At 36.5% G+C, this 115343-nt stretch carries 101 protein-coding genes, 6 pseudogenes and 1 riboswitch (2 of these 108 only partly in view); of the genes and pseudogenes, 73 read left to right on the top strand and 34 right to left on the bottom strand.

Features of this window, described 5'->3' with window-relative positions; translation table 11 throughout:
* The 5 genes from NYE63_RS09325 to spoVK all read left to right on the top strand — a co-directional run.
* On the top strand, positions 1 to 1887 hold the 3' portion of the coding sequence (locus NYE63_RS09325) for an ABC transporter permease (RefSeq protein ID WP_342604897.1). Its footprint begins 54 nt before the window's first position; 1887 of the gene's 1941 nt are visible here — the last part of the coding sequence; the start codon falls outside the window, past its left edge; it ends in the stop codon at positions 1885 to 1887.
* A 560-nt stretch (positions 1888 to 2447) separates the two neighbouring features.
* Complete coding sequence (locus NYE63_RS09330) at positions 2448 to 3770, top strand: ATP-binding protein (protein WP_342604898.1); 1323 nt, start codon at positions 2448 to 2450, stop codon at positions 3768 to 3770.
* A gap of 329 nt (positions 3771 to 4099) precedes the next feature.
* Complete coding sequence (gene miaA / locus NYE63_RS09335; protein ID WP_342605717.1) at positions 4100 to 5086, top strand: tRNA (adenosine(37)-N6)-dimethylallyltransferase MiaA; 987 nt, start codon at positions 4100 to 4102, stop codon at positions 5084 to 5086.
* A 3-nt stretch (positions 5087 to 5089) separates the two neighbouring features.
* Positions 5090 to 5323 carry an RNA chaperone Hfq gene (gene hfq, locus NYE63_RS09340; protein WP_034313436.1) on the top strand — a complete coding sequence of 78 codons (234 nt, stop codon included), beginning with the start codon at positions 5090 to 5092 and terminating at the stop codon, positions 5321 to 5323.
* 370 nt (positions 5324 to 5693) lie between these two features.
* Complete coding sequence (gene spoVK / locus NYE63_RS09345; RefSeq protein WP_342605718.1) at positions 5694 to 6650, top strand: stage V sporulation protein K; 957 nt, start codon at positions 5694 to 5696, stop codon at positions 6648 to 6650.
* Positions 6651 to 6687: 37 nt separating this feature from the next.
* Here the strand turns inward: spoVK and NYE63_RS09350 are convergent, their stop codons facing one another.
* Positions 6688 to 7296 carry a trimeric intracellular cation channel family protein gene (locus tag NYE63_RS09350; RefSeq protein WP_342604899.1) on the bottom strand — a complete coding sequence of 203 codons (609 nt, stop codon included), beginning with the start codon at positions 7294 to 7296 and terminating at the stop codon, positions 6688 to 6690.
* 168 nt (positions 7297 to 7464) lie between these two features.
* Between NYE63_RS09350 and hflX the strand changes: the two genes are divergently transcribed.
* The 4 genes from hflX (at position 7465) to glnA (ending at position 11975) form a co-directional block, all read left to right on the top strand.
* Positions 7465 to 8718 (top strand): GTPase HflX, encoded by a 1254-nt coding sequence (gene hflX / locus NYE63_RS09355; RefSeq protein WP_342604900.1) that lies wholly within the window; start codon positions 7465 to 7467, stop codon positions 8716 to 8718.
* Positions 8719 to 8730: 12 nt separating this feature from the next.
* Positions 8731 to 9999, top strand: coding sequence for a methionine gamma-lyase family protein (locus NYE63_RS09360; RefSeq protein ID WP_342604901.1), 1269 nt, complete (start codon positions 8731 to 8733; stop codon positions 9997 to 9999).
* Positions 10000 to 10196: 197 nt separating this feature from the next.
* A complete protein-coding gene (locus tag NYE63_RS09365) occupies positions 10197 to 10601 on the top strand; it encodes a MerR family transcriptional regulator (RefSeq protein ID WP_053345434.1) in 405 nt (134 codons plus the stop codon).
* Between the two features lie 39 nt (positions 10602 to 10640).
* A complete protein-coding gene (gene glnA, locus NYE63_RS09370; protein WP_148356896.1) occupies positions 10641 to 11975 on the top strand; it encodes a type I glutamate--ammonia ligase in 1335 nt (444 codons plus the stop codon).
* Positions 11976 to 12081: 106 nt separating this feature from the next.
* On the opposite strand, the pseudogene NYE63_RS09375 reads toward glnA, so the two are convergent.
* A pseudogene (locus tag NYE63_RS09375) lies at positions 12082 to 12731 on the bottom strand (site-specific integrase); the annotation flags it as partial.
* 290 nt (positions 12732 to 13021) lie between these two features.
* On the opposite strand from NYE63_RS09375, the gene NYE63_RS09380 reads away from it, so the two are divergent.
* Positions 13022 to 13270 (top strand): hypothetical protein, encoded by a 249-nt coding sequence (locus tag NYE63_RS09380; protein ID WP_342604902.1) that lies wholly within the window; start codon positions 13022 to 13024, stop codon positions 13268 to 13270.
* Positions 13271 to 14076: 806 nt separating this feature from the next.
* Here the strand turns inward: NYE63_RS09380 and NYE63_RS09385 are convergent.
* Both NYE63_RS09385 and NYE63_RS09390 read right to left on the bottom strand, forming a co-directional pair.
* Positions 14077 to 14613, bottom strand: coding sequence for a hypothetical protein (locus tag NYE63_RS09385; RefSeq protein ID WP_342604903.1), 537 nt, complete (start codon positions 14611 to 14613; stop codon positions 14077 to 14079).
* 125 nt (positions 14614 to 14738) lie between these two features.
* Positions 14739 to 15251: a hypothetical protein gene (locus NYE63_RS09390; RefSeq protein ID WP_342604904.1), complete on the bottom strand. Its 513-nt coding sequence runs from the start codon at positions 15249 to 15251 to the stop codon at positions 14739 to 14741.
* Positions 15252 to 15691: 440 nt separating this feature from the next.
* Between NYE63_RS09390 and NYE63_RS09395 the strand changes: the two genes are divergently transcribed.
* The 3 genes from NYE63_RS09395 to NYE63_RS09405 all read left to right on the top strand — a co-directional run bounded on the left by NYE63_RS09395 (position 15692) and on the right by NYE63_RS09405 (position 17432).
* A complete protein-coding gene (locus NYE63_RS09395; RefSeq protein ID WP_342605719.1) occupies positions 15692 to 15952 on the top strand; it encodes an HU family DNA-binding protein in 261 nt (86 codons plus the stop codon).
* Positions 15953 to 16696: 744 nt separating this feature from the next.
* Positions 16697 to 16885 (top strand): hypothetical protein, encoded by a 189-nt coding sequence (locus tag NYE63_RS09400; protein WP_342604905.1) that lies wholly within the window; start codon positions 16697 to 16699, stop codon positions 16883 to 16885.
* Positions 16886 to 17300: 415 nt separating this feature from the next.
* Complete coding sequence (locus NYE63_RS09405; RefSeq protein ID WP_342604906.1) at positions 17301 to 17432, top strand: hypothetical protein; 132 nt, start codon at positions 17301 to 17303, stop codon at positions 17430 to 17432.
* Between the two features lie 688 nt (positions 17433 to 18120).
* Here the strand turns inward: NYE63_RS09405 and NYE63_RS09410 are convergent.
* Together NYE63_RS09410 and dapA are read right to left on the bottom strand one after the other, a co-directional pair.
* Positions 18121 to 19083, bottom strand: coding sequence for a D-2-hydroxyacid dehydrogenase (locus NYE63_RS09410; RefSeq protein WP_342604907.1), 963 nt, complete (start codon positions 19081 to 19083; stop codon positions 18121 to 18123).
* 1287 nt (positions 19084 to 20370) lie between these two features.
* The gene (dapA, locus tag NYE63_RS09415; RefSeq protein WP_342604908.1) at positions 20371 to 21267 is read right to left on the bottom strand and encodes a 4-hydroxy-tetrahydrodipicolinate synthase; all 897 of its coding nucleotides are present in this window, start codon (positions 21265 to 21267) and stop codon (positions 20371 to 20373) included.
* A gap of 135 nt (positions 21268 to 21402) precedes the next feature.
* Positions 21403 to 21581, bottom strand: a riboswitch (Lysine riboswitch).
* Positions 21582 to 21933: 352 nt separating this feature from the next.
* On the opposite strand from dapA, the gene NYE63_RS09420 reads away from it, so the two are divergent.
* From NYE63_RS09420 to NYE63_RS09430, 3 genes and pseudogenes are all read left to right on the top strand, one after another.
* Entirely contained in the window at positions 21934 to 22317 is a 384-nt protein-coding gene (locus NYE63_RS09420; protein ID WP_342604909.1) for a YkvA family protein, read from the top strand.
* Positions 22318 to 22473: 156 nt separating this feature from the next.
* Positions 22474 to 23140 (top strand): annotated as a pseudogene (locus tag NYE63_RS09425) (IS110 family transposase); the annotation flags it as partial.
* A gap of 474 nt (positions 23141 to 23614) precedes the next feature.
* Positions 23615 to 23812, top strand: coding sequence for an IDEAL domain-containing protein (locus NYE63_RS09430; RefSeq protein ID WP_342604910.1), 198 nt, complete (start codon positions 23615 to 23617; stop codon positions 23810 to 23812).
* Positions 23813 to 24234: 422 nt separating this feature from the next.
* Here the strand turns inward: NYE63_RS09430 and NYE63_RS09435 are convergent, their stop codons facing one another.
* From NYE63_RS09435 to NYE63_RS09445, 3 genes are all read right to left on the bottom strand, one after another.
* The gene (locus NYE63_RS09435; protein WP_255264142.1) at positions 24235 to 24513 is read right to left on the bottom strand and encodes a hypothetical protein; all 279 of its coding nucleotides are present in this window, start codon (positions 24511 to 24513) and stop codon (positions 24235 to 24237) included.
* A 5-nt stretch (positions 24514 to 24518) separates the two neighbouring features.
* Complete coding sequence (locus NYE63_RS09440; protein WP_342602057.1) at positions 24519 to 25466, bottom strand: IS110 family transposase; 948 nt, start codon at positions 25464 to 25466, stop codon at positions 24519 to 24521.
* A 395-nt stretch (positions 25467 to 25861) separates the two neighbouring features.
* Complete coding sequence (locus NYE63_RS09445; protein ID WP_342604911.1) at positions 25862 to 26176, bottom strand: hypothetical protein; 315 nt, start codon at positions 26174 to 26176, stop codon at positions 25862 to 25864.
* 347 nt (positions 26177 to 26523) lie between these two features.
* Here NYE63_RS09445 and NYE63_RS09450 point away from each other — a divergent pair, with 347 nt between their 5' ends.
* The gene (locus NYE63_RS09450; RefSeq protein ID WP_053347531.1) at positions 26524 to 26964 is read left to right on the top strand and encodes an SRPBCC family protein; all 441 of its coding nucleotides are present in this window, start codon (positions 26524 to 26526) and stop codon (positions 26962 to 26964) included.
* An 814-nt stretch (positions 26965 to 27778) separates the two neighbouring features.
* On the opposite strand, the gene NYE63_RS09455 is transcribed toward NYE63_RS09450, so the two are convergent.
* A complete protein-coding gene (locus NYE63_RS09455; protein WP_342604912.1) occupies positions 27779 to 28273 on the bottom strand; it encodes a DinB family protein in 495 nt (164 codons plus the stop codon).
* A 221-nt stretch (positions 28274 to 28494) separates the two neighbouring features.
* On the opposite strand from NYE63_RS09455, the pseudogene NYE63_RS09460 reads away from it, so the two are divergent.
* A pseudogene (locus NYE63_RS09460) lies at positions 28495 to 29186 on the top strand (transposase); the annotation flags it as partial.
* Between the two features lie 10 nt (positions 29187 to 29196).
* On the opposite strand, the gene NYE63_RS09465 reads toward NYE63_RS09460, so the two are convergent.
* Positions 29197 to 30099 (bottom strand): DMT family transporter, encoded by a 903-nt coding sequence (locus tag NYE63_RS09465; protein WP_342604913.1) that lies wholly within the window; start codon positions 30097 to 30099, stop codon positions 29197 to 29199.
* Between the two features lie 161 nt (positions 30100 to 30260).
* On the opposite strand from NYE63_RS09465, the gene NYE63_RS09470 reads away from it, so the two are divergent.
* The 3 genes from NYE63_RS09470 (at position 30261) to NYE63_RS09480 (ending at position 34076) form a co-directional block, all read left to right on the top strand.
* Positions 30261 to 31637 (top strand): PLP-dependent aminotransferase family protein, encoded by a 1377-nt coding sequence (locus NYE63_RS09470; protein WP_342604914.1) that lies wholly within the window; start codon positions 30261 to 30263, stop codon positions 31635 to 31637.
* Between the two features lie 698 nt (positions 31638 to 32335).
* Complete coding sequence (locus NYE63_RS09475; RefSeq protein WP_342604915.1) at positions 32336 to 33502, top strand: MFS transporter; 1167 nt, start codon at positions 32336 to 32338, stop codon at positions 33500 to 33502.
* 259 nt (positions 33503 to 33761) lie between these two features.
* Positions 33762 to 34076: an MTH1187 family thiamine-binding protein gene (locus NYE63_RS09480; protein WP_063234531.1), complete on the top strand. Its 315-nt coding sequence runs from the start codon at positions 33762 to 33764 to the stop codon at positions 34074 to 34076.
* A gap of 445 nt (positions 34077 to 34521) precedes the next feature.
* Here the strand turns inward: NYE63_RS09480 and NYE63_RS09485 are convergent, their stop codons facing one another.
* From NYE63_RS09485 to NYE63_RS09495, 3 genes are all read right to left on the bottom strand, one after another.
* Entirely contained in the window at positions 34522 to 34974 is a 453-nt protein-coding gene (locus NYE63_RS09485; protein ID WP_342604916.1) for a hypothetical protein, read from the bottom strand.
* Positions 34975 to 35403: 429 nt separating this feature from the next.
* On the bottom strand, positions 35404 to 35655 hold the full coding sequence (locus tag NYE63_RS09490; protein ID WP_342604917.1) for a hypothetical protein: 252 nt from the start codon (positions 35653 to 35655) through the stop codon (positions 35404 to 35406).
* A 172-nt stretch (positions 35656 to 35827) separates the two neighbouring features.
* The gene (locus NYE63_RS09495) at positions 35828 to 36223 is read right to left on the bottom strand and encodes a helix-turn-helix domain-containing protein (protein WP_342604918.1); all 396 of its coding nucleotides are present in this window, start codon (positions 36221 to 36223) and stop codon (positions 35828 to 35830) included.
* Between the two features lie 255 nt (positions 36224 to 36478).
* On the opposite strand from NYE63_RS09495, the gene NYE63_RS09500 reads away from it, so the two are divergent.
* From NYE63_RS09500 to NYE63_RS09515, 4 genes are all read left to right on the top strand, one after another.
* Positions 36479 to 37354 carry an SDR family oxidoreductase gene (locus tag NYE63_RS09500; RefSeq protein ID WP_342604919.1) on the top strand — a complete coding sequence of 292 codons (876 nt, stop codon included), beginning with the start codon at positions 36479 to 36481 and terminating at the stop codon, positions 37352 to 37354.
* Between the two features lie 142 nt (positions 37355 to 37496).
* Positions 37497 to 37718, top strand: a complete 222-nt coding sequence (locus NYE63_RS09505) for a hypothetical protein (protein WP_342605720.1) — start codon at positions 37497 to 37499, stop codon at positions 37716 to 37718.
* Between the two features lie 693 nt (positions 37719 to 38411).
* Positions 38412 to 39821, top strand: a complete 1410-nt coding sequence (locus tag NYE63_RS09510; RefSeq protein WP_342604920.1) for a processed acidic surface protein — start codon at positions 38412 to 38414, stop codon at positions 39819 to 39821.
* A gap of 1 nt (position 39822) precedes the next feature.
* The gene (locus NYE63_RS09515) at positions 39823 to 40461 is read left to right on the top strand and encodes a class D sortase (protein WP_342604921.1); all 639 of its coding nucleotides are present in this window, start codon (positions 39823 to 39825) and stop codon (positions 40459 to 40461) included.
* 175 nt (positions 40462 to 40636) lie between these two features.
* Here the strand turns inward: NYE63_RS09515 and NYE63_RS09520 are convergent, their stop codons facing one another.
* Together NYE63_RS09520 and NYE63_RS09525 are read right to left on the bottom strand one after the other, a co-directional pair.
* Entirely contained in the window at positions 40637 to 41047 is a 411-nt protein-coding gene (locus tag NYE63_RS09520; RefSeq protein WP_342604922.1) for a DoxX family protein, read from the bottom strand.
* A gap of 1012 nt (positions 41048 to 42059) precedes the next feature.
* Entirely contained in the window at positions 42060 to 43214 is a 1155-nt protein-coding gene (locus NYE63_RS09525; RefSeq protein WP_342605721.1) for an ROK family transcriptional regulator, read from the bottom strand.
* 242 nt (positions 43215 to 43456) lie between these two features.
* Here NYE63_RS09525 and xylA point away from each other — a divergent pair, with 242 nt between their 5' ends.
* The 4 genes from xylA (at position 43457) to xylE (ending at position 49076) form a co-directional block, all read left to right on the top strand.
* Positions 43457 to 44794, top strand: a complete 1338-nt coding sequence (gene xylA / locus NYE63_RS09530) for a xylose isomerase (RefSeq protein WP_342604923.1) — start codon at positions 43457 to 43459, stop codon at positions 44792 to 44794.
* A gap of 58 nt (positions 44795 to 44852) precedes the next feature.
* On the top strand, positions 44853 to 46355 hold the full coding sequence (xylB, locus tag NYE63_RS09535; protein WP_342604924.1) for a xylulokinase: 1503 nt from the start codon (positions 44853 to 44855) through the stop codon (positions 46353 to 46355).
* 48 nt (positions 46356 to 46403) lie between these two features.
* Complete coding sequence (locus NYE63_RS09540) at positions 46404 to 47450, top strand: aldose epimerase family protein (protein WP_342604925.1); 1047 nt, start codon at positions 46404 to 46406, stop codon at positions 47448 to 47450.
* 204 nt (positions 47451 to 47654) lie between these two features.
* Entirely contained in the window at positions 47655 to 49076 is a 1422-nt protein-coding gene (gene xylE, locus NYE63_RS09545) for a D-xylose transporter XylE (RefSeq protein ID WP_342604926.1), read from the top strand.
* 491 nt (positions 49077 to 49567) lie between these two features.
* On the opposite strand, the gene NYE63_RS09550 is transcribed toward xylE, so the two are convergent.
* Positions 49568 to 51058: a DHA2 family efflux MFS transporter permease subunit gene (locus tag NYE63_RS09550; protein ID WP_342604927.1), complete on the bottom strand. Its 1491-nt coding sequence runs from the start codon at positions 51056 to 51058 to the stop codon at positions 49568 to 49570.
* A 415-nt stretch (positions 51059 to 51473) separates the two neighbouring features.
* Here NYE63_RS09550 and NYE63_RS09555 point away from each other — a divergent pair, with 415 nt between their 5' ends.
* Both NYE63_RS09555 and NYE63_RS09560 read left to right on the top strand, forming a co-directional pair.
* On the top strand, positions 51474 to 51599 hold the full coding sequence (locus NYE63_RS09555; protein ID WP_342604928.1) for a hypothetical protein: 126 nt from the start codon (positions 51474 to 51476) through the stop codon (positions 51597 to 51599).
* A pseudogene (locus NYE63_RS09560) lies at positions 51589 to 52025 on the top strand (UTRA domain-containing protein); the annotation flags it as partial. The gene NYE63_RS09555 and the pseudogene NYE63_RS09560, both read left to right, overlap by 11 nt.
* A gap of 78 nt (positions 52026 to 52103) precedes the next feature.
* Here NYE63_RS09560 and NYE63_RS09565 read toward each other — a convergent pair.
* Together NYE63_RS09565 and NYE63_RS09570 are read right to left on the bottom strand one after the other, a co-directional pair.
* The gene (locus NYE63_RS09565) at positions 52104 to 52268 is read right to left on the bottom strand and encodes a hypothetical protein (RefSeq protein WP_342604929.1); all 165 of its coding nucleotides are present in this window, start codon (positions 52266 to 52268) and stop codon (positions 52104 to 52106) included.
* A gap of 41 nt (positions 52269 to 52309) precedes the next feature.
* A complete protein-coding gene (locus tag NYE63_RS09570) occupies positions 52310 to 52816 on the bottom strand; it encodes a DinB family protein (RefSeq protein ID WP_342604930.1) in 507 nt (168 codons plus the stop codon).
* 299 nt (positions 52817 to 53115) lie between these two features.
* Between NYE63_RS09570 and NYE63_RS09575 the strand changes: the two genes are divergently transcribed.
* The 12 genes and pseudogenes from NYE63_RS09575 to NYE63_RS09630 all read left to right on the top strand — a co-directional run bounded on the left by NYE63_RS09575 (position 53116) and on the right by NYE63_RS09630 (position 63174).
* On the top strand, positions 53116 to 53325 hold the full coding sequence (locus NYE63_RS09575; RefSeq protein WP_342604931.1) for a hypothetical protein: 210 nt from the start codon (positions 53116 to 53118) through the stop codon (positions 53323 to 53325).
* Positions 53326 to 53548: 223 nt separating this feature from the next.
* Positions 53549 to 53827 (top strand): annotated as a pseudogene (glyA, locus tag NYE63_RS09580) (serine hydroxymethyltransferase); the annotation flags it as partial.
* A gap of 355 nt (positions 53828 to 54182) precedes the next feature.
* Positions 54183 to 55295: an extracellular solute-binding protein gene (locus NYE63_RS09585; protein ID WP_342604932.1), complete on the top strand. Its 1113-nt coding sequence runs from the start codon at positions 54183 to 54185 to the stop codon at positions 55293 to 55295.
* Positions 55285 to 56118, top strand: a complete 834-nt coding sequence (locus tag NYE63_RS09590) for an alkaline phosphatase family protein (protein WP_342604933.1) — start codon at positions 55285 to 55287, stop codon at positions 56116 to 56118. Before NYE63_RS09585 ends, NYE63_RS09590 begins: the two co-directional genes overlap by 11 nt.
* A 116-nt stretch (positions 56119 to 56234) precedes the next feature.
* Entirely contained in the window at positions 56235 to 57089 is an 855-nt protein-coding gene (locus NYE63_RS09595; RefSeq protein ID WP_342604934.1) for an ABC transporter permease, read from the top strand.
* Positions 57086 to 57889, top strand: a complete 804-nt coding sequence (locus NYE63_RS09600) for an ABC transporter permease subunit (protein ID WP_342604935.1) — start codon at positions 57086 to 57088, stop codon at positions 57887 to 57889. The genes NYE63_RS09595 and NYE63_RS09600 overlap by 4 nt, the downstream gene beginning before the upstream one ends.
* Positions 57890 to 57957: 68 nt before the next feature.
* The gene (locus NYE63_RS09605) at positions 57958 to 58971 is read left to right on the top strand and encodes an ABC transporter ATP-binding protein (protein ID WP_342604936.1); all 1014 of its coding nucleotides are present in this window, start codon (positions 57958 to 57960) and stop codon (positions 58969 to 58971) included.
* Between the two features lie 26 nt (positions 58972 to 58997).
* A complete protein-coding gene (locus tag NYE63_RS09610; protein ID WP_342604937.1) occupies positions 58998 to 59780 on the top strand; it encodes a DeoR/GlpR family DNA-binding transcription regulator in 783 nt (260 codons plus the stop codon).
* A gap of 124 nt (positions 59781 to 59904) precedes the next feature.
* A complete protein-coding gene (locus tag NYE63_RS09615; RefSeq protein ID WP_342604938.1) occupies positions 59905 to 60777 on the top strand; it encodes a Cof-type HAD-IIB family hydrolase in 873 nt (290 codons plus the stop codon).
* Between the two features lie 29 nt (positions 60778 to 60806).
* Positions 60807 to 61136, top strand: coding sequence for a multidrug efflux SMR transporter (locus NYE63_RS09620; RefSeq protein ID WP_342604939.1), 330 nt, complete (start codon positions 60807 to 60809; stop codon positions 61134 to 61136).
* 38 nt (positions 61137 to 61174) lie between these two features.
* Entirely contained in the window at positions 61175 to 61495 is a 321-nt protein-coding gene (locus NYE63_RS09625; RefSeq protein ID WP_342604940.1) for a multidrug efflux SMR transporter, read from the top strand.
* 728 nt (positions 61496 to 62223) lie between these two features.
* Positions 62224 to 63174, top strand: a complete 951-nt coding sequence (locus NYE63_RS09630; RefSeq protein WP_342604941.1) for a sugar phosphate isomerase/epimerase family protein — start codon at positions 62224 to 62226, stop codon at positions 63172 to 63174.
* A 314-nt stretch (positions 63175 to 63488) separates the two neighbouring features.
* On the opposite strand, the gene mscL is transcribed toward NYE63_RS09630, so the two are convergent.
* Complete coding sequence (mscL, locus tag NYE63_RS09635) at positions 63489 to 63887, bottom strand: large conductance mechanosensitive channel protein MscL (protein ID WP_063234559.1); 399 nt, start codon at positions 63885 to 63887, stop codon at positions 63489 to 63491.
* A 238-nt stretch (positions 63888 to 64125) separates the two neighbouring features.
* On the opposite strand from mscL, the gene NYE63_RS09640 reads away from it, so the two are divergent.
* Positions 64126 to 64269, top strand: coding sequence for a hypothetical protein (locus NYE63_RS09640; RefSeq protein WP_342604942.1), 144 nt, complete (start codon positions 64126 to 64128; stop codon positions 64267 to 64269).
* Between the two features lie 131 nt (positions 64270 to 64400).
* Here the strand turns inward: NYE63_RS09640 and NYE63_RS09645 are convergent, their stop codons facing one another.
* Positions 64401 to 64868: a DUF2306 domain-containing protein gene (locus NYE63_RS09645; protein ID WP_342604943.1), complete on the bottom strand. Its 468-nt coding sequence runs from the start codon at positions 64866 to 64868 to the stop codon at positions 64401 to 64403.
* Positions 64869 to 65084: 216 nt separating this feature from the next.
* Here NYE63_RS09645 and NYE63_RS09650 point away from each other — a divergent pair, with 216 nt between their 5' ends.
* A complete protein-coding gene (locus tag NYE63_RS09650; RefSeq protein ID WP_342604944.1) occupies positions 65085 to 65435 on the top strand; it encodes a hypothetical protein in 351 nt (116 codons plus the stop codon).
* 89 nt (positions 65436 to 65524) lie between these two features.
* Here the strand turns inward: NYE63_RS09650 and NYE63_RS09655 are convergent, their stop codons facing one another.
* Positions 65525 to 66346 (bottom strand): DUF2935 domain-containing protein, encoded by an 822-nt coding sequence (locus NYE63_RS09655; protein WP_342604945.1) that lies wholly within the window; start codon positions 66344 to 66346, stop codon positions 65525 to 65527.
* A gap of 411 nt (positions 66347 to 66757) precedes the next feature.
* A complete protein-coding gene (gene abc-f, locus NYE63_RS09660) occupies positions 66758 to 68395 on the bottom strand; it encodes an ABC-F type ribosomal protection protein (RefSeq protein ID WP_342604946.1) in 1638 nt (545 codons plus the stop codon).
* Between the two features lie 454 nt (positions 68396 to 68849).
* Between abc-f and NYE63_RS09665 the strand changes: the two genes are divergently transcribed.
* Entirely contained in the window at positions 68850 to 69620 is a 771-nt protein-coding gene (locus NYE63_RS09665; protein ID WP_342604947.1) for a GH25 family lysozyme, read from the top strand.
* A 45-nt stretch (positions 69621 to 69665) separates the two neighbouring features.
* Here the strand turns inward: NYE63_RS09665 and NYE63_RS09670 are convergent, their stop codons facing one another.
* Entirely contained in the window at positions 69666 to 69845 is a 180-nt protein-coding gene (locus NYE63_RS09670; RefSeq protein WP_076368724.1) for an H-type small acid-soluble spore protein, read from the bottom strand.
* A gap of 248 nt (positions 69846 to 70093) precedes the next feature.
* Here NYE63_RS09670 and NYE63_RS09675 point away from each other — a divergent pair.
* Together NYE63_RS09675 and NYE63_RS09680 are read left to right on the top strand one after the other, a co-directional pair.
* A pseudogene (locus NYE63_RS09675) lies at positions 70094 to 70624 on the top strand (penicillin-binding transpeptidase domain-containing protein); the annotation flags it as partial.
* 216 nt (positions 70625 to 70840) lie between these two features.
* Positions 70841 to 71590, top strand: coding sequence for a TerC family protein (locus NYE63_RS09680; protein ID WP_148356841.1), 750 nt, complete (start codon positions 70841 to 70843; stop codon positions 71588 to 71590).
* A gap of 440 nt (positions 71591 to 72030) precedes the next feature.
* Here NYE63_RS09680 and NYE63_RS09685 read toward each other — a convergent pair whose 3' ends face one another.
* A complete protein-coding gene (locus NYE63_RS09685; protein ID WP_342604948.1) occupies positions 72031 to 73449 on the bottom strand; it encodes a sigma 54-interacting transcriptional regulator in 1419 nt (472 codons plus the stop codon).
* Between the two features lie 315 nt (positions 73450 to 73764).
* Here NYE63_RS09685 and NYE63_RS09690 point away from each other — a divergent pair, with 315 nt between their 5' ends.
* The 5 genes from NYE63_RS09690 (at position 73765) to NYE63_RS09710 (ending at position 80525) form a co-directional block, all read left to right on the top strand.
* Positions 73765 to 74799 carry an SRPBCC family protein gene (locus NYE63_RS09690; RefSeq protein ID WP_342604949.1) on the top strand — a complete coding sequence of 345 codons (1035 nt, stop codon included), beginning with the start codon at positions 73765 to 73767 and terminating at the stop codon, positions 74797 to 74799.
* 145 nt (positions 74800 to 74944) lie between these two features.
* The gene (locus tag NYE63_RS09695; RefSeq protein ID WP_342604950.1) at positions 74945 to 76501 is read left to right on the top strand and encodes a BCCT family transporter; all 1557 of its coding nucleotides are present in this window, start codon (positions 74945 to 74947) and stop codon (positions 76499 to 76501) included.
* Positions 76502 to 76799: 298 nt separating this feature from the next.
* Complete coding sequence (locus tag NYE63_RS09700) at positions 76800 to 77903, top strand: endospore germination permease (protein WP_342604951.1); 1104 nt, start codon at positions 76800 to 76802, stop codon at positions 77901 to 77903.
* Positions 77875 to 79386: a spore germination protein gene (locus tag NYE63_RS09705; RefSeq protein WP_342604952.1), complete on the top strand. Its 1512-nt coding sequence runs from the start codon at positions 77875 to 77877 to the stop codon at positions 79384 to 79386. The genes NYE63_RS09700 and NYE63_RS09705 overlap by 29 nt, the downstream gene beginning before the upstream one ends.
* Positions 79386 to 80525 carry a Ger(x)C family spore germination protein gene (locus NYE63_RS09710; RefSeq protein WP_342604953.1) on the top strand — a complete coding sequence of 380 codons (1140 nt, stop codon included), beginning with the start codon at positions 79386 to 79388 and terminating at the stop codon, positions 80523 to 80525. The genes NYE63_RS09705 and NYE63_RS09710 overlap by 1 nt, the downstream gene beginning before the upstream one ends.
* Before the next feature lie 156 nt (positions 80526 to 80681).
* Here NYE63_RS09710 and NYE63_RS09715 read toward each other — a convergent pair whose 3' ends face one another.
* Complete coding sequence (locus NYE63_RS09715) at positions 80682 to 81821, bottom strand: LuxR C-terminal-related transcriptional regulator (protein ID WP_342604954.1); 1140 nt, start codon at positions 81819 to 81821, stop codon at positions 80682 to 80684.
* Positions 81822 to 82088: 267 nt separating this feature from the next.
* Here NYE63_RS09715 and NYE63_RS09720 point away from each other — a divergent pair, with 267 nt between their 5' ends.
* Positions 82089 to 82841 carry a glucose 1-dehydrogenase gene (locus NYE63_RS09720; protein WP_342604955.1) on the top strand — a complete coding sequence of 251 codons (753 nt, stop codon included), beginning with the start codon at positions 82089 to 82091 and terminating at the stop codon, positions 82839 to 82841.
* A 53-nt stretch (positions 82842 to 82894) separates the two neighbouring features.
* Complete coding sequence (locus tag NYE63_RS09725; protein ID WP_342604956.1) at positions 82895 to 83638, top strand: glucose 1-dehydrogenase; 744 nt, start codon at positions 82895 to 82897, stop codon at positions 83636 to 83638.
* A gap of 310 nt (positions 83639 to 83948) precedes the next feature.
* On the opposite strand, the gene NYE63_RS09730 is transcribed toward NYE63_RS09725, so the two are convergent.
* A complete protein-coding gene (locus NYE63_RS09730) occupies positions 83949 to 84833 on the bottom strand; it encodes a LysR family transcriptional regulator (protein ID WP_342604957.1) in 885 nt (294 codons plus the stop codon).
* Between the two features lie 172 nt (positions 84834 to 85005).
* Between NYE63_RS09730 and NYE63_RS09735 the strand changes: the two genes are divergently transcribed.
* From NYE63_RS09735 to NYE63_RS09745, 3 genes are all read left to right on the top strand, one after another.
* Complete coding sequence (locus NYE63_RS09735) at positions 85006 to 86250, top strand: MFS transporter (RefSeq protein WP_342604958.1); 1245 nt, start codon at positions 85006 to 85008, stop codon at positions 86248 to 86250.
* A gap of 432 nt (positions 86251 to 86682) precedes the next feature.
* The gene (locus tag NYE63_RS09740; RefSeq protein WP_144479630.1) at positions 86683 to 87069 is read left to right on the top strand and encodes a VOC family protein; all 387 of its coding nucleotides are present in this window, start codon (positions 86683 to 86685) and stop codon (positions 87067 to 87069) included.
* A gap of 264 nt (positions 87070 to 87333) precedes the next feature.
* Positions 87334 to 88218: a DMT family transporter gene (locus NYE63_RS09745; protein ID WP_342604959.1), complete on the top strand. Its 885-nt coding sequence runs from the start codon at positions 87334 to 87336 to the stop codon at positions 88216 to 88218.
* A 97-nt stretch (positions 88219 to 88315) separates the two neighbouring features.
* On the opposite strand, the gene NYE63_RS09750 is transcribed toward NYE63_RS09745, so the two are convergent.
* Positions 88316 to 89002, bottom strand: a complete 687-nt coding sequence (locus NYE63_RS09750) for a helix-turn-helix transcriptional regulator (protein ID WP_342604960.1) — start codon at positions 89000 to 89002, stop codon at positions 88316 to 88318.
* 777 nt (positions 89003 to 89779) lie between these two features.
* Between NYE63_RS09750 and NYE63_RS09755 the strand changes: the two genes are divergently transcribed.
* Positions 89780 to 90544: a hypothetical protein gene (locus tag NYE63_RS09755; protein ID WP_342604961.1), complete on the top strand. Its 765-nt coding sequence runs from the start codon at positions 89780 to 89782 to the stop codon at positions 90542 to 90544.
* Between the two features lie 405 nt (positions 90545 to 90949).
* Here the strand turns inward: NYE63_RS09755 and NYE63_RS09760 are convergent, their stop codons facing one another.
* The 5 genes from NYE63_RS09760 to NYE63_RS09780 all read right to left on the bottom strand — a co-directional run bounded on the left by NYE63_RS09760 (position 90950) and on the right by NYE63_RS09780 (position 96747).
* Entirely contained in the window at positions 90950 to 92623 is a 1674-nt protein-coding gene (locus tag NYE63_RS09760; protein ID WP_342604962.1) for an alpha-glucosidase, read from the bottom strand.
* Between the two features lie 52 nt (positions 92624 to 92675).
* Positions 92676 to 93497, bottom strand: coding sequence for a carbohydrate ABC transporter permease (locus tag NYE63_RS09765; protein ID WP_063234577.1), 822 nt, complete (start codon positions 93495 to 93497; stop codon positions 92676 to 92678).
* Positions 93497 to 94330, bottom strand: a complete 834-nt coding sequence (locus NYE63_RS09770; RefSeq protein ID WP_230162282.1) for a sugar ABC transporter permease — start codon at positions 94328 to 94330, stop codon at positions 93497 to 93499. The genes NYE63_RS09765 and NYE63_RS09770 overlap by 1 nt, the downstream gene beginning before the upstream one ends.
* 46 nt (positions 94331 to 94376) lie before the next feature.
* Positions 94377 to 95606 carry an extracellular solute-binding protein gene (locus tag NYE63_RS09775; protein WP_342604963.1) on the bottom strand — a complete coding sequence of 410 codons (1230 nt, stop codon included), beginning with the start codon at positions 95604 to 95606 and terminating at the stop codon, positions 94377 to 94379.
* A 148-nt stretch (positions 95607 to 95754) separates the two neighbouring features.
* Positions 95755 to 96747: a LacI family DNA-binding transcriptional regulator gene (locus tag NYE63_RS09780; RefSeq protein ID WP_342604964.1), complete on the bottom strand. Its 993-nt coding sequence runs from the start codon at positions 96745 to 96747 to the stop codon at positions 95755 to 95757.
* A gap of 1640 nt (positions 96748 to 98387) precedes the next feature.
* Between NYE63_RS09780 and NYE63_RS09785 the strand changes: the two genes are divergently transcribed.
* The 13 genes from NYE63_RS09785 to NYE63_RS09845 all read left to right on the top strand — a co-directional run bounded on the left by NYE63_RS09785 (position 98388) and on the right by NYE63_RS09845 (position 112957).
* On the top strand, positions 98388 to 99113 hold the full coding sequence (locus NYE63_RS09785; protein WP_342604965.1) for a ThuA domain-containing protein: 726 nt from the start codon (positions 98388 to 98390) through the stop codon (positions 99111 to 99113).
* Between the two features lie 23 nt (positions 99114 to 99136).
* Positions 99137 to 100189, top strand: a complete 1053-nt coding sequence (locus NYE63_RS09790; RefSeq protein WP_342604966.1) for a Gfo/Idh/MocA family oxidoreductase — start codon at positions 99137 to 99139, stop codon at positions 100187 to 100189.
* Between the two features lie 62 nt (positions 100190 to 100251).
* Entirely contained in the window at positions 100252 to 101220 is a 969-nt protein-coding gene (locus NYE63_RS09795; RefSeq protein ID WP_342604967.1) for a sugar phosphate isomerase/epimerase, read from the top strand.
* Between the two features lie 134 nt (positions 101221 to 101354).
* On the top strand, positions 101355 to 102494 hold the full coding sequence (ugpC, locus tag NYE63_RS09800; RefSeq protein WP_342604968.1) for a sn-glycerol-3-phosphate ABC transporter ATP-binding protein UgpC: 1140 nt from the start codon (positions 101355 to 101357) through the stop codon (positions 102492 to 102494).
* Positions 102495 to 102978: 484 nt separating this feature from the next.
* Positions 102979 to 103977 carry an ROK family glucokinase gene (locus NYE63_RS09805; protein WP_342604969.1) on the top strand — a complete coding sequence of 333 codons (999 nt, stop codon included), beginning with the start codon at positions 102979 to 102981 and terminating at the stop codon, positions 103975 to 103977.
* Between the two features lie 141 nt (positions 103978 to 104118).
* Entirely contained in the window at positions 104119 to 104301 is a 183-nt protein-coding gene (locus NYE63_RS09810; protein ID WP_133345271.1) for a hypothetical protein, read from the top strand.
* Positions 104302 to 104682: 381 nt separating this feature from the next.
* Positions 104683 to 106095, top strand: coding sequence for a DHA2 family efflux MFS transporter permease subunit (locus NYE63_RS09815; RefSeq protein WP_342604970.1), 1413 nt, complete (start codon positions 104683 to 104685; stop codon positions 106093 to 106095).
* Positions 106096 to 106619: 524 nt separating this feature from the next.
* Positions 106620 to 107642, top strand: a complete 1023-nt coding sequence (gene ftsZ / locus NYE63_RS09820) for a cell division protein FtsZ (RefSeq protein WP_342604971.1) — start codon at positions 106620 to 106622, stop codon at positions 107640 to 107642.
* Between the two features lie 78 nt (positions 107643 to 107720).
* On the top strand, positions 107721 to 108224 hold the full coding sequence (locus NYE63_RS09825) for a hypothetical protein (protein WP_342604972.1): 504 nt from the start codon (positions 107721 to 107723) through the stop codon (positions 108222 to 108224).
* Positions 108225 to 108654: 430 nt separating this feature from the next.
* Positions 108655 to 109719 carry an ABC transporter substrate-binding protein gene (locus NYE63_RS09830; protein WP_342604973.1) on the top strand — a complete coding sequence of 355 codons (1065 nt, stop codon included), beginning with the start codon at positions 108655 to 108657 and terminating at the stop codon, positions 109717 to 109719.
* A 22-nt stretch (positions 109720 to 109741) separates the two neighbouring features.
* Positions 109742 to 110563 carry an ABC transporter ATP-binding protein gene (locus NYE63_RS09835; RefSeq protein WP_342604974.1) on the top strand — a complete coding sequence of 274 codons (822 nt, stop codon included), beginning with the start codon at positions 109742 to 109744 and terminating at the stop codon, positions 110561 to 110563.
* A gap of 20 nt (positions 110564 to 110583) precedes the next feature.
* A complete protein-coding gene (locus NYE63_RS09840) occupies positions 110584 to 111408 on the top strand; it encodes an ABC transporter permease (RefSeq protein ID WP_342604975.1) in 825 nt (274 codons plus the stop codon).
* Positions 111409 to 112060: 652 nt separating this feature from the next.
* Complete coding sequence (locus NYE63_RS09845; RefSeq protein WP_342604976.1) at positions 112061 to 112957, top strand: DMT family transporter; 897 nt, start codon at positions 112061 to 112063, stop codon at positions 112955 to 112957.
* Positions 112958 to 113131: 174 nt separating this feature from the next.
* Here the strand turns inward: NYE63_RS09845 and NYE63_RS09850 are convergent, their stop codons facing one another.
* Positions 113132 to 114916, bottom strand: a complete 1785-nt coding sequence (locus tag NYE63_RS09850) for a LamG-like jellyroll fold domain-containing protein (RefSeq protein ID WP_342604977.1) — start codon at positions 114914 to 114916, stop codon at positions 113132 to 113134.
* 418 nt (positions 114917 to 115334) lie between these two features.
* On the opposite strand from NYE63_RS09850, the gene NYE63_RS09855 reads away from it, so the two are divergent.
* On the top strand, positions 115335 to 115343 hold the start of the coding sequence (locus tag NYE63_RS09855) for a class I SAM-dependent methyltransferase (RefSeq protein WP_342604978.1). Its footprint extends 756 nt past the window's final position; only the first 9 of its 765 coding nucleotides appear in the window; its start codon is at positions 115335 to 115337; its stop codon lies beyond the right edge, outside the window.

The following is a 115343-nucleotide window of genomic DNA, read 5'->3' on the forward strand; positions in this document are numbered from 1 at the left end:
CTAGCATATTTTTCCAGCATTGTCCTTTCCGTCTCAATTTTTTTTATTTACGCATCATTTATCTTTCATCCTGATGTGGTCCATGCGAATATCCCTGGGGGACAGCTAATTAGTAGGGGACTCATTGCAGCTGAAATCGTGATCATCATATTTTCAGTTTTCTTTATTGCTTATTCGAATGCAGCATTTATTCAGCCGCGAAAAAAAGAGTTTGGATTGCTGACACTGCTTGGAATGTCCAAATCCCAACTAAGAAAACTGATTTACCTGGAGCAAACGATGGTTTCCCTCATATCTATCCTGATCGGAGTAGGCTTGGGGTTGTTGTTCTCAAAGTTATTCTTAATGGCAGTTTCTAGGTTATTGGCTGTAGAGCAACCAATATCATTTGTCTTTGTCCCTGAGGCCTTTGTTTATACCATTGTTGGTTTCATTTTGCTATTTCAGCTATTATCGCTCCTTTCATTGTTCCACATTGGAAATGCGGAGGTAGTCGATTTACTAAAAGATAAACAAAAACCAAAAAAGACGCCCTTCGTTTCAAAGTGGTTAATTGCACTATCAGCAGTTTGCTTAAGCATTTCTTATTATTTGGCAGGCACGATGTCGTTGAACAATTCTTATATTCGAGTAATGCCCATTTTATTCTTCGTACTGATCGGCACCTATTTTCTATTCAGCCAAAGTATTGTCGCTCTATGCAGCAGGCTTTACCGGAAGAAGAAAAGCTTATATGGTGGAACGAATTTAATTACTCAAACAAACCTGATATTTAATATTAAGGACTATTCCAGGTTATTCTTTTTGACCTCGATCATTACAGCCGTGATTTTGACATCAGCAGGAACACTTTTCATGTTCAGTGCAGATTTAAAAAAGCAAGGGGTGGATAACATTCCGCAATCAATTGGCTGGGTTGAAAATGATGCTTCCATTTATTCCGTTATTGAACCATCCGCAGTAGAGAAAACATTAAAGGAAGATGGATTCAAGATCCTTTACGAAGTAAATATGACAGGTGTGCCCATTACTCACATGTTACCTGATATGAGAACGGGAGAAGCCAATGAAAATAGGTCATTATTAATCTCGGAATGTGATTATAACGATGCGGCTGCATTGCGAAAAATTGATCCAGCAAAGTTATCCGGAAAAGAAGCGTTATACATTTTTCCTTATGGAGGACTGGACTTTCAATTCGTCCAAAAGGGAGAACAAAAGGATCTTCAATATGGTAAACAAATCATACAGGTAACAATGACCGGTCAGCGCAACCAATCCATAGTCGCACCCATAGAATCAGCAACGACCCTGATGGTAGTCGATGATAAGCTGTATCATGAAATCACTAGTGATGTTCCTTTAAAAGAGATGGTAAGAGTACGAGGGTATGAAGTTAAAGATTGGGAAGATTCAATGGAAACATCTAGTGAAATCGAAAAAATGTCTAATAATCCTGATCATAATCAACTGCAAACAAGAGCTCCGATATATCAAGAAATGAAACAGGGAAGCATGTTGATTCTTTTTATCGGCTTGTTTGTCAGTTTATTATTCTTTATCGTCCAAGGGAGCATGATGTATCTGCGAGTTTTTACGAATTTAGAAGATAAAAAAATCCAAATTCATGCCCTACATCGATTGGGATTGACAAAAAAAGAAATACGGCAAATTTTAAGTGCGGAAATACGTATCCTCTTTTTCGCTCCATTTCTGATAGGGATGATTCATGCCATAGTCGCCTACGTGGCATTAAGCAATTTATTGGGATCCAATTTGTTTGTCTATTCGGCTGTGGTCATCGTAACGTATTTTCTTTTTCAACTGCTATATTATCAAGTAACTAAAAAGATGTATGAGCGGGCAGTCATTAATTCGATTAAATAAAAGCTATCATATGTAAATGGAATCAGGGGATCAGGCTCTGATTCCATTTTTTTAATTAAGGAAATCTTCTCGTTAAAATGATGTTTTCCTTAATGAAAAATTAGTTAATATGCACTATTGAAAGAGGAGTAGTCCGCTATTTTTGTGCAACTTAATACAATAAATATTAATTGTGGTGTGATTTTACAGATGGAACCTCTATGTTCTTGTAATATTTTCATATAAAGGGTAAAATTATTTTTTTGAAGCGGAAATACCGAACACAACTCTTTTATTTTTTTCATTTTCTTATACAAAGTTATATTGATATAATTAACTATTTGGGAATAAAAAGTTTTATTGGTAATAATTATTAGTTGATTTGGTGTAGATTAAAATATGAAAAGTTAAAGGATCGAAAATTAGTGGGTGATCTGTTAATTACTTGATTAATTATAGTATTATATGCCTGGGATGATAGAGAATATTAGATTTATCTCTATTTCTTTGTCCCTTTATATAGTAAACTCAGAATAGGTTCGTTAACTTTTAGCTGCTAGAGATGAGGTAAGTTTAATCCTATGAAAAATAAAAAGTTAAGGGCATTTCTTTATTTGACCATTCTTTTATTGATTGTTTTCATTCTTCTAAATATGTTTTCAACATATTTAAGCATTAAAAATTCTGTACAAAAATCCGTTGCTAATCAAAACTTGGTAGCTGCTAGATCTATTGCCGACTCGATGGATATAGAAGCCTATCAGCGATTTCTTAATAACCAAGTAAAGAGCCGGGATTATAGGGATATAAAAGCTTACTTAGAGGATGCCCGTGAAAAAATAGGAGCATTATATGTTTATACCATCATGATTGATAATCCGCGAGTATCTAAAGCTATGATTACTGGATTTTCTAAAGATCATAAAGGGGATTTTCCTATCGGTGGTGTATGTACTGTTCCGTCGGAGCAGGTCAAACAGGCGTATGAAGGGAAAAGCTTTATTACCGGGATTCTAGAAGATCCGGAATATGGCGAGTATTTGACAGTGGGAGTGCCAATGAAAAATCAAGATGGCACCATTGTTGGTTTTTTGGGCATTGATATGAGCGTAGAAGATATTAATGCCATTAACGGCAAGGTATTGAAAAGCAGCATTGCCATTCTTGTTTATAATGGTGGATTTGTTATCATGCTGCTGGTTACCTTTTTTGTCATTCAAAAATGGTATCAAAAGGAACTGTCACGTGAAGTGGGGGATACGGAAAATACGTATCAATCGGAATTTCAATCGCTCATTGCTTCAGTCCGATCATTAAGGCATGATTTTTCCAATCATATTCAGGTGATACAAGGACTGCTTAAATTAGAGGAGAACGCAAAAGCACTCGAATATTTAACCGGTCTTTCAAAAGAAGTGCATTCGATTGAATCGATGAAATTGGATGTGATTCATCCGGGCTTATCGGTCCTGTTAGAGACTAAAAGGCTCTCGGCCCAGAATTATAATATCGATATTGAGATTGATGTTTCAACCGAATCCTTCAATCGGGTCAAAACAATCGATTTGATAAAATTATTATCAAATGTTATCGACAATGCTATTGAAGCAACAATTGAATTGCCTGAGCAAGAACGCCGAATGAATATTGCCTGCAAAGCTAATGATGAAAAGTATACGTTTATGGTCACGAACACCGGACCAATGATTTCAGAATTAGATCTGAAGAATATATTCGCCAGCGGTTTTTCAACCAAAAAGGCACAAAAGGGCAAAGTTCGCGGACAAGGATTGTTCATCGTTAAAGACTTAGTGAACAGATATGATGGAGAGATTCATGTACAATCCTCTGAAAAAGAAACGACCGTTTCGATGATCATACCCGTAAATGGAAAAGTGGGCTAAATTGTTTCAAAGGAAACACGATTGATAAAAAGGTATGATTCCTCAAATGCTGAAGGAATCATACCTTTTTTTACGATTTATTTATCGTGATTATATTCCCATGCTGCCAGGAGAAGGGGATTGAAATATCCATTGTTGCAATTGGAGCTGTGAGCTTCAATTGTATTTTTCAGTATTTTAGACTCTGACAATCTAAGAGATATAAAGATGACAATTATTACGGGGAAAAAGTTGAATAAAAGTACCTGAATTGGACATAATGGGTTGATGTTTAGCTGCTTTCATCGAGATTATGATAAGATAGGGAAAAAATCATTTAAGGCAGTGAGATTGTGAAACAACAAAAAGGAAAACTTCTCGTTATCATTGGGCCGACTGCTGTTGGTAAGACAAAGATGAGCATTGAGATGGCAAAGTTATTTAATGGTGAAATTATTAGCGGAGACTCCATGCAGGTTTATAAGGGGATGGATATTGGGACTGCAAAAATCAAGAGGGAAGAAACAGAAGGAATTCCTCATTATTTACTTGATATTAAAGATCCTGATGAACCATTTAGTGCGGCAGAGTTCCAGGAGCGGGCTAATGCTTGTATCGAGGATATCCAAAGCAGAGGTAAACTCCCTATAATCGTCGGTGGAACAGGATTATACATACAATCGGTCATTTATGATTATCAATTTTCGGAGGCACCATCCGACCCGGTTTATAGAGAGGGACTCGAAAAACAGGTAAGGGAGTTCGGAATTGATCCTGTTTTTGAACAATTACGCAGCGTTGACCCAGAAAGCGCGAATCGGATTCATCCTAATAATGTAAGAAGGGTGATCAGGGCACTTGAGATTTTTCATTGTACTGGTAAAACGATGAGTGAGCAGCTGAATGAACAGCCTACAGAATTGAAATATGATACGTGCATCATTGGATTGACAATGGAGCGTGAAAAGTTATACCAACGCATCGATCAACGTGTTGATGGCATGGTAGAAGAAGGTCTGATTCAAGAGGTGGATTCATTTTATGAAAAAGGTTTGCGGGATTGCCAATCGATTCAGGCTATAGGCTATAAAGAAATCTATGATTTTTTTGACGGAAGGGCTTCGTTGGATGAAGCGGTTGAGACATTAAAGCAAAACTCCCGTCGATATGCAAAAAGGCAATTGACCTGGTTTCGGAATAAAATGGATGTAATTTGGTTTGATATGACCGATCTCGAGGGTTTTCCAAAAAAAATACATGAAATATCTGGATTTATAGCAGGAAAGCTTTTCAGTGAAGGCGAATACATAAATTTAGAGAGAAAAGAGGAGGACTAATACATGAAACAATCAGTAAATATTCAAGATCAGTTTCTTAATCAATTACGTAAAGATGGTACGTATGTGACGGTATTTTTATTAAACGGGTTCCAGATTAGAGGACAAGTGAAAGGGTTCGATAATTTTACCGTTTTATTTGAATCAGAGGGCAAACAGCAATTAGTCTATAAACATGCGATCTCTACATTTGCTCCACAACGTAATGTTCAGATTGATTACGAAGTGAAGGAATAATCATATATATGAATGTAAAAAACAGGTTTAGCTTATAGCGACCTGTTTTTTTTTTGCATGCACTTCTCTGTTCTTTTTCAAAGAATCGATAATTTTACGTACCTGTTTTGAATATATATTAAGGGACGGATTATTTTCCGGGAAACCGCAGGAATTGACATTAACCCATATAAATTGGTGAACGGGAATGGAGTTTGTCGTAACAAATCCACCAAGGAAAAAATCCTGTCAGAATAAGTCGCTTTTCAAGAAGAAAAGAAATAATCGAATTTTCCGATGGTTTTGTTTTGGCTATGCAGCATATGCCTATGACCATCATAAATCGAAAATTGATGTTAGAGTTAGGGTCCAAGATGGAGAGGTGAATGCATTGGAACAACCGATCCGTATGAAAAATAACGGGCAAATCAATATTGTGTTTAATGCGGAAAACAGAAAAGCGCTACAAAAGGATCTGCCGATAAAAGAAATTTTGGTGCAGGAAATCCCCCACCAGCATGTGGCATTGAAAGAGATTGAAGATGAACTGAAATCGCTGGTCGGAATGGAAGAAATGAAACGAATGATAAAAGAGATATATGCGTGGATTTACATCAATAAACAACGTGAGGTAAAGGGGCTGAAGACTGGCAGGCAAGCGCTGCATATGATGTTTAAAGGAAATCCCGGAACAGGGAAAACAACGGTTGCACGTTTAATCGGTAAGTTGTTTCAAAAAATGAATGTACTTACTAAAGGGCATTTAATTGAAGCGGAGAGGGCAGATCTGGTCGGGGAATACATTGGTCATACTGCCCAAAAAACAAGGGATTTAATTAAAAAGGCCATCGGAGGGATCTTATTTATTGATGAAGCCTATTCCTTGGGAAGAGGCGGCGAAAAGGATTTTGGAAAAGAAGCCATAGATACCCTTGTCAAGCATATGGAGGATCGGCAGCACGAATTCATTTTGATCCTTGCTGGATATTCGAGAGAAATGGATTATTTCCTTAGCCTAAATCCTGGCCTTCATTCCAGATTCCCGCTTGTTATTGATTTTCCGGATTATACGATTGAACAGTTAATGGAAATAGCCGATCGGATGCTACAGGAAAAGGAGTATCTAATGAATCGGGATGCCGAAAGGAAATTAAAAGAACATTTAATCGTATTACGTTCATTCGGGGGACCTATTTCATTTTCTAACGGACGCTATATACGAAATGTACTTGAAAAGTCAATTAGGGCGCAGGCAATGCGGCTTTTACTGGAGGATTCGTTTGAAAAATCCGATTTACTGACGCTTACCAGCCAAGATTTGATTTTCGAGGATGATGAGAAAGAATGACATGGAAAAGCCCGCCAAGATGGCGGGCTTTTCAAATTTATGTTTTAGGCACCCATTTTTTATTAGGAAGATGCCAATTATTGGTGTAAGAAAGGACTCGCAATATCGTGATGACGGCAAAGAGCGAATAAAGCTGCCATGACTGGGATAATACACCACTGCCTAAAGCCAAGCCTGCAATGATGGCCCATACTACGTAGATTTCTTTTCTGAAGACCAATGGCTTTCTTCCGGCCAGCACATCACGGATTATCCCGCCGCCGCATCCAGTTAATGCAGCTGATACAATGACGGCGCTTATTGGATGATTAAGCTCCACGGCATACATAGCCCCTTGGATGGCAAAGGCTGAAAGGCCAATGGCATCACTGAGATTTCCCCATCTGTCCCAGTGCTTTGAAAGGTTTGTAGGAAAAACGAAAACGATGGTGATGGATACTAAAGCGATGACAAAGTAGAAACTTTGATCCCATAACGCTGAAACGGGGACACCGATCAACAGATTACGGATTGCCCCTCCGCCAAAGGCGGTTATGATCCCTAAAATATAAACTCCTAAAATATCATACTCTTCTTCCATGGCGATGATGGTCCCGCTAATAGCGAATGCAATCGTACCTATTAAGCTTAATACTTCCCATGTCATATGAATGTCCCTCTATGTCTTTTCGATTTTGATGGTAAAGCCAAATTTGATTTTAGCATGTTATCGGAATTTTTAAAACGGTTAAAAGCTTCGTTTTGAGGAAATTTTTATATATTCAATTTTTTTGTTATGATTAACTGAAATCTACCAGAAGGTGGTGCATTTGATTTGGAAGAAGCAATAAAGGAAACGGCCGTGTTGATTGGGTGTCAAACAACTGAGACCAATGAACGTTTTGAATATTCACTCGATGAGCTGGCTTCATTGGCGAAGACGGCGAATGGTGAGGTTTTAATGACAATTAGCCAGAAAAGGGAAAGCGTCGATCCGGCTACATATATAGGAAAAGGAAAAGTGGAGGAACTTCGGAATCTGGAAGAGGAGCTGGAGCCGGATTTATTTATCTTTAATGATGAACTATCTCCGAGCCAGATTCGGAACCTTTCAAAACAATTGGAGGCAAGGATCATTGACCGGACACAGCTAATATTGGATATATTCGCTCAGCGGGCGCGATCCAGAGAAGGGAAGCTGCAGGTTGAACTTGCTCAGCTCCAATATTTATTGCCGCGTTTGGTCGGACAGGGTACGGCAATGTCCAGGCTTGGAGGCGGAATCGGCACCAGGGGACCAGGGGAGACGAAGCTGGAAAGCGACCGCCGCCACATTCGTGGGAAAATAGATGAAATCAAGCAACAATTAAGTGGCATAGTGAAGCATCGTGAACGCTATCGTGAAAGAAGGAAACGTAATAAGGCATTTCAAATAGCCCTTGTGGGATACACGAATGCAGGTAAATCAACGCTGTTCAACCGTTTGACGGAGGCGGATTCATACGAAGAGAACCAGTTATTCGCTACGCTGGATCCCATGACACGAAAGGCGATTCTTCCTAGCGGCTTTACCGTGCTGCTGACAGATACGGTTGGATTCATTCAAGATTTGCCGACATCTTTAATTGCTGCATTCCGTTCAACCCTGGAAGAAGTGAAAGAAGCGGATTTATTGCTTCATGTGGTTGATTCCTCAAGTACAGATTACTTTAATCATCAGAAAACGGTGCAGGATTTACTAAATGACTTAGATGTCCCTTCCATTCCACAGCTAACGTTGTATAATAAGAAAGATAAGATTCACGCTGATTTTGTCAGGTCAGCCAGTCGTGCTTCATTAATGATCAGTGCCTATGAACAATCAGACCTGAATCTAATCATGGAAGAAATTGAAAAGTACGTGATTGAAGAAATGGTCCCGTATCATGTTTTCCTGCCATCGAGTGAGGGTAAACTATTATCACAGCTGAAAAATGAAACCATATTGCGCACTCTCTCCTTTAATGAAGAATCGGAAAGATATGAATGCAAAGGTTTTTGTCTAGCTGATCATCCAATAACCGGGCAGCTGGAGAAATATTCATTATAAAGGGGAATTTTGATGTATCAGCAGTTAACAAATGGAGAAGTGTTGAAAAACATTGCCCAGGAAGTGGAAGCAATGATTTCTCCGTTACATAAGCAAGTGGACGAACGAATTGAAGAAAATCAATTTCGTGTATTACAAAGTTACCAAGCACATAGAGTGAGTGATTCCCATTTCATCCCGACTACAGGGTATGGATACGATGATATGGGCCGCGATACGCTGGAATTGATATATGCAGATGTTTTTGGAGCGGAGGCTGGATTGGTGCGCCCCCAAATTATTTCAGGCACACACGCCATCTCAACTGCTCTGTTCGGCATATTGCGCCCGGGGGATGAATTGTTATACATAACTGGAAAGCCGTATGACACTTTGGAAGAAATTGTCGGTATCCGGGGTTCGGGTATTGGATCTTTGCGTGATTTCCAAATAAGCTATAAGGCCGTTCCATTAGCGGAAACCGGAACCGTTGATTTCGAAGCCGTCAAACAAGCCATTCAACCAAATACGAAGATGATCGGTATACAACGGTCAAAAGGCTATGCTACACGACCTTCCTTTACTATTGATGAAATAAGCGAAATGATTTCTTTTGTAAAAGACATTAACCCTGAAATCGTCGTGTTCGTGGACAACTGTTATGGAGAGTTCGTTGAGACACAAGAACCATGTCATGTCGGAGCGGATTTAATTGCAGGTTCACTCATTAAAAACCCCGGTGGCGGAATAGTGAAAACCGGTGGATACATTGTTGGTAGAAAGGACCTGGTTGAAGCATGCTCTTATCGATTAACATCACCAGGAATAGGGGCGGAAGCAGGTGCGTCGCTTTATAGTCTGCAGGAAATGTACCAAGGATTCTTCCTTGCACCGCATGTCGTGGGCCAAGCTGTTAAAGGAGCCATGTTCACAGCTGCCTTTTTAGAAAAACTCGGTATGAATACATCTCCTAAATGGGATGCGAAGCGAACTGACTTGATTCAATCCGTCCAATTTGATGACCGGGATAAAATGGTTGCCTTCTGTCAGGCCATCCAATATGCATCACCAATCAATTCACATGTGACACCATATCCTGCCTATATGCCAGGATATGAGGACGATGTAATCATGGCTGCGGGCACCTTTATACAGGGGGCCAGCATTGAGCTGACGGCAGATGGTCCGACAAGGGCTCCCTATGTTGCCTACGTTCAAGGCGGATTGACATATGCCCATGTTAAAATTGCTGTATTGACTGCTGTGAATGCGCTAATGGACAAAAAGCTGATTCAATTGTAAATGAAATTAAGTTAGGTAAGTAATGGGAATCCAGATACAATTGGATTCCTGTAAAAAAACAATAGTCATAATATTTGGGTAGTAACAAATCATTTAATTTTTCTGAAAAAAACACGTCATAAAATGTAACATCATATTGACAAGTTTAATAACATGTTATATGATTATTTTAGTTAAACAAAAGGAGGATGCTAAGAATGAGCGGCAACAACATTCGGCGTTCGATGCCTCTTTTTTCCATCGGAATCGTCATGCAGCTAACTGAGTTGTCTGCACGCCAAATTCGGTATTACGAAGAGCATCAACTTATTACTCCTATGAGAACAGATGGAAATCGTCGGGTTTTCTCTTTAAACGATATCGATCGACTGCTTGAGATTAAAGATTTAATCGAACAAGGAGTCAATCTGGCCGGCATAAAAAAGATTTTCACTGTAAAGGAACAGAATTTACCTAAAACTCAAGATTTAGAACAAGCGGAAAAAATAAGACAGGACCTTAGTGACGAGGAGCTTCGCAAGCTTCTGCGTGCCGAGCTTTTACAAGGAAGCAAGCATCGAACATCTCTTAGACAAGGGGATATGTCTCGTTTTTTCCAATAAAAAATATGATTTATGAATGATTATTAGGGGGAATAGAAATTGGCAAAGTTCACACGTGAAGACATCACTCGTTTAGCGAAAGAAGAAAATGTTAAGTACATTCGTTTACAGTTTACTGACATTTTAGGGACAATTAAAAACGTTGAAATCCCAGTCAGTCAATTAGAAAAAGCACTTGATAATAAAATGATGTTTGACGGATCTTCCATTGAAGGCTTCGTTCGTATCGAAGAGTCTGATATGTACCTATATCCTGATTTAAATACATGGGTTATCTTCCCTTGGACTTCCGAAAAAGGTAAAGTCGCACGTTTAATCTGTGATATTTACAATACGGATGGAACACCTTTTGATGGGGATCCTCGTGCTAACCTTAAACGTGTTCTTGCAGAAGCAAGAGAAATGGGCTTCACAGATTTCAATCTTGGACCTGAACCTGAATTCTTCCTATTCAAATTGGATGCAGCAGGCGAGCCGACTCTAGAATTGAACGATAAGGGCGGATACTTTGACCTTGCACCTACTGACCTAGGAGAAAACTGCCGTCGTGATATCGTTCTTGAACTTGAAGAAATGGGATTTGAAATCGAAGCATCCCACCATGAAGTAGCTCCAGGACAACATGAAATTGACTTTAAATATGCAGATGCTATCTCAGCTTGTGATAACATCCAAACATTTAAATTGGTTGTTAAAACAATTGCCCGTAAACATGGTTTACACGCAACATTCATGCCAAAACCATTGTTCGGTGTTAACGGATCTGGTATGCACTGTAACGTTTCTCTATTCAAAGGAAACGAAAACGCATTTTATGATACAGAAGGTAAATTGGAATTAAGTAAAACAGCTGAGCAATTTATCGCAGGTATCATTAAGCATGCTCCAAGCTTCACTGCGGTAACAAATCCAACTGTTAACTCATACAAACGTCTAGTTCCTGGTTACGAAGCTCCTTGTTATGTTGCATGGTCCGCTAAAAACCGTAGCCCATTAATCCGTATCCCAGCTTCACGCGGAGTAAGTACTCGCGTAGAGGTACGTAGTGTCGATCCAGCAGCAAACCCATACTTGGCACTCGCAGTTCTACTGAAAGCTGGTCTTGACGGTATCAAGAACGACTTGACTCCTCCAGCTCCAGTTGACCGCAACATCTATGTTATGAATAAAGAAGAACGTGAAGAAGTAGGTATCGTTGATCTACCAGCTACTTTATATGCTGCATTGGAAACATTAAAATCTGATGAAGTAATCAAAGAAGCATTAGGTGAACATTTACTTGAACACTTCATCGAAGCAAAAGAAATCGAGTGGGATATGTTCCGTACTCAAGTTCACCCATGGGAACGCGAACAATATATGTCAATGTATTAATATCTCAAACCCTTGGCACCTCTGGTGTCAGGGGTTTTTTTATTTCGGGCATTCTTTCATAAAATCTAAGGAAGTTATTAACTGCCCGAAAAATGCCCGAAAAAATTTAATCAATTATTCCCTTAGTGTATTCCTCAAACTTGTCCATATTTTTCTTTTCGAGTTTTTTGCTTATATGGGCCTAAACATCAGCAGTAATAGCAAGGCTGCCATGACCTAATCTTTCCTGAACATATTTCATATCGGCTCCAGCTTCAAGCTGAAGCACTGCATGTGTGTGACGGAGGGAATGGATGGGAAGGGAAGGTAAGTTAGCCCTTTTTAAGATACGACTGAATGCGTTAAATAAGGTAGACTTTGGCATGAAGCTACCATCATCCCTACAAAGAACTAGGTTTAGATCATGGTGATATAAATCATTCAAGGCTAGCTTATGTTGGTTTTGATGCCGTAAGTGATGTTGGAGTACTTGAGTGAGTGTCTGGCTAATGGAAATAATCCGCTTGGAGTTAAATGTTTTTGTATCACCGAACAGTTCTTGTTTGGATTTAGCTGTAAAATCTAGAGTTTTTGTATAGAAATGGTTTGTTCTTTTAGATCAATATCGGTCCATTGCAATGCAGCAGCTTCGCCTTTACGCATTCCTGTTTCGATAAGCAGACGGAAAAATAACCAATAATTGTAGCCATATTGATGTGCGGTTTGTAGGAAGAGGGGGATTTGGTGGCTTTCCAAATACTTAATTCGTTTTCTTTTGGTTTCCCTTTGATAGTCACGATGTCCAATGCTATAAGTAAAGCCCTTACAATTGGGAAAATACAGAAAAACCCTTGTATAGGAAAAGAAATACAGCATCCACTGATTTAGATAGGAGGAAATATAACCGTATCCACTCAGGTTCACTCAGTACCCATTGAGAACCCGAACATGTCAGCCAGTCAATTTTGGCAGACTGTTGTCCATAATCTCATATATGCCAATGTCTCTTTGCTGGTAAGGACATTGGCACCCCTGATAAGGGAAGGGTTGTAATGGATGTCCTAGGAATGATTTATCATGCGCTAATGGCGAATCTCACCATTAAGGAAAAAGCTTATGGAAGAATCAAATTTTACGAGTTTCCTGAAACGGGAGAAGTTAAGGCGCCTTTTATCATCATTGATCCATTAGATGTCCCTATTCCTAAAGATTATGCGGATAATACATGGTTGGCCTATGATTGCCTACTCCAAATAGACGTGTGGTCGAAAAAGAGAACCGCCACAAGAGAATTATCCGAAAAAATCCATTATTAGTAAGGACATTTTCATTCTCTTTTTTCATTATTTTCCCTCCAATAGATAAAGCAGTGCATCAATCAATACTAAACATTTACTCTTGATTATTAATATATATATAGATTATTAAAAAAAGCCCTTCTCATTGAGAGTGGCTTGTTTTTTTGAATCTATTTTTTTACGTTTAATGTAGTTTAATAAAAAATGGTAAACTCATTCATCTTATTAAATTGGAATGAACTAACTATCTCATTTTATGTTATCCTACACAAAATTGATAATAGTTGTTATGAGTACTTGTACTATAAGAACCGATAGGAAACCTGATATAATTTTCCCTGCTTTTGCGCCTTTATTATCATGGTGAATATTACCGATAATAAAGGAGGGGATGAAAAATATAATTGAATAGAACACTGTATAATGAATACCTGAATCACCATTTGACCAAGCGCTTAACCCAATATTATTTAAAATAATATCTCCAATGCAAAATTTATCACCAAATCGAAAATTAAACAATATTCCGATTAAACAAAGGGCGAAAGAAAGTGAACCTACTCCAATATGTTTTTTTTATTAACTGTAATTGTTGTCATGTCTTTTTCCTCTTATTGTTAGGAATTTTCCTATTTTTTAAAATAATCCTAATTACTTAATTTTATGAGTTTTAAAGATAAAACCCACTAATTTTGTGTACAGCCATAGCGGCTTACCTAAATTATGGTTTTTTTATTTTAACATATCTTATTTAAAAGGGATATATAATTGGAGTGAATGTAGGTACCTCTACCGCACTCACTGCTATAACCAACTTTTCCAGGTTAGTCTGTAACATTACTCATATTTATGCCTTTTTTTATTAATGCTGTAGGAGACGGGAATCTAGCTCCTTCAAAGCGAGTTGCTTTCCCTGGCAAAAGGACACCCGGAGTTGTACTTGAAGCAAAAACTTCTACGGTATCTCCGGCATTTAAATTCACTTTGGCACTAAGTGATATAACTGGAGTGAAATCACCAGAATGGACTCTAGTAAATTCATCATCAGTACCGACTGATGAACCATTAACTTGAATTTGAACTCGAACCTGATAAGGAACCCCGATAGGATCAGAGAAAAAATTAAGAGATGTAAAAAAAAGATATACACCTGAATTTTTTGCGGTGAAGGTAGAAGTAGAGGGGTCATATTCATTTTCTAAGTCAAGTAGTACATTTGGAAAAAATACCTTAGCTAAAGGAAGTGTTCCAGCTAGTGGTTGAAGAACGGATGAACCTTGGGTGGCTGCACTAAAAGCTGAATTAGTTTGTGGAATAGAGCCGCCATTAGATGAAGTATCATTGGATACACTTACATTCACAACTGGATTACCTACGTTTGAAATAGTATCGGTATCATTTTGAGTGGCCTGAAGTTGAGCTTGGAATTGAGCCTGAAGTTGCTCTTGTTTTTGTTGCTGTTGTTGAAGTTGGAATTGAATATTTTCTAATTTACACTTACAAACATCGTGATGGTCATAATCGCAGCGTTTCTTCTTCTTACAACAATCATCGTGATGGTCATAATCGCAGCGTTTTTCCTTCTTACAACAATCATCGTGATGGTCATAATCGCAGCGTTTCTTCTTCTTACAACAAACATCGTGATGGTCATAATCACAGCGTTTTTCCTTCTTACAACAATCATCGTGATGGTCATAATCGCAGCGTTTCTTCTTACAACAAACATCGTGATGGTCATAATCGCAGCGTTTCTTCTTCTTACAACAACCATCGTGATGGTCATAATCGCAGCGTTTTTCCTTCTTACAACAATCATCGTGATGGTCATAATCGCAGCGTTTCTTCTTCTTACAACAATCATCGTGATGGTCATAATCGCAGCGTTTTTTCTTTTTACAACAATCATCGTGATGGTCATAATCGCAGCGTTTCTTCTTCTTACAACAATCATCATGATGGTCATAATCGCAGCGTTTTTTCTTTTTACAACAATCATCGTGATAAGACATAAAAATATTACTCCTTTTTTTGCTATACTTTAAGTTACTTTTCAAGGTCGCATTCTTTTGGACAATTATCCCTGATTCCTATTATATGAATATTTTTAAAAAATGAATGAGCACTCTCCCTATTTTGATTTTTGATACTAAAGATAACTGGCTTTATGTATGAAAAAATGGATTTATCAACAATTTTCCATTTGATTTTACATTATCTCCCTCAGAGAATATTGTTTTATAAGTGACAATTATCTTGAGGTGGTAACTTTGTTTATTTCTCCAATGCTCTTGCACAAAACAGAGCAACCCTTTGAGGACAATGATTTCATAACGGTTATAGGTATAAAATTAGTTGGTCGAAATTAATTAGTACTTGTGCCTTGCAGGTTATTTTATATTTCGCCCATATCATCGTGGTCAAAATTATTATTTTTCTATCTGCAGACACACATTTCAACGACATATTGATTTAACAAAGGGAGACGCGAAAAAAGCAGTCGATGCATTGTTTGAAACGATCTCAAATTCGCTCGCTAAAGAGGAAAAGATCCAACTAGTTGGATTTGGCACATTTGAAGTGCGAGACCGAGCAGATCGAACGGGTAGAAACCCACAAACAGGAGAAGAAATACAAATTGCAGCTTCCAAAGTTCCTGCCTTTAAACCAGGTAAGGAATTAAAAGAGGTAGTTAAATAATTGTATAGTAATTTAATATAAACACTTTGGGGTGAGTCATTCTCCAGAGTGTTTTTTCTTAATGAAAAGGTAGGTTTTTACTTTCGCCTAAGATTACACAAGCGTTAGAGCATTGTGAATCTACTTCGTGCGGCTTGCACTACAGTCTGTACAAAAAGTAAAGAACACCTTTTTTACATTCTGTACGTGTCGCTTCGGCATTAAATGATTCTATAACGATGAATTGTAAGGCTCATGTTCGCCTACATTCCGTAGGTTCCTAATCCATTTACGGCTATCACCGCCATACCGAACGAGCCGAAGGCCGTAAGTTAAGAGATTAAAAGAATAAAAGGTCATAAGGATAGCAGCCGGGCGGCTGCATTTTTTTTATTATGTTTCCCCTCTGCCTTCCGAATCGTAAAACAGCTCAGGCCGGCTAACCTCCCAGTCGGTAGGACACCCGAACCTTTCCGGCAGGAAGCTAAGACGGCCAGTCCATCGATCAAGGGACAAAAAACTTTTTGATTAGGGGCGCTATCGCAACATCATAAACTTTTTGTGCTTACTCCCTTGACCGATTGCCTATGCGTGTCTTTCGTTCTACATGTCAAAGGGGAAAAGTAATCCCCCTATTGGGAACTAATTCGCTTCGCAAGGCAAATGAAAATAGGAAAGAAAAACCCACCAGAGAAAAAACCAAAAGGCCAACAAATAAAAAAATAAAATGAAAAGGATTTTAGAAAAGGGGATTAACCCCAATTTTTGAAGTGGTACGAATCAAGCAGGAAATCAGCGAAATGGTTGAACCGTTTGCGGCCTTTGGATGAAGAGTTGACGGTCGGGGATTTACTGGTGCTTTTGTTCATAGACTTTCTGAAAGGGATTAAAGAAAAGGGAAACTCTAGCCAAGCCATGAAGGCCATTTTATTGAACTTTGAGGATTACTTTTGATAAGCGGTCAAAAAATTAGGCACAGAAAGGATATTTCACAACTAACCTTTTATTAAGGATCTTTTGCACTGAGGTTCAAGGGTGATGAAATCCTGCGATTAAGCGAGTAATTGTAACGCTACTACTTCTGAATTCATTTATAAGGACCTATTTCGGTTTTCACGTAGTGAATGGGTGCAATTGAATTTGAACATCGAAGGGATATAAGTTTTGATGGGGATATTTTTAAATCATTACAAGAGCGGACTCTAAACGGGTTTGCTCTTTTTGTGTGATTGAAATAATGTTGTCCGCGGTCTATACGGGATGTCTTTATACTAGTTAGCGATGTACTACATCCAGTTGAGGCGTATAAAATTTGGAGGCAAGAGTAAGCTAACATACGTATATAAGCTGCCGCGGGAGGTGAGTAAGTATGAGTAATGATGCAAGAGGTTCTAAAAAAAATAAACCAAATGATGCAAACCATGTGAATGCTGAGACGAAAGCCAATCAAAGACGAATTACAGAAAAGAATAACCAAGAGAATAATGATAAGAAAGAATAATGGGAAGGTACAGTAGGGGCTGATTTTTTTTGATTCCACTATAAATTTCTTCTCATATAACTAAAAAGAGCCCTTGCCGATTACAGGAAAGCCCAAATTGAAAAACAAATCGATGACTCATTGAAAAACCGTAATAAGGTAGAATTTATCCGATTAACAAATGAATTAAAACGGACAACATAAAATGCAAACAGAACTTAATAAAAAAAGATAATTCCTAACTTAAGAAATAATGGATCAGGAAATCCTGCTTAATTTCCTGATTCATTTTTTTATTTAAGTGGTCTTAGAATGCTTGGAGGACCTCAAGTAGATTCAATGCTCCATCTATAAGAATAAATAAGAAAATTAAACCTAAATGACTGTTGTGTAAGAAAGCATTGTTTTAACATTCAATATAATTATCTTGGACCTTTACAAAAATTCAGGGCTTTCTTTTATGGATAGCCTAAAAACGCTATCAGAAGTGATGATCTATGTTTGGATATTTTACCATAAACCTCGTTAGAATATAAAAATTGCAACCACCTATATCTTAATTTGTCTACAGACTATAGAAAGTGCTTTTAGTAAAACTAAAACTATTTATTATTTACTTTTAGTTTGAAAGCCGCATTCCTCTGTTGAAAAATGCGGCTGTCTCTATAAATATCTCATTGAAAGCAAATAACAACAATTATTATATGGTTTAATACCCTCGGTTCCGATCTACCAATCCATTTAATGGTTGTTCGCTTAAAAATCTCCTTAAATTTTCAATAAAAAAGTTGCTCACTTCGTTAATCGTACTTGGTCCTGATAGATGAGAAGTGACAAACACATTCGGCATTGACCAGAAGACATGTTCTTTTGGCAACGGTTCTGTCTCAAATACATCGAGGGCTGCTCCCTGAAGATGTCCTGCTCGCATGACAGATATTAAATCCACTTCATCTATCAATGCTCCACGGCCAACGTTGATAAGGTAAGCGTTGGATTTCATCGCTAAAAGAAGGTCCTGGTTAATGATATGATAAGTGGAATCCGTTAAAGGAAGGGTTAGGACCAAATAATCTAGATCTTTTACAAATTCACCCCATTGATCTGGAGTAAAGTGGAGATCCACGAGTGTTGCTTGTTTTCCACTAAAGCTTAATCCATACACATTCATATCAAATGCTCGAGCTTTACGTACTAGTTCAGCGCCAATCGATCCAAGTCCAGCCACCCCGATTGTTTTCCCCTTTAGGGTTTCAGAAATGAAAGGATCCCACCTCCGCTCCAATTGCGATTGTTTCATCCGAGGGCCGTCTTTCACTATGTCCAAGAGAAACGAAAATACATATTCAGAGATGTAAGCACCAAATTGGTCAATAATTCGAGTTAATGTAATGTTTTTAGGTATCGATTTGTCTGCAATCAAATCATTGACTCCGGCTCCCATTGACTGAAACCAGCGAACAGATGAGGCCATTGGTTTACATAGTAATTGTGTAGGGAAATTCCATCCCAAAATAACTTCAGTACCTGGTAAATATTTTTCTGCTTCTTCAAAAGTTTTCGCTGCCTTCACCGATATAATCCCGTTATTGCGAATACAATCAGCATAAGCTTCAACCTCTGTCTGAATAGGACTAAATACAAGAATGTTTGGTTTGTGTGTACCACCCATTGACTCTCTCCTTATTGATTTTTTAAATATAGTATAAATTCTTCTACCAAAGACATTAACTTTTAATCTTACTTTAATAACTTACCACAAAAGTCCAATTCATACTTAAACTAACCAGCCTGTTACTTTTAGTAGAAACCTATTTACAAAGCCAGTCCCTTAAATATGATTATCAATGCCATTAGTATTTAAAAATATTATACATTTGACAAAAGCGATGGAATATCCAAAAAGTTCAGGGAATTTAATGAGGATCTTTGGCACCATAATCCCCTTTAGGTTAGGAACATATTAATTTACTAGGGGGTACCAATTTAATTCTGAAAAAGTTGTATCAGTAAATTCTTTAAGGCCCTTAAAAATTTCCTTAACGTTTTTTAAAATGGGTAATCGACCTAGCAAAATGCTTAGCGTTGAGTAGGGTGGGCTTGACGAGTTGCTTTATGAGCACTTTTTCAATAGCCCACCCCAACCATACTTGAAATTTTCCCTTCACACGGCTCTCCAGTATCTTCAATCCGTGACTGATTGCGTTAATTTCCCTGAATGGATTTGATTATGACATGTTCGGTACAAGTGTTTCCGTTGCCGCGCCGCCATTATCTATACCATCTTGGTTTTTCTTTTTGCTCTTTTCATTCTAAATCTTTAAGTGCTCAAATATAGTGCAATTCTACTTTGTTTGAGAACCGCATATCTCACATGAATCCGCGAGGAGGCTTTGAACTAATTCATTTCTTCCTTTCGTGTGTCCGTTATCCGGGGTATAGTTCAATAATAGAGAAAGGGCTATTTATAATACAAAGTAATTAAATGATAAGTAAAAAAGTGGATATAAATTATTGAAAATAAAAGTTTTTAGATCTCATCTAATTTGTTTCTCTTTATATTAACCATTAGCGCAGTAACCGCGTTCTTGTTGACAAAAAGGCTTTTATTATAAGTGCTTGTCTATAATTGTTTTATAAGAAAAAGTGGATTTACAACTAAACAAGAGCCCTATTCAATGTGGAGGGGGAGATGAAGGACAAAAAGAAATCGATAAGTTAAAGGAAAACGCGGTGAATTAAAGGTCAGGCTATATAATTAATGTTGGTTCAGTTGACGCAATAATATCTTTAACTTTATTATCTCTAGCTATTTCTACTAGCTTTATTTCCAGAGTCGTGCATCGATTAGAAAGCAGTGCACTTCTTTCGGAGTTGCACTGCTTTTTAAAATTTCTCCAGTTTATATGATTATTAATTAGAAAATCTGTATTAAAGACTCGCTAAATGAATCATTAGTTTATTTTTTTAACAAAATTGCTTCTACGTTACTAGGGTTTAGAGCTATTTGTAGTGCTCTTTTTTCTTCTTGGTTTAAAGGGACCAATGGTAAGCGGACACCTCCAACATTTATCCCTCGCATATTTAATGCTGATTTTACCGGTGTTGGGTTTGGTGCAGCAAATAAAGCTTTCATAATTGGAAGAAGGTTACGGTGTGCATTGGCAGCACCTTGGACATCGCCATTTTTAAAGCTATTGATCATTTCTTGCATTTCATTACCAATTATGTGTGAAGCTACTGAAACAATGCCTGTTCCACCGATGGCTAAAACCGGTAATGTTAACCCATCATCGCCGCTGTACAATGTAAAATCGTTAGTTGTTTTGCTGATGATTTGTGCCATGGCATCTAAGTCACCACTTGCTTCTTTTATTGCCACAATATTGTTGATTTTTGAGAGGTTGACAATCGTCTCTACTGACATGTTCACAACACTTCGTCCGGGGATATTATATAGCATTACCGGTAATGATGTTGAATGGGCAATAGCACTAAAGTGCTGAAATAATCCTTCTTGAGACGGCTTGTTATAGTATGGGGTAACGAGCATGATTCCGTCGACTCCTGCTGCCTCTGCTTGTTTTGTTAAGCTGATGGAAGCCTTCGTGTTATTTGAGCCAGTTCCAGCTATGACTGGAACTCTTCCATCAACAACTTCTACAACCATTTTGAATAAATCCACTTTCTCTTCTGCAGTTAATGTAGGAGACTCCCCAGTTGTACCAGCTATTACTAATCCATCAGTACCATTAGCAATTAAATAATTTACTAGAGTTCTCGTAGCATTGAAATCAACCTCATCATTATGATTAAACGGGGTAACCATTGCGGTTAAAACTTGGCCAAAATTCATAACTTCACACCCTTTTGTATAATTTTTTTTAAAAATTCAGAGGTGGTTAGGGCCATTCAGGAATAAACGCAAAAAAGCAACAACGAGGATTCGCTGCTGCAGTAGAAACAATATTTATCAAAAAAATGTTTCCGCGCGTAAGATAGCCCTCCATATAGTTTCCTATATGACAGTCCTGTATTTTTTCAATAGCAGAACCAGCTTCAAGAACATGAGATTCTTTCCGCTTCGGCAAATCCCCCTTTCCACAATAGTCATAGGATCTCATTCTCCTCAAAATGTGTACTAATGGTCTTTGCTCCTCTATCCTCACTTCAAAAAGTATGAAGTAAGAAAATATTTAATTGACTGTAATATAACAGGGAATCCTTTCTAATGCAAGTCCAATTTTGAAGTTTTATTAAAAATACATGGATAATCGATGGAAAAGGCTAGAAGCTCTTCTCTTTGTGGGTGGCCCTTTTTATTGAGCTTACGTGGGGCGGGTAAATCAAGATTGTGAAGGATTGTACTTAAACTAACGGGTGCGTTAGCTGAAGAACGGAGCTGTCTTTAAGGCAGCTTTTTCTTATGGAACTAAAGGGGCAGGATATTGTTATAACAATCCTTTGTAAATCTTATTTTGTTATAATGGAAATAAAATCTTAACTATTTTTAGGAGATAAAATGTTTAAGAAAATTAAGACTTGGGCGAGAAATTTAAAACGACAGATTTTTATCCTTTACTTTGCTTGTAAAGATGAAAGGGTACCTTGGTATGCAAAAGTATTTACGGCTTGTGTTGTAGCTTATGCATTCAGTCCGATTGACCTAATACCTGATTTTATACCCATTCTTGGCTACTTAGACGATGTAATTCTCGTTCCAATAGGGATAATGCTTGCATTAAAGATGATACCAAAGACTGTATTAACCGACTGTGAAGTTAAGGCAGAAGAAATGATGAAAAACGGTAAGCCGAAGAATTGGATAGTCGGCTCAATGATAGTATTAATTTGGGGCTTAATTATAATATGGGCTATTATTAATATTTATCGCATACTCCATTAACGGGTGCGTTAGCTGAAGATCGGAGCTGTCTTTAAGGCAGCTTTTTCTTATGCAGCTATCGGGGCAGTTTAGTTATCCATTTGATTCGTAGCAAGTTGCTCTTTTATCGTTATTCTTTGTTAAGTAGTATTGTTGTTTTTCAGGTATAAAATATGATATTCGAAGGTTTCTTTATTAATGTTAAAGGAATATCCTACTTCAGAGGCGGTATTAAAAGCCGGAGAAAGTAGACTAGCAGAGCGTGTAATGGAGTTCTGTCCTAGCCATGGGAAAAAGCAAAATAATGGATTCCGCATCTCGAAATCCATTTAAAAAAGCGTGTATGAAAGTCACGTAATCAATCTTCGTATGTATATTGAGTTTGCTTTTTCATTACCAGGGTCACCTTTCTGATTTGGAAGATCGTATAGTGGCCCTGGCAAATGAACTGGAAGAATATAAGATCATCCAATCGATTCCCGGTATCGGAGAAAAAATCGCAGCCACGATTATCTCTGAAATTGGTGAAATCGATCGGTTTAATCATCCGAAAAAACTGGTTGCCTTCGCTGGAGTAGATCCAAGTGTTCATTCATCGGGAAAGTTTACGGCAACCATTAATCGTATAACAAAAAGAGGTTCGAGCAGACTACGTCATTCTCTGTAACTTGCCGTATTATGCGGCATAAGAAGTTCAAGGAACAAAAAGCTTAAAGCATTCTATGATAAGAAAAAATCAGAAGGAAAACCTGCCAAAGTGTCAATCGTTGCCTGCATGAATAAGTTGCTTCATTGGATTTACGCTCTATTAAAGAGAAAAGAAACGTTCCTAGATTTAGCCTAATTAACGGTTTTGTGAAACAGAGAAAAATCCTTCCAAAGGGTTTTGGAGGGTTATTTGGCATGGCCAAAAATAGTATATCATAAGGGAAATGAAAATTTTAGAGAAAGATATTGACATCCTATTAGCTGGTTAGTTGGATAACAAAGGTCAAAACATATTAGTTATATATTATATGTTATGACCTTTAATTAATAAATCTTTTTTTAATTTAGGTCTTGATAACGATTAAGGATGTAGGCTTTATTTGTACTTTGTAATTCTAACACAACTACACAATTGTACAATTACACAAATTCATATTCTTCTTTATATTATAGATAGTCATTCTTGTTCCACCTGTTTTTTCACTTATATTTTTCACTGACTCATTTTCATTGAGCAAACGGATTATTTCATTGGAACTACTCGAATAATTATTTGAATAGTTTGAAAACTTTTGGTATAATAGAAAAAAGGTCAAGGAGTTGGTTTCCTATGGAAAAGAATTTGGCTAATACACCACCACAATCTGAAATAAACGTCAAGGATTCTGAATTTGCTGAAATGGTGATAAACAAAGCCCTTCTAAATTTCCGAAAAGAGCAAATCCGAAAAGAGATTGACCAGTCATTACAGGATAAAAACAAAGAAGAATTCCTACGATTAACAGAGGAATTGAAAAACATTTCTTAAAATGTTGTTTATAAAATGAACTTAACATATTTGTAACTTTAAGAAGTACGCCAAAACGCCAATCCCATATCTATAAGGGATTGGCGTTTATTTGATTTTTATCGATTAAGCACGATATTATAAATAAGTTATTATTTGTTCCAAAACTGGTCCTTTTCTGAACACACCACTGTTCGATTTGAAAAAGATGTTTTTTATTGCCTTTCTCGTAACAAAACTTTGTTCATTATGAAATCATTAAATGACTCTAGTGTGGATTTTTACTTGTTCAACTAACGGGTGCGTTAGCTGAAGAAAAGAGCCGTCTATAAGGCAACTCTTTTTGTATGAAAACATATTCGTGAAAGGCCATACTAAAATAAGCCCACCATATTCTAATTTTTTTGAAGGACGTAAATGTACTATGTCGTTATTTTAACTGGTTATGCAGTTTGTTGTTCAGATGGAGCGATTGTATAGCCTTTCTTTTTTAGGTATTCGATCATTTTTAATTCTTTGTTCATTTGTTTTTCTTCAAGGTAATTTGAGCCTAGTTCTTGATAGGGTTCCCCTGTTTTTAAGATGTTGTAAGCAATCGTTAATAGTAAATGAGCAGAAGCGATTCGTCCCTTCATTTTTCCCTGCCGTTTGGTAATCCTTTTTCGATGTGAAGCAATTCGATTATTTTGCCTTGATGTCGCTAGTACACACTCTACAGCCATCGTTTTTAAAGCTTTGTTACCTTGTGTGGTTTTACTCGTTTTTTTTTACCAGCACTTTCGTAATTTCCGGGACTCACACCAGCCCAAGAGGCAAGGTGTTTAGCTGACTTAAATACGGACATATCAACGCCCATCTCTGCAATAAAAGTAGCTGCGGCAGCTTTGTTCACACCAGGTATTCCATCCAATAATTCTACTTCTTTACGATAGGGGGACAGGAGTTGATCGATTTGTTTTTCCAATTCTTCTATGGCTTTTTCTAAATAACTCATATGCTCCCAATGGTAACGCAACATATCACGATGATGACGGCGAATACGACCATTAATTGCACTGGCAATGTCAGTAATACTTGCTTTTGTTCGCCAATCCACCATTTTTCGAAGACCATCGGTCTCTATTTTTTCACCGTTTAGAATCGCTTCAAGGATACGGCGTCCCGATACACCAAAAATGTCTGATAGTACGGATGTTAGCTTGATATTAGCATCTTGAAGAATTTTGTGAATGCGATTCTGCTCTGAGGTGCGATGATGAATCAATTTTTTTCGATAACGAGTAAGATCTCGTAAATCACGAATATCCTCCGGTGGAACAAAATTGCTTTCAATAAGTCCGCATCTTAGAAGCTTGGCAAGCCATTCGGCATCTTTCACATCAGTTTTACGCCCTGGAACATTTTTGACATGTCTGGCATTGGCAAGAACAAGGTGAAAAGAATCTTCGAGTATATTCCATATTGGTTTCCAGTAGACTCCAGTACTTTCCATCACAACATCGGATACCCGAAGGGTAGTTAACCAATCACTTAAAGCCAAGAGTCCTGTTGTTGTAGTTGAAAAAGTTTCAATAGAGGTATTTGGCTTTTTATCTAATGGACCAAATAATACACAGGCTACTACTGTTTCTTGGTGTACATCTAGGCCAGCACACCGTTCAATCATTGCTTCCATAGGAGAATCACCTCAATAAAAGATTAACAATACATATGACAGGAGATTTGTTACAAAAATTTTTGTATACGTACTTGTAGTACACTAAATGGTTCTTCAATACTGTCACAACCAGTTTCTTATACAGGGTATCTTCCTTAAGATCCACCAAAAAAGGTTCAGCCTGGTTGTATTGTTATCATCCATTATCGTCAAGGAGTTAAAGGGTTAGACTCTATTTTGAGTTTAGATTTTCGTAGTAGATGGTGGCGGCGAGAATCGCCGCCATAGAAGTTTCTTATGGAACTAAAGGGGCAGGATAATTAAGTAACGTCGCATAAGACATATAGTAAACAAATAAAAAAAGGCAGTGTACCACGCTGCCTCTTTTCTTATGGGTTAAAGAAAACGAAGAATTATTTCATCTTATCTAGTGAAATTATTCTATGTTTTAATTCTGAATTCATATTTAAAACACCTATCACAATTTGATTATCTTCCGTCAATGTTATGTATCTGAAATAATCATCATCAGAAATCAACAAATCGGTGTCATTCGTCATTTTTTCCATTTTGGCAAATACATCTACTGTGTACTCAAGGTGAAAAAAATCATGAAATCCCTTGCTTGAGCTACCTACCCAGGTATACAGAAAATCTTTCAGTGTGATTTGTTCAATCCCCGATAATTGCTTCTTGAATTTTAACTTATCTACTGTTACGCTTATCATCTTTCATCACTCCTTAACGAGTCTTAATTATATATATTGAAGTCTCCTCCAACAATGCTATTAGCGTAACAATCCGTTTACAGTTTAGTTACTACACTAAAGGGGCAGGATAGTTCCATAAGGAATACTGTTAAGTGACATTAAAGTCGATTAAAAACGTCAGTCCTGTTATTCCATTAAAGGGCCGGATTGTGGAGGATTGGAAAATTTTGATTCTACAAATAATTGGGGGATTGGAAGAAGGAAAGCTATACATAATTAGTGATGTAAGTTTATGCTTTTTATGTAATAATTATTCTGTAGAAATGTAAAGTTACAATTCATACATAGTGAAGGTGGGGATCATAATGGCAACGGGAACGCATACTGTAGTAGTTCCAGTAGATGTACAAGCAGTTTGGGATTATGTCAGTGATCTCGAAAAATGGGCAACGACAGTACCAGCCTATAAAGAACATGAAATCATAAATGACAAGCAATCTATTTGGACATTTGAAGGTAGTGTGAAAGGTATTAAAAAAACAATACAAGCGCAGGTAGATATTACCGAATGGAATGAACCTTCAAATATTAAGTTTGAACTAAAAGGTTTATCAGATAATTTTACAGGAAGCGGTCACTTTACTGCAGAAGATGTTAATGGTAAAACAATAATGACTTGTACGGTGGAAATCCATGCAGGCGGATTATCTGGTGCGGTGTTAACACCAATTATTAAATGGGCTGTTCCAAAAGTAGCATCTCGTTTAACAGAATCTATCGCACGTAAAATTGCAGTATTCTCATAGTTTTCAAAGATTGAAAGCCAATTCATTTTGGAGATACCTTCTCTGAAGTATAGATGGTAACATTCTGAAGTGACCAATATAATGATATCGAGCTCTACTAGAAATTTTATAATTAGCGGAAAGGGGGCTGTCCAAAAAGGATGGCCTCTTTTTTTCAATATTCCAGAATCGCTTTTCTTAATGAACTAACGGGTGCGTTAGCTGAAGGTCGGAGCTGTCTTTAAGGCAGCTCTTTTCTTATGGAACTAAAGGGGCAGGATAGTTGAAGTAGGTTATGGTATATTTAGGGTATTATTATGTAAGGGGTTTATTAATTATCTCCTCCTAGTATAAAATCACCGGTACCCCAATTCCTTCTTGTAGTATCATAGGTTCGCTTGTTATACGAGATCATAGTCCCAACCAGCCTCAATCATGTTTCTACAAGTAGGGGGCGAACTGTTTAGTTGACGGGATCAAGTCCCACGGGTGCGGACGTTCTACCCCGGCTACGGTTATCATATATCGATATAAAAAATGGTCAACCAGAAATATTTTCTGGATGACCTTATAATACGAACGGGTGCGTTAGCTGAAGATTGGAGCTGTCTTAAGGCAGCTTTTTCTTATGTAGCTATCGGGGCAGTTTAGTTGAATAAGGAAAATGGAATTATCCATTTGATTCGTAGCAAGTTGCTCTTTTATCGTTAGGCTTTGTTAAGTAGTATTGATGTTTTTCAGGTATAAAATATGGGAACGTCCGATTTGGACGTTCCCGTTCTTATTCCATTAAAGCCCCCTATAATGGAATAACTGTAAAGCTAATGAAGCTTTATTAAAAGCTGCGTTTCCCTGGCCAAGCTCCTTGCATTTTACTAAGGAATACAATTTGCCCAATATGATATGCGTCGTGCATTGCTAAACTCTTCAGTTCAAGCACTAATGAATTATCTTCTCCTGGGACCTGTCTATACAAATCTTCATGTTCTGATTTTGCTAGTATTTTTCCAAGTTCACGATGAACATAAAAGTATTCTTGTTTTGTTTCCTTCCAATTTTCTAACGTCTCAGTTGGTAATCGAAATGTAGATTCATTATTTTCTGCCTGTGGTTCATTCGCTGTTTCACCAAGAAATCGCATCAGAAATCTCTTTTCATAGAAAAGTAAATGACAAACTAATTCCCAAATGGAATTCATTGCCCCATCAGCTGGTTTCCAAATTGCCTGTTCAAAAGTGATATCCTCTAGCACTTTTTCAAGTGGTGGAAACCAGTCTTCTTCATCTAAGCAGCTTGCCCATTGCTGTAATAAAAGTGTCTTTACATCCATTTTCCATTCCCTCCAATTTAATCCCTTTAATAGATAATCCTTTTGGTCAAAATTCATTTGCGGCGTGTTGTAGATAGCTCACTAATTAAGGTGTCATGCCAATTCATTGTTCAATTAAACTGGCCCTTTAACGGAACAATGAACGTTCCGTTATTTGGAAAATTCTGATAATGTTAGTTTATCATAAGTTGTGTTAACTGAGAAAGAACAACTGTCTGAATATGTATATGGAGGCTAAACTTCAGTTTCACACCATTTTAGATCAAGTGAAGTGTTTCCTGAATACCGGAAGGTTTTTGGGGATCTATATTCGAAGGTTTCTTTATTGATGTTAAAGGAATATCCTACTTCAGAGGCGGTATTAACTGCCGGAGAAAGTAGACTAGCAGAGAGTGTTATAGAGTTCTGTTCTAGACGATCGGGTGAATGGGCATGGGAAAAAGCAAAAAAAATGGATTCCGCATCTCGAAATCCATTTTTAAAAAAACGTGTATAAAAGTCATGTAATCAATCTTCGAATGTATATTGAGTTGCTTTTTCATTACCAGGGACACCTTTCTGATTTGGAAGATTGTATAGTGGCCCTGGCAAATGAAATGGAAGAATTTAAGATCATCCAATCGATTCGCGGTATAGGAGAAAAAATCGCAGCCACGATTATCTCTGAAATTGGTGAAATCGATCGGTTTAATCATCCGAAAAAAATGGTTGCCTTCGCTGGAGTAGATCCAAGTGTTCATTCATCGGGTGAGTTTACGGCAACCATTAATCGTATGACAAAAAGAGGTTCGAGCAGACTACGTCATTCTCTGTATCTTGCCGTACTATGCGGCATAAAAGCTCAAGGAACAAAAAGCTTAAAGCATTCTATGATAAGAAAAAATCAGAAGGAAAACCTGCCAAAGTGTCAATCTTTCATTCAGTTAGCTTTTCCCTGATACAGCTGCGTTTTTTGATACGGGAGCATTTTTGCCTAATATAACAGAAAAGACAACAATCACTGCTATTACAAGAGTGAAAAATGTGATGGATTCATCTAGAAATACTGTTGCAAATAGAATCATCAAAAATGGTTGTAAGTATTGAATCTGACTAACTCTTGCTATCCCGCCCATAGCCATTCCGCTATACCAAGCAACATATGCTAAAAATTGACTAACCACTGAGAGATAAATAAAACTAATCCATGCTTGTAAAGGGGCATGAAGCATTTCAGTTGTAAGGCTTAGTCCAACTGGAATAATGAAAAATGGAGCACCGATCATAATTGCCCAAGCAATCACTTGCCAGCTACCTAATTCTTTCGCTAATTCCCCCCCTTCTGCGTAACTAAGTCCTAGTATGATCACTGCTGCCAGTAAAGCTAAATCGGCAAATTGCAATTGGCCGAATCCAAGATGAAGTGCATATATAATAACAGCTAAAGAGCTGATTATACTTGAAATCCAGAATTTAGAAGATGGGATTTCATTTGCCCTAAATATTGCAAATCCGGCGGTTGCTAACGGTAACAGGGCTAATTCCACAGCTCCATGAGAAACAGGCAAGGATTCCATTGCCCAAGAAGTGAGGAGAGGAAATCCTAAAACTGCACCAAAAGCAACAACAAGTAGGCGTTTGAATTGGCGAAGAGAAGGTAGTTTTTCTTTTCGAACGATCAATACCACGGCTACTAAAATAGCGGCTACAACTGTTCTTCCTAAACCAACGATCGTAGTCCCAAAATATTCTACGGCAATACTTGTAGAAGGGAGCGTTAAGCTAAAACAAATGACACCCACTAATCCTAAAAATAATCCGAATTTTTCTCTTGTTTCTCCCCGCATCTTTTCCAACCCCAATCTTTATGTTTTGTACCATATTTGTACCGTTTTTCACTTATCTTAAAAACAGTTTTGATATAATTAACATAATATGAGTACATTCAATAAAAACAAACCATTTTTTTACCTATCTGTCCTGGTACAGTTGGAGGGGGATCAAATATATGAACTCGAAATATATTAAGATAATGGAAGACATTAAGCTTCGACTAGAAGATGGTTCGCTAATTGCAGGCAGTAAACTTCCTTCTGTTCGTCAGTTATCCGAGTATTTTTCATGTAGCAAAAATACGGTCATTAAAGCATACGTAGAACTTGAAAAAGAACATTTAATTTATTCTGTTCCTAAAAGCGGTTACTATGTTGTGAATGAATATCAAAAAGCGACGGAAGAAAATGAGGTGATTGATTTTTTGTCTGCCGGTCCAGATAAAAACGTTATGCCTTATGTGGAATTTCAACATTGTATGAATCAAGCAATTGACCATTATAAAGAAGAGCTTTTTACATACTCTGATCAACAAGGGCTTTATTCACTAAGAGTACAGTTGGTGAAATATTTGCAAAATTTACAGGTTTTCACTCAAACAGAAAGATTAGTCGTTGTATCTGGCTCGCAGCAAGCTTTAAATTTATTAATTTCTATGCCATTTCCTAATGGAAAAAGCAATATTCTAATTGAACAGCCTACTTATTTCGGAATCATTGAGTCCATCAATCTGCATCAAGCCACTACTTTTGGAATTGAATTATCAATGGAGGGGATTGATCTTGAGCGTCTGGAATACATTTTTCGAAATAATGATATCAAATTTTTCTATATTATCCCGAGATTTCACAATCCACTTGGACATTGTTACACGAATAGCGAAAAGAAAAAAATCGTTGAGTTAGCTGAAAAATACGATGTATATATAGTGGAGGATGATATATTAGGAGACCTTGATCCAAATCCAAAATCCGATCCTTTATTTTCTTTTGATCCTTCTGGGAGAGTGATTTATATTAAAAGCCTTTCGAAAATTTTTCTCCCAGGGTTAAGGATTGGTACTGTCGTTCTTCCTGCATTAATGATTAACAATTTTTTACGATATAAATTTAGTTCCGACTTTAATAGTTCAGCACTTTCTCAAGGTGCGCTAGAAATCTACTTAAAAAGCGGTATGTTTAATAGCCATCTCAAAAAAGTTAAAGAGGTATATCGTAATAAAATGCAAATCCTTCAAGAAGCATGTGAATTATTGCTGCCAGCTAATACTTCTTTTTCTAAACCGACTTCAGGATTCTATCTATCCATCAGTTTGCCCGAGAATGTGAAAGCAAAACAGGTAGTTCATATGCTAAACGAGCAGCATATATATGTTGATGATGCCTCTAGAATGTTTTTAGCAGAACATAAAAAGGAAAATCTCGTTCGATTAAGCATCTCTCAAGTGAATGAGAGTCAAATTAAACCAGGGGTGGAGCGATTGGCACACTGTATTGCTTTAATTGACAGTAGAAAAAATCGTATTACTCCAAATAACTTTTTACTTATTTAGAAAGTGTAGGGTTTTTCCCGTCAAACGTACTTCAATGAAATATAACCACAATAGTTCTTTAGAATAATTATGTGTCTTTCCATAAATGATTTTAACTTATCCCTTAATTCCTTATTTTCCTTTTTTAATTCTTTACCTCTTTAACTCCCTATACTAGGTAGTCCTAATTGTTAGCTAAGCAAAAATGGGGTTGTTAATATGGGGAAATGGGCAAAAAAGGAAGGGAGCTGTGAATTGGTTGAAGAGCCTTGATTTAAAAAGGAAAAATGTTGAATATGTTAGAGTATCAAAAAGAATTTCAAGGAAATCTAGAATTTGCTAATGACCTTGGTGATAAAGAAAAGATTATTCGTTACAAGGGTGCTTGAGAAGTATTTATAGGATGCTACCTTAGCTTTCGATGAGTTTCTATAACTTTAAAGCATCCTTTCGAGGATGTTTTTTATTGGAATAAATACCCAATGACAATAACTAGGATGTTAATTCCTTAGAGTGACAATCAAGTCATTTAATTAATATAAAGTTGTGTAAAAGTAACTTGTTTAATAGGGTAGGTTCTGATATGATTATTTGATAAATTTTTAAGGGGTTTAGAGAGGGTGAGTCAATTGACTAAAAACCTTAGACAATTGAAAAACGTTTCAGTGTTCCAAACGCTTCTAACTTAGAAAAATAATTTAGAAGCGAGGAATAATTATATGAAAAATCAAAGAATCTTTAATAAATCATTTCTTTTTTTATTTATAAGCAACTTTTTAGTTTTTATTGGGTTTGAAATGTTGCTTCCTATTTTACCAGCCTATTTGTTAAGCATGAATGCATCTTCCATTCAAGTTGGTCTAGTAACATCATTATTTACTATAGGTGCTGTTCTAATCAGACCTTTTGTAGGCTACTATTTAATTGATAACCAAAGGAAAAGTCTTGCCATTTGTGCAAGTGCAGCTTTAATGATTATTACAATACTGTATCCTTTTCTTAATATTATATGGCTTCTTCTATTGTTACGACTTTTCCATGGTGCAGCGTGGGGGGTATCAACTACAGCTAATAGTACAATAGTAGTGGATTTAATTCCTAAGACACGCTTAGGAGAAGGGATAGGGTATTTTTCTATATCCACAACGGTCGGGGCTATCATTGCACCGAGTATAGGTATCCTTATCTATGACTCTTCTTCCTTCGATATTTTAATATGGTCATCAGTAGTACTGAACCTATTGGCAGTAATTGCGCTTCAATTTGTATATTCACCTACTATTGTAAAGCGTGAGAAGAAACCATTTCGATTTTTGGATATGATTTTTGAAAAAGACGTATGGTTCCCAGCGTTACTGACGGTTATTACAACACTTGGTTTTGGAGCGATTATTACATTTTTAGTTCTTTTTGGAAAACAAAAGGAAGTAGATCATATTTTTCTATTCTTCCTTATCAATGCAACTGTCGCAACTTTACTACGTCCGTTTACTGGAAAATGGTATGACAAAAAAGGACCTTGGTCTATTATCATTATGTCAGCTGTGTTAGGATTTTTTTCACTTGTTATACTGTCTTTTGCGACAAATGATCTTCAACTTATCATTGCAGCGATTTTATTTGGGGCAGGTTATGGAACTGTTATGCCATGTTTACAAACATGGACTGTTCAAAAGGTAAGTGAAGAAAAAAGAGGAGCAGCCAACGCAACCTTTTTTTCCAGTTTTGACGTTGGTGTTGGAGTTAGCGCATTTGTATTAGGTATTTTAGCTGAATGGATTAGTTTAGAGATGATTTTCAGGTTTGTAAGTCTAAGTTTTATTGTTGTTGCTGTTTTAGTCTATAAGGATTATATAAATGAGAAGATTAGGTATAAAAATATATAAATCGATCTAAAACAAATCCACCTCTATGTTAATAGAGGTGGATTTGTTTGCTGGATTATAATATGGCTTTTATAGTAGAATTGCTTTGATTTACGAATCTCAAACTTTGGTTTAAAAAGCCAACTAGCTCCAAAACTTATACTAATTACGTTAGGTACGAAGTTTGAGTTATAATAGTAAAAAACATCTGTATTTATTTATAGGATACATGTAAGTAAGCTTCTTGATTGAAATACATAAAAAGGATTGGTGAATAATAATGGCAATAGTTGATGTAACGGTTATTCCTGTCGGCACACAAACTCCAAGTGTTAGCAGCTATGTGGCAGATATTCAAAGAGTATTAAAGCAATATGAAAATAAGGGAGAAATTCGTTTTCAACTGACACCCATGAATACAATCATTGAAGGCGACCTGCCTAAATTGTTTGAAGTGATCCAAGCGATGCACGAAGTACCTTTTGAAAAAGGTCTTGCTAGAGTTTGTACGAATATCCGAATCGATGACCGTCGTGATAAAGAACGCAAGATGGAAGACAAAGTAAAGCGAGTGAAGGGCATGCTTGAGGAATAACAGTTTCTGTAAGTAATGGGTCTCGCAGAATGTAATGAGGAATAATCCACTTGTTATTTATCCGAGATTTAATGGGAAATAAACATCTGAAATTTACTATAAACAGATTAGATTAATAAAGCTTTCGGATTAACGTCAATGTATTAATAGCTTTAAAGCCTTGGTATTACTGATTTCTCAGTTACCAAGGCTTTTATTATTTATTATATAATGAAAGGGAACCAGCTATTTTGCCACATTTCATACTTCCCCATATTAAATGAGCATTATCCATGTATTTAAATGACCATCTACACTTTTTTCTTCGAGTACCTTTGACACGCGAGCAATAGATATCTGCTTCTGTATGTATCCTACCGTGTCATAGCGCTCTTGTATATATTTCATGCTTTACGGCTTCTATCTAACTGCATGAGTATGAGGGTAGGTAGTGAGTGTAGATAACTTATAAACGTTCGCCATAAAGTTCTTTTTCTTCAATTGGATGAAAAAGAGTGAATCCTTTTGAACAAAATACAAACCTTCTATCTATCTCGAATCCAGCCTTATTTAAAATTTCAACTGTTCCATGTGAACCAGGTCCAGGATACCCGCAACTACAACCAGATAGGTGTAGCTCATTTCCTTTTTTATCTATAAGGATGAGATCGCTATGGAGCAAAATATTATCTTTATTAATTTCTTTAACAATTTTTGCAATTTTAAAACGGTCAAAATGATCTTTAACTGCTTCGAATAACGCAATACTTTTATTGGTGATACCGCGGTCATCACCGTAATCTTTAATGATGAATACTTCTCGCTCATATGCTTTCTTAAATAGATGGTACTTTTGGTAAGTGACGTCATTAATTTTACAAATAAGTGGACTATTACTATCCAGTTTTTGATTAAACATTGCACGCCTCCTAAATAGTTAGTTTATTAAGTTTATTAGGAGAAAAAGAGATTAGTACTAAGAACCGGATAAGAGGCAAAATTTTTTCATTTTTAATTCTCGTTTGTTTAATTAATTGGAATGAAACGTGATACCTATAAGGTATGAATGAAGCTGTTAGGAGGAAGTGAAATTGTGAAATCAAATTAAAAAGCACCAAAATAGGTGCTTCCTAGTTATATATCTTCTTAAAGTAATGAACAAACATAATGTTCATGACAATTTCGACTATAGCATTAATACTTACATCGATAATATTAGTTTCCTCAAGTGAATGATAAGGGGCAAATACGACAATATAAATAGAGCCAATGATAGTTAAAAGTATGGTCCATAAGCTGTTACGTAAAAACAGTGGAATCATTAAGCCAAAAAAGGGCAAGAAGAAATCTAATTCTTTCCTACTTCTCTTTCTATAAATACCGACAAAAGATAGATGGCAATCACATTGATAATAATAAATAAAATTAGATCAATAACATCATATCCATTCATAGATGAAGAGTTATAAACTCCAGGCAGTGAAAACACTGTAAGAGCAACTAGTACCCAAAAAGTTATCCGGTATCTTTTCTTTTGTTTGCCAGTTATTGTTCCTGCCTGTAACGCCATGACGAGTTTGTTAATAATCCAAATATACATTGTTGTCTCCTTATGTAGATTATCAGACTAATTATAGGGGAGGGTCCACGTAAAAGCCATCTTTATTAAAATTCCCTGTCGATACACATTAAACGTTTCGAAACATAAAAAATCCGGATAATGGACACTTTTTTATGTGTGTCCGTTATCCGGGATATAATTCAAGGTTATACTAGAACTCTTTTTTATTAACTTGAGTGGAGTAGTTTTGTTCGCTTTGTTTTTTTTCCATATAGTTTTTTCCCCACTCTCCCATAATGTCCAGTACTGGGATAAAGTTTTTCCCTTGAGGTGTTAGCGAGTATTCTACTTTAGGAGGAACTTCTTTATACACTTCTCTGTGAACCATTCCATCCTCTTCCAATTCTCTCAGTTGTCTTGTCAATATTCCTTTTGAAATGCCCGGTAACAACCTTTGAAGTTCGTTAAATCTTCTTGTTTGTCTACTTAGATACCATAAAATAACAATCTTCCATCTTCCGGCAATTACATTTTGAGTAAGTGTCAAAGAGCATACTTCTTCTTGTTCTTCAGGAGGCGGTTCTCCTTGAAAATTAAATCGAGCCATTGATTGTATTTTCCCTCTCTCTCATAATGGTACTATTTTTGTGACTATGTCATAAAAAAATGCCTACTTTTATTATTGTGACTGTGGATATAGTATATACCTGTACTAAATAATTCAACAAGTACACGTATATTTCTGGAAAATGAAGGGGGCTATCAATAAACTCACTTTAAAAAGTTTTTTTACTTTATTGATCGAATTATTAAGATTGCTATGATCGACTTTCTAATACAAAAAATTAATCGGAGGAAAAAGATGAAAATATTAGTTACTGGTGCAACAGGTAAATTAGGCTCAAAAGTTGTAGAAACGTTATTAAAAACTGTACCGGCAAGTCAATTAGCTGTTAGTGTTCGAAATCTAAAAAAAGCCGAAGGATTACGAGCTCACGGAGTAGAAGTTCGACATGGAGATTTTGATCAACCAGAAACATTAGATTCTGCTTTTTCAGGAATTGATCGGCTTTTAATTATATCTACAGTTGGAGATGATGAAACAGTAATTAGACAGCATGCTAATGCTGTAGCTGCTGCTCAACGTAATCAAGTTAAATTTATTGCTTATACTAGTGTAACAAATGCAAGTGAAAGTAATTTATTCCTTGCCCCAACTCATGGAGCTAGAGAAGAAGCTATTTTGAAAACAGGTATTCCATACTCGTTTTTACGAAACAATTGGTATTTGGAAAATGAAATTGGAAGTATACATGGTGTGATGGCAGGAGAACCTTGGATTACATCAGCAGGTACAGGAAAAGTAGGTTGGGCACTTCAACAAGATTATGCAGAGGCAGCAGCAACCGTTTTAACTGGGAATGGACACGAGAATACTGTTTACGAACTTTCCGGCAAGCTTATGACTCAAGAGGAATTAGCATCTGCTCTTGGAACTGTGTTAGGTAAAGAAGTACCTGTGCAACTAGTGGATGATGCTACCTATGCCGATATTATGAAAGGTGCTGGGGTACCAGAATCCTTTCTTCCTATGTTCGTAAACATGCAAAAAAGCATTCGAGATGGTGAATTAGAGATAGAGAGCAACGATTTAGAAATATTACTTTGTCGCCCTTCTACACCAATAAACAAGGCTTTGAGCCAAATTGTTAGTCAAAGCATCCAAACAGGAAAGTAAGTTAAATCAAAAACGGCCTCCTCAGAAGCTTGTTATGTCAGATACTAACAGAAAGCAGTTTTATTAAGAAAGACATGATGCAGAAGAATATGACAACCTCTCTTTGTCATACCCTTTAGAAAAAGATAAGGGTGTGACAATACTGAGTAGGAAGAAAAACAACCAAATCGTTATTTATATAATAAAAGGCTCAACAATTAAAAGGTTCTTAATCCTAGATCTAATTATTGGATCAGGAATTTTTTATGTGGTCAAATTCATTTCTTCAAGCGTAATAATAGCGAGTGCGAGCAGTTTTATTGGAACAGAAGGAATTAAAAAGGCACCGAAAGTTTTAAAAAATGCAATTGGATTAATATTCTAAAGTCTAATCCACTATAATGGTGCGTTGTTTAACAAGAAGTAAAAGGAGAATACATAATATAAGCGTCTAATATGTATTCTCCTTTTTATTCAATAAAAGCACCCGGTTGTTCAGCATGATACAACGTTGACGTGGATTTAAAATGAAAGAACAGGAAGGAACAGCTAGTCTTTTATGGTAAAAGGCATTAGAGTTAAATTGTAAAGATGTTTATCCTTGCAGTACGGGCCAAATAGTAAGTTGTTTTGCAATGCTGAAATGCTAATGGAGATAGATGTTGAAGTTATGATTAGTGAAGGAAACAGTGAAATTTAATAAGTTAGAGCTATCTGGATTGAATGAAATCAATCAAGACGCAAACACTTGAAACGTAAGGATTTGCGTTTTTTTAGTTTGGAATGGATGTAACCATTACAGTGAAGTTACTATTTTTACAAAAAAAACATCACAGACTTATATATGAACATATAATGAGCGGGAGTTATAATTCCCTCTTTTTGTAATCGGTATATTAATAGGAAGAAACACGTCTTTATTACCACAAACAGATGTATATGCTGTTAAAAAGATACTTAGCAAAGTAAGTAAAATAGTAATTTTGCCTTATTGGAAAAAATAACTTCATTGTTAAATTATTGTTATTACATTATAATTTTCTAGAAACATATGAAATGTTATGAATAGGAGAAAAGTATGAAAAAACTGTGGACCATTTTAGTTTCATTTACGTTGTTAATTAGCTTATTCCCGCAATTAGCATCGGCAGCACCAAGCAAAAATTTTGAGCAAGAACTTACAAAGTATTTAAAAGAGATAAGCCTTGTCAGGGGTTTTGAAGTGACGAAGGATGATATTGAAACATCTCTTTCTTTTTACGATGAAAGTATTAATAACTTTGAATCTATTGATGATCTTAAAGATGCCTTGGGCGAAGTTATTAAAGCAGATTTAAGTAATTTAGATACCATTTATGAGGATTATAATCTAACTAATGAGAGCCTAATTAAACTAATGCGCGAAAATGGCGAAGAACTAGATGATTATATCTTTATCTGGGACCTCGATGAAGCTGTTTATTTCTATACAGAAGAGGGCGATTTTGAACGTGATCCAAACTTTGACAAAGAATTAGTCAATTATTTAGCCAAGGTTAGTAAGGAAAGAGGCTTCGAAGTAACAAAAGAAGATATTGAAGCGTCATTGGAACTCTATGATTTTAGCACGGAAGAATTTGAATCTGTCGAAGAGCTTAGCGAATTCTTAGGTGACGTCATAAAGGCAGATCTAAGCAACTTAGATTATTTCAATGAGAATTATGGAATGGATAAACAAGCCTTGCTCCAAATGTTAGAAGAAAATGGAGAAGATATTAACGATTATATATACATAGATAATCTTGAAGAAACTGTTTGGAACCTTTCTGATGGAGCGTTGGATGGTGAAGTTGCCGAGGATCTTCTTCCTATTTTCGAGGAAGAACTCGGTCTAACGGAAGAAGAATTACAGCGGCTTGAAGACCACTTAATGTCTTTGGAAGACCACCTTTCCAATCCGGAAACAGTCAAGCGACTTGAAGAATTGGGCAACCGGATGATGGCTTTCGAGGAATTTGATGTAGCAACCGAGCTTACAGCTGAACAGATAGCTGAAATGGCATCAATCTATGAAGAATTACTTTCCATCTTTAAGCTTAATGTATCCTATTCCCTTGTGAAAAGTGGCTCGGAATCACCTGTATCCCTTTTGGATTTAATGAAATTGGAAGAACTGAAAGGTGCTAACCTGAAAATAGCGATATACAATACTGAAGGGAAGTTCTTGGCTGATCTTTTAATAACAGGTGATATGGTCGATTCTGACACTCTTACTAACGCAGGCGGGCAAATAAAGGAATCGGCAAAAGAGGTGCAAAAAACCATTGAAAAGGCACCAGTTGCTAAACCAGTAAAACAAAAGATCAGCACTCATACTAAAACGGAACATCAAACGGTAAAAGGGGCTAAACTGCCAAACACCGCTTCCGATTATATCCCTAATGCTCTTTTAGGACTATGCATTATCTTGTTCGGAAGTTTGATGTATCGAAAAATTAGGAAAGCTTAATATGAAACAATTAAAGAAAAGGCGGTTGCTACTGCTTTCTTGTACAATTGCCATCATTTTATTTGGGGTTTGGTTTTCAACATCCAATGTTTATAAGTTTGCAAAAGGCTACTTTCTTTACAAGACTCATGCTCCAAGTAGCCAAGTAAATGAAACAGCAGCACAGAAACCACTAAATAATAAACCACCAAGTAATAAAACAACAAAGAAAGAGCTATATCCTGTACGCCCTAATACGGGTGAGGAAATCGGGGAACTGTATATACCCAAACTAAAAGCAAAACTCCCTATTTTCCATGGGACAAATGAGGATGAATTGGAAAAAGGCGTTGGTCACTTTGCAGGAAGTGTGCTGCCAGGTGAAAATGACAATTCCGTTCTTTCTGGTCATAGAGATACGGTATTCCGTAAGCTCGGGCAGGTTGGCGAAGGAGATTTGTTGATTGTAAGAACATCGGCAGGAGAGTTCACATACAAAGTCAGCAAAGTTCGAATTGTGGATGAGGATGATCGTACCGTAATCGTACCAAAGCCACGGGCAACGCTAACCGTAAGTACCTGTTATCCCTTTGATTATATCGGGGCAGCACCTGAACGCTATATACTTGTCGCTTTTTTGGCTTCAAAACAATTAAATTAATTAGCTAATGTTCTAAAAAAAGAGTCCCAATAAGGAAAACCCTATTGGGACTCTTATAATTTTATTTCTACAACTTGTATTTAGAGAATAAATAGAAGTTGTAATGATATATCATTCCCTCATCTTTTTAACCAAAAGAAAAAGCACCGATCATCGGTGTTTTTTCTTTGCCAATTTATGTTGTTAAGTTATCCTTATTGCTCAATGAAGTGCTCGATGTAGCGGATTTTAATATTTTATGATGGTAAATATAAGAGCCGGCTATCAAAATATATCCGATAATGAAAAGCAGCCATCCACTGGCAGGGTCGCCCACTGATATGCTTGAATACATAGCACCCGTCAAATCAAATACAAATCCGGCATAAGCCCATTCCTTAATTCTCGGAAAACCTGGAATAAGTATTGCCACGACACCTAATAATTTGGCAATTCCAATAAAGGGTAGGAGGTAGGTAGGATAACCTAAATGATTAAATAAAGCGACTGCATCGGGAACAGACATTATATCTGGAATAGAACCCAAAACCATTAGTGCCACCAAAAGCCCTGTGAAAATCCAATATATAATTTTTATTTTTTTCATTTATTCTCATTCCCTCCCTTAGATTGACATTTTAATCATATTCCACTTTCCTTTTATAAATGCATTCTATAAAAAATTATTGCACGTCTAAAGTCTGAGCGATTCTTTAATAAGAATCGCTCAGACTTTAAACTAACTTGAATTAAAGCGAGTTTGCCTGCAGTTTGATTTCAGAAATCCGCTCCCACAAGTAAACAGCCGAATTCATGGGGTGCAGCACGAATTCACGAGTAAATAGGCTGAAATCACGGGTAAAACAGCAAAATTCACGAGTAAAGCGCGAAATCACGACAAAACGTGCGAAAATCTGCCAAGCCTCCTGGCTTTGCTGCTTTTATCCTTGAAAGTGTTGGTAGATATAGTGTAAAATTGCGAACACTGTATTTGACCATGTTGCAGCACTTTTAGGTAAGGCTTTATCTTATAAAATAGTTTATTGACTTAAAAGAATTGATTAAAATAACGCATATCCCGACACAGGCAATCGTGATGATGGAATACATTAACTTTAAGTCTTTCAATATAATAATTCCCCCAATTATTATGAGTAAATCTATAATAAAAATAACAATTACTTCTATCTCTTCTATACGATAAGTCTTATTTCTTTAATGCCATCCTTGGTTTAGCTTTTACTTCTCCTTAAGGCCATGAAGTAATTTGGGCAAAAATAAGAGACACTCATTAAAAGTGTCTCTTATTCTTGCATTTAAAATTACACATAAAAATCCAGAATTTTATGTAATGAAACATTTTTCTCATTTCATTAAAAAGGGAGCCGTAAGAATAGAAGCTCAAGGATCTTGGACTGGAAATACGGTTGCTTTTAGAAATCCAGGTGGATATACAGTTATTGTTTTATCTTAGAACCTAGCTCATTTAATACAATTATCCTTTCATAGATGTAGGGACGAAAACAAACAAGAGAGGTCTTTACTCTTGGTTGAGAAAGACCCCTCCTGTTACCTTTAGGATGATATTCAGACATCTATCATCTATACTCTGATATAAATTAGCTTGAAGTAACATTTAAAAAATGATCGATCACAATTGAAACAGCTCCTAATGCAGGTGCATTTCTTCCTAATGAAGAGGGCAATAGTTGACACGTACTTTCTAAATGAGAATTTACCCTAGAAGAAATCTCATTCTTAATGGTATTTAACACAATCGGGTGAGATTCGATAATGTTATTTCTCAGAATAATAGCCTGTGCGTCAAATGTATTGAGAATATTAGTTAAGCCAATACTGACGTGGAAGCCAAAGTTCTGGAGTGCATTTAAGACGGCTACATCATTTTTGTTTGCACGTTCAACAATTTCTTTTCGTAACATAATCTTTTCGTCTATAGAAAAAGAATCCAGTAATGCTTTTTCTGAAGCATATAATTCCCAGCAGCCTCGGTTTCCACAGCTGCATTTGGGACCGTTAAAATCTATCGTCATATGACCCATTTCTCCAGAAAAGCCATTTACTCCTTTATATAATTCATTATTAATAATAATCCCGACTCCGATTCCTATGTTAATACTGATGTAAATGATGTTTTCATAGTTTTTATTAACCCCAAACACTTTTTCACCGCATGCGCCTGCATTAGCCTCATTTTCAACAAAAACAGGTACATTGAACTCGCTTTCAATTAAGAGTTGCAAATCTTCAATATACCATTCCAAGTTGGGCATAAAAATAATTTTTTGATTGCTATCCACAAGACCTGGTACACAAATACCTATTCCCACCAAACCGTAAGGAGAGTCGGGCATATGAATTATAAAATCATGAATAAGTGCAAACAGAATTTCTTTCACTTCACCAGCTGAAGGACTAGACAAGTCAGAAGCCTTTTCAAGGATAATATTGCCTTCTAAATCGGTTAGAATTCCATTAAGGTAATCAACACCTATATCGATGCCTATTGAATAGCCCGCATTTTTATTAAAAATAAGCATCACCGGTCTTCTGCCACCTCTAGATTGTCCTGCTCCAATTTCAAAAATAAAATCTTTTTCAAGTAATGTATTTACTTGGGAAGAAACAGTAGATTTATTTAACCCTGTAATCTCAGAAAGGGTTGCTCTTGAGATTGGAGAGTTTTTTAAAATTTCATTTAATATCAACTTTTGATTCATTTTCTTTACTAAAGCTTGATCTGCTATCGGAATGATAATCGCTCCTTTGTTTTACCATTGAACTAAGTGTTTTTTTATTTTTAACAAAAAACTTTTGTAGTAATAGTATATTTCATATTATAACTAAATTTTCTAAAAAAAACATTGAAATAAATATTTATTTTGTATATCATGAAATAAAGTTAGTTTATTGACGCAACAAACTTTCTAAATTGATATTTTTAAAAATATCAATTTAGAAAGTTTTTCACTTAAATAAAAGGGGGAAGTAACACATGATTCAAACTGATACTAATAAAATTAATTATTTTGAAAGCGTAAACAAAGTCTCATATGAGGGAAAAGATTCTAAAAATCCTTTAGCTTTTAAATACTACAACCCAGAAGAAGTGGTAGGCGGTAAAACAATGAAGGAACAACTACGTTTCTCAGTTGCTTACTGGCATACATTTACAGCTGATGGGACAGATCCTTTTGGTGCAGCTACGATGCAAAGATCATGGAATAAATATGATGGAATGGACTTAGCAAAAGCTAGAGTAGAGGCAGCTTTTCAACTTTTTGAAAAATTAGAGGTTCCTTTCTTTGCGTTTCATGACCGAGACATCGCACCTGAAGGAAGCACATTAAAAGAAACAAATAAAAATCTTGATGTAATCGTTAGCATGATTCAAGAGTATATGAAAACAAGTAACGTAAAGTTATTGTGGAACACAGCTAATATGTTTACAAATCCTCGCTTCGTTCACGGTGCAGCTACTTCTTGTAATGCAGATGTATTTGCTTATGCAGCAGCTCAAGTAAAGAAAGGGCTTGAAACGGCAAAAGAATTAGGAGCAGAAAACTATGTGTTCTGGGGCGGCCGTGAAGGCTATGAAACACTGCTCAATACAAACTTAAAGTTAGAGTTAGATAACTTGGCTAGATTTATGCATATGGCTGTAGATTATGCTAAGGAAATTGGATTTATAGGTCAATTCTTAATTGAGCCAAAACCAAAGGAACCAACAACGCATCAGTATGATACCGATGCAGCTACGACCATTTCGTTCCTAAGACAATACGGATTAGATAACCATTTTAAACTAAACCTTGAAGCTAACCATGCTACTTTAGCTGGGCATACGTTTGAACATGAATTACGCGTAGCCAGAGTTCAGGGCTTCTTAGGATCAGTGGATGCAAACCAAGGTGATCCTCTTTTAGGATGGGATACCGATGAGTTCCCAACAGATTTATATTCTACAACTTTAGCAATGTATGAGATCCTACAAAATGGAGGATTAGGTAGTGGAGGATTAAATTTTGATGCTAAAGTGCGCAGAGGTTCCTTTGAACAGGAAGATTTAGTATATGCTCATGTGGCAGGGATGGATGCGTTCGCTAGAGGTTTAAAAGTGGCTCATAAATTATTAGAAGATCGTGTTCTTGAAAACATCATTGATGAACGCTACAGCAGTTTCAAAGAAGGAATTGGTCTTGAGATTGTTGAAGGAAGAGCCAACTTCCATACACTAGAGCAGTATGCATTACAAAATCCAAACATTACGAATAAGTCAGGAAGACAGGAACGATTAAAAGCCATCTTAAATCAATATATTTTAGAAGTTTAATGGATAAAAGAGAGTAGAAACAATTTCTGCTCTCTTTTATAAAAGTGGAGGAATCAAGATGAAATTTATTATAGGAATTGATCTAGGAACGAGTGCTGTCAAAACTGTTTTAGTTAATACGAAAGGTGAGATCTGTGCAGAAGCTTCTAAAAATTACCCTCTTCTGCATGAAAAAACAGGATATAGTGAACAAAACCCAGAGGAGTGGATTCAGCAGACTGCTAGTGCTTTAAATGAGTTAATCTCCAAATCCGATGTAAGACCAGAAGATATAGAAGGAATTAGTTATTCTGGACAAATGCACGGTCTAGTACTGTTGGATAAGAATCATAATCTTTTACGTCATTCTATTTTATGGAACGATACAAGGACGACAGCACAATGTCATCAGCTAAATGAAATGATTGGAGAAAAGCGTCTTTTAGAAATAACAAAAAATCAAGCTTTGGAAGGGTTTACACTACCTAAGCTGCTATGGGTTAAAGAGCATGAACCAGAGATATTTGATCAAGTAGCTGTATTTATGCTGCCTAAAGACTATTTACGCTTCAAAATGACTGGCTTTATTCATAGTGAATATTCAGATGCTGCCGGTACATTATTGTTGAACGTGAGTGAGAAAAAATGGAGCGAAGAGCTTTGTCAATTAGTGGGCATTGATATCAGCATTTGCCCATCGCTAGTGGAATCGAGTGAATGCGTGGGAACAATTAATGAAGAATTCTCTCAAAAATCTGGGATACCATTATCGACTAAGGTATTTGCGGGTGGAGCAGATAATGCTTGTGGAGCAATTGGAGCTGGCATTCTATCATCAGGAGAAACGTTATGCAGCATCGGAACATCTGGTGTCGTACTTTCTTATGAGGAGCGAAATGATAGAGACTTTGCTGGGAAAGTGCATTATTTCAATCATGGAAAAGAAAATGCTTTTTATACGATGGGAGTTACATTATCTGCTGGCCACAGTTTAAGTTGGTTTAGAGATAATTTTGCTGAAAATGAGTCATTTGAAGAATTACTGTCTGATATAAACAATGTTCCAATAGGCTCAAATGGGCTTTTATTTACTCCATACTTAGTTGGGGAACGAACACCACATGCAGATGCTACTATACGTGGAAGCTTTATAGGAATGGATGCTTCCCATAAAAAAAGGGATTTTACAAGGGCAGTTATTGAAGGGATTACCTTCTCATTAAATGAATCAATTGAAATTTTTCGAGAAAATGGAAAAGAAATTACGTCTATTGTATCAATTGGCGGGGGAGCAAAAAACGATAGTTGGCTTCAGATTCAAGCAGACGTTTTTAACACAAAAATTATAAAGCTATCTACTGAGCAAGGACCGGCGCTAGGGGCAGCCATGTTAGCCGCTTATGGTTGTGGGTGGTACAACTCATTAGAAGAATGCGCAGATTTATTCATTGCTTCTTCCAAAACATATCATCCTAATTTAGAAAATGTTCCAGTGTATGAACAACTTTATGCTTTATATAAAGAGGTATATTCCCAAACAAAAGACTTAAGTAAAAAGCTGAATCAATTTAGCAGAAAGTAACAGGTTGCATTTGAATCATGCATCCCTTTCTTCGAAAAGGAGATTAACATGAAAATAGAAGAGGGAATTTTCGGTGAAATAAATAGAGAACTGATAAAGTCTTTTACAATCATGAACAATCAAAGCATAAAAGTAACCTGTATTGATTTTGGATGTACGATTACTAGAATCGATGTACCTGACAAAGAAGGGAATATAGAAAATATCGTGTTAGGGTTTGATTCTGTAGAAGATTATTTACATTATTCCCCTTATTTTGGTGCAGTAATCGGTCGAGTGGCAGGGAGAGTTAATCCACCAAGCGTTGATATAGAAGGGTTTACATACCTCCTCCCTGAGAATGAAGGGAGAACTCATTTACACGGTGGACCTGATGGATTCCATAACGTGGTCTGGAAATCCTCTACTAGTGAGAGTGTAGATGAGGCTAGTGTGACATTTACTTATATGAGTCCTGATGGAGAAGCTGGTTATCCTGGAAATCTTGAGGTAAGTGTCGTTTACACTCTCACTAATAATAATGAACTTATAATAACCTATCATGGTATTTCAGATAAAAATACGTTATTAAATTTAACCAATCATACTTACTTTAATCTGAGTGGCAATTTAAAAGAAGATATCTTACAGCATGAATTAACTATGAAAAGTGATAAGTTTTTAGAGCTTGATCAGTCCTTACTGCCTACAGGCAATTTAATAGACGCTGAACATACACCTTTTGATTTTAGAACAGGAAAGCGAATTATTGAAGGAGCAAAATCCACACATCAACAAAATGAAATAGTTGGAAATGGGTATGACCATCCATTCTTATTAAGTGAAAATCATCAAAAAGAAATTTGTTTGGTTCATCCTTCTAACGGACGGAAAATGATAGTGGAAACAGATGAGCCATATGTTGTTTTATATACGGGAAATATGCTAGAAGATACTTTTCGAATTAGAGGAATTCCTTGTCAAAAACACCTTGGCTTATGTCTCGAAACTCAACATCCGCCAAATGCCATTCATAATCAGCAATTACCTTCTATTTTATTAGAAAAAGATAAAGAGTATCATTCTAAAACTCGTTTTACTTTTACCGTCGATTAAAAACCTTTGGTTTTTATTGGTTTAATGTTGTTTTAGTGAAATGAAAATCTATAATGGAAGGGAGGATAAAAGCAGTTAGTAGAATGGGTGAGGGAAGAGAGTTCCTTCTTGTTTATTAATTTTGAAAGCGTAACCAAAAGTATGCGCTGTTATAATAAATAGACTTTCACCTAGCCAGTCATTCTTAACTGTTTTTAGTAAAACATGAAGCAAAAACGAAACTCATTATATATCTTTTCTATTACCTTAGTGGCCGCAATTGGAGGGTTACTATTTGGATATGATACAGCTGTAATATCTGGAGCAGAAAAATCATTAAAGGTTTATTTTATCGATAGCTTAGGGTTAGGCTCTTTGGCACATGGCGTCACCGTATCAAGTGCTTTAATAGGATGTATTATCGGAGGATTAATATCCGGCTATTTTGGATCAAGAATAGGACGTAAAAAATCACTTATACTTGCAGCGATTCTTTTTATAGTATCAGCATTAGGTGCTTCTTATCCTGAATTTTTATTTTTTACAAAAGGTGAACCAACACTTTCTTTATTACTAGCCTTTAACTTTTACCGAATTATAGGGGGAATTGGTGTTGGATTAGCGTCAGCTATTTGTCCAATCTATATAGGAGAAATTGCTCCGGCAGATATTCGCGGCAGATTGGTATCATTTAATCAGTTTATGATTATTTTTGGTATGTTAGTCGTTTACTTTGTAAACTGGGGTATTGCAAATGGTGAAACGTTAGAATGGATAAATGATGTAGGGTGGAGATACATGTTTGCTTCAGGAGCTATACCAGCTTTACTCTTTGCTGTACTTTTGTTTTTAGTTCCTGAAACACCTCGCTATTTGGCAATACAAAATCAAGATCAAAAAGCTTTAGCTATACTTACAAAAATTAATGGATCTTCAGAAGCGAAAGCGATTCTGGGTGATATTAAACAAACGACTACTATAAATATTTCTTCTGAAAAATTATTCGCTTATGGAAAATTAGTTATTATTGTAGGTGTACTGCTTTCTGTATTTCAACAATTTGTAGGTATAAATGTAGCCTTATATTACGCTCCCCGTATCTTTGAAAGCATGGGAGCAGCTAAAGATTCTTCTATGCTGCAAACCATAATTATGGGATTAGTAAATGTTATCTTTACAGTTATCGCGATTTTAACAGTTGATCGATGGGGAAGAAAGCCTTTATTAATAGTAGGTTCTATTGGAATGGCAATTGGAATGTTTGGTGTAGCAAGCATGGCTTTTTCTAATATTATTGGAATAGGGACGCTTGTGTTTATCATTATTTATACAGCTTCATTTATGATGTCGTGGGGTCCAATCTGCTGGGTGCTAATTTCAGAGATTTTCCCTAATAAAATTCGAGGTCGGGCTGTAGCTATTGCTGTAGCTGCCCAATGGGCGGCTAACTATTTTATTTCTTCTACATATCCTATGATGATGGAATATAGTGGGGGACTAACATACGGTTTCTATGGTTCAATGAGCGTGCTTTCTGCCTTATTTGTTTGGAAAATGGTTCCTGAAACCAAAGGCAAGACTCTTGAACAGATGGAGAATATATGGAGAAGAAATGTCAAAAATTTAGAAGATAGTCAAATTATTTAAATAGTAAAATTCACTTAAACTGGACACATAAGTAGATAGGTATAATATAAAAGGGAAATTTCTTAATTGAATTTTTTCTTATTGTTGGGATAGATGAATGGGGATTATAAACAGGTTAAGACCAATTCCAATGCAAAAACTTGAAAAAAGCAGAGTAACAAACTTTTTCATAAAAGCATTCCCCTTGTCCAAATCATTACCTTAAAATATATAAGAGGAATCTAAATATATACTTAGCTGATTGGAAATTATGATTGCCATTTGTGTATTGTTGGCTTTGTTCTTCAGATGATATTCTGAAATTTTGCTGAGTGCAGCAGGATTTAATAAAGGCCGTCTCCTTGTGGCCATGCAGTAATTAGGGCCTAAAAAAGAGACACTCATTAAAAGTGTCTCTTATTTTTGCCATTTATATGTCTTCATGGGGAAAGTCAGTTTAAAATAAGAATTTTTTATACCTTGGAAAATAAGTTTAATTTAGCCTTGTTTATTCAAGATGTTTTTTTGGATAGGCGATTTGTAATGGTATCTTCTTGTGGTGAAGTTTGCCGTATATAAAAGGCGAGTATGAATGCAATAATGGTCAAACCTGTTGCTATCATGAATGCATCATCCACTCCCATTACGCTGCCTTGTTTAATGGCCATGGCCATTTGTGATGTATTATCTGGTGAAATGTTCCTTTGAGATAAGATTTCCTGAACATGTTTCGTTCCCTGATTTGTCATGATGGAAACAAAGAATGCCATGCCAACAGCACCTGCTACCATTCTCAATGTATTGACCATTGCTGTTCCATATTTATTTAGGCTAAGTGCTAATTCATTTAATCCAGCTGTAAAGATAGGCATCATCAGTATCGACATTCCGAACATTCTAATAGTATATACCCACACTACATAAGAATAAGACGTATCTGTTTCAAGCCGAGTTAAAAGATAGGTTGTAATGATAGTGATGGCAAGTCCGCTCACCGCAAGCCATCTCGCACCAAATCGATCAAACAGCTTACCTGTGATAGGAGACATGATTCCCATTAAAATCCCGCCAGGCAATAGCATGAGACCGGATTCCATCGGAGTAAACCCACGGATATTCTGCATATAGATTGGCATGATGATCATTCCTGAGAACATTCCCATAGTTGCGATGACGTTAATGATTGTCGTTAAAGTGAACATCCGATACCGAAAAATTCTAAATTCCAAAATAGGATGAGATACAGTAAATTGCCTCCAGACAAATAAAGCTAAACTGATTCCTCCAACAAGGAACATCGTCAGTACTTCAGGACTGCCCCAGCCCTTGGTTCCACCTGTAGCAAATCCATATAGAACTCCTCCGAATCCGATAGTGGATAGAATTACACCCATTTTATCGAGTTTAGGCCGGCTCGTTTTCCCCACTTTTTTAATGATGAAAATGGCAAAGATGAAGTCAAGCAGGGCAAATGGGAAAATGATAAAGAACAGAACCCGCCAAGAATAGTTTTGTATAATCCATCCTGATAACGTCGGTCCCACAGCTGGTGCAAAATTCATTGCGATACCAAATATACCCATTGCGAAGCCGCGTCTGTTAGGTGGAAATAACGTGAAAATTACATTTGTAATCAAAGGGAATAAAATCCCCGCACCTGCAGCTTGAACCACACGTCCGATCAATAAGACGGAGAAGCTGGGGGCAATTCCACATAAAAAAGTTCCTAATGCAAAGAGTCCCATCGAAGCAAGATATAATTGTCTTGTATTAAACCGTTCCATTAAGAAAGCAGTAATCGGGATGACAATCCCATTGACCAATAAGAAGATAGTAGTAAGCCAATTAGCTGTTGCAGCCGATATTTCAAAATGAGTCATTAATTGAGGCAATGCGATATTGATTAAAGTCTGATTTAAGAAAGCGACCAGAGCACCAGCCAGCATCACCGCAAACATGGGGCCTGTACGAATTTTAGTGATCGCTGTTTTGTCGTGATTCATTATTAGGGCACTTCCTTTCCGATAGGGTAGTACAAATTTTACTACCTGCTATGTTTAAAAATTATAAAAACTAATTCGGCTCACGAAGTATTAGTGTAAACCAATCTATATTTTCCAATAATATACACCATCTTAAGGAGATTCACCTCAATTTACGGCTTTTTTGAGGTGTTTATTCTTTATTAACCACTCACTTGACAATATTTCAGGATACATTCTTTTGTTTAGGAAATTCCCCAGTTTAACATCCATTCTACATGTATATCATATTTCGAACAATAATCACCAATATAAGACTCACTTTATGTAAAAGTGAAACAAAAATCGGATCTTTAACTCCAGGCTTCCTGCTATCGATTTACGAAGGCACGCTGTTTCTCCTAACTTTTTTGTAAAAAATCAAGGATCTAAAATTGTGGTGGCAACTTTAGGTGAAAATGGTTCACTTGCCTATGATGTTATTCAAATTTATCAATGCGGTGTACTCGAAGCGGATATGGTGGAAACTATGGGGAGGAGGGGATTTCTGGATGATACCTAATTCTCGGATTTTAAGAAGTGAGGTCATACCAGCCAAAAGATGTTGCAGGTCATCTCCTCATTGATGAAGGAAGTCCCATTCTCGAACTTGAGCGGCTCATGTATGTAAATGATCGTCCGCTTTTCTACGATACTGCTCATTATTCGTTAATTCGTTTTCCGGATTTAGAAAAGAAGATTGCAAGGGATGAATCAACTTATAAAATCCTTATGGTAGATTACCATACAGAAATAGTCAGTAACGATAAAATTATAGACGTGATTGGTGCAACAAAAAACTATGCTAAATTTTTAGAATGTGATATTGGCGCCAATTTATTTAGAATATTAAAGATCGCTTTCGATGCAAACGACCGGCCTGTGCATCTCTCAACGTTCATGTGCCGAAACCAACAAGGTCAATCTGACTGTTCATCGGGCAAAATAGGTCATGCCAAATTATTGGCATGACCTATTTTGAAGTTTTGAAAAGTGTTTTTACATTTTGATTTGGTGTATTACTTCTTCAATTCTCATCTTCCAATCTTTCTTCTTTGACTATAGCATATAAAATATCCTTACAATTAAAACATAAGATTTTCTTGTTATCTAACAGAATACCGTTCAGAAATCCAGCAGTACAATATACATTACGTGCACAGCGAACACAAGTGCCAACTAGTTCGTCCATCGATACATCCCCTTATTCAGGAATCGGATATAGTTTGGTTTCTATTTTGAATAAAGGTAAAGGCCAAAATCTTGCATAACGGAAGTGTGCCCCATTTGCCGTAACATGGTAGCAATATTGCCACGATGATATGATCCGTGTGTGACAACGTGTAATACCGATTCGGAAATGGTAGTTTCAAGCAACCCAGCATAAGGGTTATCCACGACGATTTCCTTTTCCATATCCTCTGTACTCAGAATTGCTTTGTTTCTTTCGTATAAGTCAATAAATTTTTTTTTCATTTCCTCAATACTTTTCTTTTCCACCTCTTCTCTTAATTGATTAGAAGATGCCATTGCTTCATCCATACTTTTACCTGTGATAATGTCAAACCACGCATAATCTGCGAGATAAATGTGAGACAACACTTTTGATACCGACGAAAAACCACTCTGAATTTCCTTATGATAAATGTGCTGTGGAAGTTCATTTAACCGATCGATGATGACCACATTTGCCCACGAGTGATAGTTATACATTTCTAATACTGACTCGGGATGATTCATTAAAAAACCCCCATTTACACTAGTTTTTTCGTATTGAACAATTTATGCAGTAAAAACAAAAAAATTCAAGTAAATTCAATAAAGTATATTTATTAATCTGCTGTTCTCTTATGTATATAACAATTCCTCCTAACTGTTCGTGCGCTCATCGCGAATATAAAAAGAGGGGTTTTGAGATAATACGAACTACTTATCATTCTGATTAGAAAAATGAATAGTTAGTGGAGGCCACATTAGAGTATTTTTTCTTGCAGGAAAACAGCTTCTTATATCGAACTGATAGTAAAGGAGATGGTATTTTGATGAATCTGAGGATCAAATATAGGCTTTATATCCATGTAGACGGAAAACTTATTCCAGAACAGTATGACCGATACGAGATACTAAACGTCAGGGAAAGTATAGATCCAAATGATACTAAGGATTACCAAGAGCTTATTAATAAATTGAGTAAGTCGATTAATCGACCCCTAAGTGAATTTGAAATAAAAAACTATGAAACAATGTAAGTGCAGTTACGTATTCTAAAATTTTCTCCTTCAATAGAACGAAAATCAAAATATAAAAGTGAAAATATTTAACCCAATGAAAAGGAAGCACTTTTTAACCTTTTCCTGTAAAAAAATCAGTGGCGAAGAAATAAATATAGCGTCATATTTTATTAACTTTAGAACAATAATTCGTCAATTTCACTACCCTTAGCGCTTTGCTTTTTCCACTTATTTAACTAAAGTGAAGATTCCTCAGCACAATAAAAAGCTACATCAAACACTAGAGTTGATTGCATCAGAAAACTTCGTCAGCCAAGATGTATTAGAAGCTATGGGCAGTGTAATGACGAATAAATATGCAGAGGGTTATCCAGGAAAACGTTATTATGGCGGATGTGAATTTGTTGATGTGGTAGAACAAGTAGCTATTGAGCGCTTAACAAAGCTGTTTGGAGCTAAATATGCAAATGTTCAGCCTCACTCAGGTGCGCAAGCAAATTTCGTGTTTTTTTTCTCACTTTAATAAAATCTATGTAAAGCTAAGCTCTCTTGTATCAAGAGAGCTTTTTGCATGAAAAGTTATTTAGCTAACCGGGAGCTTTGTTAACGACGAGCTAAAAAGAGAGGTAAAAGGGTGATATGTTTGAATAAAAAGTTGTTCACATTCTCTTTTATAGACTTGCATTTACTTTATCCTGTTTTCGGACTGTTGTTAATACTTATGAAGATAAAAGCTGATGAGTTGGAGAAATAAAGAGCTGATTTACAAAATCTTAACATTTGGTTTATGTGGAATTAATGTTTTCAAATTATGATTAAACCGTAATAAACAGTAATGAACATTAAAGATTCCACACTAAATGGAGGCACTTTTTATGAATCGCACATTCAAGAAGAATTGTTACAAGTCTATTCAAGCTGTGATGTTAGGAGTGAGTGTACTGGGATTAGCTGCTTGTGGAGCTACTAATGAGGAGGCTGCTCCAGTGGTTAAGGATCCAAATTCGTTAACCTTGAAAGAAATTGAAACAAAGGCAAAAGAAGAGGGGACTATTAATAGTGTCGGTATGCCTGATTCATGGGCTAACTGGGGAGAAACTTGGAATGAAGTGATGAAAAAATATACATTGGAACACAATGATACAGATTTGTCCAGTGCTGAAGAGATTGCCAAAATGGAATCTGAAGGAGAGAGTGCAACAGCTGATATCGGCGATGTAGGGATTTCCTTTGGGCCAATCGCGGAACAAAAAGAATTAACGATGCCATATAAAACTTCCTATTGGGACGAGGTACCTAAGTGGGCAAAAGATGACAATGGAGATTGGGTTGTTGGCTACCAAGGAACGATTGCATTCTTTACTAATAAAGAATTAGTAGATAACCCGCCTAAATCTTTTGATGACATATTAAAAGGGGATTATAAAGTAACAGTTGGAGATGTTCAGCGTGGTACACAGAATCAAATGGCCGTACTTGCTGCCGCTATCGCTTACGGCGGAGATGAAACAAATCTCCAACCAGGAATTGACTTTTTTGCTAAGCTTGCCAAGCAAGGCCGCCTTAGCTTAACTGATGCCAAGCCGGCTAACATCGAAAAAGGGGAAGTGGAAGTTGCCCTCGTTTGGGATTTCAATGCTCTTGGTTACGCTGACCAAATTAACCGCGATCAATTTGAAGTCACCATTCCAACTGAAGGTTCAGTCGTTAGCGGCTACGCAACTATTATTAACAAATTTGCAAAGCATCCGCATGCGGCGATGGCAACTAGAGAATATATCTTAAGCGATGAAGGACAAATTAATTTAGCTAAAGGATTTGCCCGTCCAATTCGCGATGTAGAACTTCCGAAAGAAGTAGCTGAAAAAATGGTTCCAGAAGAACAGTACAAAAATGCAAAACCAATTGAAGATTACAAAGCTTGGGAAGAAACGGCTAAAAATTTACCGCAGATTTGGCAAGAAGAGGTGTTAGTCCATGTCAAATAAAGTAATAGCAATTGTTGTTGATGGTATGAGATACGATAAAGCATGCGAAGCGCTGGGATTTATTCAGCATTTAGTTGAAACGAATCAAGCGTCACTTTACAAAGTTAAGTCGGAGCTTCCAAGTCTTTCCCGTCCATTATATGAAGTGTTGTTAACAGGTACGTCGGCTTCAATGAATGGGATTACGTCCAATCAAGCCGTTCGTTTATCTACTGAGAAAAGTCTCTTTCATCTTACGAAAGAAAACGGGTTAAGAAACGGAGCAGTATCCTATTACTGGGTAAGCGAACTTTATAATCGTGCGCCATTCAATTTTATTGAAGACCGTGAGCAAGAAGATACATCCAATCCTATTCAATACGGAAAATTTTATTGGGACGATGACTACCCAGATAGTCATGTGTTAATGGATGCAGAAGCTTTACGTAGAAAATATGACCCTCACTTTTTATATATTCATCCGCTCGGTGTAGATGTAAAAGGAGAAACTTTTGGCTCGGAATCAAAAGAATATCGTGAGCAAATCCTAAAAATGGGAAGCTTGTTGGCACAACTTTTGCCAATTTGGATCAAGGAAGGTTACCACATATTAATTACATCGGATCATGGCATGAGTGAATATGGCAACCATGGCGGCATAACTGATGGTGAACGTGATGTACCGCTCTTTTTAATTAGTCCAAAAGTTGAGCCTGGCGTTTATGGTGAAGTGGTTCCGCAATTAGCGTTTGCACCGCTCGTTTGTGAACTATTAAATATTGAGCCGTCCGATAAAATGATTTCATATCAATTTCCAGGTCTGAAAGGAAAAGTTACGCTTTAAAAAAGATACACTATTCAACATTAAAATGAAGAATGAAGGTTGACTGGAATTGGTTTAACGAATGTACTGTTAGACCAATTCCCAAATTGTTAGAGAACATAGAGGAGCGAGAAGTCTTGCGAAAAATAAAAAAACAAAAAGTTTACTTATTAGCTCTTTTACTGCCATTTATTATGTTTGTGATTGGATTTGAAATAGGACCATTAGTGGCAATGATTAAAAATAGTTTTTATGCAGATGATGGAATTCAAGTTACGATTAATCAATACTTAACCATATTTAAAAGTGAATTTTACTTACAAGCCATTAAAAATAGCCTGGTCATTTCCTTATTTTCTGCTATAACTTCTGTGATTGTAGCAGTCATTGCAGCCTATTCGTTTACAAAGTTCTCTCAAAAAATACAAAACCGACTACTGATGATTACCAATATGACGTCGAACTTTGAAGGGATTCCCCTTTCATTTTCATATATTATATTACTTGGAAACAATGGGTTGTTTACGCTGCTTTTTGCCAAGATTGGTTGGGACCTGTTTGCAGATTTTAATTTATATTCCTGGACAGGCCTCATTCTTGTTTATATTTATTTTCAAATTCCGCTTGCCGTTATGCTCATTTACCCGTCTTATCAAGGAATTAAGCAACAATGGAAAGAAGCCTCTTCATTATTAGGAGGGTCAACATTTTCATTTTGGCTTCGTATAGGGGTTCCAGTTCTTTTACCTAGTATTGTAGGTACATTCAGTATTTTGTTTGCTAATGCGATGGGAGCCTACGCTACCGCCTATGCATTGGTCGGCAGCAACTATAACATATTGTCATTGCAAATTGCTTCTCTAGTTGCTAGTGATGTTGCATTAAAGCCGCAGCTAGGTAGTGCATTGGGAGTCCTTCTAGCAACGACCATGATAGGGGCGATGTGGTTCAATGAACGAATGATGCGTAAAGTTAGGAGGGATTTACGATGAAGTCTTCATTGACATTTCATAAATTGTTTGTTGGATTACTAGTTATGTATTTATTAATTCCGCTTGTAGGAACACTTTTATTCTCGATTGCTGGTAAATGGGATCATACGATTTTACCTGAGAGTTATACAATGAAATGGTATATTGAATTGTTTCAAGATGAACGGTTTTATGATGCTTTCCGACGAACACTGTTTTTAATTGTCATGTCTGTAGGTCTTAGTGTTGTTATTATGCTTCCGACAATTTTTATTATCACGGTATATTTCAGTAAATGGGAAGGATTACTCCAAGCCGCTGCCATGCTTCCTTATGGAGTTCCTCCCATTGTTGGAGCCGTTGGATTAATCAAGCTATATTCTGCTGGACCGATTCAAATTGCCGGAACACCTTGGATTTTATTTGGTGCTTATTTCATAACCATTCTACCATTTATGTATCAAGGAATTCGTAACAGTCTTCGTACGCTTAATGCTGTACAACTTGTTGATGCTGCTGAATTACTCGGTGCCACAAAATTCCAAGCTTTTCGTACGGTGGTGTTTCCAAATATTATATCTGGAATTTTAGTGTCTACCTTATTATCTGTCTCTCTTTTATTTAGTGAGTTTGCTTTTGCCAATTTGCTTGTCGGGGGCCGATTCGAAACCCTTCAAATTTATCTATCCGACAAACTAAACAGCAGTGGTCACTTAACAAGTGCAATTGTTATAACCTATTATTCAATGATTTTACTTTTAACTGGGACTGTATTAAAGCTTACGTTTAGAAACAAAAGAAATCCTGTCGGGTCAAAATAAGAAGCGAATTCCTTCATTTTTTTAAGAAAAATACCGTCATAAAATACTACTTTAGAAGGTGAAAACTAATGAGCTATGTAACCATCGAACAAGTGACTAAGGGATATGACAGTCAATTAGTTTTAAATAATATTTCTTTAACATTAAAAAAAGGTGAATTTGCTACACTTCTTGGGCAAAGCGGGTGTGGAAAAAGTACATTATTACGTTCAATTGCGGGACTTGAAGACGTTGATGTAGGAAGAATCTTAATTGATGGAAAAGATATTACTGATTTATCACCGCGTCAGCGTGAAGTCGGTATGGTGTTTCAGTCTTATGCGCTTTTCCCGAATATGAATGTTTTTGATAATATCGCTTACGGCCTTAAAATGAAAAAGGTGAAAAATCTTAAGTCAAAAGTGAAAAATATGATTGATATGGTTGATTTAATAGGAAAAGAAGAGTCTTATCCTCATCAGTTATCTGGTGGACAACAGCAGAGGGTTGCTCTTGCCCGCGCGCTTGTCATGGAGCCAAAAGTACTGCTTCTGGATGAGCCGTTAAGCGCATTAGATGCTAAAATTAGAAAAAGTTTGCAAAAAGAATTAAAGAGAATACAGAAAGAATTAGATATCACAACTATTTTTGTTACACATGATCAGGAAGAAGCAATGACGATGTCTGATCGAATTTTTGTCATGAATAAAGGACAAGTTGTACAATCCGGTTCTCCTTCAGAAATTTATACTTCTCCAGTCAATACATTTGTTGCAAAATTTATCGGGAATTATAATGTCTGTAATATGGAAGTTTTCCGAAAACTTGTTCGCACCAACGAATTAAAAGGGAATGAAGTTGCCATTCGTCCAGAAGTTTTACAATTAGTTTCTGTTGGTGAGGACAGCTTGGACTTACAAGAGAATTGGGGGATTAAAGGATTTATTAAGGATGTCTCCATGGCAGGTAATGTTTTAAGGTATGAAGTAGAAACAGAGGAGTGCGCTTTTCATGTAGACTATCTTCACCACCGTGGGGAAATGTTTGAGCAAGGAGCACGCGTTCAAATTCTTGTACCGAAGAAAGAATGCATTATTTTATAAAGTATTGATGATTTAGGGGGAGAAATATGTCTGTATTGCCTGAAGAAAGAAAGAATGAAATTTTAAAAGAACTTAACAAAATGGGAAAAGTAAAAGTTATAGAATTAGTAGATCTATTTAATGTTTCAGAGGAAACGATTCGACGCGATTTGATGATATTAGAGGAAAAAGGACTGTTAAAGAGGGTTTACGGTGGAGCGATTAAAACAGTCTTTGAATTTGAGGAGCCTCCATTTACACAGCGTACAACGGTGAATCAAGAAGCGAAAATCAAGGTTGGGAAAAAAGCGGTGGAACTCATTTCCAATGGAGATGTGATTGCCATTGATGTAGGTACAACCATGCTTGAATTTGCCCAGTGTATTGAAAATAAAAAAGACATTACGATTTTAACCAATTCTCTTCCTGTGTCGTCTGTGTTGACTGAATTGCTCAATCAAAATAAATTTACAGGACAAATTCTATTACTTGGAGGACAAATTGATCCAAAGCATCAATCCATATGCGGGGGTCTCACTGAACAAATGTTAAATCAATTTAATATTGATAAAGCGTTCATTTCAGCTGGTGGCGTTTCCATTCAAAGTGGCGTTAGTAATTATCATTTACGTGAAACATTAGTTTCACGCAAAATGGTCGAGGTATCAAAGCACGTCATATTGCTAACGGATTGCTCTAAAATTGGTGTCGACACCTTTTGTAAAGTTTGTCCTCTAGAAAAAGTAGATGTGATTGTCTGCGAGCAACCATTTCCAGAGGAATGGAGAAATGATTCTAAATTAGAGGAAATCAATTGGATTCAAGCATAGCCCATAAAAGGATATATCGAGATGGAAGTGGGAGTACTCTCTTTTTGAATAGATTTTTGTTGATAGCAGAAAAAAAGCTAGAAAGAAAATTTAATAGATAGAATGAGAAAAGGAGCTATAAAGGATGAGTTTCATTGCGATAGATTTAGACGGAACATTATTAAACGACCAGAATGAAATTAGTGAAGAAAATATAAAGGCGATTCAATATGCCCAAAATAGAGGCTTTGAAGTAGTTATTTCAACAGGACGGGCTTATTTTGACGTTCAAACAATTTGTGAAAAAGCCGGGATATCCCCATTTGTAATCGGGACAAATGGCGCAACCATTCATTCAAAAAGCGCAAAGTGCATTTCTTCTATTACGATAACTAAAGATCGTGTTGAATCTATTCTCCAATGGTTAGATGAACGGAATTATTATTACGAAGTGTTCACTGATAAAGCCATCTATACTCTTAAAAAAGGAAGAGAACAGTTCCATAATGAGATTAAAAGTTTGAAAAGCGCAGATTTGAATCCAGATATGAAAGAATTAGTTGAAATAGCGGAAAGGCAATTTGACCAGTTTGGATATGTTTTAGTTGAAAACTATCATGATATCTTAAAACAGGAGGAAGAATTCTATAACATTTTAGCATGTTCTTTTGATGAAAATAAATTAGAGGAAGCCTGGAACCAATTCAAAAATTTTGGTGAGTTGATGGTCGTTTCATCTGCTGATCATAACATTGAAATTACTAGTAAAAGAGCTTCAAAAGGAATGGCCCTTGAAAAATTAGCTTTCATGATGAATGGCTCATTAGATAAAGCTATGGCAATCGGGGACAGCAACAATGATTTATCCATGTTCCAGAAAGTTGGATACAGCGTAGCGATGGGAAATGCAAAAGATGTCATAAAAACTGTTTGTACAACGACAACCCTTAAAAATGATGAAAATGGGGTAGCTTATGCGATTTATCGATATATGGAGAACTTTGTGGTTCAAAAATAAGTGTCAATGCCAAAGGAGAGAGCGATAAAATGGCATGGATATATATCATAATGGCAGGACTTTTGGAAATTGTCTGGGTGATCGGTCTTAAATATTCACACGGATTCACCAAAATTATACCTAGTATAGTAACGGTAGTTATTATAATTTTTAGTTTCTTTTTACTTTCAAAAGCTTTACATTCAATACCCTTAGGAACTGGTTACGCCATTTTCACTGGATTGGGAACAGTGGGAACTGTAGTAACTGGGATGCTTTTTTTGGGTGAGACCATTAATCCACTTAAAGTATTTTTTATGGCTTTAATGATATTAGGGATAATTGGAATAAAAGTCAATCCATCACAACCTAAACATTAAAGGAAATGAACTGATATACACGGTTAGGGGATGATTCAATGGCTTGGTTTTTTCTTATTATTGCCGGATTTGCCGAAATTGGTAGTGTTATAAGCCTAAAACGTGCAGACGGGTTTAAAAAATTGCTCCCCTCTGTAGCGTGTCTTTTTTTGGGGAGTTTAAGCTTTTATTTTCTATCCTTGTCATTAACTTCTCTTCCAGTGGGAACTGCTTATGCAATATGGACCAGTATCGGCTCAGTTGGAAGTGTTTTAGCAGGAATGATCTTTTTTAATGAACCCAGAAGTTTAAGATTAAGCCTATTCATAATGTGTATCATTGCAGGGGCTATAGGTATCAAAATGACTTCTGGACATTAAAATCAGAGTTTTAAATAGGAATAAGTGAATAAAGAAAAAAGGTACGATACCTATGGACGAGAAGATATGAAAACTATTCAAGATTGGATAAAGGACTATAAAAAATGACCTTTAATTTAATAAGCTAATAGATAACTCCAGTATGGTGCGGGAGTCATTCTATTTAGGCTCCATTGGTAAAGAATTGTATATTCCATGTATTCTTAAATTGATTAGTATAACTCATCAAAATTACCAAAATGGTATGTTAAGCGGACCGGTAGGCGATTTCTTGCTAATAAAAAGTTCAAATCTCCATCTGAATATTTGAGGGGGGTTTTTGCAGCATCGATCATCGGAATGATTATATTTATTCTCTTACCTCATCAATCTCTAAATGTATATGTTGGTATAACCTCTTCGCCTACGGTGCGATTATCATTACTCAAAGAGATGTATTCTTTGCTCTTATTGAAGAAGTAGGAATCCCGCGAGAAATAAGTGGTGCAGCAGTTTCTATAGCCTGCTCAGTTGGATATGCCCCATCTATGTTTGCATTTATTCTATATGGAAGCATGTTAGATCAATCACAAGGAATAGAAGGCAAAAAACTTGTCTTTTTGACAATGATTGCGTTCGCAGTCAAAGGTTTTTTATAAGCAGCTTAGTTAAAATCGCAAACAAGAAAAAAGAAAATCAACAAAATTTAGAAAAAAAGAAATAAATACTTAATTAAAGGTGGGGAAAAAATGAAAATTGGATTAGAAACAGAAAGCTATCACTTGCAATTTATTACAGGTCGAATGGATATTTTCGGTTTTATCAGAAAAACAGCTGAATTGGGATTAGACGGAGTCATGATCAATATTGTTCCATGGCCAGGGTTGTCAGGATGGGGCACTTTAGAATCATTTGAACCGAAATATTTAGAGAGAGTAAGAAAAGAAATTCAAAAGTATGGATTTTTCGCTGAAATAGACACAAATGGAAGCGATCCGGAACATCTAAAAGAGGTCATTGAGGCAGCACATAGAATCGGAGCGGATGTGATTCGCACGTATACATGCTTAGGAGAGTATGATCCGGAAAGATTGAAAAAAGCACCAGGAGATATTAAACAAATTGTACCATTATTAGAGAAATACAGGATAAAACTAGCTGTGGAAAATCATGAGGAAGAGTTAACTGATGAGGTTATTCAAATTATTCGTGAAGTCAACAGCCCTTGGGTTAGCGCTCATTGTGATGTGGGCAACGGAATGATGGCATGGGAAGATCCCGTTGAAGCTGTAAGAAAATTAGCACCATATGCATTCACAACCCATTTTAAGGATCATATTATCATTCATGATGGCGAGGATTATAGGGTATGTGGTGTACCCGTAGGGACAGGCAATATTGATACAGAAGAATGTTTTAAAATACTGGTTGAGAAATCTACTTTAACTAGAATCAACGTTGAAATGTGTTTTCCATATGCCATCAATTTTAAGAGAGAGCTTGGTGCAGGAGGAGTCTTTGCGGTTGGAGAAGGAGCTTTCAAGGTTGAACAACCTCCTTATGATTTAAGTGTCATTAAACCATTGGATTACTATTATCCTCCAAAAGAACTTTTAGAACAAATGATTGAAGATCAAGAAAAAGGTACAGAACAATCAGTTAAGTATACCCTTGCTTTACGAGATAAATATTGCAGATAAATAATATGTAGAAAGCAGGGGTGCAAGAGTAAAGCTTCATCGCATTACTATTTACAGCAGTTCCAGCTTATACTCTCTATTGGGTTGATAGAGAGACTCTTTTGATTGCTATCATTACTGTCGCATTGCTTTACGAATTTCAACACACGGTTCTTTGATAAGTGTCGCATGTCTTGTTGAAGTAACGGAAACGTAGTTCAATAAGACATTAATAACTAACGTTTTAAACCAGCCCCTCCAATTAGAGAGGGGCTTTTATCTTATTCTCAAGTGATTTTTGACTATTTCTACACTTTTACTGATTCAGTATATACTTATGATGTTTCATCCTGCCGTGAATTTTTTTGTAAAAGATCACGGATTTCCTTTAAATATTGCTCGGATGCCGGTACCGCTTCCAAAACCTCTTCCTCGTTCGCTTGTTTTTTTCTAATAAGAGAATTCGCTACCTTCATAAACATGAAAATCGCAAAAGAAATGATCAAGAAATCAATCACTGCTTGGACAAATTCACCGTATTGAACAACTGCGTTTCCAACTGTGATAGATAACGAAGAAAAATTGACTCCTCCTAATAAAATTCCTATTAGCGGTGTGATAATATTATTGACAAGTGATGAAACGATCTTCCCAAAAGCAGCACCCATTACTACAGCTATTGCAAGATCGAGAACGTTTCCTTTGGTAATAAACTCCCTAAATTCCTTTATCATCGTAACTACACCTTTCTTTTTTAATTGATAAAAGCATATCAGAAACATGGTGAAAATTGAATAGAATAAAAGGCATCCATTAATTCCAAAGATAGGACCATCCATCCGTTTAATCATTTGAATCCGTTAATATATATTGCAATGACGGCACTCCAATCAAAGGAGATAGAACGCAATTTTCCATTCAAACATTAAAGAGCAGTTATAATAGCAGGTCTTATTGTAGAAGGATTTAAGAATGGTCATAGAACAAAGCAAAAAAGTAATTGAAGGGAGAGCGGGAACGACTAAGGCGTCAATTTTCAATGTCTATAAGGCAGGTAAAGCCGTTTTCAACAACTTGAGGAAGGAGGTGAATATTAATGTATTCGTTTGGCGATAATTATATTATTGTACTACCCCCTAAGTGGTACTCCTCCATTGTTAAAAGCCCTTCTCTATAATCGAGAGGGCTTTTTTTGTTTAGCGCTTTATTAAATAATTTTTGTTTATAGGAGCTTTTTTGGACTGCATTTAGATCGATTTGGATTTTTTATATTTCTGTCCAACCAAAAATATCAGCGGTGAACCTATAATGCTTGGAAGAAACCAAAAAATTAATGGGTTCCATTGATTCAAGATAGTTATATTGGATACATTTACTACAAGAATTGCAGTACAAATAGCGATATAGGAACCGAGCATCCCGCTAATATGAGATACAGTCCAGTTTTTCCATTTCCTCTTACCGGCAAGATAGCCTATAAATGCGAAAGAATAAGAAAATATCCCAATGAAAAATAAATATGCACTGCTTTCCCAATTCAATATTGCCATTGTCAGGGATGTGACAAAGACTACTACATATGCACTGTGATAAATTTCACCACAAATTGTATGCATACCTCTTTTTTTCTTTGAAGACATAGCACCTATTCCACTAATAAGACATGTTGCTCCAGCGAAAATATGAATGAACAGAATGATCTTAAAGATAAGCAACTTTCCCTTCGTTAAATAATCATTATCATAACGTATAGATTAAATATTTATTTTATTATAATACAAATATTTACCAAAAATATGAATGTTAATTTGCAAAGAACAATAAAGGGTCAGTGCGGTACACAAAAGGGAATTGTGTATCGTTCTTTTTAAGGAAAAAGGAGGATTTTACGTTTCATTTGAAGAATGTTTTGACGAACGGGGGTGGAATAATTGCGACAACATATTGAACAGGATTTATCTAAAGAGGATATTTTTAGAATGATTGTTAAGCACCTTGATTTATTTCCGCTGACTAGTCTAGAGGCTATCAGAGAAGTGATTGGAAGTTCATTAAAACAACGAGGTTTGATAGGGGGGATAACCAATCAAACAGGAGCCGCTCCTGTAACATATAACCGGAAAATATCAGACCAGGATATCCAGTTTTTAAATGATTGTATTCGTGACCTTTTAAATAGCCGCGTTATCCAACCTGGTATTAATGATGATAATCTGGATTTACCATGGATTCATGTTTCAGATAAAGAGAAACTTAAAACATTGGTGAACTCCCTGTATTAACTTTTTACATATTAAAGCCCTTCTCTAAATCGAGAGGGGCCTATTTTAGGTGAGAACTTCCTTATCCGATAATTGCATTTCCTATATTTTTAACCCGTAAGATGGGATTCAAACATATCGATAATTTCAAGGAAACGTTCGGCTTCACGGAAAACGTGATCAGCCAATAGTGGATGGATAATGCTCTTGATTTTGCATTCTTCGATTAAATCTCTGGCGGTTTTCTTAAAGTCTCGAAGTGATACGACGGAAACTCGGTTCTGATCTAGAAATTGATCCAAAAGAGGAGTGGTTTGAGATTGCGGTTTCATGGATTCTAAGTCTACGGCTTGAAAGACTAATTGATCAAAATCATTGCTAAAATTACGCGCCATATCCACCAGCTTTCTTTCCGATGGATCAAGGAGATGTCCGATGAATTTTGCATGATCCGCCATGATCCTTAAAAAGAAAACATTTTCTTTGATGATGGCATCTGCAAGTGGTTTCAATTTACCCTCATTTAATTCTTTTAATCGTTTTCTGAAATAATTGGCTTCCCTGCTTGTGTGGTCGACTAAAAGTGGGAAATTGTTTGCACCAGGTAATTTACAGGTGAGTATCAACCCCAATACCTTCCTTTTGAATAAAAATATTCCTGTAGCAGCTTGTTGCACTTCCGAGTTAAATCTCCTGATCTGTTCAGGATCAGTTTGGTTTGTAAATATATGGGATTGCTGTTCTATCCGTTCAAATAACTGATAAAACTGATTAGCCTCCTCAATTAGCTGCGTATCTTCACATCTAAAACCTAGTCGTAAAAATAACGAATGTTCCTTCATTATTCTTGACCAAAAACGAATCTCATCTAAAGAGCGTGCAACAAACATTCCTGATTTATTCCTCATAGCTTCCTGTATGTCTTCATTCATAACTAAAGCCCCCTTATTAAAACAAATCCACTATTAAAAGCATATTAATAAGGGGGCATTAGTATTCTGCTCAAATTAAAATCAATTAAGACTATCCTTTAAGCACCTCAAACCGATGAGTTTTTATTGTATTCTTTTGTAGGGGTAATACCATGATTCATTCATGTTCTTGAAGAGAAACAAGACGAATAATGTATTACATGAATTTAACGAGAATGGAAAATGGATTTTGAACCTAGGGAGGTACCAAAAGACTGTAACGTTAGAGCTTCAAAGGGGGAATCAGATACCATGTAACCTTGTTGGAAAAACATCGGCAGCCACTCTGTATTTGAAAAAACCCTTAGAGTTAATACATTCTAAGGGTACCCGTATATTAATCCAGAAGTTTCATTAAGTTACTATTGATAGTCATTTGTCACAAAGTTCATTTATTTTTTTCGTAAGCTCATTAAACTTCTGGTCGAGTTCTGTGTACGCTTTATCGTTTGGAGTCATAAAGCAAAGCTTTCCCAAAACTTCTTGTCTTTCTGTTTCAAGTGTTAATCGCAGTTCTTCCAGATCATCTCTTTTTGGGGGTGATTCATACAATTGCTTTTGAATGTGAATATTCGAAATGACGAGTTTGCTGCTTGTCGTTTTTTCGAGAAAATATCGATCATGCGAAACGACGATTAGCGTTCCAGTATACTGTGCTAAGGTATCTTCAAGTTGTTCCCGTGAAGCTAAGTCCAGGTGATTTGTCGGCTCATCCAAAATGAGCACATCTTTTTCTTCTAAGATATATTCCATTAACTTACATTTCACTCGCTCACCCATACTCATATTCTTAATGGGATCTGTCCATTGAGATGCCGTGAAGCCTAAATGCTTCATTAATGTTTGAACGTTCCCTCTCGACTCGAAAGTTTCTTTATGAAATAGCTGGGAGGGTGTTAGTTCAAGTGGTAAATCAAACACTTCTTGCGTCAAATAGCCAATTTTTGCAGATGGTGAAATCCATACATCGCCCGCACAAGTATCATGTCCAAGAATTATTTTTAATAATGTCGTCTTTCCACTGCCATTAGGACCTATTATGGAAACCTTCTCACCATGCTGAATCGTGAAATTGACGTGTTTAAATAGTGTTCGCCCGTTAAAAGACTTAGTTAAATCCTTAACTTCCAAAAAACGTTTTCCCGTCTTGTTTTTTGCTTTAATTGAAAAGCGTACAGTATATTCTGATTCAACAGGTTCTGCTTTTGCCTTTTCAAGCTCTTTTTCAAGACGCTTTTGTTTAGATTTTACTTGTGCATCCATTCGCTTTGCTTTTACGCGATAGTATTCCTTAACTCCTTCCTTTTTCGTCGATTGGGAATGGGCTTTTTTTGACCAAGAATTGATTTCATTCATTTGTCCCTCGATCCGTTCAACCATTTTTTGCTGTTTTTCATATTCACGTTGTTGTGTAAGTCTTTTTTGTTTACGAACCTCCATATAACTAGAATAATTCCCTCTGTGTTCAATTAGCTTTTTATCTTCAATCGACCAAATTTTCGTTGCTACAGCATCCAAAAAATAACGATCGTGCGAAACAAAAATAATGGTACCACTATAATTTTTAATTTGTCCTTTGAGGAATTCTAAACTTTCCTCATCAAGATGGTTCGTCGGTTCATCTAATAGTAAGAGGTCTGCATCTTTAGAAAGACCTTTTGCAAGTCGGGCTTTCAATTTTTCTCCCCCGCTTAATTGTGGGAAGTCATGGCTTGGTACATGCATTTTATCTAGTAATTTAACTTCGGAAGAGGTCTTTTCCTCTGAAGAATGCGACTCGACTTCTTGTTCTACCATAAAAACTTTCAAGCGTTGCTGCAGCCATTGGAATTGTCCATGTGCAGGCTTTAAATCATTATTAATTAATTGCAATAACGTAGATTTACCGGCACCATTTTTACCAATGATACCGATGATCTCACCTTGTTGAACACTAGCGTTTACATTTTCAAAAATGTTAAGGTCCAATACTTCATAGCTAATATTGGTTAATTTTAATAGTTCTTTCATATAATCTATCCCTCTCCTTAAAGGGAGAATAAAAAAAATCCTCCCAGTTCATATGGAAGGATTAGTCATACCTGTGCATTATCAAATAAGAGCTGTTTTGATTATAGCTCTGTAAGTTATAGAAAATGGGCAGACTAATCCTATTTCGTATGATTTGAAATATGTGATTTCAAATTTTGAAAATAAGATTAGTTAATCATCGGCCACCCATCATCCCTTCTGATATTAATAAAATCAGTATAGCATAAAATAAACTTTGAAAACAAAAGGAAGCAGCATAATACTTTGCTTTCAATCTAATTTTAAAGATTTATAATTGTTTTAACTCGATCAAATACCTTATTATAAGGTGGGCAATAGTACTGCATATTTCCTATATGAGTGTTTATAAGGGTTATGATAAAATCATAAACATTTACCACCATAGGGTTGTTTCCTTGAGGAGGACATTAATATGGAATATATAAAGGGAATCGATGTTTCACATTGGCAAGGTGCTATTAATTGGGAGGAAGTTGCAAAGGCAGACGTGGAGTTCGTGTTCATTAAAGCAACAGAAGGAACGAGTTATTCCAAGCTATCCTATTTCAAAAAAAATGCACCACAAGCATTGGCAGCGGGATTGAAAGTCGGGGCCTATCACTATGCAAAGTTTGCAACTGTTGCAGAAGCAAAGGCTGAGGCTGCATATTTTTTAGATTCTATCAGCTCTTTTGCTTTAAATTACCCTGTTGTTCTTGATCTTGAAGAAAATAAAAAAAAGGCAAAGAAAAAAACGCTGACAGATGCAGCAATAGCTTTTTTAGAAGCTATTGAAGAGGCTGGATACACGGCTATGCTGTATACAGGTAAATACTTTCTCGAAAATACTTTAGATGAATCAAGGTTGACGAACTACGCTTTGTGGATTGCCAGATACAACAGCACGTTGGGACGCAGCACAGATATTTGGCAGCATTCTGATTCAGGTAAGATAAGCGGAATCAGCACAAAGGTGGATTTGAATATAGCCTATAGGGATTTTACAAATACAATAAATACTTTTAGGACGCACAACTCCTGTGCATTGAATAACGAAACATCCACAACTTATACTGTAACAAAAGGCGACACGCTTAGCTTCATTGCAAAAAAACATAAAACAACGGTAAAATCTCTTGTTAGTCTTAACGGAATTAAAGACCCAGACAAAATTTATATCGGTCAAAAATTAATGCTGAAATAAGTAAAGGCTCTTCTCATTACGAGAGGAGCTTATTTTTGATATTCCTTATATTTCTTTAAGTTCGTCAATTGCTACTTCTGATCTTTCCTCCAATGGTCCTCTTAGATGAACTGTAGCCGTTCTTCCATCTTCATTTAAATTATCAATCCATACTGAAGTGCCATTATATCTCACCTCAATGTCAGATGAAGAAGAAAGAATCTGTTTTACACGCTTTACATCCACATATATCCCTCCCTGTTAATTAGTCTACCTATTATTTGGGGAAAGGCTTAATTTTATTCGTTTATTCAGGGGATTATTATTGCAACTAAAATCAGTATAAGGCGCAATGATGTTTAACCTTCCATGATATCCGTCGTGAATATTTAAAGTAAGTGCTTTTTGAAAAGGTAAGAATTCTTAATCTTAAAAATATTGAGTTTATCTGCTAGAATGGATAAGATTGTAAAATAAATTTTGAGGTGATGAATTTGAAAAAACGAAGGCTTCTGGCAGTCCTTTTAATACTTTCTGGCGCAACCGTACTATTTACATGCATGCAACAGCCAAGTGGAGCCAATGCCGCCAAAGAGAAACTCAACTTTAAGAAGCTCGATGTCGATGAATTTTTTGCTGAACGTGATGGAACTTTTATATTACGTGAAGTGAAAAAAGGCAAGACTTTTATCTATAATAATGAACGGGCCGAACAAAGATTTGCGCCGCAATCGACTTTTAAGGTGCCTAATGCACTCATCGGATTACAGGTAGGGGCTGTCGAGGATGAATATGACATTAAATATTGGGATGGAGTGAAAAGGGAAATAGACATATGGAACCAGGATCATACGCTTGGATCTGGTTTAAGGAACTCCGTTGTTTGGTATTATCAAGCAATGGCCCGTGACATTGGAGAGAGTCGAATGGAGGAATGGATTCATAAGATTTCTTATGGCAACCAAGATATTAGTGGCGGGATTGATCAGTTTTGGCTAAGCAGCTCCCTCAAGATTTCTCCTATTGGGTAGGGAGCAATTAAAGTATTTTGAAATAGGTCGAAGATTTAAATCCCACTTTTTCTTAAAAAGGGAAGTTGAATGGATACCTCCTATTCATATGGAGCTAATGGGACGGAAGGGTTGAATAAGGAAGTAGATACAATGGGACAATATTGAAGGAGAAAGTGTTGTTGGGTTTGAAGTCATATACGCATTTTTACATGCTTTTAGGGGGGTATCATGGAACTATCGTTATTATTGGAATATGGCTGGGTGTTAATTATTCTAATTTTTTTAGAAGGTTTATTATCTGCTGATAATGCATTGGTTTTAGCCATCATGTCAAAGCATTTACCAAAAGAACAGCAAAAAAAAGCGATTAATATTGGGTTGCTTTTGGCTTTTATATTTAGGATAGGTGCAATCTTCATTATTTCGTACCTTTTCCATGTTTGGCAAGTTCAAGCAATTGGGGCTGCATATTTGATTTTCATTGCATTAAAGCATTTACTAAAAAAGGACCATGGGGACAAAGAGGAAAAAGGGAAAAGCTACCGTATGACCGTTGCACAAATTGCATTAGCTGATATTGCTTTTGCTATTGATTCCATTTTAGCTGCAGTCGCTCTTGTCATTGCCTTGCCAGATACACCAATGGGTGATATAGGAGGTATGGATGGGGCAAAATTCATTGTTATTTTATTAGGAGCAATTGCAGGTTTAATCGTCATCCGGTTTGCAGCAGGGTACTTCGTTAAGATACTGACGGAGCGACCTAGCCTCGAAACGGCAGCCATGTTAATCGTTGGTTGGGTAGGGGTTAAGTTATTAATGCATACTCTTGCGCATCCAGCCGTGCACATTATCCCTCACGATTTTGTTGAAGGACCGATTTGGAATATAATCTTTTGGTCAGTCATGCTTCTTATTGCTATAGGCGGATGGTTTTTATCTGGAAAAACAGTGAAAAACGATAAGCAAAACGACTAATGTTATCAGAATAAAAAAGAGTTGAAAAAGTTCGGGTTAATTATTATTAACGTTATGTTGCTAAATAAGGATTTAAGACCCACTTCAAATTTGAAATGACCCCAAAAGTTAGATACTTTATTTAATTAGGCAACCTTGTGGGCATGAACCCGGTAATCTGCTGGGCTCATGCCTTTTGATTTCACTTGATTCGTCGGTGATTAAAATAATGGATATAATCTTCTGCTATTCGTTTGAAATGCTCCATGCTGTCGAACTTCTGTAAATAATGTAATTCGGATTTTGGCAGTACTGCGGGAATATAAGAAAGGGCAGAGCTCTTTTTATATTCAAATCCATAACCAGGTCTGATTGGCTAGGATCCACATTCCGTAATTTTCTATTTTTTATGGCTTTGCAGACGTGTAGAACGTGCCTTATACCGGAAAATTTTTAATGAATCATTTATAAAGGTCTAAATCCTTACAGTATTTCCGTACTAACCGTGATGCTTTTGATTGGCTAATGGATAAATGATGAGCAACCTTCCTTGTATTCCTGTATTTTGTATAAGAGGTAACAATCAGGTTTCTTTCAAGTTCTTCTAACGCTGTATCTAATGAATAATTTTGGGGCATTTGACTTGATTTGTTCTGGATTGTGCTGTTTTGACTAAGTGACATTTCTTGACTTGGGGTTTCTTGAGCATTTTTTTGTTGCAGTATTGTCGGTAAATCAGATACTTGAATGATAGCATCACTGGTTACAACTAAGCTTTCTATTAAATTCTCTAATTGTCGTATATTTCCAGACCATGGATATTCATAAAAAATATCGAGGACTTCCTTCGATATAATACGATTAACTTGATACTTTTTATTGAATACTGAAAGAAAATAGTAAGATAGCGGGATGATATCTTCTTTTCTTTCCCTTAATGGCGGTATTTGTAAATTAACCACATTAAGTCGATAATATAAATCTTCCCTAAATCGTTTTTTCTGCACCATCTCAACTAAGTCTCGATTGGTAGCGGAAATAATACGAATGTCCACTTTCTTTAGTTCTCTGCCCCCCACAGGAAGAAATTCAAGGTCTTGAATAACCTGTAAAAGCTTAGCCTGAATATTAAACGGGATTTCTCCTATTTCATCCAAAAATACGGTACCGCCGTTTGCCATTTCAAGTAGTCCTTTTTTTCCGCCTTTGTTTGCCCCGGTAAAAGACCCATCCGTGTATCCGAAAAGTTCTGATTCTATTAATTGTTCCGGTATGGTGGCACAGTTAATTGATAAGAAAGGCGAGTTCTTTCGAGGTCCTCTATTATGAATGTATTTAGCTAACACTCCTTTCCCTGTACCAGACTCCCCTTGAATCAAAATGGTCGCATCAACCATAGAAATCTTATCGCATACCTCCATTACATTGTTCATCTGTTCGTTGTTCGTAATTACGCTTTCTTTATAGGCATTCTTTTCTCTTAGTTCTTCTGGTTCCTGTTCCTCTGGAATGTATAGCCCTTTATAGTTTGGTTCTTGTGCTGTTGTAATAATTAGTTCAATTTCCTGTTCATCGTTGAGTAAAGGAATAGCTGTTGTAATCAGCTCCTTTCCAATATATGAAACTTGCTTTATTGTAACCGGTTTCTTTTCTTTCAAAACAAAGGGTAAAATACTAGGTTTCCAATATCCTTTGGAGAATATTTCATTATTATGTTTTCCAACTATTTCGCTTAACTGCTTTCGATAATGCCTTTCATAAGCTTTATTTGCGTAAATAATGCAGGCATCTTTGTTAAGAACATAAATCTCATTAGGTGAATGATCTAAAATTTTTTTCAATATCTCAGTACTCATTTCAATTCTTTCTTCATTATTCATTAAGTTTTGCATGAGTTAGCTCCCTCCATTGCCTTTTAAGATGTTAATGAGTCTATATTAACTAGAATGAGTCTATTATGGTTAAATTGAGTCAATTATAAATCATATTTATACAATAAAGAAGGGGAAATAGTAAAATATCGGTAATAATAGGGAGCTGTTGAATTGGCATTATCCTTGCATAAGAGTTAAGTAAAGCATGCTGCAGAAATAAGGAAATATGATGCCAATCGGCAGAGGAGGTTTAAAAGTAATACCTGGATCCTTATTCAGAGCAAGTCTTTATATTCATTATTAAAAGGAGGAACTGCCATTATGTCTACAAAAGAAGATATGAAAAAGTTGGACTATACACTACCTTATAATCATTATGTGGATCCCGAAGTCATGAAGGAGGAAAAGGAAAATATTTTCTATAAAAACTGGATTATGGTTGGGCATACAAGCCAGGTAGAGAAGGTTGGAGACTTCTTTACATTTGATTTGGTTGGGGAGCCGATTATTGTAACACGGGGCAAGGACGAAGAGTTGCATGCTTTTTATAATATTTGCCCTCACCGTGGTGCGATAGTCGAGCGTACAGAACAGGGCAATAAAAAAATTCTCCAGTGTATTTATCATGGATGGACATTCCATTTAGATGGTAAGGTGAACAGGACTCCAAATTTCAAAACAAATGATATAGAAAAACCTAGCTGCATGACTCCAATTCGTTTAGAGTTACATCAGTCGATGATATTTGTAAATCTAAATCAGGATGCACCTGCTTTCGAAACAGATTATCAATCTTTTTTAAATAACATAAATGAATATACATTTCTTAGTTCCTTAAAAAAGGTCAGGGAAAACCGTCGAATCGTTCAAGCTAACTGGAAATCGATCATTGACAATTATTTGGAATGTGATCATTGTCAAATTGCACATCCTAGCTTCTCGAAGGCCTTCGATTTAACTAAATATAGTATTACTCCTTGTGATAATTTTTCCTATCAGTGTACAACAGCTAGTGATGAAGAAGAAGGTCCTGGTGCCCGTTTTTACTGGGTTTGGCCGAATACCATGATAAGTATATACCCAGGTACTGGAAATATGACGACGAGCCATATCATCCCGGTTGATGAAAAAAGTTCATTGGCAATTTATCGTTATTATTTTGCTGATGAAAACTTGACTGAAGACGAGGAAGATTTAATTAAATTTGTAGATCAAGTGCGGGAAGAAGACTTCGAATTAGTTGAGTTATTACAAAGTGGATTACATTCTAGGGCTTGTGGAAGAGGAGTATATTCTCCGACCGAACACGGTTTGAAACATTTTCATCAATTAGTCACAAAGGCGATGCAAAGCTAGTCTGTAATCTATAAATGACCTAATGTTCGCTGAATTGAAAGCGCTTTATATGTTGGTCATTCGTTAGGTGAATTATATTAAAGCTGGAGCTGAAAGTGTAAGTTATCATACTATCAAAAAGCATTGAAAGAGGGGTTCTTTTATTATGAAACAATCAAATGTTGATAAAGCAATCTTTTGGCCGGCTCTAGCTATTCTTGCTGCTTTATCAATTCCTGTACTATTAAATCCTAAACGAGGGACTGCAATCCTCGGAGACCTTCATCATTTAATTGCCGAGAGTTTGAGTTCATTATATTTATGGGCTGTGGTGGCGGCTTTAGGTTTCTTGATTTGGCTGGCGTTTAGTAAATATGGAAAAATAAAATTTGGTGCGCCTGATACCAAGCCGGAATTTTCGACATTCAGTTGGTTAGCTATGTTATTTACGGCGGGAATTGGTGCAAGTATCACGTACTGGAGCGCGATTGAATGGGCGTATTATTACACTGCTCCGCCTTTTGGGGCCGAACCAAAAACAGCGGCTGCGGCAGATTGGGCGTCTACATATGGATTATTTCATTGGGGCTTTAGTGCATGGGTACTATATTGTCTACCTGCTTTGCCGATTGCCTATAATTTATATGTGAGGAAAAATCCGAGTGTGAAATTGAGTTCAGCGTGTGAAGGTGTTCTCAAAAAGGGAGCAAATAGCTGGTTAGGAAAAGCGATTGACGTTTTTTTCATGGTTGGCCTGGTTGGAGGAATAGGAGCTGCTCTAGGCTTGGGACTTCCGATGATTTCTGAAGGTATTTCTGAATTATTTAATATACCACGAAGCCTTTTGTTAGATATGTCGTTAATAGTAGTCCTGACATTAATCTTCTGTGTTAGCACGTATTTTGGTCTGAAAAAGGGCCTAAAAAGATTAGCTAATATCAATACGTACCTTTTTTTAGCACTTTCTGCATTCGTTCTTTTAGCTGGTCCAACTTTGTTTATAATATCCAGATTCACGGATAGCGTTGGGATTTTGTTACAGAATTTCTTTCGTATGAGTTTCTACACCGACTCTGTTGCCAATTCTGGATTTCCGGAAGCTTGGACGATATTCTACTGGGCCTGGTGGTTTGCTTGTGCTCCTTATATGGGCATATTTGTAGCGAAAATCTCGAAAGGAAGAACGATAAGACAAGTCATTTTTGCTGAATGTATTGGAGGAACTGTAGGGTGTTGGGCGGCGTTTTCCATCATGGGTAATACAGGTCTTTACTTTGAACTTAATAAACTTGTTCCTGTCATTGACATATTAGAGAAAAAAGGTGGGGAAGCAGCCATTGCTGCCATTTACCAGGGGCTTCCCGGTGGCAGTATTGCCTTGTTTGCCATTATGATTATCACCCTTATTTTTCTTTCTGCTACACTGGACTCTTCGTCATTCACATTAGCAAGCGCTGCATCAAAAAAGTTGTCATTAGATCAAGAACCATCTGGATGGCACAAAATATTTTGGGCGTTGGTCATAGAGCTTGTAGCGTTTTCCATGATGTTCGGTGGAGGACTGCATGCTCTTCAATCAGTAGTAGTCATTACTTCCGTTCCACTCATCTTAATAATGGCGATGGCATCGATATCGCTCATTAAATGGATAAAAGAGGATCAGGCAGGAAGTAGCAGTATAGAAAAAACCATCAACGAAGAACCTACAAAACTAACATCTTAAAGTATCATTCAAACTGGGAGAATACAGTATAAGGGACAAACGCAAACAGGCACCAGCTAAAAAACAGCTGGTGCCTATTTGGCGTTCGATGAAACCGTACAATACTTTTCCGATTTGTAAACAAAAAATGTCTCTCTAAATTACTTATCGCAAAACGATGATAAATGGCAGTTTGATTCAGCGGAGCTTATTGACGGGAGGGGACGTTCAAATACCTATCTGTCCCTTAAAGAAATCATGCACCGTATGAATAAAAACAAAAATGCCTCCTCATATTAAAAGAGAGGGGATGTGTCACATGATAAAAAGTATCTCTACTTTTCAAGCGACAATGGTGCTGATTCTATCTATTGGGTTGATGAACCATGTTATCGTTTTGCCTTCACTGCTTGGGGCATCCGGAAGAGATTCATGGATCAGCACTTTAGTCACCGGGATGCTTTTTCTATTATGGCTTCCCATGGTTTATTGGATCATAAATAAAACAAAACAACAGCATATCATAGGTTGGCTTCATACTCACAGTCACCCGCTCGCCGCCTGGTCCATAAAAATCCTTCTTTTCTTCTATCTTTTATTAAATTTGTTTGTCACTTTATTTAGCACATTTTCCTGGGTAAACAGTACTTATATGATTCAAACGCCAGAATATATATTATTTATACCTTTCATCATCCTATGTTTTATTGCTGCCGAGGCTGGAATCAAAACAATAGCCATTGCCGGAGGATTGGTTTTGCCCCTTGTTGTGGCACTTGGATTTATGATAATGACGGCAAATATACAGTATAAGGATTACTCCTTGCTTTTCCCTATTTTTGAAAATGGAGTTGCACCTGTTTGGGACGGGGTCGTAATACTAAGTGGAGGTTTTACAGAGATATTTCTTCTCGTTTTGATTCAACAGTTTGTAAAGACAGAAATAAAGTTCAGGAGTTTACTTTTTTTAAGTTTATTTCTTTTGTTTATCAGTATGGGACCTATAATAGGCTCCATTACAGAGTTTGGTCCGGTACAGGCTGCAAAAATCAGCAATCCTGCATACGCTCAATGGCGGTTACTAACCATGGGTAAGTATTTGAACCGCCTGGATTTTTTATCAATATACCAATGGCTTTCAGGTGCATTTATCCGAGTATCGTTATCGATATTCCTAATGGGTGAACTGTTTCAAATTAAATCAAAGAAAATAAAAAATATTGTATTGCTTGCTATATCAGTCTCCTTAATCATTGCGCTTTGTATACCAATCGACATTCCAGCATACAGGGATTTTACGGAACGATATTATTTTAAATTGAGTGTGATTAGCATTTTGGTTATAACCTTTTTCATTAACATAGTCATTTTTTTGAAAGAAAGGGTGAAAAAGAATGGAGCCTCTATTGAACAAGGCAAATAAGGGGAGTTCTTCGGAGATCCAACTAAAAACGGAGTATTTCAATGAATTATTCGGAATGAGCTCGGATGTAAAATTCAAAAAGCATACCATTACATCTGAAGAGAAAACAGATCCACCCCTTATTTGTACTTTGATTTATTCAGAGGTGTTGGTCGATGTCAAAAAATTGTGGGAATCAGTAGCACGGCTTGAAGGTAATGTATTCATAAACTCTAGACTGAAGGAAGAAGATGTTATAGAGGATCCTCAAGACGAATTTAAAGTCAGCAGGGTTTTCCCTTCCTCCACTAAAAAAGAAGATGTGGAGGAAAACGTATTTTCCGGGATGGTTCTGATGCTATTTGAAGAATTGGAATTATTATTTATGTTTTCCCTACCAAGCATCCCGAATCGAAGTCCCGAAGAAACAAGTAGTGAAATTTCCATCCGAGGTCCACGTGATGGATTTATTGAAGATATCTCTGTTAATTTAGGGTTGATCAGAAAAAGATATAAAACCGCAACACTCGAAAATCAAACATTTACCATTGGGAAAAGAAGCAAGACAAAAATCAATTTATTATATGTGAAGGATGTTGTTAATCCAGAAACTATTGAACAGGTAAAGAGGAAAATCACTTCAATAAACACTGATGTCTTGTTGGGAACCACTGAACTTGAAGAATTTTTATCAGGCAGTAAGTTCAACCTGATCCCGTTTTTTGATTACACGGGAAGGCCGGATTATGCTGTAGCCAGTTTAAATAATGGGCGCTTTGCCATTTTAGTGGATGGGTCACCAACTGCCTTAATTGGACCAGGTAATATTACACTCTTGTTAAAAGCCGCGGAAGATCGTCATACTCCATCTTACTATACAAATTTCGAATATTTCTTTCGCATTATCGGTCTAGTGATATCCATATTTCTACCAGGTTTTTATATAGCACTAATATCATTTCAATTAGACCAGCTCCCCTTCCCATTCTTGGCGACGATAACCGTATCTAGATTTGGGTTGCCTATATCACCTCAACAAGAGGCCTTCTTGATTTTGGGTTTATTTGAGTTGTTTCGAGAGGCAGGGATCACACTCCCAAAAGCAATCGGTCAATCACTGGCTGTTGTGGGTGGCTTAATTATAGGGGATGCGGCAATTAGGGGCGGGATTACATCCCCGACGATGTTGGTGGTGGCAGGTACCACTGCTGTAGCCACCTATACATTAATCAATCAATCTTTAGGTGGAATTGTAAGCATGGCCAGGTTTTTTGTATTATTTCTCTCTTCTGTTTTAGGTTTATTCGGATTCTTTCTCGGTGTTTTCTCCATTGTCCTTTATTTATCAAGGCTGCAGATTTATGGTTTACCCTACTTAGCGCCTATATCACCACTATCCTTGAAAGATCTTCTAGGGGGCGGTGTCTTTGTGAAGCCATATCTCTTTAGAAAGAAACGAGCCGAAATGCTGAAAACTAAGGACAGAACAAAAGGAAATCGCTAATGAAAATGATCCTTAGAATTATACTATTTGTATTGAGCCTTGCTCTTTTAAGTGGCTGCTGGGATACCAAGGATATTCAAGATATTCAATATATAAGTGCAATGGGAATAGATTATCAAAATGGTCAGTATGTCATTTATGTGCAGGTGACGTCTTTTGCCGGTGTGGCTAAACAAGAAGGCTTGGAACCAAAACCAACACCTGTTTGGGTCGCCAAAGGACGCGGGAAAACAATGAATGAGGCCATGAATGACATTTATAAAAGGTCAAACCAGTATATTTATTGGGCTCATGTTAAATTGATCATTTTCTCTGAAAGCTTACTAAAACATGGATTGGACAACGTAAACGACCCCATTTTAAGATTTCAGCAAATTAGGGAAACAACTTGGTTATATGGAACCGATGATTCTTTAGAAAAGATTCTTTTTGTCAATAGTCTATTCGGCTCATCAGTGCAAACAAGCATTTTCAATCCGAAGGATATTTATAAATTAAGATCCTTTGTCGAACCCATCCGGATCCAAAGATTTTATACGCAAAATTATGAAACAGGAATGACAATAAAACTACCGAAGATTTCGTTGAAAACTGAGGTATGGAAAGCAAAAGAAAAAACACAGAACACCGTAAAACTATCAGGGGCCTATTTTATTAAAAATAATCAGCTAAAGGGGGAGATAGCAAATAAACATCTTGGGGGGATGAGATGGTTAACAAAAAAAACGGTAAGGTCCCCAATTGGAATAAAAATCAACAACAACAAAAATGTTCAAATATCTCTAATGAGGCCAAAATTCAATATAAAGCCTATCTATGTAAATGATACAGTCGAATTCGATATTTCAATTGAAGTAGAAGGTGCCGTAACGGATATGGAAGAAAACATCTCCTTACCCCACCTTAAAGAAAAAATAAAGAGGGCATTAGAGAAAGAAATTAGGCATACGTACAAATATGCTCTTGAAAAAAATATAGACATCTATAATTTAGAAGGAGTTATCTACAGAAAGGATTTGAAAAAATGGAAAGAAGTATCCAAAGAGGGTTTTAGCCTTAATGAAGAATCCATTCGTAATATTCATGTGGATATTGCTATTAAAATAACAGGCGATTATAAATATGAGTACATGAATTGATACCTACAGAAGTGGATCGCAGGCTGCCATGACAGAATCTTTCTTCAAAGTCGTTTCCAATGATTATGATATGGCAGCCTCTGTAAATGATATATTCAACAACTAACTATGTAAGGATTTATTTTGCCTTACATACCGATTAAAGTAAATCAGATTTTACTTTAAAAGACCAAAACGAAATCCATAGACTACGACTTGTGTGCGGTTCTTGGCTTTAAACTTTGTCATTAAACAGCTTACATAATCCCTTATAGTATGCTCGCTTAATTGCAATAATTCGGCCATCTTTTTATTGTTATACCCCTCTGCAAGCAAATTTAAAATCATGGATTCCCGTTCCGTCAATTGTAGATCGGTATCAATGGAAACCTCATCATCCTTTCTTGATAAATATAAACCTAACCGTTTTCCGACCTGTTCAAGTAAAGTCAGTTCATCTTTTGAATAATCGAATTCCTCTCCTAATTGATCAAAGGTCAGCCAGCCGAAAACTTGCTGGTCATGAACAATCGGCACAAATATGACAGATGAAAGATTAAACAACGTTATATGTTCCTTTTTAATATAATGATTGGGATTCTTTAAAAATACAGGCTTTTTTGAATTGAAAACAAAGGATTGCTTTAAGCTGAGTTGTCCTCTCATGCTTTGAACCTTGGGCAGTTCCAATCCAATGGTGCCGTAAAATTGATTGGACCAAGGAATATAAGCATAAAAAACACATCTTTTATAGTGAAAGAACTCTTCACATTTTTTTAGGATATGAGCAAAATCCTTAATTCCTGATGAGTTAATTAGAAGCTCATCTAACTGGTCTAATAGTTTCAGCCTTTTAAGCTCAGCATTTTCTTCGTGGGTTTTTGAAAGTTGCGTTGGTTCGACAACCATCCATTTGTTATAGCTATGGATGAGATGAGAGAAAATGGATAATAAGAACATTAAAATGGAAATGGTATGGGCATGTTTCAGGTTGGACATTAAGGTAACGATGGACTTCTCAAAGATCAATCGGAACATGCTGAAATGGTTCACATTTAAAATGGGTAGATGTGATTGAAGCCAAGTTTCCAGATACTTATCGTATGTTTCATTTATGTCTTCGATTTTTGGAGCGGATAAAAATAGTAGAAATGATTCCAGTAATGTTTGTATCACCTTACGTTCATTTTCTAATATAAGGGGCTCAAGATTCAAATAAATATTGATGTTTTCTTCAATTTGTTTGTTATGGCTTTTTATGAATAATATGAATTGCTGAAACGATATCTCTTCATAAGCATGAGAGGGCTGGGTCATACGAGTCTCTTCTCCTTAAACGAAATACCCCTATATAAGGGGGATACTTACCCTATTATTATACAGCATATTATAGGATAGTATTTCAAATTACGAGGAGTAAAATAAAGGCATAGACAGACAATGAAGCTTTTTTAGCGGCATTCCATTTAAAGGGATGGACAATTGTTAAAGTCAGCTTTATTTACTTGAATAGGAATACTAGTCTAGCGAGAACCTCTAAGGATGGCAGTATCAGAAAATAAGTAAAGGAGATCTGGTGAAATCATGAGACTTGAAAATAAGGTGGCAATCATTACTGGCGGGGGTACAGGAATCGGGAAAGAAACAGCTTTGCTATTTGCTAGGGAAGGAGCAAAAATCGTCATAACAGACATTAACCAGGATTCCGGTGATCAAGTTGTAAAAGACATTCAGTCAATCGGCGGAGAGGCCCTATTCATTCGTCATGATGTCAGCAATGAAGAAGATTGGAAAAAGGTTGCTAAGGTAACAATCGATACTTTTGATAAGGCGGATGTTCTGTTCAACAATGCGGGTATTTATATCATTAAACCGGTTGCGGAGATTGAACTGGAGGAGTGGAATCGTCTCATGTCGATTAACGTGACCGGCGTATTCTTGGGAATGAAGCATATTATGTCACTGATGGCGAAACAAAATAAAGGTTCAGTCATAAACGCTTCTTCCATTGCAGGCTTGATTGGAGCCCCTGGTCATGTTTTATACGGTGCAAGCAAGGGAGCGGTCCGGACAATGACTAAAGATGCTGCCATCGAGTTTGCTTCAAAAGGAGTCCGTGTAAACTCGATCCATCCAGGATATATCGATACCGGGATGGCGGACTATGCATCTGAACAAACGGGCAGTACAAAAGATGAATTGGGTAAAGAATTCCCGTTGGGACATCTGGGCAGCGTCAACAATGTGGCGAATACAGTGCTTTTCATTGCCTCGGACGAATCCTCCTATACGACGGGTGCCGAATTTGTGATAGATGGCGGAGCAACTGCTCGCTAAAATCCCTATCATTCTAGCGGAAATAAGAAACCAAAACTAAGGAGTGTTTATATATGAGATTGGAAAATAAAGTGGCGATCGTAACTGGGGGAGCAAGCGGGATTGGAGCAAGTACGGCTCAATTATTTGCAGAAGAAGGAGCAAAGGTGGTCATTGCCGATTTTGCTGATCATGGACAAGCTGTGTCAGAAGAGTTAAATGGAAAAGGGTATGATACTCTTTTTGTTAAAACTGACGTGACGAATGAAAATGACGTCAAGAATATGATCGAAGAGACGGTTAACAAATATGGAAAACTGGATATCATGTTCGCAAACGCAGGGATTGCAAGAGACGGAAACATTCATGAGTTAAGCTATGAGCAATGGCAAAAAACAATTGATATTAATTTATCCGGTGTCTTCCTATCCGATAAATATGCGATAGAGCAAATGCAAAAACAATCTACTGGCGGCGCCATTGTCAATACAGGCTCCATCCATAGCCATGCAGGGAAACCGGGGGTAACAGCCTATTCTTCTGCGAAAGGCGGGGTCAAACTATTAACACAAACGTTAGGTTCGACTTATGCCAAAGATGGCATTCGTGTCAATGCAGTTTGCCCAGGATATATTGATACACCACTTATTGCGGAAGCACAAGGTGAGATTAGACAAGGTTTGATCGATTTACATCCAATCGGCCGTTTAGGCAGAGCGGAGGAAGTGGCGAAAGCCGTTCTCTTCCTTGCAAGTGACGATGCATCATTTGTTACAGGCACAAGCCTTATTGTCGACGGCGGTTATACAGCAGTGTAATAAGGGCAAGTTTAATGATTATTCGCTGGTTCTCTCAAACAGTCAAATTCGTTTGATGTGATATTTACATGTAATATAAAAACCTCCAGTATGATTGGTGTCCGTATACACCAATCATACTGGAGGTTTTTTTTTTCATATAATGAAAAATCTAAATTCTAAAGTCCTCACTTTTTAGGTGCAAATATTCTATGTGAAAAGAGGAGTAATGTCCCTACTTGGACAAATATGGTAATTATCATATTACATATAGTTTTTCTCTTAGCAACTCAGTCAGTTATTTTATATAATACTTCCTTTACAGAAATTCCTATTCCTCGACGGAGAAATGATCAAAGACAAATTGTTTAAATTGTCGAACTGCAGGTGATAAATATCTTCCCTCGACCCAAGAAACTCCAATTACCCGTTGGCACTTGGGCCATTGAACACGTATTTGCGATATTTCACTTTGATCTGTCCCTTTCAGATTCGGTAGAATTGAGATTCCCAGCCCGGCAGCAACAAGCCCTGCTACGGTGTTTGCTTCCTCTCCTTCAAATGTAATATTAGGTGTAATCCCTACTTCCTCAAACAATTGCTCGACAGTTATGCGGAGGGAATATCCTTTTTTTAAAAGAATAAACGATTCTGCTGCTATTTCTTCTAACGTGATACTTTCATAATTAGCGAATTTATGGCCTTTAGGGACTATAACAAAGAGTTCCTCCGTCCAAAGTTGCGCCCATTGGATTGGCGCTTTCATTCCCATAGGCGCAATTAGACAAAGATCCAATTCTCCTAATTGTAACTGCTCAAGAAGAGTATGGGATGGGCTTTGTGTGAGTTGAAAATTGATTTTTGGATATTGCATACGAAAAGAAGCGATTAAATCTGGAATAAGATTCGTGCTCAACGTGTGTAGAAAACCAAGCGAAACTTGTCCCTGCTCTGGCTCGAGCAACTCATGAATTTCTTGTTTACCTTTATGGAATTCCTTCATCATGCCATCCACACTCTTTAAAAAGATGTGACCATATTGATTTAATCTAATCGAACGTCCTTGACGTTCAAATAATGGAACACCTATTTCATCCTCAAATCGAGCAATAGATCGGCTGAGGGCAGACTGGGTGATTGATAACGCTTCTGCCGCACGCGTCACGTGTTGCATACGTGCTAGAGTTTGGAAGTATTCAAACTGTTGCCATTCCATTCTTAGACACCTCTTTCATAAATCAGTTCATTCATTCCATATAATCATTAAAACAATTATTATTATGAATTATACATCATAAGATATCGGTGGTAACATAAAATTCAAGAACAGAATTTTGTTAAAAGGAATGATTTTTTATGCAACATTTATGGCATAGGTTGATTGTATTATGAGTTATATTCGACACGGTACACCAGTCTTTCGCAAAACTAGCTTTGCTTTCTTTGCGGCTGGTTTCAATACATTTGCTATTCTTTACTGTGTGCAGCCTTTAATGCCAGAGTTTTCTAGAGAGTTTAGTATTTCTCCAACTACTGCAAGTCTGTCACTTTCGGTCACAACAATAGCTCTAGCCATCAGCATGCTGGTTTTTGGTTCTTTGTCTGAAGTATGGGGACGTAAGCCCATCATGGTTATTTCTATGCTCGTTGCTTCTGTGCTTTGTATTCTTACAGCATTCAGCCCTAATTTTCATCTCTTACTGGCGTTTCGAACTATGGTAGGAATTGCATTGGCTGGCCTGCCCTCCATTGCAATGGCCTATCTTGGAGAAGAAATAGAGCCTAAAAGCCTTGGAACCGCAATGGGTCTGTATATCAGTGGCAATGCAATTGGCGCTGTGTGTGGTAGAATTATCTCTGGTATGCTGAGCGACTACCTTGGTTGGCATATAGCAATAGGCGGAATCGGTCTAATAAGCTTAGTGGCCACCCTGATTTTTTGGATTAGCTTACCTCCTTCGCAAAATTTCCAACCTCGTAAATTAGAGATTGGAAGGTTAGGGAAATCATTAATTGACCATCTCAAGGATCCAGAATTACTTTGCTTATATACGATGGGATTTTTGCTGTTAGGAAGTAATGCAGCATTGTTCAATTATATTGGTTATGTATTAATTGCCCACCCTTATTCATTAAGTCAAACGTTAGTAAGCTGGATATTTATAGTTATGATTATTGGAATGTTTAGTTCTGCCTGGACAGGGAAATTGGTAGATCGACACGGTAAGCAAAAAATATTAATCATTAATCTTTTGATTGCGTTCGTCGGAGTCTGTTTAACTTTGGATTCTGATTTGTTTATGAAGATAATAGGACTTGGATTGTTTACTTTTGGATTCTTTGCTGGTCATTCGATTGCTAGTAGTTGGGTCGGACAACGTGCTTCACATAACAAGGCACAAGCATCTTCATTATATCTATTTCTTTACTACGCTGGATCGAGTGTAGGTGGAACAGTCGGGGGTGTGTTTTGGTCCATATTCGGATGGGGTGGACTAATCAGCATGATTGCGGGATTATTATTACTTGCCCTAATACTTTCGGTATACCTTTCAAAGCGTCAATACCGATACAAACATTATGATGTTTTAAGACCTCAGAACCCAGTGAAACAAACCTCGCGTAACCCGTGAATCGGCCGCAAAGACTTTAACAACAATTTATACAAGTAAAGACTTTAATTATAAAAATTCACAATAAATAAAGGAGAGTACATATTAGCCTTGTATAATATGTACTCTCCTTTTATCTTTTAAACTAAACCAGCTAAGAATAACCCAAACATACATTCAACGAATGTAATACATATTCGTCTCCTTTCCGAGTACGAAATAGAACTGTATTAGTCGTTTCAAATTAGCAATCCAAACATGATTTTGTTATTACTTTTTGCAGGTAATTTGTTCTCGGCACTGGATCGTTTCGCTAAGAAAAAGGTTTAAGTGTTTGAAATGTATATCAGTTTTTATTTTCAAATGTTCTGCAATTAATCTAAGTTTTTATTAATGTATAACTTTGGTAAAATTAGATTATTAAAATAACCAATGTTCTTAGGGAGGAAGCAAATGAAAGTAAAAAAAATACATCATGTAGCAATAATTTGTTCCGATTATGAAAAATCAAAAAACTTCTATGTAAATATTTTAGGGTGTGATATTGAGAAGGAAACATATCGGACAGAAAGGAAATCGTATAAATTGGATCTAATGGTCGGAGGGGAATATCAGTTGGAATTGTTCTCATTTCCTGATAGCCCCCATCGTCCAAGTTATCCTGAAGCAAGAGGGCTTAGACATCTTGCTTTTGAAGTGGAAGATATTAATCAAGCGATTGAAGATCTAGAAAAAGAAAACATTCCAGTCGAACCTATCCGTGTTGATGAGTTAACAGGAAAAAGGTTTACTTTTTTTTGTGATCCGGATGATTTGCCTCTTGAAATATATGAAAAATAGCAATTACTAGCTTAGCTCGGTTGATGAGAGAGCTTTAAGACATAAGTTTGATGGGGGGGAACTTCAAGAATTGAAGATGATTTCAATAGATGAATGGATGATTTAAAGAGGTCACTAATGCCAATTAAACGATGAGGATTCCTATGATATGTCGATACTATTAAATTTATCTCCACATGTATTCCATATTTCGATGATAGCTGAAATAATCACCAGCTATAATATCGGTAGATCGGTTATTTAAATATGTCAGGAGATAAAAAAATGAATGTTTACAAATTTACACTGTTGATACTTTTAACGACATTTTTAATGGGTTCTTCTTTTGCAGTAGTTAAAATGGGTCTGCCTTATTCATCCCCATTATTATTAGCAGCATTACGCTTCACACTTGCCGGATTCATAATGGCGATGATCGTAATCTTTTTAAAAAGACCGCATCCAAACTCTAGAGGGAGTTGGATAAAAATGCTTATTATCGGCACTTTTCAAACAGCCGGAGTAATGGGGTGCATTTTCCTGAGTTTACGCACTATTACAGCAAGTGAATCCTCAATTCTTACATTCACGAACCCGTTACTTGTTGTTGTATTCGGTACTATCTTTTCACAAACACGCTATAAACTATATCAATGGATTGGAGTTTCATTAGGATTAGTTGGAGTAATTATAACGATGGGAGCTCAACTTGAATTTAAGGTTGGTATTCTTTTCGGCATTCTTTCTGCTGTTTTCTGGGCCATTTCCACTTTATTGGCGAAAAAATGGGGAGCGATTTCCGATACTTGGGTATTATCTGCCTATCAGATGCTTTTTGGTGGTTTACTGCTTTTACTTGGCAGCTTTATTCTTGAAAAACCATTTTTCATAATGAATGGTAATTCGTTGTTCATTTTATTATGGTTAAGTATCATGTCATCAATCGTACAATTCGCTGTTTGGTATTACCTTTTACAAAAGTGTGATCCAGGAAAAACAAGTGCCTTTTTATTTTTGGCACCTTTCTTCGGAGTATTATCAGGGTGGGCACTATTAGGTGAACCGATATACACTTCACTTCTAATTGGCGGACTGTTTATTATCATTGGCATCTATCTTGTAAATGGAAATTTCCAAAAGGGAAATAAATTTGTTAAAAGAGCTTTATAGTAATCGTATGGATTGCCCTTAGCTGCTAAAGACAGAAATTCCCTCATGGTGCAAAAGAAAAGAGCCCTTTTCTTTTGCACCATGAGGGATCGTTAAATTATACCTCTATACAAAAAACTTCTTTAAATCCTTCTTTCCCTTTAGGTGTTACTTTTACTGCGCGAATAGACGGAACACGGACTATCCAGCCTAAATCAAATAAATGTGTAAGGAGCCCATTTCCTAAAGTACCGCCAAGATGATGGTGACGTTCACTCCAGTCTAAACATGAGTGGGAAAATGAACGGCGTTTTCTTCTTAAATCAAGTAAATCGATGCCGAATTCAGAAAAAAAATGATCTCCTTTGGGTGTAACTGTAAACTCTCTCTCTTCTTTTTCCAAATATCCGGCTTTCAACATCGATTCGGTTAATTGGACTCCTAGTTTTCCTGCCAAATGATCATAGCAAGTTCTGGCTTCCTGAAGCATTTTGACTTGGCTTGATTGTTTTAACGACCGAACTTCAGGAGGTGGAGAAATGGCAAGCAATGATTCTAAAATGCGCGCAATTTCTCCATTTGCTAGCTGATAGTAACGATGTCGTCCGTGTTTTTCAACTTTAACAAGGTTACCTTCCACTAGTTTAGATAGGTGAAAGCTGGCGGTTTGAGGTGTTATTACAGCCATCATTGCTAATTCACCTGCCGTATGAAAACGCCCATCCAGTAAACTTGCAAGTATCGTTGCACGTGATGTTTCCCCAAGGAGGGAGGCTATCTCCACCATATTTGGATTTATACTCAAAATAGTTACCAACCTTTCTACCGATATTTTAGTTAATTTTAGTTTGAATAAGCTGAACGCAAAGTAAATAGCATTTTAAAATATGAAAACTTATTTTTCTATTATACAGTACCGCTGCCCTGGTGATATTCTGTATATTCACGATTCCCGCTTTGAAACGGTTATTTTCCGCGTTAATTATTTCTTATTTCATGGCTTGTACTTCCTTTTTAATATCTTATAAAGCTTTCTATAAATATGTACAGGGCTTAACAGGTACATTACCTGATAAAGAAACATCCGAAATAATGGCTGAAGCTCTGAAAATTCTTTAAGGATGGATATGGTCATTTTAGAATCTACAGGGCATTACCATTCTACCGTTATTCAATATCTGGAGGAACAAGGGATTCTATATATCTTATTAAATCCGATTATTTCTCATCAGGGAAATACCTCCATTTTATGGAAGGGAAAAACATACGCAATGATGCGAACCAGTTGTCTGTGCTGCATTACAAAGGTGAACCTCATAAAATTAGAGAAATTCAGCTTTTAGACTTTCGTAATTTGTTAAGACAACAGGAAATCATAACGAATATGCTTGTGGAAGCTAAACAGAAGAAAGACAGTCTATCCTTTGGATAAGCGTTTTTTAATGAAGTATATTCTTTGTGAACTAGGCATACATTCTTACATGTTCACTAACAGGAAAAGTTCCTTAATAGTCTTGGAATAAATATCGGTGAATAGTCCCTTTTGTCGAATTTAGTAGTCAAATAGGAGGGAATGAAGAGTATGAAAATATCAGACGTTGGATTTAAAAGTCAAGTTTTTGGATTTATAAAGTTCACACCCTTTGTGGAAAGTTTCTTGTCCGGAGATTTATATATGAATAATTTCAAAAAGTATATTGATATGGAAAGTGCTTCGGGAGAAAAAGGTGTAGGAGACAAATTTGAAGCAGCACATGTTTTTACGGAATTAACAATGAATTTCTTTACTCAAGATACCCATGAATTAATAATGTCGGGGCGAACTAAAAAAATGAACTTCAGAAAAAATATAAATGAAAAAAGACCATTATATTGTATGTTTGCAATTGTCGGCGATATGTTAAAAGTGGTTAAGGAGGATGAAAAGTATTACTATACCAAATTTGATTTACCTAATGAACAAATCGATAAAATGATCAGGGAGTTCGGAGATAGCTTGATTTTTGTTACCCCATCGCAATTTATTGACAGAATCACTAGAACACTCAATGAAAAAGGTTATGCTTACAGAGGAGGCTTGGTAAAATATGATGATTATAACATCAATTCCTCAGCTAGGATGAGCTCTTATAAAAATCAAGGGACTGATATTTATTTTTGGAAAGATAAATATTTTGAAAATCAATATGAATATCGCATAGTCCTCACAGATCAAGAAGTTGATGAAGCATTAATTGTGAATGTAGGTGATATTTCAGACATTAGTACTATATTTAATGCAAATGAATTTTTCAGTGATAAATTTGAAATAAGATTACGAAAGAAAGGAAATCTAAGCATCCATTAAATTGGGTGCTTTTTATTTGCAGGAGGGATAATGAAAATATAGAACTTTTTAAAGAATTAAATAGAAGATTTAAATTAACCGGAAATTCTAGGATTATCGCATCCACCTGGTTAAGGCAAAAAACATGAATTATAATAACCCATTTAAATTCACTAGTATTGTTATCGGTAATTTAAAACGAAAAAAAGAAAAACTTACCTAATGGGTAAGTTTTTCGGATATAAAGTTATTTTTTATCCCTATACACATGCCTTTTTAATTTGAAAGTATCCGTATATCTAGTTTTAGAATATTAATTGTAAGTCCTCGCACACGAACCTTACGATGCATATGCTTAAAAAGAATAGGTTCATCAAAAGGTGAACTCTGCATAAAGTCAAAAACGATCTAGGTTACTTTTTTTCGTTACTTCGAGAGATAAACGCGCGCTTCATAAGGTTTTAATGTATTAGAAGAAATTTCATCACTGTTTTGATCCGCGTAGTTATTGATTAGCAGTTGTCTAGCTTCACAGCTAATGTGTTCTGGTAATTCAAAGTAGGCTGCTTCCCCTGTAAAGTTGCAAATAACAAGTAATGTTTCGTTATCTAAAGTACGTTTATACGCATAAATTTGCTCATTTTCTTTTAAAATAAGATCATATGCACCGTACACAATTACGTCATATTTTTTTCTTAACTTAATTAGTTTTTGATAGTAGTAAAAGATAGAATTCGAGTCTTCTAATGATTGTTTCACATTAATTTCTCTATAGTTTGGATTTACTTTTAACCAAGGAGTACTTGTTGTAAAACCAGCATTTTTACTATCGTCCCATTGCATAGGAGTTCTAGCGTTATCACGGCCTTTAATATAAATGGATTCCATTACTTTAGCTTTATCCTCTTGACCCTCTATAACTTTTTCACGGTACATATTCAGAATCTCAATATCCTTATAATCATCAAGACTAAATTTAACATTTGTCATACCTATTTCCTCACCTTGATAAATATAAGGCGTTCCCTGCATCATATGAAGGAATGTTCCAAGCATTTTTGCGGATTCTACTCGGTAAGATGTATCATTGCCAAAGCGAGAGACCATTCTTGGTTGATCATGGTTGTTTAAATAAAGGCTATTCCATCCTTTTCCTTCCAATCCTTTCTGCCATTTTGTCATGCATTCTTTAAGATCGTCCAGCTTTAAAGGCTTTACATCCCATTTTCCGCCTGGTCCTGAGTCTAAATCCATATGTTCGAATGTGAAAATCATATTTAGTTCAGTACCTTCACTATTCGCATACTTAGTGGCATCATCAACGGATGCCCCAGGACATTCGCCGACTGTCATCATGTCATATTTCGAAAGTACCTCACGATTCATCTCTTGTAGATACTCATGCACACGAGGACCATTCATAAAGAAATCGCCACCCCAGTCGTATCGCTTTCCGCCTGGAGTGCTGGGCAATCCTTCCGCTTTGGAAATGAGGTTAATCACATCCATTCGAAAACCATCAATGCCCTTATCAAGCCACCATATCATCATGTCATGAATTTCTTTTCTTACTGTAGGGTTTGCCCAATTTAAATCAGGCTGTTTTTTGCTAAACAGATGAAGGTAGTATTCATCTGTTTCTTTATCATATTGCCAAGCTGGACCACTAAAAACTGATGTCCAATTGTTTGGCTCTTTTCCATCTTTGCCGGGGCGCCAAATATAGTAGTCTCTGTACGGATCATCTTTTGATGATCGGGATTCAATGAACCATTTATGTTCATCTGATGAGTGATTAACAACTAGATCCATCATTAATTTCATATTGCGTGAATGTAATCCTACCAAAAGTTCATCCCAGTCATTCAGGGTACCAAACTCATCCATAATGTCTTGATAGTCACTAATATCATAGCCATTATCATCGTTTGGTGATTTGAAAACAGGTGATAGCCAAACGACATTAACTCCTAATTCATTTAAATAATCAAGTTTTGAAATAATTCCACGTAAATCTCCAATTCCGTCCCCATTACTATCCATGAAACTCCGAGGATAAATTTGATAAACAACACTTTCTTTCCACCATTTTTTCTCCAATTTCATCTTCCTTTCACTTCTAATTTGTTTCTTAATCAGTCTCATATTCCCCTTATTTAACAGCACCTTTTGTCACACCACTAATAATCCATTTTTGAGCTATGATATAAACAAGGACCATAGGGGAGAGTGCCATTAAATAGGAGGCAAATGCTAAGTTATAATTTGTTGTAAACTGTGACTGGAATACATATTGAACAAGCGGCAATGTCATCGAATCACGATCACTTAAAATAACAAGTGGTAACATAAAATCATTCCATGCCCACAAACATGTTAAAATTCCGACTGTTGCGTTTATTGGGCTTAATAATGGAAAAATAACTTTCCAAAATACTGTCCAAATACTTGCTCCATCTACATAAGCTGCTTCTTCTAATGACTTGGGAATCGAACGTATATAGCCCACATAAATAAAAATATTAAAAGCCAAACCGTATACAATATACAGAAAGATAAGTCCTGTCATATTATTTAATCCGAATAGGCTAGTTTGCTTTACAACAGGCAACATAATGATCGGAAAAGGTACAAACATCGCACTAACAAAATAGTAATAAAGCAACTTAAAGAATCGTCTATGCATATTCCGTGCAATGGCATAAGCCACCATCGAATTTGTCAGTAATGTAAGAGCAACTGTAAAAACTGTAACGATAAAGCTATTTTTAATAGATTGAAAAAAATTCGTCAGGCGAATGGCTTCAGCGAAGTTTTCCCATCTTAATGTATGAGGCAGAGACAAAAGGGATTTACTCATTTCATCTGGTGACTTGAATGCTGTCACGACTGTTAGGTAGAGGGGAAATAAGATAACCAGTGAGCAAAAAATTAGCAGTATGGTTATAGGCCAATTTACTTTTTTACTTTCCATTACATATCCACCTCACGTTTTTGAAGGAATTTAATTTGCAGGATTGATATAACCACAATTAAAATAAAGTAGATCACAGAATTTGCTGCCTGATAAGCGAACTCCCCCCCTGAGAAGCCCCCTTTATATATCAATACCGAAATGGCTTCCGTGGATTGACCTGGACCTCCATTTGTCATTGCAATAATATGGTCAAATACCATCAAAAAGTTTTTCATTGCAAGCACCATATTTATGGTGAAGAATGATGCAATAAGTGGAAATGTAATGTGTTTAAAACTTTTCCATTTTCCCGCACCATCTAAACTAGCAGCTTCGTACAATTCAGTTGGAATCGTTTGTAATCCTGCTAAATAGAGAATGGTATTAAATGCAACGGCTTGCCATACAGCCACAATCACAATTCCAACCCATGCTAAATCTGGGTTACCAAGAATATTTTGTGTTAAAGATGTGATGCCCAACTTTTCAGCAATTTGAGGGATAAAAAATGCAAATAAATAATTAAAGATAAACCCAACGATTAATACGCTTAGAATATTCGGCACGAAAAACACAGCTCTAAGTGTATTTTGAAATTTAATCTTTGCATTAAGTCCTATGGCAATTGCCAAACTAATGATATTTACGAGTAAAGTGGAAACAATGGCAAATTTAAATGTAAAGCCATAGGAAGCCAAAATACGTTGGTCTTGGAATAAATTCACATAGTTTTTTAAGCCAACAAAATTAAAATCCCCATACCCTTTATAATTTGTAAAACTATAAATCATTCCTTGAAAAACTGGAACTGTATGAAATACAAAAAATATTAAAAATGCTGGAAGCACCATCCAGTAATAGGCTTTGGATTGTTTAACCACTCGTTTTTCCCCCTTGTTATTCTCTCGCTTTGACTTTATTCCACTCATCATCCAGTTTTGAAAGGAACGGTTTGACTTCTCCTTTAATTAGAAAATCCTGTACTAAATTGGCTGCTTGCATACTAGCAGGGAAATAGTGTTCCGGAAAACTAGTGATTTTTTGTTGTACAAAATAAGGGTTTAACTCTTTTAAAGCTTCATCATTTTGTAAAACATTTTTAACTGCAGAAAAACTGTTTTGTTCTTGAATGTAATACTGTGAATTTTCCTTTTCTAATAAAAAATGAATAAACATTAACGCTTCTTTTTTATGTGGTGTATCTTTTGACATCGTTAATGCAGTATCTACACCTGATACGAGTTTGTTTTGAGATGAATCATTGGATGCAGGTAAGGGAAAGGAACCGAGTTTTATATTTGGGTTAATTGCTTTAATTGATGAGATTGCCCAGCTTCCTTGGATATACATAACTGATTCACCATTTGCAAACGCCCGATTGCCTGCATTATAGTCACGGCCAAAATTATCCTTATGACCATAATCGAGCAATGTAAGCATTTTATCTAAAGTTTCCTTGTAATGCTCTGTAAAAGTTGTTTTATTGGAATTGCGATCCTGGATAAAGTTGTCACCTTGCAAGTTTCCTGCTAAGGCATTAAATGAGACCATTGCAGTCCAAGCATCTTTATACGTAAAATAAAAAGGTAATTCTCCTTGTTTTTGAATCCGTTTTGAAACGTTAATTAGCTCATCCCATGTTTCGGGAACTTGTAACCCTAACTCTTTAAATTTATCCTTGTTATATAAAAGCATATTTGCATTCGTCGCAAAGGGAATTCCATTATCCTCATTATTCGTTCTACCTAATAAATTAAGCATATTAACATAGTCTGGTATAACTTTATTGATGGCTGAATCCTTTGAAAAATCATAAAATAATCCTTCTTCTGCAATATCGCCATACGTAGCATTGCCTCCGATCGCTAAAAGGTCTGGTACATCTTCTTTCACCAATCTCGTCCGTAATACCGTCTCGGAATCAGGAACGTTATTCTGTTCAATATCAATATTGGGGTGCAATTTTTCAAACCTTTCAATTAAATGATCAAATGTCGCTACAGCTTCCGGCTTATTTTGAAAAAATTCAATATGGATTTTTTCATCAGCTGTTGTTTGATTAGTACATCCTGTAAGTAAACTGGCTATAAATGCTGTAGTACAGAGGTAACGCCACTTATTCTTCATATACGTATCTCCTGTCTGAAAATTTCGTCTATTTTATCTATAAGTAAACGTTTACTCTAATGGAATCATCAATGATAGTAAACGTTTACGTTAAGCCGTTTATAATTGGAGTGATAATAGTGTAATCACCCCAACTTGTAACTAACCTTTATTCGCTATATGAATGGACTGTATCACGTTCAGCAATATGATGAGGATAAAGCTGGTTTATTTTTAAAGATGGATCCAATAAAAGTTGAATGGAATCTTTACCCATCTTATATAAGGGCTGCGCTACCGTCGTAAGTGGGGGAATGGCCTTCTCAGCTGTAGCTGTATTATCGTATCCTATAATGGATATACATTCCGGTACTCTAATTCCTTTTTTATATAAAAGTGATAAGGCTCCTACAGCCATTTCATCGCTTGCACAAAATACAGCTCTTACTTTTGGGTAACTTTTCAATAAATCGTCCATTCCCTCAATACCACTCTTGAAAGAAAAATCTCCATACGTGATCATTTCATTGGTCACTGTTATTCCCACGTGATTTAATGCGTCTGTAAAGCCTTTTACACGTGGAGTTGTCGAAATGATATCGCTTTTTGTTCCTGCAATCATTCCAATATGTGAATGCCCTTTTTCTACTAAATAGGTCGTGGCATCGTAAGCAGCTTGATAATCATCTACTTTAATAAAGGGAAGGGGATAGTCTGATTGTGTTGCCACTAATACAACCGGTACATTGTTTGTTTCAATCGCTTTATAGTAATCTAGCGTGATAAATTCACTGACGATAATAATTCCATCCACCCGTTTTTCATACAATGCCTGCAAGTAGTTGATCGTTCGTTTACCATCATGATTGGTTTTACATATCATTACACTGTAACCAAACTCATGAGCTTGTTCCTCAATTCCGGCTAAAACCTCACTTGCAAATAAATCAGATACATTGGGAACGAGTACACCTATCGTTTTTGTTTTGCGATTAATTAAACCTCTTGCAACGGCATTAGGTTGATAACCAAGTTCTTTGATTACCTTTTTTACTCGTTGTTGTGTTTCATCCGAGTAGCCAGGCAAATTATTTAAAATACGAGAAACAGTCGCAACGGATACATTTGCTTGCTTTGCTACATCTTTAATGGTAATCGACATGTTTCACCAACTTTCTACGTAAACGTTTTCTAAAAAACCTTAACATATAAATAAAGCGTTTTCAATACAATTTATTTCAAAATTTGAATATTCTAACTTCCGTCAAACGACTTGTTTCATATGTAAACATTTAATCCGTTAATTTCACGATTATGTGAATGAAAAATATATGAAGCATATATTTTGAAAAAAGGGTTAATAGAAGTGGATGTAGATGTAAATGAAGGTTTTCGAAAACAAATGCCCCAGATAGAAAACGAAAACATAATATGATGTGATGTTACACACATACACAATGATAAATATACAGTTGCAAATAGTTGGAGTGAAGAGAGGTTAACATAAGCGAAATCAAAAAAACATTCACAGAAAACCGAAATTACCAACACAAAATAGGCGACTATTTCTGCCATCTTAGGGGAGAGAAACAGACTAGTTGGAGATGGGAAATGAAAGAAATCATAGGAAGCACAGCCTATAAAAAGAAGAGTCTCCAGTATAGAAGATGTGTCTTTAGAAAGCCGAAGTTCGTGGATAAAAGTAAGCGCGACTTCCGAAAGTTCACGTGAGATAGTTAAAAGATTGCTAATGCTAATTGTACAGGTAAAACAACATTCTTTCAGCTAACGGGCGCGGGTTTTATTCAAGAAGGAAGAAGCATAGTTTATCCGGACTGATCATCAATCGAATAAAAAATTTTCACCTTTGAATCTAAGCCCCAGATAAGTCATTCTATCCTTTGATTTGAAGTTGCTATTTGTGCAAGAATAGTTCCCTTTTTTATAGTAATTTTTCTGTCTGTACATGCTTTTCAAGCTTAGACACTCATTTTCCATAAACACTATACAAATATACCCATAAAGGGGTGATACCACTTTTTTTTGCAGTAACAGAATATCTTATAAAATAAATAAAATTCAAAAATATCTGAAAAATCATTGAAAAGGTTTTACACATGTGCTAGTGTGTTTTTAGAAAACGTTTACGTAGAAAATTGGTGGAAATTACAATTATTGATGCAGCAAAGAAAGCCAGTTTTATCTGTTTCTGGCATTCAGAAAAGTGATTGACGAGATTGGTTATCAGGCTAAGGCTGTTGTACTAGATATATTGCTTACTGGTTCTCAAAGTATCGAAACAATTAACAAGTGAAGTTTTAACAGGAATTGATGTTGGGATGATTGCCGGAACAAAAGGAGATGTCATTTCGACAATTCCTCGTGTAAATGGATTTAAGGACGCTATAAATGATGTTGGTGTTAAGGTAACCATTCAAATGAGTACATATGGGTATTATGGTCTTCAACGTGGAATAGAAAGGGTGGTTCAAGTTTGGACTATCCAACATTTACAGCCGTATTCTGTTCAAGTGATGTAATGGCTGTTCCACAACTCACGGGCATTGACAGCCGTTATCCGCTATGAGGAAGACTACAGTACCATTAACGTAAACGTTTACGTTGTTTTTAACGACTTAATTCAGTGCAGTCCATAGAGTGATAGGTTGGCAGGCAGACCTCTAAAGCAAATACTTTAGAAAGCGGTTGGGCAGACAAATCGACAGCTTATGTATTGTGAAGTTGGAGATTTACGGATAATAATTTCAATACATCAAATCAAAATGAGAGGGAGTATTTATGATGGTAAAAGTAACTGTATGGAATGAAAATCGACATGAACAAAAAAATCCAGTTGTAAGAGAAGTCTACCCTGAAGGTATTCATGGTGCTATTGCAGCATTTTTAAAAGAAAGCGGATTTGATGCAAAAACAGCTACATTGGATGATCCCGAACACGGTTTAACAGATGCTGTATTAGAAGAAACAGATGTGCTGATTTGGTGGGGGCATTTAGCTCACGATGAAGTAGACGATGTAATTGTTAAAAAGGTAAAGCAGCGTGTATTAGATGGAATGGGCTTAATCGTATTGCATTCAGGCCATTTCTCCAAAATTTTCAAAACATTAATGGGTACAAGTTGTGATTTAAAATGGCGCGAAGCAGATGAAAAAGAGCGTCTTTGGGTAACAGATCCTAGTCATCCGATTACTGAAGGCATTTCAGAATATATCGAGCTAGAACGCGAAGAAATGTACGGGGAACATTTTGATATCCCGGCTCCAGACGAATTAGTCTTTACGAGTTGGTTCGAAGGTGGGGAAGTTTTCCGCAGTGGTTGCACATATAAACGAGGCAATGGAAAAGTCTTTTATTTTAGACCAGGCCATGAAACGTATCCAACATATCACAATAAAGATATTCAACGTGTCATTATAAATGGCGTGAAATGGGCACACCCAGTTGACAGAAAACGTCCTATATACGGAAATGCAACACCACTGGAACGAATTGAAGTGAAAAATTAAGGATATTAAAGGGGAAACTGATTATGAAAACAGTAAAAGTAGGGATTATAGGTTGTGGAAGTATCGCTCAACTTCGTCATTTACCAGAATATAAAATGAATAAAGAAGTAGAGATTGTAGCAGTTTGTGATATAAATGAACAGCGCGCCATTGAAGTTTCCAAGCAGTATGGTGCAAAAGTATATAAAAATTATGAAGAATTACTCGCAAGCGAAACGGTAGATGCAGTGAGTGTTTGTACACCAAATTATTTGCATGCGCCCATATCAATCGCAGCTTTAAACAAAGGCGTTCATGTATTGTGTGAAAAACCAATGGCTACGTCAAAAGAAGAAGCTCAGGCTATGATTCAAGCAGCAAAAGAAAGTGGCAAAAAACTTATGATCGGTCACAATCAACGCTTCGTTTCATCCCATCAAAAAGCACGTCAGCTTATTGAATGTGGTGAAATTGGAAGAATATATAGCTTCCGTACCGCATTTGGTCATGGAGGACCTGAGCAATGGAGTGTTGACGGTAAAGAGAGTTGGTTCTTTAAAAAGAATGAAGCGTTTATTGGAGCCATGGGAGATTTAGGTGTGCATAAAACAGATTTACTTCGTTACATTCTTGGTGAAGAAATCGTTGAAATAGGTGCATTTGTGCAAACGAACGCTAAAGATTTTGCTAATGTCGATGACAACGCAGTATGTGTGTTAAAAACAGAAAGTGGAATTATTGGAACGCTCGCATCTAGTTGGGCGTACGTGGGTCAAGAAGATAACTCCACGATTATTTACGGTGAGAAAGGAATTCTTCGTTTAGAAGATCATCCAACGTATTCCTTAATCGTTCAATACGCAACAGGTGAGGTTGCAAATTATGAGCTTGGCAAAATTCAATCAAACGATGAGGGCGGCCAAGACAACTCACATGTGATTGAACAATTCGTAAATGCTATCGTAGAGGATAAAGAGCCAGCCGTTTCAGGAGAGGAAGGGGCAAAATCTCTATCTGTTATTCTAGCCGCTATTGAATCTCATGAAACCAAACAAATTGTAAGTACCTTTTTAGCGATAAAAGAGCCAGCAGTTTAAAATCTGCTTTATAAAAATATCTTACCATATTAAGAATTTGGGATCTATAGGAGGAAAACAACGTGAAATTGGGTGTATTTACTGTTCTATTTGCAAACTATTCATTTGAAGACATGCTAGATAAAGTGCAAACAGCTGGGTTACATACCGTGGAAATTGGGACAGGCTGCTATCCAGGAAACCATCATTGCCCGTTAGATGAATTATTAGAAGATGCGAATGCGAGAGAAAGCTATAAAAAGAAAGTAGCGGATCGTGGATTGACGATTAGTGCATTTAGTTGTCACGGAAATCCTATCTCACCAGAAGAAGGGTTTGCAAAAGAATCCAATGAAACCTTACGTAAAACGATTAAGCTGGCCTCTTTACTTGATGTACCTGTTGTCAACTGCTTTTCAGGAACAGCTGGTGATCACGAGGGGGCTAAATACCCAAACTGGCCGGTTACTCCATGGCCAAATGAATATGGTGAGATCTTAACTTGGCAATGGGAACAAAAGCTCATTCCTTATTGGAAAGAGGTAGGAGAGTATGCAAAAGAGAATAACGTGAAAATCGGATTAGAATTGCACGGAGGATTTTTAGTTCATACACCTTATACCTTGTTAAAACTTCGAGAACAAACATGTGATGCAATTGGAGCGAATTTAGATCCAAGTCACTTATGGTGGCAAGGAATTAATCCAGTGGCAGCCATTAAGATTTTAGCCAAAGAAAATGCCATTCATCATTTTCATGCCAAAGATACTTATTTAGATCAAGAAAATATTAATATGTTTGGGTTAACCGATATGCAACCATATGGAGAAGTTCGCTCGCGGGCATGGACGTTCCGTTCAGTTGGTTGTGGACATAGTTTAAAAGAATGGTCAGATATGATGAGTGCATTACGCACATACGGGTATGATTATGTGGTAAGTATCGAGCATGAAGATGCGATCATGTCTATTGATGAGGGATTCGAACGTGCAGTGACAAACTTACAAACGGTTTTAATTGAGGAATCACCTTCACAGATGTGGTGGGCATAACAAGTTAATTTTATTGAAAGATCGTTGTGGTATGAATCTACTTGATCCATATCACAATATTTTTTCAAAATCAAATTATCATAAAATTCTAGTCTATTACAAATTAAAAAATCTGTTTCAAGAAGGAGAAAACAATGGCCGAGTTAAGTTTAAATCATATTTATAAAATCTACGATAAAAACGTAACAGCAGTGAAAGATTTTAACCTTCAGATTGAAGATAAAGAATTTATTGTCTTTGTTGGTCCATCTGGTTGTGGTAAGTCAACTACTCTTCGCATGATTGCAGGACTTGAAGAGATTTCAAAAGGCGATTTTTTTATCGATGGTAAACGTGTCAACGACGTGGCACCAAAAGACCGAGATATTGCAATGGTCTTCCAAAACTATGCTTTATATCCCCATATGAGCGTCTATGACAATATGGCATTCGGTCTGAAATTACGTAAATTCGCGAAAGAGGAAATTGATCGTCGTGTACAAGAGGCTGCCCATATCCTTGGTCTAGAGCAATACTTACAGCGTAAACCAAAGGCCCTTTCGGGTGGGCAACGTCAACGTGTTGCTTTAGGTCGTGCAATCGTTCGTGATGCAAAAGTATTTTTAATGGATGAACCTTTGTCCAATTTGGATGCAAAACTGCGTGTCCAAATGCGTTCGGAAATTGCTAAACTACATCAACGCTTACAAACCACCACAATTTATGTAACGCATGATCAAACAGAAGCGATGACCATGGCAACTCGTCTTGTTGTTATGAAAGATGGAATTGTTCAACAAGTGGGTGCACCAAAAGAAGTATATGACGAACCTGCAAATGTATTTGTTGGCGGGTTCATTGGTTCTCCTGCGATGAACTTCTTTACTGGTACCTTAAAAGAGGGTATCTTCCATATCGGACCGGTACGTATTGAGGTGCCAGAGGGAAAAATGAAAGGATTACGTGAGCAAGGATATATAGGTGAACAAATAATTTTAGGTGTACGTCCAGAAGATTTTCATGATGAGCTGATTTTCGTTGATGCCTCACCGAATACAACAATAAATATTAAAGTGGAAGTGGCAGAATTAATGGGTGCTGAAATAATGGTTTATTCACAAATTAATGATCAGAACTTTGTTTCGCGCGTGGATGCTCGTACAGAAGTGAAAGCAGGTCAACAAATGAAATTAGCTATAGACATGAACAAGGTACACTTCTTTGATAGTAAAACGGATACTCGTATTCCACTTCCTATGAAAACACATAAAAGAAGAGAAGCTGGTGTCTTATAACAGATGTATGAACTACGAGAAATAAGTTTTTTAATTTCAATTAAAAATATAGATAAATTAGTAAGGGTAGAGTGAGGATTAATGGTAGAAAAAAATTGACGTACTTCTTCGTCATGGACTCCAATCTCGATCTGGTGCTGAAATTTGTAGGAAAAGCATCATCTTTTAACAGTGCCATTAATATTGTGAAAAAGGAAAAAAGGTAGTTGAGAAAAGTAATATCGGGGGAATGGCCCTGACAGTTAGACATGGCAAAGGAGTTTAAATTTACTGCAGATGGAGACGATGAACAAAGGGCTATCGTAGCTCTAGAAAAATTTCTATTGAACAAGGAAAGATAGGAGTTAAACTTCTTAATTACTATATAAAAAAGTAAAGCTGTATAGTCGATAGCTAGTACAAGATTAACGAATTTAATCTTAACTTGCCGTAAGGTGAAGGCATACAGTTCCTTGCCAACTTGAATGAAAAAGGGTGAGTATTGATGGATGAAAAATGGTTAGTGGGTGCAGATATAGGCGGTACAACTATTAAAATGGCATTTATCAATCAAAATGGTGAGATTATATATAAATGGGAAATTCCTACCAATATAAATGAAAAAGGGAAAAATATTCCTAAGGAGATGGCTAAATCAATAGATCAAACATTAAGTGAGTTGGGGCAAGAAAAACAGAAGTTAATTGGTATTGGGGTTGGAGCACCCGGTCCTGTTAACTTGGGGAATGGTTCTATTGATGTCGCAGTTAACTTAGGGTGGAATAACTTTCCTTTGAAGGATCTTCTTGAAATGGGAACATCTTTGCAAGTCATAGTTGATAATGACGCAAATGCAGCAGCCATTGGGGAGATGTGGAAAGGTGCTGGACAAGGGTCAAAAGATTTATTATGTATCACCTTGGGAACGGGCGTTGGTGGTGGAATTATTTCCAATGGGCAAATTGTACATGGAATAAATGGGGCAGGTGGCGAAATAGGGCATATTACCTCTCTCGTAGAGGATGGGGCACCTTGTAATTGTGGGAAAACGGGATGTATTGAAACCATAGCATCTGCCACAGGTATTGTTCGTTTAGCGATTGAAGAATTATCTTTTACCGAGACACCAAGTAGACTGAGGGATTTTTACAATGAACATCAAATATTATCATCTGAGCTAGTATTTGAAGTAGCGAATGAGGGTGATGAATTAGCTAATAGAGTGATTGGGAAAGTTACCCTTTATTTAGGATTAGCATTAGCTCAACTTGCGAATGGTTTAAATCCTGAGAAAATTATCATTGGTGGAGGAGTTTCCAAAGCAGGGGATGCACTGTTAGTACCTTTAAAAGAGCAATTTACTCGTTTTGCTTTTCCAAGAGTATTGCAAGGAGTGGAGTTAGCCAATGCCACGTTAGGAAATGATGCAGGAATTATGGGAGGCGCTTGGTTGGTGAAAAAAAGATTACTAAACAGGAATGGAAATACACCTTTATATTTGTGATAGCACAATGAAAAGGTATAAGAATCAGAAAATAATAAATAATAATTTTATTTTTTACTATTTAAAGAGCATCGGTATTTTCAAAGTGCTCTTTTTTAATTTCAGCACAAAACTTATATTCTACAAGGGGATACAATGTAAATGACGAAATGGGTAGGGAAGACTAAAGATAAGAACACTCTGGCCATTCATCAAGCCACTAACGAAAAACAAGGTAACCTACTTTATAAAATGACATTATCCTTAGTTGACAATATTTATACAAGAAGAAACCGAGAAACGAAAAATTACTTGAAAGATGAGATCATATATAACCAAGGATAAAATAGTCTTGGTCCTACGAATGTATGACAGTAAGGAATAACTCCATTAAAGGAATTATTTCATAGGTTTTTTTATACAGAGCTATTCAGAAACGGACCCTATAAACAACATAAGGAGCATACACTTTGCTCCTGTGTTCCCCATCATCTCTCTACTTATCTGCTACTTTGCGGTCTGTGACAGCAACCCTGTGACTAGGGCAATACGCACATCAATTGCAACCTGTTCTTCAAAGGGAATCCCCTTTTATTGTAGGGAAAGTAATGATTTAATGCTGACTTTATTGCTTTTATTTTTAACAGCAAATAACTGGATATCTGATATGAATTCGTGTAATCTACAAAAGTATGTTTTTTTCCAAATCGTAAAGGGGGACCATAATTGAGTTCAACAAAAAGTAAACAGACAACAATTGTTGCCCTTTTGCTTGCGGGTACATTTATTGCGATCTTGAATCAAACATTAATGATAACCGCGATTCCTCCTGTAATGGAGGAAATGAATATTACGGCAAATAGTGCACAGTGGCTAACTACCGTTTTTATGCTGGTTAATGGGATCATGATCCCGGTTAGCGCGTTTTTATTGGAGCGCTTTACCACCAGACAGCTCTTCCTTTCAGCCATGGGGATTTTTGCTATTGGTACATTGGTTGCGGGGCTAGCTCCTAATTTTGGAATGCTGCTGCTAGGAAGGATGATCCAGTCGAGCGGAGCCGGAATTATGCTCCCGTTAATGCAAACAGTCTTCCTAATGATTTTCCCTGTTCATAAACGGGGTGCAGCTATGGGACTTGTCGGTCTGGTCATTTCCTTCGCGCCGGCTATTGGGCCCGCTTTATCGGGCTGGGTTACGGAGACCTACTCATGGAGGGTGTTATTCTTTATCATTCTTCCAATTGCTATTATTGATATCATAGTTGCGTTCTTCGCTTTAAAAAATGTAACAGAAGTTACACGGCCAAAAGTGGATGTGCTTTCGATTGTTTTATCTTCCATAGGTTTCGGTGGATTATTGTATGGATTTACAGCTGCAGGTAATTATGGCTGGACAGACGGGAGTACCATCATATCCCTAGGCATTGGAACAATTTCACTTGTTTGGTTTATCAAAAGGCAATTGCGATTGAAGCATCCAATGCTGGAGTTCCGTGTGTTCACGTATTCATTATTCCCGCTTGCTATTATTATTGGAGCCATTACTTTTATGGGTCTGATAGGTGCCGAAACACTCATCCCGCTATTTATGCAAAACATGCGAGGATTTACTGCGTTTGAAGCTGGATTAGCGATACTCCCTGGAGCACTTATTACCGGGGTAATGTCCCCGTTCATTGGACGTATTTTTGACCGGATTGGGGCCAGGTGGTTGGTTATTGGCGGATTACTCCTCATAACCGCTTCCTCCTTTACTTTTATGGATGTTGGTCCTTCGACAAGTTTTACATTTATAATGGTAATGTACAGTATTCGGATGTTCGGATTAGCCATGGTTATGATGCCTGTTTCAACGGCCGCCTTAAACCAGCTACCTAAACGGTTAATCGCCCATGGAGCAGCAATGGATAATACGATGAAAATGATTGCCGCATCTGTAGGTACTGCAATACTTGTTACTGTGATGACATCAGCTACCGAAAATGCTCAGCAGCGTCCCGAGATAGTACATCCTGATATGTATGGCGCGCAAATCTCATTTATTGTCATCGCTGTACTTTCGTTAATTAGCTTCCTCATTTCTTTTAAAATAAAGGATCAAAAATCAGCAGGAAAAGAGTTCGGAGAGAAGAATTAAAGATCTGAAAGTAGCAAAGATGTAATATGAGATGAACCTTACACAAAAGGAAATAGCAGAAAAACTCAGCTATTCAAGACCATCGATTAGCCGGATTTTTGAAATTTCAGGTTGATAATGTTTCCACTTGAATAAAATTTGCTTTTCGATACTAATCAAGCACCTTTTTTAGAGTAATAGTATCATGTCCTAGATTTAGAGATTAATTGCAATTTTATTGAAATTTTTTGAACCAGAACCTTATAATGTATATATTGATTTAAAAGTGGAATTACCTTAGAATAAAAAGAAAAGATTACCTTTTTAGGATATCGGATCTTTCCAACTTTAGCAAATAGTGGAAGGGTTCAATGAAAGGCATTGTCGTTAGCAGTTTCCTTTACGGGCTGCTAACGACAATGCCTTTTTATTTAACTAAACCTAAATATAAGAAAGACAAAACATTTCGAATAAAATGAATGAGTGTTTCCGATATTTATTTGAATAGTTTGAGGTAAATTCAATGAACTTGGAGGTGCTATAAAATGGAGTTTGTTACAAGTGTAAACTCGTTAGTCAACATTAAAGTAATTGGTATTGGGGGCGGAGGAAATAACGCCGTTAACCGTATGATCGAGCATGGAGTTAAAGGAGTAGAATTTATTGCTGTTAATACAGATGCACAAGCTCTTAATTTATCAAAAGCAGAGATCAAAATACAAATCGGTGCAAAATTGACAAGAGGTTTAGGATCAGGGGCAAATCCAGAAGTAGGTAAAAAAGCAGTTAAAGAAAGCAAAGAGCAGATCCAAGAAGCAATAAAAGGTACAGACATGGTATTCGTTACAGCCGGAATGGGCGGAGGTATAGGAACGGGTGCTGCCCCTGCTATTGCTCAACTTGCCCGTGAGCTTGACATACTAACCATTGGCGTTGTAACACTTCCGTTTGCGTTTGAGGGCCATAAGCGTGCAAAACAAGCAGCAGGCGGAATCGCCTCAATGAAGAAAGCAGTGGACACATTAATTGTTATTCCAAACGATCGCTTATTGGAGATTCTACATAAAAATACACCCATGCTTGAAGCATTTCGTGAAGCGGATAATGTTCTTCGCCAAAGTATCCAAGGTATATCGGATTTAATTGCTGTACCAGGTTTAATCAATATTGATTTTGCTGACGTGAAAACAATAATGTCCAATAAAGGGTCTGCTTTAATAGGCATTGGCAGAGCAACAGGTAAACATCGCGCTGTGGAAGCTGCAAAGAAAGCCATTTCCAGTCCGTTACTTAACACTTCCATCAACGGAGCACAAGGTGTGTTAATGAAACTCACGGGCGCCAATATAAGTTTATATGAAGTACAAGAGGCAGCAAATATTGTTACTTCTGAGGCAGACTCTGAGCTAAATATGATTTTCGGTTCTGTTATTAATGAAAACTTAAAAGATGAAATTATAGTAATTATCATTGCTACTGGCTTGAATGATCAGGAGGTTCCATCATTAAAAATGTCTGCCCGCCCTTCAATAGCCGAAATGGAAAAACCACTGTCACTAGAGTTCTGATGCAAAAATTTCACGAAGGGAGCCGTTTAGACAGGTGCATTTGTTTGAATAAGGCATTAAAAAAGGAGACCACAACATATGTTAACAGTCGAAAATTATATTGATTCTATTAAAGCTAACCTTGAGAAACATTCAGCTTTGTTAGTAGATAACCTTAAAAATATCATTACATACAACTATTTCTCTGAAATAGATTTGTTGGATTTTACCGCATTTATTGAGCCTACAAATTTTGAAATTTCAATAAGGATGTTCTCTATGGATAGAGAAGCTAACGAAGTTTACTATGAAGGTAATGACACAACAGTTTTTGCAGGTAGTGTTGATGTAGTTACTGATGTTACATACTATCAGTTAAACGACAATTCATTGGATGATTTTATTGATAATTTTTACGAAGAAAACTATCCAGCAATATACGAGTTAGAACAAATAGCGTTTACAGATTGGTTTAGTCAATGTTGGAAAAAATCAGGTGCAGATATATTGAATTTACCATCATTTTTTGTTTTCCAGGATGATACTAAATCATATGAGTTAAAAAATAATCAATGGATTGATGATGAAGAAAAATGGTCATAAAAAATGATGAAGAATGCCTATATATAGGCATTCTTTTTTATTTATCGAAATATCAACATTAACGATTATTTTACCCATTTCCTTCTTATTTGTGATTGTATGTGTGATTATGTTTATAATGGACTGACAACTTATTCTTTTCCTTTATTTGTAGGATGAAACAGAAGAGTCATTTTTACTGAAGCAGAAAATTGTATCTTAAGGATTAAAAGACACTCATGATTTTAAAAGAGTGTTTTTTTGTGCTGTAATCCAGAAAATTATCTAAATTTTCCAAAATTATAATTGACCATACCAGGACAGCTGATTTAGAATTGATGTGTATATGAAATTATGTTTTGTATATAAAACTAAAATAAGGGGGAATAGTGATATCTTTGGATGGTCAATTTTCAATTGAACTAAAAATTGATTTAGGAGGGTAAGTAATATGTTTAAGAATAAATTGGCGTTCGTTCTGCTTTGTTTGGTGTTAATAGTAACTGCATGCGGTCCAAGTGACGAAACAACTACGGAAAATAAAGGGGATTCAGGAGGAAAAAAAGCGATTAAGCTTACTTTTACGGAACCTGCACGGTTATTGTCAGTTGCCCCTTTATATGTAGCCATTGAGCAAGGATTTTTTGAAGAAGAAGGAATAGAAGCTGAGATTGTGTCTGGTGGTGGAGGAGCACAAGTAATTGCTTCTGTATTATCAGGTGAAGCTCAGTTTGCGGTCTCAGGTCCTCGAAGTATGTTTACTCCTCTTGACAAAGGTGAAGATTTATTGGCGATTCAATCTTTAAATTCAGCGCTAACCTATCAAATTTCTCTCTCTAAACAATATCAAAAGAAAAAGAGTGTTTCTAAAGACTCATCATTTGAAGATAGAGTTGCTTCATTAAGTGGCGCAACTATTGGTACAAACCTTGTTGGCGATTCTGGAGATGTATACACTCGTTATTTAATGCAATTACATGGTGTGGATCCTGATACTCTTAAAACCGTTAAATTGGCAGGTGATGGTTCGAAGATTGGCGGTATGCAGGAGGGGATTGTTGACGGGGGGATAGCATCACCACCAATGGGTTTACAAGCGGAAAGTAAAGATGTTGGTGAAATTGTAATCAATACAAGTGAAGAGCCAATGTATGGGAATATGGTCTGGGAAGCTGTTTTTGCTAAAAAAGAATACTTAGAAGAAAATCACGAAACATCTTTGAAAGTAGTTCGGGCAATTGGGAAAGGTATGGAATTTACACGCAATAATCCAAGAGAGGCAGCGGAATCAATCGTATCTTATTTTGATGGAATTGATGTTGATATTCTAGAGGAATCTATAATCGGATTGAAAGACACTTTTAAAGGCTATGGAGAAATGAATCAAGAAGCTTGGGATAATGCCCAGGATCCATTAGTTGAATTTGGCAAGTTATCAGGCGTTTCTACTAAACAGGATACAACTGAAGATGTTATTTGGACAAATAGTTATATAGAAGAAGCTTTTAAAAAATAAATAGAATAGATGGGAGATGATAATGAAGATGGAAAATGCGCAACTGGAAAATTTCAAATTGTCTACTCGTTTTTTAGACGTTACTTACGTAAATAATAAAACTGGTGCAGAAGTGATTGCCCTACAGAATATTAACTTAAATATTAAAGATGGTGAATTTATATGTATTGTTGGGCCAAGCGGCTGTGGAAAAACCACTTTTTTAAATACTGTAGTTGGATTACTAAAGCCAAGTAAGGGAGAAATTCTATTAGATCAGCAAAAAATTGATGGACCCGGCAAAGACAGGGCAATGGTTTTCCAAAACCCGAGTCTATTACCATGGAGAACAGTTTTGGAAAATGTTCTCTATGGAGTTGAACTATTAAAGCAAGTAACCGCAGAGAAAAAGAAAGAGGCCAAAGAATTTATTGAAATGGTCGGTTTAAAAGGTTATGAAAATCATTATCCCCACGAATTGTCAGGGGGGATGCAGCAAAGGGTAAACTTGGCTCGAGCATTAACGGTAAACCCGTCATTGATATTATTGGATGAACCATTTTCGGCATTGGACGCACAAACTAGGGAATTTATGCAAGGTGAGTTACTTAGAATATGGGATGAGACAAAAAAGACAAGTCTTTTTATTACACACCAAATTGATGAAGCGGTATTTTTAGCTGATAGAGTTTTTGTTTTTGGGGCAAGACCAGGACGTGTAGTGGAGGTTGTGGATGTTGATATACCTAGACCGAGAGATCTCCATGTGAAACGGAGCCCAGAATTTTTAGAGTTTGTAGATCATATATGGTCCATTATTGAACAGGAATCATCAAAACAAGGTTTCGATAATAAAGAAAAATAATAAGGTGAAAGGAGAATAATATGACAAAGGGTACTATCCAACTTACACAATCAAAGCACAAGATAAAAAAGGCGAAGAAAATAAAAAAAGAAAAGAAGTCATTTTTTATCAGTGTTGCTTCTGTTTTAATATTCCTGTTGCTTTGGGAAGTTGCCTCTCAAAATGAATGGATAAATCCATTGTTTATTAGCTCACCAATTGAAATTGCACAAGCGGCAGTTTTAATGGTCCAAGAAATTTCTTTTTGGGAAAATATGAAAGTAAGTGGTTACGAATTTGTTGCAGGCTTTGTTTTAGCAATACTTATTGGAATTCCAATTGGTGTGTTATCGGGCTGGAATTCTAATTTTAATGCAGTAGTTAACCCTTTCATTTCAGGATTATATGTAACTCCTAAAGTCGCTCTTTTACCAGTGATCATAATTGCATTCGGAATAGGACCAGCATCAAAAATTGTTATAGTATTTTTGATGGCCTTCTTTCCAATAGTGATGAGCGCTCAAAAAGCTATGTTAACATTAGATCAAAACTTAATAAAAGCAGCAAGAACATTTAGTGCAAGTGAATTTCAAGTTTTTAAAACAATCGCTTTGCCTTCGACGGTACCATTCCTTTTAAACGGTATTCGCTTAGGTATTGGTCAAGGATTAATTGCTGTAGTTGTAGGTGAATTATTCGCTTCGACAGCTGGTATCGGATATCAATTGACAAGCAATGGTCAAAATCTACAAACAGATCGTATGTTTGTAGGAGTGTTGGTCATTACCATTACGGGAATCATTCTTACTTCCTTATTAGGCATTATTGAAAGACGCTTTTCATCTTGGAAACCAGAAAATAGTTAATTAAATTAATTATGCAGACTGTAGTCAAGCTCAATGAAAATCGAGTTTGGCTACAGTTTTTTTTATTAAAAAACGTTCCAGTTGATTTCAGAAATCCGCTCCCTTTCCACCGACTGTCTGCCAAGCCTCCTTGCCGCAAGCGGCTGCGGTGTCTCGGCTAGACAGTAATTCGGAAGGAGTGTCGCAAATTTCTTCAATCCAATAAGGATTACAGTGAAAAAACATTTAGGATAATCCAGTCTTGTTTGAAAATTTAGGTAGAACCCAGTTTTTAGGGTTTGTACAATTTCAACGTTGCCTCCAGGTTTCCCCTTTCCGCAGGCGGTCCCCCTCGGCGCCTTTGCGCTTGTGGGGTCTCCTCTGGACTCGCTTTTCCCGCAAGAGTCTCGCACATCCGCTCCAATAAACTTTGTTTTAACTTTTAGATAGAACTTTTTGGTTTAGCATGCTTTTCAAACCTAACCCATCTTTAAAGAAGATTTCCAATCCAATCCCATATGGAATAGAATTTCTTCAGCGATGATTACATCTCAGAATGTACTCTAATTCGTTATGTTACTGTGATACTTCACAGCGAGATAGAAATTTTATTGAAGTTCTCACGTATCCATGATACCTTCAGATTATAGTGAATGGTTGGGAGGAATAGGTTTTGAACACTAAGGCATTTTTATTGGCATCAATTACAGTTATAATTTGGGGATCTACATTCGCTGCTATTCGTGCAAGCTTACATGGCGGATATTCAGCTGGCCATTTGGTACTTGTTCGTTATCTTATAGCATCAGGGATTTTTGTCCTTTATGCTCTATGGCCTGGGGTGAAATTTCGACTCCCGAAAAAAGAGGATCTGTTGAGGATATCGATCCTTGCATTTATCGGTATAAGTATTTACCATATCGGGGTGACATTCGGGGAACAAACAGTTTCGGCTGGAACGGCTGGAATGCTGATTGGTTCAGCACCTGTCTTCATCGCGATCATTGCTGCTTTCGTTTTAAAAGAACACCTCGGCCTATTCGGATGGATTGGTTTAGGAATAGGATTCACAGGGATCACCTTAATAACATTAGGTAATGCAGGCCCTTCCCTGAATATTTCTGAAGGAGCCTTTTTAGTGCTGATGTCTGCTATCGCTTCTGCGGTGTTTTTTGTTTTCCAAAAACCTCTGTTTAGCCGTTATAATCCGATTGAATTGACAGCTTATTTCACATGGATCGGTACAATACCCTTTTTAATATTTATACCTGGGCTATTTCAAGAAATTCAAAATGCTACAATGGAAGGTCATTTATCAGCGATTTTTGTTGGCATTTTCCCTGCGGCCATCGGTTATGTTACATGGGCAGTCGCACTATCATTAGGAAAAGCCAGTTCCGTTTCTAGTTTGTTATACCTTGAACCTGTGATTGCCATTTTCGTCGCTTGGGTTTGGCTGCGGGAAGTACCTAGTACTCTTTCGGTCATTGGCGGCGGAATTGCGATATTAGGGGTTCTTGTCGTTAATGGGTTCGGAAAGTATAAATCAGTAATGAAAAAAGCAGCATGATGGTTGATTAGTCCAACTAGAAAAAATCGCAGCTTTTTTGATTCACCCTGAAGAATGAACGTTTATCCTCTTGAACGACTCAACACATAGGAGGGCACCCAATAAAGGAATTCACCCAGGTTGCTGAGATCGATCAGTTACACCTGGGGAATTGGATTTTTCCTCCTCTTTTAATTACCTAAAATTAAATCTATTTTTAAAGTCCCAATCCAATTTAAATGAATTATTTTCACCTGTTAAAAATTTGTAATCGATATAGGATTTTTCTTTTTTAGTCATTTCGTCGACAAATGGCGAATAGGTACGGAATACCAATACATTTTTCTTTTCATCAAACTCTACAAGTCTTAGCCAGCCATTACCCCCTCGATAATTCGTTTGGTAATTGACCAGCATTTGTATGACATCATTTCCTGCTGAGTTTTGTTTTACCCGATGTGCTATCCCAAAATAATGTCCATTAACCGTCATGAACACTTGATTATGGTCCTTTACGAGTTCATCCCAAATCAGCCGGCCATTAGTCGACTCGACGGCAATGGTTTTATCATCCTTAACTTTCGGAAATATAATATCATGCGAGACGAGGATTGTCGGTTTATCTTTATGCTGTTCTAGAACCTTTTTTGACCATTCCAGGTCATTATGCAGATTTTTCATATCCACTATTAAAATTAAGTATTCATAACTCCCAGCCTTCGCGATTGAATATGAACTATACCCAGAATGAGAAGACCCCTTATAGTATTTCTTATTCAAAAAACGCTGCGGCCCATAATGTGTTAAGAAAGGATCTCCGTCCGCATAGTCATGATTCCCAGCCGCCATCATATATGGAACTTCCTTTTTATCCAAATGGGAAATGGCTTCGAGGGAATTCTGCCATTGTTTTTCTGAATCACTATCAACAATGTCCCCAACAAATGTATTCATGATAATATTGTTCTTCTTGGTGTTATTGGAAATCCAGTTCATTTGGCTATTGAAAATCTCTGGATTTTGGCTTGAATATTTCTGGGTATCTGGTACAAAAAGAAAATTATAATTCTTTTTATTCGTTAGAAAGGGTAAAGCTTTGTTTGATCCTTCGAATGGTTCATCGTCACGAGCATCCTGCACAAGCCATTCTTTTTCAGTTAAAGCCTTATTAGCAATTCGTATCTCCTGGATATTCCCTTTGAATAGGGCATTAAACTTATTTCCCCACTCAGATGCTCCGATGTTCCAGCCTTTACCTTTAACTGCTGCAATACCTATCACCTTTTCTGATTTTCCGTAATCACTAACGCCATTCAAAGTTAAAGTCGTCGTGTTACCATCATTAACAACCGCCAAATGGTACCATTCATCAGCATTTAATGATCGAGACCAATTGCTTACATTATAATTTAAATTAGATGGATGACTGGTCCAGTGGATTTTTTGATCACTGGATACAGTTAAAGCAGAAAGGATTTTCTTCTCACCTTCCATTTTATTAAGATCGGCAGCCTGTCCTTGTCTAGAAAAAAGCCCCATGACACTCTTGGAATCACTTGGCAACTTAAAAATCGCTTCAATGGTAAAACCCTTATCGAATTTCTCCGAATTGATAGGTGAATCCTTTTTGGTTTTGAAATACCTACCTGAAGGGGCGTTTTCGTAATTAGCGAATTCCAAGCTATCCACTTTTTCTTGATCATGATAATCCTCTTCAGACCATTGAATCATATTTTTTAAATCAGTCGAGGCAGGATCACCTATTGTCACTAACTCTAAGTCATTTCCATGTTTGCTTGTATCTTCTATAATTAAATTACCTTTATCGATTGAACCGCTTTTAACATGTTGTTTTGTGAATTTCCAATTTGCCACGATATTGCTACGGTTATTTTCAGCAACGGAATCAGCCGATTTGGCAATACCAGGAACAATCATACATAAGAGTGAGAGACCTATTAATGCTTTTTTCATTCTCATAAAACATTCACCCCATTACATTTTGATTAAGCGATATACATTTATCCTTTTACTACCTGGATTAATTTGTAGCGAACTAAGCCTAGGTAGATTCCGTATAGCTGCAATATGGTATAGTTTGCTTATCTTTTTGATAACTTATTAAGGATGAGTAAAAAAGTCTTACTCCTAAAAAAGACATTAGGAGATAAGGCCTAAAGCGAACGATTTAACTTATTGAGATCAAGGTATACACCACAAAAGAGATCAATATGACGAACAACGGAGATGTAGGAAAAAAAGCAGTGTGTTAGTATTAGGACAGTGATTCATTAAGAAAATGAGGTGAAAAAAATGGTGAGAAGGAGATAGGTAGCCTCCTGTAATAGATGTGGTATGAATCTTAGGAGGCAATCTTGATAATAGGAGATGTATGAATATGAAACAA

The sequence above is a fragment of the Peribacillus sp. FSL E2-0159 genome, assembly GCF_038643155.1.
GTDB classification, from domain to species: Bacteria; Bacillota; Bacilli; order Bacillales; family DSM-1321; genus Peribacillus; species Peribacillus simplex.

Bases quoted from the DNA above. Each gene is read 5' to 3' on its own strand.
- NYE63_RS09570 (WP_342604930.1), bottom strand. From the start codon at position 52,816: ATGAATCATCCCGAGTCAGTATTAGAAATGTATAACTATCACTCGTGG.
- NYE63_RS09735 (WP_342604958.1), top strand. From the start codon at position 85,006: ATGAGTTATATTCGACACGGTACACCAGTCTTTCGCAAAACTAGCTTT.
- NYE63_RS09830 (WP_342604973.1), top strand. From the start codon at position 108,655: ATGTTTAAGAATAAATTGGCGTTCGTTCTGCTTTGTTTGGTGTTAATA.
- NYE63_RS09600 (WP_342604935.1), top strand. From the start codon at position 57,086: ATGAAGTCTTCATTGACATTTCATAAATTGTTTGTTGGATTACTAGTT.
- NYE63_RS09450 (WP_053347531.1), top strand. From the start codon at position 26,524: ATGGCAACGGGAACGCATACTGTAGTAGTTCCAGTAGATGTACAAGCA.
- NYE63_RS09840 (WP_342604975.1), top strand. From the start codon at position 110,584: ATGACAAAGGGTACTATCCAACTTACACAATCAAAGCACAAGATAAAA.
- NYE63_RS09510 (WP_342604920.1), top strand. From the start codon at position 38,412: ATGAAAAAACTGTGGACCATTTTAGTTTCATTTACGTTGTTAATTAGC.
- NYE63_RS09810 (WP_133345271.1), top strand. From the start codon at position 104,119: ATGACGAAATGGGTAGGGAAGACTAAAGATAAGAACACTCTGGCCATT.
- NYE63_RS09685 (WP_342604948.1), bottom strand. From the start codon at position 73,449: ATGAATAATGAAGAAAGAATTGAAATGAGTACTGAGATATTGAAAAAA.
- NYE63_RS09640 (WP_342604942.1), top strand. From the start codon at position 64,126: ATGGTCATAGAACAAAGCAAAAAAGTAATTGAAGGGAGAGCGGGAACG.
- NYE63_RS09480 (WP_063234531.1), top strand. From the start codon at position 33,762: ATGGCAATAGTTGATGTAACGGTTATTCCTGTCGGCACACAAACTCCA.
- NYE63_RS09490 (WP_342604917.1), bottom strand. From the start codon at position 35,655: ATGTATATTTGGATTATTAACAAACTCGTCATGGCGTTACAGGCAGGA.
- NYE63_RS09805 (WP_342604969.1), top strand. From the start codon at position 102,979: ATGGATGAAAAATGGTTAGTGGGTGCAGATATAGGCGGTACAACTATT.
- NYE63_RS09715 (WP_342604954.1), bottom strand. From the start codon at position 81,821: ATGACCCAGCCCTCTCATGCTTATGAAGAGATATCGTTTCAGCAATTC.
- NYE63_RS09850 (WP_342604977.1), bottom strand. From the start codon at position 114,916: ATGAGAATGAAAAAAGCATTAATAGGTCTCTCACTCTTATGTATGATT.
- NYE63_RS09405 (WP_342604906.1), top strand. From the start codon at position 17,301: ATGAGTAATGATGCAAGAGGTTCTAAAAAAAATAAACCAAATGATGCA.
- NYE63_RS09585 (WP_342604932.1), top strand. From the start codon at position 54,183: ATGAATCGCACATTCAAGAAGAATTGTTACAAGTCTATTCAAGCTGTG.
- NYE63_RS09455 (WP_342604912.1), bottom strand. From the start codon at position 28,273: ATGGATGTAAAGACACTTTTATTACAGCAATGGGCAAGCTGCTTAGAT.
- NYE63_RS09780 (WP_342604964.1), bottom strand. From the start codon at position 96,747: ATGTCGATTACCATTAAAGATGTAGCAAAGCAAGCAAATGTATCCGTT.
- NYE63_RS09775 (WP_342604963.1), bottom strand. From the start codon at position 95,606: ATGAAGAATAAGTGGCGTTACCTCTGTACTACAGCATTTATAGCCAGT.
- NYE63_RS09825 (WP_342604972.1), top strand. From the start codon at position 107,721: ATGTTAACAGTCGAAAATTATATTGATTCTATTAAAGCTAACCTTGAG.
- NYE63_RS09705 (WP_342604952.1), top strand. From the start codon at position 77,875: ATGGAGCCTCTATTGAACAAGGCAAATAAGGGGAGTTCTTCGGAGATC.
- NYE63_RS09435 (WP_255264142.1), bottom strand. From the start codon at position 24,513: ATGGCTGTAGAGTGTGTACTAGCGACATCAAGGCAAAATAATCGAATT.
- NYE63_RS09365 (WP_053345434.1), top strand. From the start codon at position 10,197: ATGAGCGGCAACAACATTCGGCGTTCGATGCCTCTTTTTTCCATCGGA.
- NYE63_RS09690 (WP_342604949.1), top strand. From the start codon at position 73,765: ATGTCTACAAAAGAAGATATGAAAAAGTTGGACTATACACTACCTTAT.
- NYE63_RS09700 (WP_342604951.1), top strand. From the start codon at position 76,800: ATGATAAAAAGTATCTCTACTTTTCAAGCGACAATGGTGCTGATTCTA.
- NYE63_RS09755 (WP_342604961.1), top strand. From the start codon at position 89,780: ATGAAAATATCAGACGTTGGATTTAAAAGTCAAGTTTTTGGATTTATA.
- NYE63_RS09350 (WP_342604899.1), bottom strand. From the start codon at position 7,296: ATGACATGGGAAGTATTAAGCTTAATAGGTACGATTGCATTCGCTATT.
- NYE63_RS09430 (WP_342604910.1), top strand. From the start codon at position 23,615: ATGGAAAAGAATTTGGCTAATACACCACCACAATCTGAAATAAACGTC.
- NYE63_RS09710 (WP_342604953.1), top strand. From the start codon at position 79,386: ATGAAAATGATCCTTAGAATTATACTATTTGTATTGAGCCTTGCTCTT.
- NYE63_RS09740 (WP_144479630.1), top strand. From the start codon at position 86,683: ATGAAAGTAAAAAAAATACATCATGTAGCAATAATTTGTTCCGATTAT.
- NYE63_RS09330 (WP_342604898.1), top strand. From the start codon at position 2,448: ATGAAAAATAAAAAGTTAAGGGCATTTCTTTATTTGACCATTCTTTTA.
- NYE63_RS09380 (WP_342604902.1), top strand. From the start codon at position 13,022: ATGATTTATCATGCGCTAATGGCGAATCTCACCATTAAGGAAAAAGCT.
- NYE63_RS09770 (WP_230162282.1), bottom strand. From the start codon at position 94,330: ATGGTGCTTCCAGCATTTTTAATATTTTTTGTATTTCATACAGTTCCA.
- NYE63_RS09610 (WP_342604937.1), top strand. From the start codon at position 58,998: ATGTCTGTATTGCCTGAAGAAAGAAAGAATGAAATTTTAAAAGAACTT.
- NYE63_RS09615 (WP_342604938.1), top strand. From the start codon at position 59,905: ATGAGTTTCATTGCGATAGATTTAGACGGAACATTATTAAACGACCAG.
- NYE63_RS09665 (WP_342604947.1), top strand. From the start codon at position 68,850: ATGGAATATATAAAGGGAATCGATGTTTCACATTGGCAAGGTGCTATT.
- NYE63_RS09445 (WP_342604911.1), bottom strand. From the start codon at position 26,176: ATGATAAGCGTAACAGTAGATAAGTTAAAATTCAAGAAGCAATTATCG.
- NYE63_RS09485 (WP_342604916.1), bottom strand. From the start codon at position 34,974: ATGTTTAATCAAAAACTGGATAGTAATAGTCCACTTATTTGTAAAATT.
- NYE63_RS09835 (WP_342604974.1), top strand. From the start codon at position 109,742: ATGAAGATGGAAAATGCGCAACTGGAAAATTTCAAATTGTCTACTCGT.
- hfq (WP_034313436.1), top strand. From the start codon at position 5,090: ATGAAACAATCAGTAAATATTCAAGATCAGTTTCTTAATCAATTACGT.
- NYE63_RS09565 (WP_342604929.1), bottom strand. From the start codon at position 52,268: ATGGACGAACTAGTTGGCACTTGTGTTCGCTGTGCACGTAATGTATAT.
- NYE63_RS09625 (WP_342604940.1), top strand. From the start codon at position 61,175: ATGGCTTGGTTTTTTCTTATTATTGCCGGATTTGCCGAAATTGGTAGT.
- xylE (WP_342604926.1), top strand. From the start codon at position 47,655: ATGAAGCAAAAACGAAACTCATTATATATCTTTTCTATTACCTTAGTG.
- NYE63_RS09390 (WP_342604904.1), bottom strand. From the start codon at position 15,251: ATGATTGTTGTAAAAAGAAAAAACGCTGCGATTATGACCATCATGATG.
- NYE63_RS09720 (WP_342604955.1), top strand. From the start codon at position 82,089: ATGAGACTTGAAAATAAGGTGGCAATCATTACTGGCGGGGGTACAGGA.
- NYE63_RS09605 (WP_342604936.1), top strand. From the start codon at position 57,958: ATGAGCTATGTAACCATCGAACAAGTGACTAAGGGATATGACAGTCAA.
- NYE63_RS09550 (WP_342604927.1), bottom strand. From the start codon at position 51,058: ATGAATCACGACAAAACAGCGATCACTAAAATTCGTACAGGCCCCATG.
- NYE63_RS09440 (WP_342602057.1), bottom strand. From the start codon at position 25,466: ATGGAAGCAATGATTGAACGGTGTGCTGGCCTAGATGTACACCAAGAA.
- NYE63_RS09515 (WP_342604921.1), top strand. From the start codon at position 39,823: ATGAAACAATTAAAGAAAAGGCGGTTGCTACTGCTTTCTTGTACAATT.
- NYE63_RS09590 (WP_342604933.1), top strand. From the start codon at position 55,285: ATGTCAAATAAAGTAATAGCAATTGTTGTTGATGGTATGAGATACGAT.
- NYE63_RS09520 (WP_342604922.1), bottom strand. From the start codon at position 41,047: ATGAAAAAAATAAAAATTATATATTGGATTTTCACAGGGCTTTTGGTG.
- NYE63_RS09765 (WP_063234577.1), bottom strand. From the start codon at position 93,497: ATGGAAAGTAAAAAAGTAAATTGGCCTATAACCATACTGCTAATTTTT.
- NYE63_RS09655 (WP_342604945.1), bottom strand. From the start codon at position 66,346: ATGAATGAAGACATACAGGAAGCTATGAGGAATAAATCAGGAATGTTT.
- NYE63_RS09725 (WP_342604956.1), top strand. From the start codon at position 82,895: ATGAGATTGGAAAATAAAGTGGCGATCGTAACTGGGGGAGCAAGCGGG.
- NYE63_RS09410 (WP_342604907.1), bottom strand. From the start codon at position 19,083: ATGGGTGGTACACACAAACCAAACATTCTTGTATTTAGTCCTATTCAG.
- NYE63_RS09785 (WP_342604965.1), top strand. From the start codon at position 98,388: ATGGTAAAAGTAACTGTATGGAATGAAAATCGACATGAACAAAAAAAT.
- NYE63_RS09540 (WP_342604925.1), top strand. From the start codon at position 46,404: ATGAAAATAGAAGAGGGAATTTTCGGTGAAATAAATAGAGAACTGATA.
- mscL (WP_063234559.1), bottom strand. From the start codon at position 63,887: ATGATAAAGGAATTTAGGGAGTTTATTACCAAAGGAAACGTTCTCGAT.
- NYE63_RS09465 (WP_342604913.1), bottom strand. From the start codon at position 30,099: ATGCGGGGAGAAACAAGAGAAAAATTCGGATTATTTTTAGGATTAGTG.
- xylB (WP_342604924.1), top strand. From the start codon at position 44,853: ATGAAATTTATTATAGGAATTGATCTAGGAACGAGTGCTGTCAAAACT.
- abc-f (WP_342604946.1), bottom strand. From the start codon at position 68,395: ATGAAAGAACTATTAAAATTAACCAATATTAGCTATGAAGTATTGGAC.
- NYE63_RS09420 (WP_342604909.1), top strand. From the start codon at position 21,934: ATGTTTAAGAAAATTAAGACTTGGGCGAGAAATTTAAAACGACAGATT.
- NYE63_RS09630 (WP_342604941.1), top strand. From the start codon at position 62,224: ATGAAAATTGGATTAGAAACAGAAAGCTATCACTTGCAATTTATTACA.
- NYE63_RS09680 (WP_148356841.1), top strand. From the start codon at position 70,841: ATGGAACTATCGTTATTATTGGAATATGGCTGGGTGTTAATTATTCTA.
- NYE63_RS09495 (WP_342604918.1), bottom strand. From the start codon at position 36,223: ATGGCTCGATTTAATTTTCAAGGAGAACCGCCTCCTGAAGAACAAGAA.
- NYE63_RS09470 (WP_342604914.1), top strand. From the start codon at position 30,261: ATGAACTCGAAATATATTAAGATAATGGAAGACATTAAGCTTCGACTA.
- NYE63_RS09745 (WP_342604959.1), top strand. From the start codon at position 87,334: ATGAATGTTTACAAATTTACACTGTTGATACTTTTAACGACATTTTTA.
- NYE63_RS09500 (WP_342604919.1), top strand. From the start codon at position 36,479: ATGAAAATATTAGTTACTGGTGCAACAGGTAAATTAGGCTCAAAAGTT.
- xylA (WP_342604923.1), top strand. From the start codon at position 43,457: ATGATTCAAACTGATACTAATAAAATTAATTATTTTGAAAGCGTAAAC.
- NYE63_RS09730 (WP_342604957.1), bottom strand. From the start codon at position 84,833: ATGGAATGGCAACAGTTTGAATACTTCCAAACTCTAGCACGTATGCAA.
- dapA (WP_342604908.1), bottom strand. From the start codon at position 21,267: ATGAATTTTGGCCAAGTTTTAACCGCAATGGTTACCCCGTTTAATCAT.
- NYE63_RS09695 (WP_342604950.1), top strand. From the start codon at position 74,945: ATGAAACAATCAAATGTTGATAAAGCAATCTTTTGGCCGGCTCTAGCT.
- ftsZ (WP_342604971.1), top strand. From the start codon at position 106,620: ATGGAGTTTGTTACAAGTGTAAACTCGTTAGTCAACATTAAAGTAATT.
- NYE63_RS09620 (WP_342604939.1), top strand. From the start codon at position 60,807: ATGGCATGGATATATATCATAATGGCAGGACTTTTGGAAATTGTCTGG.
- NYE63_RS09475 (WP_342604915.1), top strand. From the start codon at position 32,336: ATGAAAAATCAAAGAATCTTTAATAAATCATTTCTTTTTTTATTTATA.
- NYE63_RS09790 (WP_342604966.1), top strand. From the start codon at position 99,137: ATGAAAACAGTAAAAGTAGGGATTATAGGTTGTGGAAGTATCGCTCAA.
- NYE63_RS09360 (WP_342604901.1), top strand. From the start codon at position 8,731: ATGTATCAGCAGTTAACAAATGGAGAAGTGTTGAAAAACATTGCCCAG.
- ugpC (WP_342604968.1), top strand. From the start codon at position 101,355: ATGGCCGAGTTAAGTTTAAATCATATTTATAAAATCTACGATAAAAAC.